Source organism: Haemophilus haemolyticus (genome assembly GCF_003352385.1).
Classification (GTDB): Bacteria; Pseudomonadota; Gammaproteobacteria; order Enterobacterales; family Pasteurellaceae; genus Haemophilus; species Haemophilus haemolyticus_I.
Genome location: NZ_CP031243.1, coordinates 230,686 through 346,028, shown reverse-complemented (window position 1 = coordinate 346,028; position 115,343 = coordinate 230,686). Strand labels below are relative to the sequence as shown.

Below are 115,343 nucleotides of genomic sequence, written 5' to 3'. Positions count from 1 at the left end.
TTAGCAGCTTTTGTGCCATGCATACCAATCATTCCCATATACACATCATCATTTGGATCAATTGCACCTAAACCTTTTAGAGTTGAGACTGATGGAATTTGGATCTGGGCTAAAAATTCGCGTAAGGCAGGCACAGCCTTCGCCATACCAACGCCACCACCAACATAAAGCACAGGTTTTTTAGCATTTTTTAATAATTCTTTTGCTTCAGCGAGTTTATCTACTGAAAGTGCGGTCGGTTTTTCGAGAGTTTTAACGTAGGCTTTTATATTTGCAGGGACTTCACCAACTTGAATATCACGAGGCACATCAATAAGAACGGGGCCTGGGCGTCCGCTTTGAGCAATTTCAAAGGCTTGCGCAAAAACATCAGCTAATTCATCCGCACTTTGCACGATAAAACTGTGTTTTGTACAAGCAAGGGAAAGACCAAGAACATCGGCTTCTTGGAACGCATCCGTACCGATTAATTGAGAGGAAACTTGACCAGTAATGGCTACAACTGGAATGGAGTCCATCATGGCATCGCCTAATCCAGTGACTAAATTCGTTGCGCCAGGGCCTGATGTTGCGATACAGACGCCCACTTTTCCTGTGGAACGAGCATAACCGATCGCTGCGATGGCAGCCCCTTGTTCATTACGACAAAGTAAGTGATCTAAGCCTGCATCATAAAGAGCATCGTAGGTTGGCATTATTGCGCCACCTGGATAGCCGAAAAGAGTCGTGACATGGTGTGCTTTCAGGCACTCCATGATGAGTTGTGCACCTGTCATTGTGTTTGCGTCCTGTTGTTTTTATTTTGGGATAAGTTCAGCATTGTAGCGAAATTTCGAGTCATTGGTAGGGCTTGGCGCGAAAAAAACGAAAAAAGTGCGGTGAAAATTGGCTTGCTTTGAATGTTTATGTTCTTTTTATTAAAAAATTCGTTAATTTTTACCGCTCTTTTTGCTTATTTATTGACTGATGATTAGATTTCATTATATTGAAACTCTTTTCATTTTTTACATAGGATAATTTATGGCTCACTCAGCCTCAAAAGCACAAAAGCGTGAGACTTTTTCTGGTCGTCGTGCATTTATTCTGGCAGCAATTGGTTCTGCCGTTGGTCTTGGTAATATTTGGCGTTTTCCTTATACCACTTATGAAAATGGTGGTGGCGCATTTATCATCCCTTACCTTATTGCATTATTAACCGCAGGGATTCCTCTTTTATTCTTAGATTATGCCATTGGTCACCGTCATCGTGGTGGCGCGCCACTTTCTTATCGTCGTTTTAGCCCTCACTTTGAGGTGTTTGGCTGGTGGCAAATGATGGTAAATGTCATCATCGGATTATACTACGCGGTAGTATTAGGCTGGGCGGCAAGCTACACATATTTTTCTTTCACTGGTGCTTGGGGCGATAAACCTATTGATTTCTTCATCGGCGAATTTTTGAAAATGGGCGATATTAAAAACGGTATCAGCTTTGAATTTGTTGGTATGGTAACCGCACCATTAATTGCGATGTGGATTGTTGCCTTAGGCGTACTTTCTATGGGCGTCCAAAAAGGAATTGCTAAGGTCTCCTCCGTATTAATGCCAGTACTCGTTGTGATGTTTATGGCACTTGTGATTTATTCCTTATTCTTACCTGGTGCGGCAAAAGGTTTAGATGCATTATTTACACCAGATTGGTCGAAACTTTCTAATCCAAGTGTATGGATTGCCGCTTATGGACAAATCTTCTTCTCTCTTTCTATTGGATTTGGGATTATGGTAACTTACGCCTCTTATCTCAAAAAACAATCCGATTTAACGGGAAGTGGTTTAGTTGTAGGTTTTGCGAACAGTAGCTTTGAAGTGTTAGCGGGTATCGGCGTATTTGCAGCATTAGGTTTTATTGCAACAGCGCAAGGTCAAGAAGTTAGCGAAGTAGCAAAAGGCGGAATCGGTTTAGCATTTTTTGCGTTCCCAACCATCATCAACAAAGCACCATTTGGCGAAGTGCTAGGCGTGTTGTTCTTCGGTTCATTAACCTTTGCCGCATTAACTTCATTCATCTCAGTAATTGAAGTTATTATCTCTGCAATTCAAGATAAAATTCGTATTAGCCGCGGGAAAGTAACATTCATCGTGGGTGTACCAATGATGCTAGTTTCTGTAATCTTATTCGGCACAACAACAGGCTTACCAATGTTAGATGTATTCGATAAATTCGTGAACTATTTCGGTATCGTTGCCGTAGCATTCGCTTCTTTAATTGCGATTGTGGCAAATGAAAAACTCGGTTTATTGGGTAATCACTTAAATGAAACTTCATCTTTCAAAGTGGGTTTCTTCTGGCGTTTATGTATTGTATTAACGAGTGGTGTTTTAGCATTCATGCTTTTCAGCGAAGGCGCAAAAGTCTTCTCTGAAGGTTACGAAGGTTATCCAAACTGGTTTGTAAATACTTTTGGTTGGGGAATGTCTATTAGCTTACTTGTCGTGGCATTCTTCCTTTCTCGCTTAAAATGGAAAAGCGAAACCAAATTAACGATTGATGAAACTAAAGGAGAATAAAATGACTACTGGCGCAATTATTATGATGATCGTGTCTCTCGCGTTAGTGTGGGGCGGATTAATTTATGCCCTGATTCGATTACCAAAAGAAGAATAATCATAAATCTGACCGCACTTCTCAGGTGCGGTTATTTTTTACGCTCATGGAATGAAAATGAAAAAATATTTCTTGTCATTATTTGCCTTACCTATTTTTTGTTTTGCTCAAGAAGAACCTATAAATCCGGCATTGCTTGGATTGGGTCAGGCTTTCTTTTTTGATAAATCACTTTCTCACAATAAAACACAGAGTTGCTCTACTTGCCATATGCCCGCAGCGGCTTTTGCGGATTTACGCAAAAACGATATCAATAAAATGGTTTCACAAGGTGATGATCCGACAAAGTTTGGTAATCGCAACACACCAACAGCCATTTATGCAAAATATTCCCCTGATTTTCATTTCGATGAAAAAATTAAGGATTATGTTGGCGGTCAATTTTGGGATGGTCGAGCAAAACATTTAGCTGAGCAGGCGGGGGACCTCCACTCAATCCTGTTGAAATGGGCATGAAAGACAAAGCCAGCGTGGTGAAACGTATTGCCGAAAATCAGGCGGTGAAAGATTACATTACCAAGCATTGGGGCGCAGAAATTTGGCAAGATGATGAGAAAATTTACGCCATTATGGAACAAGCGCTTGCTGCATTTCAGCAATTAGATTTGTTTGCTCAATTCAGTTCTAAATATGACCGCACTTTGGCAGGGCAAGATAAATTTACTGAGCAAGAGGCATTAGGCAAGGCGTTATTTTTTGATAAAGAAAAAACAACTTGTAGTAATTGTCATCAGCTGAATGAAAAAGATCATCGTGAAGAAACTTTTACAAATTATCGTTATTTCAATCTCGGCGTGCCGAAAAATGAGGCGTTGATTGCTCATAATAAATTAAGCGAAGATTGGGTGGATAATGGATTGTTAGATAATCCAATGGTGGAAGGTGATATCGCTCAAAAAGGCAAATTTAAAGTACCGACATTGCGTAATGTAGCAGTTACCGCACCTTATATGCATAACGGCGTATTTAAAGAGCTGCGTACCGTATTATTATTTTTAGATAGCCACAATAATCCTGAGCGTAAGATAAATCCCGAAACGGGCAAACCTTGGTCGGCAGCAGAATATGCTCCAACGATAAGCCATAGTGATCTTAAAGGTAAACCGCTTACTGATACAGAAATTGATGCGTTGGAAGCGTTTTTGAAAACGCTGACTGATGCCGCCTATGATAAGGGCGGTGAGTAAGATAATTTCACCGCACTTGAGGCTAAAATTTAACTCACATTTCTATGTTATAATTTACGGCATCATGTTAAGGGGGATATATGTCAGAGAATTTGTGGCTTTTTAGCTTGTTAGCAATCGTTGTTCTATTGATTTTATTGCTTATTCTACGCCAGCAAAAATATACACATCTTCATCAAGAATTATCAAAAACGACTCAAGATTATAATCAACTTGCCAGTAAATTTGATGAGCTAAGCGGTATTAAAAACCAGTTTGAACAACAAACAATTAAAGTACAGACTGAAAATCAAGGGCTGCAATATCGTTTAACTGAACGTGATGAACAAATACATCATCTCACACAAGAACGACAAAATTTGACCGAAAAATTGACCGCACTTTCTCAAGAGTTAACAGGATTAAAAACAACTTTAGCAGAGAAAGAAAAACATTTTTCAGAGCAACAACAAAACTTTGAACAATCTAAGCAGCAGTTGGGTGTGGAATTTCAAAATCTAGCCAATCGGATTTTGGATGAAAAAAGTCGATCATTTAGTCAATCAAATCAAACTGCCTTGGAAACGTTGCTCAAGCCTTTCCGTGAGCAAATTGAAGGTTTCCAAAAACGTGTCAATGAAATTCACTCCGAATCCGTGAAAGGTAATGCAGGATTGGAAGCTGAAATTAAAAAAGTGTTGGAAATTGGTCTGAATATGTCGCAAGAGGCGAGTAATTTAACTTCTGCGCTGAAAGGCGAAAAGAAAACGTTAGGCAACTGGGGCGAAGTGCAATTAGAACGAGCGTTGCAACTGGCAGGGCTTGAAGAAAATGTACATTACCGTGCTCAAGCGCATTTTAAAGATGAACAAGGTGGACGCAATTACCCTGATTTTGTGTTGAATTTACCCGATGATAAACACTTAATTATCGACAGCAAAATGTCGCTCGTGGCTTACGAAAGTGCGGTAAATTCTGAGGATGATTTTGAACGTGAGCGTTTACTCAAAGAACATGTTTCTGCATTAAAAAACCATATTAACGATCTGCATAAAAAAGATTACAGTAATCTGATTGGCATGCGTAGCCCGAATTTTGTTCTTATGTTTATTGCGGTGGAACCCGCATATATTGAGGCTTTAAAATCTGATCCTGCTTTATTTAATTACGGTTATGAACGTAATGTAATTATGGTTTCTCACACTACGCTAATGCCGATTTTACGCACCGTGGCAAACCTGTGGCGCATCGAACGCGGTAATGCAGAGGCAAAAGAAATCGCTGAAAAAGCGGGTGAAATTTATAACCAAATTTGCTTGGTCGCAGAACGTTTAAGTAAGCTTGGCAATACGCTTTCCACTGTCAGCAACCAATACAACAGCACGGTAATAGCACTTGTTGGCCAACAAGGTTTAGTTGGCAAAGTAGAACGATTTAAAACCCTTTCTGCAAAAGCCAATAAAACTATGCCCGATGTGGAGCTGTTAAATAATCAGGTGGATTTGGCGAGGTTAGAAGCATTGAACGTATCTAAATAAATCTATTATTTCTCAAAAATTGCTCCCCCTCGGGGAGCGAAACGTGCTAGGATTCGAATCTTTTCACAAAATAGTAAATGGAATTTTGCTGTAATAACTTGTATCTAAGGATATATCAAATGAATACACTCCGACAAACAAACAAACAAACAAACAAACAAACAAACAAACAAACAAACAAGTCTAGCTAAATCCATCCAAAAATTACCGCACTTTTATACAAAATTTTCTTTTGCTGCCCTCTCTGTGTTTTCGATGTTAAATGCGCCAGTGTTTGCTGCTGATGTAAATCCATTAATAGGTGGATATGATCCGAAAATCTCTCAAACTATTAACGCAAGAGATCCTGCTTTTGGTTTAGATAAATGGCAGGAATATCAACAACAGGTAACGTTGAGCGCAACAAAAGCTACAGAACGTGATGCTGCTAGAGCAAAAATGACTGCTCTAGTAGGCAGAGGAATTTATTCAGGTCCAGAGATGGATGCTGCTAGAGCTGAATGGACAGAGCGTTTCAACGAGGCAAAAGAAGCTCAGGATAAAGCACAAGCCATCAAAGATAAATGGAAGTCGATTTTAGGCACTGACGATAACGTCACAACATTTATTAATAATATGACTATTGTCGCAAATGGTTCAGCAGACGAAAGTGAGAAACAAGCGGCACAAGCCCAAATTGACGCTTTGTTCCCAATGCCGAATTATATTGGCACTGCCCACAATCTCGGCAAAACTGATAGCAAATTACATCAAATCAAAAGCGTGGCTGCAGGTAAAGAGGATACCGATGCAGTAAATGTGGCGCAGTTAAAGCAAGCAGAAACCCACTATTTCAGCATTAATGCAGATGAAAAAGGGGAGGACTCAAATTATGATAATCGTGGTGCGATTTATGAGAGTAAGAATCACCTACAAAATTCTAAAAATGCAATGGCAATTGGTGTAAAAGCTAAAGCGACATCGCAAAGTTCAATTGCCATCGGTACAGAAAGTCTAGCTGGAACAGAATGTTACGATGGTAATTGCGGGGGAAGTGATGTATCTTCGATTGCGATTGGTTACGGCGCAAAATCGTTAAATAATGGCACGATAAGTATAGGTGACAAAGCAATTGCGGAGCAAACGGGCGGTATTTCAATTGGTAGATCTTCGTTTGCATCTGAGCAAGCTGTGGCTATAGGTCAAAATGCCCAAGTAAAAACATTCTCTTCTAGTGCAATTGCTATTGGTGATCACGCACTTGTTGAAGGTAGTTCCCCAGAATCCGTTGCTTTAGGTTATAACACCAGAGTAACAAAAGATAGAGCGTTAGCTTTAGGCTATCAAGCAAATGCAAATCTTTCTGAGGGGGTAGCGTTAGGCTCTCGATCAAAAACAGAGATTGATAAAGATCAATTTGGTTATCATCCTGCGGGTAAAAATATAGAAGCTATTAGAGGCACCATAACCAAAGAGCAATATGATGATGTTCTAGCAAAGCTAAAAACTGAAGGTGATGAACTACTAAATAATGAAAGATTACTTAAAGAAAAAGAAGATAGATTAGCGGATTCCACAGTTACATCAGAAGAAAGAACGACATTAACAAATGAAATCAATACATTAAAGGAAAAGATTACAAAGAATAAAGAGAATATCGAGGAGCGTAAGAATAAGATAAAAGATATTACCACATGGCAAAGTACTGCAGCAGGTGTATCTGTTGGTAATTCAGAATTAGGTATCACTCGTCAAATTAATAATCTTGCAGCGGGTACTAAAGACACCGATGCGGTTAATGTCGCGCAATTAAAAGAGGTCGTATCTAAAATTGGAACTGGGAGTAGCCAAACAAAATATGTGTCTATTAATTCCACAGAAACTGGGGATGGATCTAATTTCAATAATGATGGCGCGAAAAGTGTTAATTCCGTCGCGATAGGTCCTAAGGCTTATATTGATGCAAAAAGCGTCCATTCTGTTGCGATTGGTCAAAATGCAAGAGTTGAAAGTTCGCAAAATACACCAACAACAAATCATGGCGAAAATGTTTTATCTGGGGAGCGTAGTGTTGCTATTGGTGAAAATGCATTAACAACTATATCTTGGGCTACAGCTGTTGGTGCAGATGCGCAAGCTAAAGGTTGGGGGAGTGGTGCGTTTGGACGTGGAGCGCAAGCGTTTGGATTTAATTCAACTGCTTTAGGGAATAATGCAAAAGCAAATACATCGGTCAATAGTGAGGGTAATTATAATGCTTATGCTATCGCCGTTGGGGTGGAAAGTAATGCCAATGGTACTTATGCGATTTCCGTTGGTGGAAATTCTTCCTCGTCAGGTAATGGCTCCATTGCTTTAGGCTCTTTGGCACATTCATCAGCAGATAGATCAATAGGGCTTGGTTATTTTGCAAAAGCAACGTTGAATGATGGTGTGGCTTTAGGCTCTCGATCAAAAACAGATATTGAGAAAGGTCAATTTGGTTATCATCCTGAGGGAAAAAATATAGAAGCAATTAGAGGCTCTATGACTAAAAGCGAGTATGAGCAGGTTCTAATAGATCTAAAAGCTGAAGGTGATGAACTACTAAATAATGAAAGATTACTTAAAGAAAAAGAAGATAAATTATTAGATCCAACAGTTGCATCAGCAGATAAAACCACATTAACAAGTGAAATCAATACATTAAAGGGAAATATTGAACAAAATAAAGAGAAGATAAATAATCATCTGAATAAGATAAAAAATATTATCCCATGGCAAAGTACCGCAGCAGGTATATCTGTTGGTAATTCAGAATTAGGCATCAGTCGCCAAATTAATAATCTTGCAGCGGGTACTGAAGACACCGATGCAGTTAATGTAGCGCAATTAAAAGCTTTGGCAAATGCACCTGTTTCTTTTTATAGTAAAGGTTCTGATACGGCATTGGGGAATGCTATCTCACTTCCATTAAACAATTTGAATATTAATTTCACTGATGGCTTGAAAGCAGAAATAAAAACAATTGAAAATAAAAAGGTTCTCTTTGTAGGTTTAGACAAAACCTCTCTCCAAAATGATCCTGCTTTTAAAGGAGAAAAAGGGGAAAAAGGAGATACTGGCTTAGCTAGGAAAGATGGCAAAGACGGCAAGAATGGCCAAGATGGGCAATCCGCTGAAATTGTTATGGACAACCAAGACAGCAATCTTGAGATTATTCATCAAACCCAAGGTGGAAAAAAACAGGTAAAAATTAGCCTGAATAAAGACATCAAAAATTTAAACAGCGTTTCCTCCAAAGAATTTAAATCTGGCGAGACGGTAATGAATGAAAAAGGCGTAACTATTGGCAGTGGCGATAGCCAAGTTTCGCTAACCGAGAAAGGGCTAAATAATGGTGGAAACCGAATTGTTAATGTAGCTTCGGGGGTTAATCCGATGGATGCGGTAAACAAAGCCCAGCTTGATCAGGCAGAACGGAATATCCAACGCCGCATTGATAAAGTGGGTAAAAAAGCAGAAGCTGGCACAGCAAGTGCAATTGCTCAAGGCTCAATTCCACAAGTTTCAGCCCCTGGTAAAATGGGCATAGGTATCGGAAGTGGTTTCTACGGTGATCAATCCTCAATTTCCCTTGGCGCATCAAGAATGACTGATAATGGAAAATGGATTTTTAAAGGCTCGTTTTCCAGCAACACGCAAGGTAAAGTCGGCGTAGGCGCTGGTGCAATGTATCAATGGTAGTGAAATATGAACGCCCTGTTGTTTAACAGGGCGTTTTCAATGCATTGATCATTATCAGGTACAGAACACAAATATTTTGTGATCAAGTTCTCAAATCTGATATTTCTTTGTTGTTTTTCTATTTTTGTTATCTATATTTGCTCTATCGAAACGTTTCGATAACAAGAAAAGGAGCTTTTAGATGAAAAAAACAGCTTTATTGAATGCGCAACTTTCGCATTGCATTGCTACGCTTGGTCATACGGAAAATTTGACGATTTGCGATGCGGGACTTCCAATTCCGTTAAGTGTGGAACGTATCGATCTCGCATTAACTGCGGGTGTACCAAGTTTTTTACAAACGTTTAATGTAGTAACGAATGAAATGTATGTTGAACGCGTTGTTATTGCAGAAGAAATTAAAGAAAAAAATCCAGAAATATTGACCGCACTTTTAACACAACTTCAACAACTTGAAAGCCATCAGGGTAATCAAATACAAGTGGAATTTGTATCACACGAAACTTTTAAAAAATTCACCCTCGAAAGTAAAGCTATTGTTCGTACTGGCGAATGTTCACCTTATGCCAATGTGATTTTATATTCTGGCGTGCCATTTTAATCAGGGTGAAATTATGGAAACTTTACTCAAAATTAGTGGTGTTGATAAGTCATTTCCGGGTGTGAAAGCCTTGAATAATGCCTGTTTATCTGTTTACGCTGGACGGGTAATGGCATTGATGGGGGAAAATGGGGCGGGTAAATCAACGTTGATGAAAGTACTTACTGGTATTTATTCCAAAGATGCAGGCACAATTGAGTATCTTAATCGATCAGTTAATTTCAATGGACCTAAAGCCTCACAGGAAGCTGGCATTAGTATTATTCACCAAGAACTTAATTTAGTTGGCAATCTCACCATTGCGGAAAATATTTTTCTTGGTCGTGAATTTAAAACCCCTTGGGGAGCGATTAACTGGCAGAAAATGCACCAAGAAGCAGACAAGCTGCTTGCGCGTTTGGGGGTAACTCACAGCAGTAAACAGCTTTGCGCTGAACTTTCTATTGGTGAGCAACAAATGGTGGAGATAGCCAAAGCCTTAAGTTTTGAATCCAAAGTTATCATTATGGATGAACCAACCGATGCACTCACAGATACGGAAACTGAAGCTCTATTCAATGTGATTCGTGAACTCAAAGCAGAAAATCGTGGCATTGTTTATATCTCTCATCGTTTAAAAGAAATTTTCAAAATTTGTGATGATGTGACGGTTTTACGCGATGGTCAATTTATCGGTGAACGCATTGTGGTAGAGATTACAGAAGATGATTTAATTGAAATGATGGTTGGTCGTCGTCTTGATGAACAATATCCGCATTTATCACAAGAAAAAGGCGAATGTGTATTGGATGTGAAACATGTGAGCGGAAGCGGCATTGATGATGTTTCCTTCAAATTGCATGCCGGTGAAATTGTTGGTGTATCTGGCTTAATGGGCGCGGGTAGAACGGAACTCGGCAAGCTACTTTACGGTGCGTTGCCAAAAACGGCGGGAAAAGTGCGGTTAAAAAATCAGGATATTGAGAATCACACTCCTCAAGATGGTTTAGATAATGGCATCGTGTATATATCCGAAGATCGTAAAGGTGATGGCTTGGTTTTAGGAATGTCAGTAAAAGAAAATATGTCGCTCACATCGCTCGATCATTTTTCACAAAAAGGCAGTATTCGTCATCAAGCGGAAAAAATGGCAGTAGATGACTTTATTCTGATGTTTAACATTAAAACACCTAATCGTGATCAACAAGTAGGTTTGCTATCTGGTGGAAATCAACAAAAAGTGGCAATTGCTCGTGGATTAATGACTCGCCCAAATGTGTTGATTTTAGATGAACCAACTCGTGGCGTAGATGTTGGCGCGAAGAAAGAAATTTATCAGTTGATTAACGAATTTAAGAAAGAGGGCTTGAGCATTTTAATGATCTCATCTGATATGCCAGAAGTGCTTGGTATGAGCGATCGAGTGTTGGTAATGCGTGAAGGTAAAATTAGTGCAGAATTTTCTCGTGAAGAGGCAACACAAGAAAAGTTATTAGCAGCAGCTATTGGTAAATAAGAGTAGGTAAGTATGATGAAAAATGAAACATCTAATTTTCAAATAGGAAGATTTTTGATTGAACAGCGTTCTTTTATTGCGTTGATTATTCTTATCGCGATTGTATCAATGATTAATCCTGATTTTTTTAGCGTAGATAATATTTTGAATATTTTACGCCAAACTTCGGTTAATGCGATTATTGCAGTGGGTATGACTTTCGTTATTTTAATTGCAGGTATAGATCTTTCTGTTGGATCTGTATTGGCATTGACTGGCGCTATTGCAGCCTCAATGGTAAGTATTGAATTGCCTATTTTTTTAGTAATTCCTGTGGTTTTATTGATTGGAACACTTCTTGGTGGCATAAGTGGTGTAATTGTGGCAAAAGGGAAAGTTCAAGCATTTATTGCTACCCTTGTTACGATGACATTATTACGTGGGGTGACAATGGTTTATACAGACGGTCGCCCTATTACGACAGGTTTTTCGGATAATGCTGATCTATTTGCTAGCATTGGTACAGGCTATGTTTTAGGTATCCCAGTACCAATTTGGATTATGAGTATCGTGTTTGCGGTTGCTTGGTATATTTTAAAACACACACCAATCGGTCGCTATATTTATGCTTTAGGTGGAAATGAGGCAGCGACCCAACTTTCTGGTATTAACGTCAATAAAATCAAAGTATTTGTTTTTGCGGTGAGTGGATTTCTTTCTACGCTGGCGGGTTTAATTGTAACTTCACGTTTATCTTCCGCTCAACCCACTGCTGGCGTATCTTATGAATTAGATGCAATTGCCGCCGTGGTAGTCGGTGGAACCAGTTTGATGGGGGGAAAAGGTCGTGTAATGGGAACTCTCATCGGTGCATTAATCATCGGATTTTTAAACAATGCATTAAATTTATTAGATATTTCATCTTACTATCAAATGATAGCAAAAGCGTTGGTTATTTTGGTTGCTGTTTTAGCCGATAACTATCTTGGTACAAAAAAACTGTAACTCACTTTAAGGAGAAACTATGAAAAAACTAACCGCACTTACTTCTGCTGTATTATTAGGTTTGGCTGTTTCTGGCTCTGCTTCTGCTCAAGACACAATTGCTTTGGCAGTATCTACATTAGATAACCCATTTTTTGTAACGTTAAAAGATGGCGCACAGAAAAAAGCGGATGAATTAGGTTATAAGTTAGTAGTGCTTGATTCACAAAATGACCCTGCTAAAGAACTTGCTAATGTCGAAGATTTAACTGTGCGTGGTGTAAAAATATTATTGATCAATCCGACTGATTCTGAAGCTGTTGGCAACGCAGTGGCGATTGCAAACCGTAATCATATTCCAGTTATTACATTAGATCGTGGTGCAGCTAAAGGAAAAGTAGTAAGCCATATCGCATCTGACAATATCGCAGGTGGTAAAATGGCAGGTGATTTTATCGCACAGAAATTAGGCGATAATGCCAAGGTGATTCAACTTGAAGGTATTGCGGGAACATCTGCAGCACGCGAACGAGGTGAAGGGTTTAAACAAGCCATCACTGCACATAAGTTTAATGTATTAGCTAGTCAGCCTGCGGACTTTGATCGTACAAAAGGTTTGAATGTAACGGAAAATTTGCTTGCCTCAAAAGGAGATGTACAGGCTATTTTTGCTCAAAATGATGAGATGGCATTAGGTGCATTACGGGCAATTAAAGCATCTAACAAAAAAGTCCTTGTTGTGGGATTTGATGGTACAGATGATGGTGTTAAAGCGGTGAAAGGTGGAAAAATGGCTGCAACTATTGCACAACAACCTGATCTTATTGGTTCATTGGGTGTTGTTACAGCTGATAAAATCTTAAAAGGCGAAAAAGTTGAAGCTAAAATTCCAGTAGATTTGAAAGTAATAAGTGAATAATCTATCTACTGAATAGCTCGTTATATCACATTATGGGGCAAATTATATTTGTCCCATTGTGTAGAAAGAAAAAATATAACAATACAGGATAAAATAATGAGAAAAACCCTCACGGTTCTCGGTAGTATCAATGCTGATCACGTTATTTCTGTGCCTTACTTTGCTAAACCCGGTGAAACGCTAACTGGTCAAAATTATCAAATTGCCTATGGTGGCAAAGGTGCCAATCAAGCAGTGGCGGCTGCTCGTTTAGGAGCAAAAGTAGCGTTCATTAGTTGCATTGGATCAGATAGCATTGGCAAAACAATGAAAAATGCGTTTGCGCAAGAAGGAATTGATACAACCTCTATTAATACCGTTTCACAGGAAATGACGGGAATAGCATTTATTCAAGTTGCCCAATCTGGTGAGAACAGTATTGTACTGGCTAGCGGTGCAAATGCACATTTGGGTGAAATGGTTGTTCGTCAAAGTGAGGCGCAAATTGCACAATCGGATTGCTTGTTAATGCAATTAGAAACTCCACTTTCTGGTGTGGAGCTGGCTGCTCAAATCGCTAAGAAAAATGGTGTTCAGGTTGTGCTAAATCCTGCTCCAGCGCAGATTTTATCGGACGAATTATTGAGTTTGATTGATATTATTACACCAAATGAAACAGAAGCTGAAATCCTGACGGGGGTAACGGTAACCAACGAGCAAAGTGCGGTGAAAGCTGCGAGTATTTTTCACGATAAAGGCATTGAAACCGTGATGATTACCCTTGGCGCGAAAGGCGTGTTTGTCAGTCGAAAAGGTAAAAGTCGCATCATTAAGGGCTTTTATGTGCAAGCAATAGATACTACCGCAGCTGGTGATACATTTAATGGCGGTTTTGTTACGGCTTTATTGGAAGAAAAATCCTTTGATGAAGCAATTCGTTTTGGTCAAGCTGCCGCTGCGATTAGTGTGACGAAAAAAGGGGCTCAATCCTCTATTCCAACGCGTCAAGAAACTTTAGATTTTCTTGAACACGCTTAAGGTGCGGTGAATTTTTAGGGGGGGGTTATGGCGACAATGAAAGATATTGCACGACTGGCGCAAGTTTCGACTTCCACAGTTTCGCATGTTATTAATGGATCGCGTTTTGTTAGCGATGAAATTCGTGAGAAAGTGATGAGAATTGTCGCTGAACTGAATTACACCCCCTCAGCTGTTGCACGAAGTCTTAAGGTGCGAGAAACCAAAACTATCGGGCTACTTGTCACCGCAACAAATAATCCATTCTTTGCGGAAGTGATGGCTGGCGTGGAGCAATATTGTCAGCAGCATCAATATAATCTTATTATTGCCACCACTGGTGGCGATGCCAAACGCCTACAACAAAATCTGCAAACCCTAATGCACAAACAAGTGGATGGTTTGCTTTTGATGTGTGGTGATAGCCGTTTTCAGGCTGATATAGAGTTAGCCATTTCGCTACCACTCGTTGTGATGGACTGGTGGTTTACTGAGTTAAATGCAGATAAAATACTCGAAAATTCAGCACTTGGTGGCTATTTGGCGACAAAAGCATTAATTGATGCAGGACATCGTAAAATTGCCATTATTACGGGAAATCTCAAAAAATCTGTCGCACAAAATCGTTTACAAGGTTACAAAAATGCGCTGTCGGAAGCAAAAATTGCGTTAAATCCTCATTGGATTGTCGAAAGTCATTTTGACTTTGAAGGCGGTGTCCTTGGTATACAATCTTTACTTACTCAATCTTCATGTCCAACAGCAGTTTTTTGTTGTAGTGATACCATTGCTGTTGGTGCATACCAAGCTATTCAGCAACAAGGCTTACGTATTCCGCAAGATCTTTCAATTATGGGCTATGATGACATTGAATTGGCTCGTTATCTCTCGCCTCCTCTCTCCACCATTTGCCAACCGAAAGCTGAACTTGGCAAACTCGCTGTAGAAACACTATTGCAACGAATTAAAAATCCTAATGAAAATTACCGCACTTTGGTTTTAGAACCAACTTGCGTGTTAAGAGAATCTGTTTACACTTTTAAATAAAATTAGAATAACTCGATTTCTTTATTGCTATTTTCAAAAAAACTGCTATTTTCTTGCGGTTTTTTTGTTTATTTAACCCACTATTTAATTTAGGAATAAAATCGAATGGAAGAAAACAAATCTGTTGATCCTTATGCGAAATATAATGAACAATCGAATATTATCGCGAAAATAATTTTTGCTAGTCGCTGGTTGCAAGTGCCAATTTATTTGGGTTTGATTGTAACACTAGCGATCTACTCTTATAAGTTTATTAAAGGCTTATGGGCATTAGTGATTAATGTCAATGATATGGATTCCAACACGATTATGTTGGGTGTGTTGAATTTGATTGATGTTGTGATGATCGCAAACTTGCTTGTAATGGTGACTATCGGAGGTTATGAAATTTTCGTATCCAAATTGCGTACACGTAATCACCCCGATCAGCCTGAATGGATGAGCCACGTAAATGCCACCGTGTTGAAAGTTAAACTTTCTATGTCTATTATCGGCATTTCATCTATCCATATGCTGCAAACTTTTGTGAATGCAAGCAATATGCCAGAAAAAACGATGATGTGGCAGTTATTGTTGCACTTGGGCTTTTTGGTGTCGGCAATTGCTTTGGCTTATACGGATAAAATTTTGTATAGCACAAGCCATAAAACGCATTAAAAATTTACCGCATTTTTTAAAGCACTAAAAATAAAAATCTTAGCGTTTTTTTGTTAATGTTTGGTAATGATAACTTATATGTCGTTTGTTTTTTCATCAAATTATAAATATAATATATTGACGTTTTAATATTGAATAATACTTATGCTAAATGGGTTTGAATGGGATCGTAATAAAGCAGAACTCAATAAAATTAAACATGGTATAAGCTTTGAAGAAGCGATGACAGTATTTTATGATGATTATGCATTGTTAATACCCGATCCAGAGCATTCTTTTTATGAAGAACGTTTTTTATTGTTAGGACGTAGTGAAAAAAATAATACACTTGTGGTTGTTCATTGTGAACGAGATGAGAATATTCGGATTATTTCAGCTCGCTTAGCAACTATTTATGAAAGCAAACAATATAAGGAGAATTTATGATGAAAGATGAATATGATTTTTCTCAGGGGATTCGTAACCCTTATGCGGGACAATTGAAAGCGAAAAAAGTGGTGACAATTCGTTTAGATGATGATGCGGTTGATTACTTTAAGGCATTATCTAAAGAGGTAGGTATTCCTTATCAAACTTTAATTAATGCCTATTTAAAAGATTGCGCAATAAATCATCGTAAACTGAATATGATTTGGCGTTAAAAAAGCACCGTTCAAAATTGAACGGTGTTTTTATATTATTAACCCACAACAAATGGCAGATAACCCGCACGAATCGCAAATGGAATGGATGTAATGATTACGCCTAATACCAATACGATAATTAAAGTCAGATTTCCTCCCCATACTTTGTATGGCAAATTGGTGTGAGCTCGACGAGCTTTCCAAACAAGGCTAACTGGCAATACTACGGCATAGAATGCAAACATTTGGCCTGCGTAGCCTAGCGCTAAAATAAAACCTTCAGGATAGAAAAGCGCAAAGACGAGAGGTGGAATGAACGCCATTAAGCCAAGGGATATTCGCCCTGCAGAAATATTAAAGGATCGTTTTAATAAATCTTCGATACATTCCAACAATCCAAGCCCTACGCCTAAGAAAGAAGTAACCAGCGCCAAAGTTGAGAATAATTTTACCGCACCTGCGATCATGTTACTGCCAGTGATAGCAAGCGTTGCTTTTACTAAGCCATTTAAGGTGGCATCTTCTTTTAAGATTTGTAAGAACTCATTTTGTGTGAGCAAGCCGTGCGTCGACATTTGCCACAAAATATAAGCGCAAAGGGTGATGGCTGAACCAGCCAAAATAGAGATGCGTAATGCTTTTACGTTGCCACCTAAGTATTTATTTAAACTTGGAATGGAACCGTGGAAACCAAATGCTGTGAAAAATACAGGGCTTGCAGAGATAATTAAAGCGTTATCAATTGGCGTCGCCATTAAGTTATCAAATTTGATTTCTGGCAACATTAAGCTTAACACTACCGCAAAGGCAGCAAGCATAACGAAAAATAACACACGATTAATTTTATCTACGCTATGTGTGCCGATGACAATAAATGAACCGAAAATCACGGTAAATAATAAGACGCTAACTTTATCGCCAAAACTTTCTGGTAATAAATCTTTTAGTAGTGAACCGCCACCGCTGACATAAGCGGCAATTAATGCGTATAAGAAAATAATTAGCACTGCCGTGGCAATAATGCGTCCTGTTTTACCAAAATATTGTTCAGCGAGTGTACCGATACCAGCATCACTTTCCGCAGTTTGATAGAGCTCAACGAATAAAAGTGCACTAAAAGTTAATAATGCCCAAAGCCCTAATAATAAGACTAAAGTAAAGCCGAATCCGATGCCAGCGGAAGTGAGTGGCATAGCCAACATCCCCGCGCCAATCATCGTACCAGCAACGAGAAGTGTGCTGCCTACAGTTTTGTTCATGTTTGTTTCCTTATGGTGTAATGTAAAATTTACGATAATTGTATTGTATAATTTACAGCATGTAAATAACAGAATACAAAATATCTTTATTATTTACCGCACTTTTCTTTTCCCTTTCTGTGTTCATCTCGTTACAATACTTCGTGAATCAACTAAGACAAAGCTAAGAGAAAATAGGAGAGCTTATGATTTACAGTATGACCGCCTTTGCACGCCTTGAAGTGAAAAAAGATTGGGGCGATGCGGTATGGGAAATTCGTTCCGTCAATCAACGTTATTTAGAAAACTTTTTCCGTTTGCCCGAGCAATTCCGCGGATTAGAAAATACGTTGCGTGAGAAACTTCGTCAAAGTCTTACTCGCGGTAAAATTGAATGTTCTTTGCGCATTGAAACAAAAAAACAAACAAATGGTGAATTGAATTTAAATAAAGAGCTTGCGAATCAAGTGATTCAATCTTTGCAATGGATTAAAGCTCAGGCTGGAGAAGGTGAAATTAATTTGACAGACGTGTTGCGTTACCCCGGTGTGGTGGAAGCTCAAGAGCAAGACTTAGATGCGATTAGTCAAGATTTATTGACAGCCTTTGATGATTTACTGACAGATTTTATTGCAATGCGTGGTCGTGAAGGCGAAAAACTGAACGATATTATTCAACAACGCTTGGATGCCATTGCTGTGGAAGCGGATAAAGTGCGGTCACAAATGCCAGCAGTTTTACAATGGCAGCGTGAACGTTTATTGCAACGTTTTGAAGATGCTCAAGTTAATCTTGATCCGCAACGTGTGGAACAAGAAATGATTTTACTGGCTCAACGCATTGATGTGGCAGAAGAACTCGATCGTTTACAAATGCACGTGAAAGAAACCACGAATATTTTGAAAAAAGGCGGCGCAGTTGGACGTAAATTAGATTTTATGATGCAAGAATTGAATCGCGAATCCAATACCCTTGCGTCTAAATCCATTAATGCGGATATCACGGCTTCTGCGGTTGAGCTAAAAGTGCTTATCGAACAAATGCGTGAGCAAATCCAGAATTTAGAATAGGAAAGCAGAATGTCTCAATTTATTTCTCTTACTCAATATCAACTGATTGAGGCACATGGTGCGGATGCAGAAAAATATTTGCAAGGGCAGTTAACCACTGATGTTGTGCGATTAGCAAGTGGCGCAACAACTCTTACAGCTCACTGCGATCCAAAAGGTAAAATGAATGCAATTTACCGTTTGTTTAAAGTAAGTAGTGAACAATTCTTTTTGCTGATTAAGAAAGATCTTTTGCCAAGCGGGCTAGATGCCTTGAAAAAATATGCGGTATTTTCAAAAGTGAGTTTTGATTTACGTGATTGGCAAATCATTGGCGTGATAGGTGAAAAATGTGGAAAAATTACACCGCACTTTTCATGGGAAATTGATGGGCAGCGTTCAATTTTATTAAATGAAACTGAATTATCTGTGAATTTTAATGGTGATGAAAAAATTTGGGATGTCGCAGATATTCAAGCAGGATTGCCAAATTTAAGCCCGCAAACGCAAAATGAATTTATCCCACAAGCCCTAAATTTACAGGCTATTGAGCAAGCAATTTCTTTTACCAAAGGTTGCTATATTGGACAAGAAACGGTAGCTCGTGCGAAATATCGTGGGGCGAATAAACGCGCAATGTTTATCTTTAAAGCACAAACCCAGCAGGAAGTGGAAATTGGCAGTGAAATCGAAATGCAACTGGAAACCAACTGGCGCAAAACAGGCACGATTACAAGTGCGGTCAATTTAGACGGTGTTTTATGGTTGCAAGTTGTGATGAATAACGACATTGATTCGGAACAACAATTTAGATTGCCGAATAGTGAAATATTGTTAGAGCGAGTGCAGTTGACTTATTCGATTACTGAATAATAACAATCCGCAGGTTTTACCTGCGGATTGTTATTTCTTACGTTTCGCTCTTGGATGAGCCTGATCGTACACTTCCGCCAGATGTTGAAAATTTAAGTGAGTATAAATTTGTGTGGTGGAAAGGTTGCTATGCCCAAGCAATTCTTGCACAGCACGTAAATCAGAACTGGCTTCCAACATATGCGTCGCAAAAGAATGACGCAGTTTGTGCGGATTAAGATGGCTATTTAAGCCTTGACGAATCCCCCAAGTTTCTAAACGTTTTTGAATGGCTCGGTGAGAAATGCGATTTCCAAGCTGGCTAACAAATAACGCCTCATCTTTTGGGTTAAATAATGCCCGCACTTTTAACCATTCTTGAATGGCATGCGAAGCATAACGCCCAAACGGCACCACACGCTCTTTGTTACCTTTCCCGATAACGCGTACTTCCCGCACACGAGTATTAATGCTGTTTAAATCTAAGCCTTGTAATTCCGATAAACGTAAACCTGAACTATACATTAATTCCAAAATCGCACGATCACGAATATCAATCGGCTCTTTGCTATCGTTGGCAAGCAATTGTTGAACTTGCTCGCCATCCATATTTTTCGGTAAATGTTTGCCTTGTTTCGGTGCAGAAATGCCTGTGGCGGGATTTACTTTCAATTCGCCTTGTTGCACCAAAAAACTAAGAAAACGACGCAATGCGGATAAACGTAAAGCCAAGCTTTTTTCTTTTAAGCCTTGTTTTTTGCTTTCCGCCAAAATAAAGCGCACCACGCTGGGTGTCACTTGTGCCCAAGCATGAATATCTTGTTGCGCTAAGATTTTGATGATGGCATCAAGTTGATGTTGATAATTGGTGAGCGTGTGAGGACTCATTTGGCGTTCAATCCGCAAATAATCCCAATAACGATTTAACGCGGTTAGCATTACAAACTCAATTCAAATAAACGTTCTTTCGGATTTAATTTAAACCCTTCCGATTCCAACATTGAATATTGATTTTGTGCTAATTCTGCCACTAAACGATTGGATTGCGTGAAATGCACAAAGTCTTTTGCTTTAGAAATCAACGCCGCATAAATTTCTGTTTGTTGTGCATGTTCCAACACAAAAATATCGGTGATTTGCCAATAGCGCTGTAGTTGTAAAGAAGAAAGGCGAGGGAAAAGCTGCACAAAGCCAATAGCCTTTTCGTTCTCATCCACTGCAATAAAAAACAGGCTTTCATTAAAACGCATACGATTAGTTAAAAAAGCCAAGGTGCGTTCTGGATTCTCTGCTTGTCCATAGGCTTGGCGATAGGCTTCAAAAAGAGGAAGAAGCACGTCAATATTCCATTGTTCAGCTTTGAAAAGTTTCATAATTGGTTATTTTTTATTGGTTCCATACAGGTAATTGTAGCTTTTTAGCACAAGATAATCATCTTTCTATGAGAATTTTTTTAATTTTATGATCTTCTGCAAAGAATCGTGGCGAAATTTTGGTATAGTAGGCGAGTTAATTTTATCAACTATGGAGAAACAAAAATGGCACGTCGTCCTTTAGTTATGGGTAACTGGAAATTAAACGGTTCCAAAGCGTTCACCAAAGAATTAATCGAGGGATTAAAAGCAGAATTACATGATGTAACAGGTTGTGATGTGGCAATTGCCCCACCAGTGATGTACTTAGATGTGGCTGAAGCTGCGCTTTCTACTTGCTGCTGTTGCTGCAATGGCGGAAAAAATGTAATTCAATTAGGCGCACAAAACGTAGATGTGAACGTAAAAGGCGCATTTACAGGTGATATTTCAACTGAAATGTTAAAAGATTTCGGTGCAAAATATATCATTATTGGCCATTCTGAACGCCGCACTTACCACAAAGAAAGCGACGAATTCGTAGCGAAAAAATTTGGTGCATTAAAAGAAGCGGGTTTAGTGCCCGTATTATGTATCGGTGAAACTGAAGCTGAAAACGAAGCGGGCAAAACAGAAGAAGTGTGCGCACGTCAAATTGATGCAGTCATCAATACATTAGGCGTAGAAGCATTCAACGGTGCAGTGATCGCATACGAACCAATCTGGGCGATCGGTACGGGTAAATCTGCGACTCCTGCACAAGCACAAGCAGTTCATGCATTTATCCGCGGTCACATCGCTGCGAAATCTCAAGCCGTGGCAGACCAAGTAATTATCCAATACGGCGGCTCTGTAAATGATGCAAATGCCGCTGAATTATTTACTCAGCCAGACATCGATGGTGCATTAGTAGGTGGCGCATCATTAAAAGCCCCAGCATTTGCAGTAATTGTAAAAGCAGCGGCAGCAGCGAAAAATTAATTTTTAGTGAATTAAAAGTGCGGTACAAATCAGCCGCGCCTAAAAATCTAGATTATTAACTTAAGGACTGACGAGCATATTGTATTAGACTCAGTCCTTTTAATTTCAGTTGAATTCATCGACAATTCCCCCCACCAAATAATCCCTTACTACATCAACTATCTTCTCTCTACGATTAAATAGCCAGCCATAAAACATCCCGTTTTTAATGGTTCAAAGAAACTTTCCATTGCTTCATTAGCGAATATTTTTATAGCTATACTGTCTGGCTATAATAAAATCTGCACCTCAATTATTGGTAATTTAGTCCAACTTTTGAGGTGCAGATTATTTTCTCCGCACTTTTGTGCTTTTAGATACAATTAGAATTCAAATTGAACTGACATTCTATAGTTTCTGCCTGGGGCATAGAAACGATTGATACCTAATCCCGTATCTTGATTAATCATATTACTTGTACCAAATGGTCTAATTGATCTAGCTGAATCCCAAGTAATGTATTTTCTATTAGTTAAGTTATACACACCAGCTCTTAAAGTAAGATTTTTAATTGGCTTGATATATCCTAACAAATCAATGGTTGTATAAGATTCACTTCTCCATTTGATTGTAGTTTCTTTTTTACCTTCTTCTTTATAGAACATATTATAAGTATCTTCTGCATTTTTAGCTGATGCATGAGAAACATAAAGATCAACACCATATTTATCATCAGGGTGAACATAACTTACTCCATAAACAGCTGTTCTAGGCTGAATTGCATTCATTGGTATATTGCCATTTATTCTGCCTTTTTGATAGGTGTATTTATAGCTTAAACTGAAACCATTGAATAATTTAGTAATATTTCCTAAGGATATTTGTGAAGCAATTTCAAAACCAGTTACTTTAGCATTTGGTCTATTTACATTTTGATAAAAATAAAATGGTATTAGTTTTGAGTGCCCATGAACCTCACGACTCCCTTGATAGGATAAATCAATAAAGTTTTGATATCGAGTATCGAAAACAGAAGTTGTAATATATCCCATGTCATTATGCACAGTTAAAGATAACTCTTTGGTTTTTGCTGTTTCTGGTTGAAGATCTCTATTTGGTCGAATAGAAAAATCTGGATGTTTAAATGTAAAGTAGATTTCATCACTTGTTGGTGCTCTGAATCCCTTACTATATTTTGCCTGTAAACGTAACCAATTTAACGGATCAAGCGTTGTACCAAAAGAGTAGGAACTTGCAGAAAATTTTTTCGGTTGTGCAATTTCTTTAATATTTGCTGCAGCATTGGCTTCTTTTTTTAATAATTCATCAGGATCTGAATCTGCTTGACTTGCATTAAATTCTGGTGTGGTGATATAAAGATTTGTCACCATATCATCAGGGATTTTTGGTGTTTTTCCAGGAATATATTCTGGTTCATATTTCACTCGATCATAACGATAACCTAAATTAAAAGCGATATAGTTATTCACACGGAAATCATTAATAAAATATAACGCGCCTGTTTTCGTTTTTACTGGAATTAGGAAAGAGAACACATTGACATTATTACATAATGTACTCGTCCGTTCTGGATTTAACGTTGGTTTAGCACCTGTTGTAGAAGGAGCTAAAAAGATATCACAATTATGTGGATATTGAGCCCACCATTTTACATTTAGAGGGGCATCTCCAGCTAGATTGGTCATTGATTTTTTCATTTCAGACCACAGACCACCATAAGACAAATCGTGCTGTGTTTTACCTAATTCTAGATGTTTTGTTAAGTCAAGGTTAATTTGTTTGGTTTCACTTGTTAAGTCACGTTGCGACCAAAGATTCGCCTGATAACCCATTTTATTTGGCATAAATAGGTATGGACCAGATAGCTGATCATTAGCTTTAACTTCTGTTTTGGCATATTTTTTGCCATTTTTTTCAATTACCTCAAAAGGAATATCTACAGTAGTTCCATCTTTGTTAAAGCCTTGTATTTTTCTTTCATTACAATTTAAGGCATCACAACTAAAAAGATAACTGACGTTAGTTGGTAGTGTTTGCTCATCTGAGATGACATTTTTCTCTGTTTCATTAAGTAAGTCATAACTTTTACCATTAATTGTGAACTTTTTACTTGCTGGAGTATTTGTCCCGACCCTTGTTAAGGTGGCTCGGCAAGTTTCTGCAACACCAATAGTTGGTTTTGGACCATACCATCTACTATAATCTGAATCACAGCTATTATAATAAGGTTTTAAATAATATCCTGCAGGCAAATTGTTCCAATCTACTCGTTTCCATTTTTGTAAGTTGTTTTCATTACCATCATACGGTCTAACAGGAAGATCAATTTCAACATCTGAACCAGGTAAGTTAAGTTCTGGCTTATCATGATAAGTGACTGGTATTCCATCTTTCCCAATAAGTTTATTTTCATCGTTATATTTCATTCCAAGCGGATTGCCTGCTAATGCACATTTTTCATTCCCATCGCAATAATCGTCTGTTCTTGCGCTTGTAGTAATTTTTTGGTGAGAATAGGTGATTTTTAACGTATCCCAAAATGGTGTTTCAGTAAAATTCTCATAAACAAAAGCGATATTTTTACGTTCTACTTTATCGTTAGTATGACGTAATTCTTCTTCATCATATGTCATGTACTGTGTATTTGGTTTTAGAGTATAAGAAAAGTCATGACCTTTAGAAGTTTGTTTATATAAATCTGCAATAATTGAGAAACGGTGATTTTCTGTTGGTTGAAAAGCAACTTTTAAAAGAGCACTATCTTGGGTTCTTCTATAAGGATCTGCTTTTTCTCTCGTTTTTCCTTGAATTTTATCGTTATAATTTTTATAACCATAGTTTTCTAATTCATGACCTTTACGTGATGTAATTACAGCAATTGCGTCAAAATACTTATAACGCCCAGCAAGAGTGAGCGTTTGAAGATTTTGGTTATCTGCTGTGTTATAGCCTCTTTTATAGGAAGCGTAGTAATTTTTGTTAAGTAAATAATCTCTTGCATCTTTTGTATCAAAACTAACAGAACCACCTAATGCGCCACTACCTGATTTTAAAGAATCAGCCCCTTTTCGAATTGTAACTTGTTTTAGCGTCTCTATTTCTGCGCTATTACGCGTATTATTAAAATTTCCATATCCTTCAAATAATTCTTTAAACCCTTGTGAAGAGATAGTTTCCGCTTGATGAAGTCCATCTATTTGAACTGCTACACGGTTTTCTTCCACTCCTCGAACTGCAAAGCCACTATTTCCAAAACGTCCTGCTTCTACGACAGTAATTCCTGTTTCATAACGCACGAGATCTTTAACATCTTGCGCTTGTTCTTTTTCTAATTTTTTCGCTGTTTTTACAGTTTCGGCAATTTTTGGCGGTGTTTTAGTATCACTATGTTCGGTAGAACCAGATACATTAATTTCCTCAAGTTGCTGTTGAGTTGGTTCATCAGCATAAGCAACACTTGCCGTTAGCCCAAGCATAACGGAATACGCAAGCAGATTTAATCTAAAATTGGTCATGTTTAACTCCATGGAATGATAAATAATAATAATTCTCAAATATATTATAAGAAAACGTATTCTCTCACAATCAGAAAATTTTGTTTTTGATCAAAATCAAACAATAAAAATTATTCTCATTATGCTCTATATTTAAATGCGCTTGTTCTCTATAATGCAAGCCATCGATTGTTCATGTTAGTTGTAGGGTGGGCTTCAGCCCACCAACAAACAATCGTGAGATATTTTGGTGGGCTGAAGCCCACCCTACATTAAGTATGCATAATTCTATGCGTGCTTCTTTTTATTTTAGGAGCAATCATTATGATGATAGATAAACGCCTAATTAACACGGTGGCTGACAGCAAAAAATGGATTGGTGTCACGGTGTTGTGGAATTGGGTGGCATTAGTTGGCGGGATTATTAGTGCCGTCGTGTTTTCTTATATTTTACAGACCGCTTATTTTAAAGAGTTGACGATGTCAAGTGCGGTGGGTTTAGGTGTGATTTTAATTGCGGCATTGGCATTGCGTGCTTTTGCGGGTAAAAAATCAGTGCAGGCGTCTTATTTTGCTAGCACAAAAGTGAAGCATGAATTGCGTAGCCTTATTTATCGTAAATTGGCTTCTATGCCGCTTAACCAAGTGAACCAGCAATCCACTTCAAGCATTATCCAAGTGGCATCAGAAGGTGTAGAACAGCTTGAAATCTACTTTGGGCGTTATTTGCCGCAGCTTTTTTATAGCTTGCTTGCACCGCTTACACTCTTTGCTTTCCTGATCTTTTTCAGCTTTAAAACAGCCATTATTTTATTAATTTGCGTGCCGCTTATCCCTATGTCGATTATTGCGGTGAATAAGATTGCGAAAAAACTCTTAGCAAAATATTGGTCCATTTATGTGGGATTAGGCAGCAGCTTTTTAGATAACTTACAGGGTTTAATTACGCTAAAAATCTATCAAGATGATGCTTATAAAGCGAAAGCGATGGATAAAGAGGCTGAGCATTTCCGCAAAATCACCATGAAAGTGCTTACCATGCAGCTTAACTCGGTTTCTCTTATGGATTTACTCGCTTACGGCGGCGCGGCAATTGGGATTTTAACCGCATTATTACAATTCCAAGATACGCAACTCAGCGTGTTAGGCGTGATTTTATTTATCCTACTTTCCTCCGAGTTTTTTATTCCTCTTCGTTTGCTCGGTTCATTCTTCCATGTGGCGATGAATGGTAAAGCGGCTTCAGATAAGATTTTCACATTACTTGATACACCAGTGGAAACCCAACAAAGTGCGGTAGATTTTGAAGCCAAAAATAACGTTCAAGTGGAAATTAAAGATCTACATTTTGCGTATTCTGTAGAAAAACCGGCAATTCAAGGTTTAACTTTAACGATTCAACCAAACCAACTTTCTGTATTTGTGGGTAAAAGTGGTTGTGGTAAATCAACCTTAGTTTCGTTATTGATGGGCTTTAATAAAGCGCAACAAGGTGAGATTTTGTTTAATGGACAAAACGCCTCAGAAATTGACCGCACTTCTTTCTATCAAAAAGTATCGTTGGTGAGCCATAGCAGCTACGTGTTTAAAGGCTCGCTGCGTGAAAATATGACGATGGCGAAAATTGATGCTACAGACGAGCAAATTTATGCCTGTTTAGAACAAGTGAATCTTGCCCATTTTGTACGCGAAAATGGCGGATTAGATATGCAACTATTAAGTCGTGGCGCGAATTTATCGGGCGGTCAGATTCAACGTTTAGCTTTAGCGCGTGCTTTATTACACAATGCCGAGCTTTATATTTTTGATGAAGCGACCAGTAATATTGATGTGGAAAGCGAAGAAATTATTTTGCAATTCATTCAGCAATTTAAACAACAAAAAACCATTGTGATGATTTCTCACCGCTTGGCAAATGCGGTAAATGCGGACTGTATTAACGTACTTGACCAAGGCAAATTGATTGAGCAAGGCACACACGAAAGCTTAATGGCAAAACAAGGTGCGTATGCTGAAATGTTCCAACAACAAAAAGATTTAGAACAAATTAGAGAGGTGGCAAATGCGTAAAAATGGTTTTGTTGTAATGGGGCATTTGTTGAAATTAGTGACCCCACTCGCACATATTATGGCGTTTACCATTACTATGGGAACGCTTGGTTTCCTGGCTGCCATCTTTATTATGGTGCTGGGTGCGATGGGGTTAGTGAATCTTTTAAACTTTGATACCCATTTAAGTTTCTCCGGAATTTTGACCGCACTTATCGTATTGGCGGTGGCTCGTGGCGCGTTGCGTTATTTAGAGCAAATGTCTGGGCACTATATTGCTTTTAAATTATTGGCATTATTGCGTGACAAAGTGTTTTCTTCTTTGCGTCGCCTAGCTTTTGTGAAGTTGCAAGATAAACAAGCTGGGCAACTAGTGTCATTGGTGACTAACGATATCGAATTACTCGAAGTGTTTTATGCGCACACCATTGCACCAATTATGATTGCGTTCTTTACCTCTGCGATTTTATTGTTGGTCTTTGCTCATCTTTCAGGCTGGTTTGTGGTTGTGGCATTAGCTGCTTATTTAACGGTAGGTGTGATTTTACCCATTATCACCACCAAATTGGCGCGTGAAGATGGCAGACGCTATCGTGAATTAGTAGGCGAAATGAATGACTTCTTCCTCGACAGTGTGCGTGGTATGAAAGAAATTCAACTTTTCGGCTATGCGAAACAACGTTTAGAAGAAATCCAACAACGCAGCCAAAAAATCGATACGGCTTTTGAGCGCATTAAAGACCAAGAAGCAAAAGTGCGTGTTTATACTGAAGTGGCCGTATCTGTTTTCAACATTATTATGCTGTTTACTGGCTTAATTTTATTTAGCTTAGATAAAATTGATTTCTCAGCCTTTTTAATCGGTGTGATTTTATTAATGTCGAGCTACGGGCCAGTTATCGCCTTAAGTAACCTTTCAAGCAACTTGTTACAAACCTTGGCTTCAGGTGAGCGAGTATTAAGTTTATTAGCGGAAGAGCCAGAATTAAAAGACGTAGAAAGTGCGGTGGATTTAAAAGAGGTTTCTCGCATTGATGTGGAGAACGTAAACTTCGCTTACGGCAAAGAACAAATTTTATCGGATGTCAGCTTATCTGTGAAAAAAGGTGAAATCTTAGGGATTCATGGCAGAAGCGGAAGCGGTAAAAGTACCTTGTTGAAATTGCTGATGCGTTTTTACGATCCAAAATCAGGCAGCATTAAAATTAACAGCGAAACTTTACCGAATATCAACACTCGTAGTTTGCGTGACAATATGGCGTACATTACTCAGCAAACCTATATTTTCAACGAAACCATTGAGGAAAATATTCGCCTTGCGCGCCGTGATGCAACGTTAGAAGAAATTATGGAAGCGGCGAAGAAAGCCTCAATTCATGATTTCATTTTAAGCTTGCCACAAGGTTATCAAACAAAAATGACGGAATTGGGTGGCAATCTCTCTGACGGTGAAAAACAACGTATCGGTATTGCACGAGCATTCTTGCATAATGCGCCGATTATTTTACTCGATGAGCCAACCAGCAATTTGGATAGCTTAAACGAAGCAATGATTTTGAAATCATTACTCGATGTAAAAGCTGAAAAATTGATTATTCTCGTCAGCCATCGCCAATCCACTATGGCTATTTGTGATCAGGTAATTGGTATAGAAAACGGCAGAATGTCCTAAACTAAGACAACAAAAAATCGCACTGTTAAAGGTGCGATTTTTTTGTTAGAAGAGGCTGATATTTTAAATAGCTGAATATTGCTATTGATATTAACTTTTTGGGGAATTATGTTTGAACTATTGTTAGGTAACAAAAAAGAACAAAACATAAATCCCGTGGGAACATTTTACATTTAGTCTAAAATAGCTAGCTTATCGTCGAATCCTTGCAGAATCAAAGTATGTCTAAGAAAGAAACTATCTGGATAATGCAGCAATGGTACGTTTCCTTGGACAATAAAAATATAGGCAGGAATTTAACTAATATTAAAAGGACCGTCTTCAACACAATTATGGTCATCCGTCCTTTAGTAAATAGCGTAGACTTTTTGTTTTTACCGCACTTTTGCGCTATTTTCTCAATTTAACTAACTCTACCTGATGATTTTCACCTTTTTTTAGAATTAAATTTGCTCGCTCACGGGTTGGAAGAATGTTTTGATTGAGATTTAACCCGTTAATTTCATCCCAAATTTTACTTGCCGTCGCAATTGCTTCTTCTTTTGATAAACTTGCGTAATGTTTAAAGTAAGAATTAGGATCATTAAATGCACTTTCTCGGAATTTTAAAAAGCGTTTGATGTACCATTCTTTCAGTAATTTTTCTTCTGCATCAACATAAATAGAGAAATCAACAAAATCCGACACAAAGGTTTGATTGGTTTTGTTATTGCCTGTTTGAAGAACATTTAATCCTTCTAAAATGAGAATATCAGGTTTATCTACCACATCAAATGCATCGGGAATAATATCGTATGTTAAATGAGAGTAGATTGGTGCTGTAACATTGCTTTTACCTGATTTAACATCTGCTAAAAAGCGAATGAGTTTAGGTGTGTCATAAGAAACAGGAAAACCTTTCTTTTGTAAAAGATTATCTTGTTTAAGCTTGTCTAATGGATAAAGAAATCCATCTGTTGTGATGAGATCAACTTTTCTTTCAGTTGGCCAATGAGAAAGTAGCGATTGTAGAATACGTGCTGAAGTGCTTTTCCCAACAGCAACACTGCCAGCAATACTAATTATGTAAGGTGTTTTGGCATTATTTCTGCCTAAAAAACGATGTAGTACCCTTTGGCGATGTAAATTTTCATCAATGTAATAGTTAATAAGACGAGTTAACGGTAGGTAAATCGTACTTACTTCATCTAATGAAAGGTCTTCATTAAAACCCAAAAGTGGTTTGAGATCCTGTTCTGTCAATTTTAATGGAACGGATTTACGTAGTTCTGCCCACTGTTGGCGATTAAAATTTAAAAAAGGTGTTTGTTGAGTTGAAAATTCCACAATAATTTTATTTGATAGCTAAATAAACGAGGAAAAATATACTCTATAACCGGCATGTTCGCATTTATTTTTCAGTAAATTTAATAAGATTTGGTTAAAAATTCACATTTTTGCTTGTGATTTAAACGAACGTGCAAAAAAAATAATTTTTTTAGAAAAAAAACTTGTCACGAAAAGTTTTTTACATATAATACGCCTCACTTGCTTACGACACGCCGACTTAGCTCAGTAGGTAGAGCAACTGACTTGTAATCAGTAGGTCATCAGTTCGATTCCGATAGTCGGCACCATTCTTTCGTATCAAGTATTCATTTAGCGTGGAGGGGTTCCCGAGCGGCCAAAGGGGGCAGACTGTAAATCTGTTGGCTCAGCCTTCGAAGGTTCGAATCCTTCTCCCTCCACCATCTTTTAGATGGATCCTGATGGGACAGACGAATTTAGGACTTGCGGGCATCGTATAATGGCTATTACCTTAGCCTTCCAAGCTAATGATGCGGGTTCGATTCCCGCTGCCCGCTCCAAACGCTGATATAGCTCAGTTGGTAGAGCGCACCCTTGGTAAGGGTGAGGTCGGCGGTTCAAATCCGCCTATCAGCACCAGCCTTACAATTCTCTTCCTTTCATAAAACAGCAAACAAATTTATTGGTTAATGTGGTTTAATTTACCCATCGATAACCGTGTCTATTTAGAGGGACTATTTCAATGTCTAAAGAAAAATTTGAACGTACAAAACCGCACGTAAACGTGGGTACAATCGGCCACGTTGACCACGGTAAAACAACTTTAACAGCAGCAATCACAACCGTATTATCTAAACACTACGGTGGTGCAGCTCGCGCATTTGACCAAATCGATAACGCGCCAGAAGAAAAAGCGCGTGGTATCACCATCAACACTTCACACGTTGAATACGATACAGCAACTCGTCACTACGCACACGTTGACTGTCCAGGACACGCCGACTATGTTAAAAACATGATTACTGGTGCGGCACAAATGGATGGTGCTATCTTAGTAGTAGCAGCAACTGATGGTCCTATGCCACAAACTCGTGAGCACATCTTATTAGGTCGCCAAGTAGGTGTTCCATACATCATCGTATTCTTAAACAAATGCGACATGGTAGATGACGAAGAGTTATTAGAATTAGTAGAAATGGAAGTTCGTGAACTTCTTTCTCAATATGACTTCCCAGGTGACGATACACCAATCGTACGTGGTTCTGCATTACAAGCATTAAACGGCGTAGCAGAATGGGAAGAAAAAATCCTTGAGTTAGCAAACCACTTAGATACTTACATCCCAGAGCCAGAGCGTGCGATTGACCAGCCGTTCCTTCTTCCAATCGAAGACGTGTTCTCAATCTCAGGTCGTGGTACAGTAGTAACTGGTCGTGTAGAGCGTGGTATCATTCGTACTGGTGATGAAGTAGAAATCGTAGGTATCAAAGATACAGCGAAAACTACTGTAACGGGTGTTGAAATGTTCCGTAAATTACTTGACGAAGGTCGTGCAGGCGAAAACATCGGTGCATTATTACGTGGTACAAAACGTGAAGAAATCGAACGTGGTCAAGTATTAGCGAAACCAGGTTCAATCACGCCACACACTGACTTCGAATCAGAAGTGTACGTATTATCAAAAGAAGAAGGTGGTCGTCATACTCCATTCTTTAAAGGTTACCGTCCACAATTCTATTTCCGTACAACTGACGTAACTGGTACTATTGAATTACCAGAAGGCGTGGAAATGGTAATGCCAGGCGATAACATCAAGATGACAGTAAGCTTAATCCACCCAATCGCGATGGACCAAGGTTTACGTTTCGCAATCCGTGAAGGTGGCCGTACAGTAGGTGCTGGTGTTGTAGCGAAAATCATCAAATAATTGATGTATTCTTGAATGTCTTACAGGCAGAAAGAAGACAAAAGAAAAGTGCGGGGAAAATTCTCCGCACTTTTTGTTTATTCTATATCTCATACTTCGCTTGAGTATTTACTAAATGATTTGATTTTATAGTGATAGCTGAGGTGAATAATTTTCAGTGATTCCAACAAGTTCTTCTATTGAAATTAGTTTTATCTTGCTGCTTTGAGGTAAAAGTGCGGTGAGATTTCTTGCTAAAATATCTTGTTTCAATATCATGCAATTCCCTTTACATTTTGCAAAATAATCAGGATATTTTACCGCCAATAGCACACCGTCTTGCCATAATACTACAGCATCTTTTTCTGTAATATATGAAAAATAGTCATCTAGTTCAGTTTTTGGATAATCTGATTGAGAAAATGTATAAAGCATAATATTCCTTAGAAAGTAAACAACTTTTCTGCTTGATTAAGCTTTTTTATCAATAAAGAGCGGTCAATTTTTTCACAAGATAGGATGAGTTGCTCATTATCTAGCTTAAATTTCTGTAAAGACTCTGTGCATATAAAGCGTTGTTCTACATCATATAAATCTAATAATTTAAAGGTTCTAATGAAGTCTTTCTGTTGAATGATCTCAGGTTGTTGATGATTAATAAGATTTAGTACACCATCATCTATAAAAAATACGCCAATGTCATCTGGAACACAAAAAGCTGTTGCGGAAAGAATTACATCTAAGCCTTCTCGTGAAATGGATGTGCCATGTGGCGATGTGCGAAATAAAAAGGCTATCTTCATAGGGTTATTACTCGATCTGCTTTTAAACTTGCTGCCATAAATTCACCAAGGCCTGCAATTGTGAATCTCTCTGCAAGATTATTGTGACCTGTACTGGCTGTTATTAAGTTATCAACAACACCTCGTCGTTGAGATGCTGCAACACATAAATGCAAAGGAACATTGTGGGTAATAGAAAACATTTGCCAATGTTTTTGTAAATTAACTTCATCATTTGCTGGATACACTAATGCATTTCCGTTACTCACGCCATCTTGAAAGAAAAAAATCTGTGAGATTTCGTGTCCTTTTTTGATTAAGGCGTCTGCAAATTGATAAGCTAAAAATGCCCCTTGCTTTCCGTAAATAGGGCTTTTGACGGCGATAACATAGCGCATTATTCTTGCTCTTGTTTGATTTGACGGATGTACAGGTAAACCGTATGTCTGGAAATATCTAAGCGTTCTGCGACTAAATTAATCGCATCTTTAATATCAAAAATACCTTTTTCGTAAAGAGAAAGGACGATTTGTCGGTTTTTAGTATTATTGGCAACAGAGCGATCCGCATTGACTTCTTCTATTGTTTTTTCAATAGTCTGCGCAACCAAGTCTTCAACTGAACTCGCAAAGTTCACTGAAGATGTTTCATTCGTATGCTCCGTTGGTATAAAGCATTGCAAAAATTGAGATACGGGTACATCTAAATTGATATTGATACAAAGCAAACCAATAATACGTTGAGTTTTATTACGAATGGCAATAGTGACTGATTTCATCAGTACGCTGCCTTTTGCTCGTGTAAAATAAGGCTTTGAAACACTTTCGCTTTGCATATTTCGTAGCGAACGTAAGGCAAGATCGGTGATTGGCGAACCAACTTGTCGATTAGTGTTATGTCCGTTAGCAATACAAATAGCAGAATGTTCAATATCTTCTAGAGAATGAAGCACGATTTCGCAGTGTGCGCCAATCAGTGCGCTTACACCATCAACGACCGCTTTGTAGGAGTTTATGATAGTGCGATCTTCGTCGGTAAAAGGATATTTGTCGTTTAAAGTCATGGTGTTAGGTTAAAAGTGCGGTAAAAATTCTGCTCGTTTTTATAATAAAAAGCACGCGTTAAAGAACGCGCGCTATTAAACTCATTAATTATTTTGTAGTTTTTGGATTGACGTCTAATACTTCCACATCAAAAATTAATGTTGAATTTGGTGGAATAGATGCGCCAGCACCTTGTTCGCCATAGCCTAATTCAGGTGCAATAACTAATTGAATTTTTCCGCCTTTTTTCACTAATTGAAGACCTTCAGTCCAGCCTTTAATTACTTGATTAAGTTGGAATTCTACTGGTTGACCGCGCTCTACGGAACTATCAAACACTTTTCCATTTGGTAATTTACCCGTGTAATGTACTTTAACGGTATCTGTTGCTTTGATTGCATCGCCTTTACCAGCATTTTCAATTTTATACATTAAACCAGATTGTGTAGTTTTTACATCTTTACCTTTAGCAAATTCAGCACGGAATTTATCACCTTCTTCTTTTGCTTGTTTAGCAATCGATTCTGCTTTTGCTTTTGATGCAGCCATTAATTTTGCCTCAATAGATTCTAAGGTTTTTTGGATTTTTTCATCTTTACGAACATCCACTTTGCCTTCTAAGGCATCTTTTAAACCATCTAAAATACGCGCATTATCATATTTGATGACTTCTTTGTGTGAATCTACAAGATCTTTCATTTGACCGCCCATGAGCGCACCCACGGCATAAGATGCTGCTTTCTCATCGAATGCGCTATCCTCTGCAAAAACTTGGCCAGAAATCACCGCACTTACCATTAATGCTGCGATAGATAATTTTTGAATTTTTAACATATGAGTTAATCCTTTATAATGAATGGAATAATACGAGGAATAGATTAAATTGCTTTCTATCTATTCTCAACTTTTTTTTAGAATTTAGAGAAAATTTATGCAAATTCAACAAATGTTAGAAAATCGCATCGAGGAACTTGAAACGAAAATTGCATTTCAGGAACAGTTATTAGATGAATTAAATCACGCTTTAGTTCAACAGCAATTTGATATTGATAAAATGCAAGTCCAATTGCGTTATATGGCAAATAAATTAAAAGATTTTCAACCCTCTAACATTGCAAGCCAATCTGAAGAAACGCCACCGCCCCATTATTAATTTTTGCAATAAATTCGTACAAATGAAAAGGGCGCTTAATGCGCCCTTTAAATTACATTCCCAAATAATAATCAGCTAAATACTTGCCTGCTTATGCAAAGTATTTTTCCAAATCGTCGCTACCGCCAATGTGTTTACCACCGATAAACACTTGTGGAACAGTAGTACGACCTGAAACTGCACGTACGCTCACGATTGTTGCATCGTGACCTAATACGATTTCTTCGAAACTTAAGCCTTTATCGTGTAAAAGTTGTTTTGCTTTTGCACAGAAAGGACAGCCAGGTTTTGTGAAGATTGAAATAGACTCTTGCACTTGGTGTTGTGGTGCAAGGTATTTCAACATAGTGTCAGCATCTGATACTTTGAACGGATCGCCTGGTTCGTTTGGTTCGATAAACATTTTTTCAACTACGCCGTTTTTCACAAGCATAGAATAACGCCATGAACGTTTACCGAAACCTAAATCTTCTTTACCAACTAACATACCCATACCTTCGGTAAATTCACCATTACCATCTGGAATGAAAGTGATGTTTTCAGATTTTTCATCTTCTTTCCATGCGTTCATTACGAAAGTATCATTTACAGATACAACGAGAATATCGTCTACACCGTATTTTTTGAATACGGGCGCTAATTCGTTGTAACGTGGTAAGTGTGATGATGAGCAAGTTGGAGTGAATGCGCCCGGTAATGAGAACACGATCACTGTTTTGTTATCAAATAATTCAGAGGTAGTTACATCAACCCATTTATCACCCTGACGAGTGCGGAATGTCACTTGAGGGACTTTTTTTCCTTCCATATTAGACATTGTTTTTTTCTCCTATTGGTTGTTAATTTAAATTTTATGCGCTGTATTATAGAGAAAATTATGATATAGTCATAATCAATTAATTCTATTCTTTTAATTGAATTTTTCTATAGGGAAAATCTCATGAATATCCGTGATCTAGAATATCTTGTTGCCTTATCTGAATATAAACATTTCCGCCGTGCTGCCGATTCTTGTAATGTGAGTCAACCAACATTGAGTGGCCAAATTCGTAAATTAGAAGATGAGCTCGGTATTATCTTGTTAGAGCGCACTAGCCGTAAAGTGTTATTTACTCAATCTGGGATGTTATTGGTTGATCAAGCTCGCACAGTTCTTCGAGAAGTAAAATTATTGAAAGAAATGGCGAGCAATCAAGGTAAAGAAATGACAGGGCCATTACACATCGGTTTAATCCCAACAGTTGGTCCTTATTTGCTCCCTTATATTGTGCCAACGTTAAAAGCGGCATTCCCTGATTTAGAAGTTTTTCTTTATGAAGCGCAAACGCATCAATTATTAGAGCAATTGGAAACGGGGCGTTTAGATTGTGCCATCGTTGCCACTGTTCCAGAAACTGAGGCTTTTATTGAAGTACCTATTTTCAACGAGAAAATGTTACTCGCCGTATCAGAGCATCATCCTTGGGCGCAAGAAAGTAAACTTCCAATGAACCAGTTAAATGGTCAAGAAATGTTAATGCTTGATGATGGTCATTGTTTGCGTAATCAAGCACTAGATTATTGCTTCACTGCTGGCGCAAAAGAAAATTCCCATTTCCAAGCGACTAGCCTTGAAACTTTGCGCAATATGGTAGCAGCAAATGCTGGTATCACTTTTATGCCTGAATTAGCGGTACTAAATGAAGGTACGCGCAAAGGTGTGAAATATATTCCTTGTTATTCGCCTGAGCCATCACGCACCATTGCGTTGGTTTATCGTCCTGGCTCACCATTACGTAATCGTTATGAGCGTGTTGCAAGTGCGGTCAGCGATGAAGTTAAATCTATTCTAGGTGGGTTGAAATAATGGCTGGTGTTCGCGCTGTTCAAAAAGAAAAGACGCGTCGCGCTTTAGTGGATGCGGCATTTAATCAACTTAGCGCAGAAAAAAGTTTTTCTAATTTGAGTTTGCGAGAGGTTGCGCGCGAGGCTGGAATTGCGCCTACATCTTTCTATCGTCATTTTAGCGATATGGATGAACTCGGCTTAGAAATGGTGGATGAAGCAGGTTTGATGTTGCGCCAATTAATGCGTCAAGCGCGTAAGCGTATCGATGCTGGCGGTAGCGTTATTTCTGTTTCTGTGGATACATTTTTTGAATTTATCACTAATAGTACGAACGTTTTCCGCTTGCTATTACGCGAAAGCTCTGGAACATCCCAAGCTTTTCGTACTGCGGCAGCACGTGAAATTAAGCATTTTGTTGATGAGTTAGCAGAATATATTTCCTACAAACATCAATATTCGCAATATGTTGCTTATGTTCAAGCGGAAGGCATCGTAACAATCGTATTCACTGCAGGGGCTAATGCTTTAGATATGAGTAAAGCTGAACGTGAGCAACTTAAAGCTCGAGTGATTTTGCAGTTGAGAATGCTTGCAAAAGGCGCTGATTTTGCAGCGAATAAGGAAAGAGGCAAGTAAGATAGTTTGTATCTAGCCTATTAGTTTAGATATTCACTATCTTTTATTTTTCCGAGTTATTTCTCATACCAAATTTTATTCACATAAAGAGTGATAAAACCTGAAGGCGTTTCTACCCGCACTTCGTCGTCTAATGTTTTTCCGATTAAAGCTCGAGCAACTGGGGAATCAATGGATATCCAGTTTTTGGCAGGGGCAAATTCGTCACAACCGACGATACGATATTGCTTGATTTCACCTTCTTCATCCTCCAATTCTACCCATGCGCCGAAGAAGATTTTTCCCTCTTGCTTTGGGTTGTAATCGACAATTTGTAGCACTTCCAATCTTTTAGTTAAAAAACGTACTCGGCGATCAATTTCACGTAAACGACGTTTTCCGTAAATATATTCTGCATTCTCACTGCGGTCACCAAGAGCGGCGGCATCTGAAACAGCTTGGGTAACTTTGGGACGTTCTTCTTTCCACAAAAACTTGAGTTCTTGGTCAAGCTCATTCCAGCCTTGACGGGTAATATAATTTGATTTTGCCATAATAAAAATAAAAGAAAGTTTTTTGAATTATATTTGAGCCAGTCCGCTAAAACCAGTATTCTATCTTCGTTTTTTCTCGAATCCTTTCATAACAAAGAAGTATGACAATGTTAAATCAACAAATTAGCCAAATTATTGCAGCAGAATTAACCGTTCAACCCCAACAAATTCTTGCTGCCATTCAATTATTAGATGATGGCAACACCATTCCATTTATCGCCCGTTATCGTAAAGAAGCCACAGGTGGCTTAGACGACACCCAACTTCGTCATTTTGAAACCCGTTTAATTTATTTGCGTGAATTAGAAGATCGTCGTCAAACCATTTTGAAATCTATTGAAGAGCAAGGGAAATTGACTGACGAATTGCTCGATAAAATCTATGCAACACAAAGCAAAACCGAATTAGAAGATTTGTATTTGCCGTACAAACCTAAACGCCGTACGAAAGGGCAAATTGCCATTGAAGCCGGTCTTGAACCATTGGCTGATTTACTTTGGTGCGAGCCAAAAAATGATCCAGAATCAACCGCACTTTCCTTTGTTGATGCTGAAAAAGGCGTAGCTGATAGCAAAGCTGCGTTAGACGGTGCACGCTATATTTTAATGGAGCGTTTTGCTGAAGATGCAGGTTTATTAGCGAAAGTCCGTGATTATTTAGCGAAAAATGCCGTTATCGTATCCAAAGTGATCGAAGGCAAGGAAACGGAAGGCACAAAATTCCAAGATTATTTCGATCACCAAGAATTATTGAAAAATGTGCCTTCTCACCGTGCATTAGCTATGTTCCGTGGGCGTAATGAGGGTATTTTACAATTAAACTTAAATGCTGATCCTGATGCAGAAGAGGGAAGTCGTCAAAGCTATTGTGAAGAGATTATTAGTGATTATTTAGATGTGCGTTTCACGGGACAGCCTGCGGATAAATGGCGTGAGCAAGTGATTGCGTGGACATGGAAAATCAAAGTGTCGTTGCATTTAGAAACGGAATTAATGGCGAGTTTACGTGAAAAAGCGGAAGAAGAGGCCATTGATGTTTTCGCTCGAAATCTGACCGCACTTTTAATGGCGGCACCCGCTGGTGCGAAAAGCACCATGGGCTTGGACCCAGGCTTACGTACAGGTGTTAAAGTTGCGGTGGTGGATAACACAGGTAAATTATTAGATACCACCACCATTTATCCACACACAGGGCGTGAAGCTGAAGCACAAGTGGCGATTTTCAGCTTAATCCGCAAACATAACGTGGAATTAATTGCCATTGGTAACGGTACGGCTTCTCGTGAAACAGAACGTTTTGCGAAAGAAGTGATTAAAGAAATTAAAGAAAATAAACCACAAACCGTTGTGGTGAGTGAAGCAGGCGCGTCCGTTTATTCCGCTTCTGAATTTGCGGCAAATGAATTCCCGAATTTAGATGTATCTTTACGTGGTGCGGTCTCTATTGCGCGTCGTTTACAAGATCCATTGGCAGAATTAGTGAAAATAGAACCGAAAGCCATTGGTGTAGGGCAATATCAACACGATGTAAACCAAACTCAACTTGCGCGTAAACTCGATGCGGTGGTGGAAGACTGTGTAAACGCGGTAGGCGTAGATTTAAATACCGCATCCGCACCATTATTAGCTCGTGTAGCTGGTATGACAAAAACCTTAGCACAAAACATTGTGGAATATCGTGATGAAAATGGGCGTTTTGAAAGCCGTGCAGAATTGAAAAAAGTGCCACGTTTAGGGCCAAAAGCCTTTGAGCAATGTGCAGGCTTTATGCGTATTACTGAAGGGAAAAATCCACTTGATGCTTCAGGTGTTCACCCAGAAGCTTACCCTGTGGTCGAAAAAATTTTGCAAGCTACCGCGCAATCTATTCAAGATTTAATGGGTAATGCGGGTGTGGTACGTCAGCTTGATGCAAAACAATTCATTAATGAGCAATTTGGTTTACCAACGGTTCAAGATATTTTCAAAGAATTGGAAAAACCGGGTCGTGATCCACGCGGCGAGTTCAAAACCGCTGTATTTGCAGAGGGTGTAGAGGAAATCACCGATTTAAAACCTGGTATGATTTTAGAAGGTACCGTCACCAATGTGACTAACTTCGGCGCATTTGTGGATATCGGTGTTCATCAAGACGGTTTAGTACATATTTCATCATTAAGCGATAAATTCGTAGAAGATCCACATCAAGTGGTGAAAACTGGCGATATCGTAAAAGTGAAAGTGTTGGAAGTGGATGTGCCGCGTAAACGTATTGCGTTGACGATGCGATTAGATGAAAGTGCGGTCAAAAATGACGGCAAATCTGACCGCACTTTATCTACAAGACCTCGTGGAAATACGCAGCGAGAGGATCGTAGTTCAAGAGGTAATAATGCGATGGGTAATGCCTTTGCTGATGCACTAAAAAATTGGAAAAAATAACAAGTTATAGGGCGAAATTACTCGCCCTTTTTTTATATCTTTCCTTTCCCGAAAAGCATCGCCAAAACGGCGATTTTTTGCTATAATCTCGCCCAATTTTTATTTACAAAAGAATGAGATAAATTATGTCAGAAACGACCAATGATAACTATGGTGCATCGAGCATTAAAGTATTAAAAGGCCTTGATGCGGTGCGTAAACGTCCTGGTATGTATATCGGTGATACCGATGACGGTACTGGTTTGCACCATATGGTATTTGAAGTGGTGGATAATGCCATTGATGAAGCCCTCGCTGGCCATTGTTCCGATATTATCGTGACCATTCATGATGATAATTCTGTATCGGTGCAAGATGATGGGCGCGGGATTCCTGTGGATATTCATCCTGAAGAAGGCGTTTCTGCAGCTGAAGTTATTATGACAGTGCTTCACGCAGGCGGTAAATTTGACGATAACTCTTATAAAGTATCGGGCGGTTTACACGGCGTGGGTGTATCTGTAGTGAATGCGCTTTCTGATAAATTACAATTAACCATTCGTCGTCAAGGTCATGTTCATGAGCAATTCTATCATTTAGGTGAGCCACAAGCGCCATTAACAGTGATTGGCGACACAGAGGCAACGGGGACAACAGTTCGTTTCTGGCCAAGCTCAAATATTTTTGCTATCACAACCTTTGATTACAAAATCTTAGCAAAACGCTTACGTGAGCTTTCTTTCTTGAACTCTGGCGTGTCTATTCGTTTAATCGATAAACGTGATGGCTCTGAAGATCATTTCCATTACGAAGGCGGTATTCAAGCATTCGTCGAATATTTGAATAAAAATAAAAACCCAATTCATCCAAAACCATTTTATTTTACAGCTGAGAAAGATGGCATCGGAGTAGAAGTCGCCTTGCAGTGGAATGATGGTGTAAATGAAAACGTGTATTGCTTCACAAATAACATTCCTCAACGTGATGGCGGTACTCACTTAGCAGGTTTCCGTGGGGCTCTAACCCGTAGCTTAAATAGCTATATGGAAAACGAAGGTATGCTGAAAAAAGAAAAAGTGGCCACTTCAGGCGATGATGCGCGTGAAGGTTTAGTTGCAATTATTTCAGTTAAAGTGCCTGATCCAAAATTCTCATCGCAAACTAAAGACAAACTTGTGTCTTCAGAAGTTAAAAGTGCGGTGGAATCTGCGATGAATGAAAAAATGCAGGAATATTTATTGGAAAATCCAGCAGATGCAAAAATCATCGTAAACCAAATTATTATGGCAGCTCGTGCGCGCGAAGCAGCACGCAAAGCTCGTGAAATGACGCGCCGTAAAGGGGCATTAGATATTGCAGGTTTACCGGGTAAACTTGCGGACTGTCAAGAAAAAGATCCTGCACTTTCTGAACTTTACTTGGTGGAGGGTGACTCTGCGGGTGGTTCTGCAAAAGTTGGTCGTGATCGTAAAACTCAAGCAATTTTGCCATTGAAAGGTAAAATCTTAAACGTAGAAAAAGCGCGCTTCGACAAAATGTTGTCTTCCCAAGAAGTGGGCACATTAATTACTGCTTTAGGTTGCGGTATTGGTCGTGATGAATATAACCCAGATAAATTACGTTATCATCATATCATTATCATGACTGATGCTGATGTGGATGGTTCTCACATTCGTACGTTGCTTTTAACGTTCTTCTATCGTCAAATGCCTGAGCTTATTGAGCGTGGTTATGTTTACATTGCTCAGCCGCCACTTTACAAAGTGAAAAAAGGAAAACAAGAACGCTACATTAAAGATGCGGATGAAATGGAGCAATATGAATTAACGCTTGCTTTAGATGGCGCGGAATTACATATTAGCGCAAATGCACCAGCAATGAATGCCCTTGTATTTGAAAAATTGGTGGCAGAATATAATAGCGTGCAAAAACTTATCGGTCGCTTAAGTCGCCATTATCCAGCCCCTGTATTGCAAGGATTAATTTATCAGTCGCCAATTTCTGTCGAAATGATGAAAGACGAAAGTGCGGTTGAAAATTGGGGTAAATCTTTTGTTGAACAACTGACCGCAAAAGAAACAGAAGCTCATCAATATTCGGTGCGTACACAATTTAATGCGGAACGCCAAGTGTATGAAGCGGTGATTACCGTTCGTAAACATGGTATTGATACCGATTATTTCTTGAATTTTGATTTTGTTCACGGCAATGAATACGCGAAAATTGTTTCTCTTAATAAACAACTCAATGGTTTATTAGAAGAAGGCGCTTATGTCACACGTGGTGAAAAAGTACAACCAGTACGTAGTTTTGAACAAGCCGTTGAATGGCTAGTGAAAGAATCTCGTAAAGGCCTTGAAATACAACGTTATAAAGGACTTGGTGAAATGAACGCAGATCAACTTTGGGAAACCACAATGGATCCAAATTCACGTCGTATGTTGAAAGTTTCTATTAAGGATGCTGTTGCAGCAGATCAACTCTTCACGACCTTAATGGGAGATGAAGTTGAGCCACGTCGTGAGTTCATTGAGCTGAATGCGTTAAGAGCAAATTTGGACGTGTAAATTTTCGTCTATTTAATATTAATAACTGAAAGGGCACTCAAGTGCCCTTTCTTTGTTTATCTTGTTATTTCATATAAGGATTACTATTGGTTTTTTGAACTTAAGTGAGTAAACTAAATGCACTCATTTTCTCAACGGAGAACCTTTATGAAACCTTATCTTATCGCCCCATCAATTCTTTCTGCCGATCTCGCTCGTCTTGGTGATGATGTACAAAATGTACTTAATGCGGGCGCGGATGTTATTCATTTTGATGTAATGGATAATCATTATGTACCTAATCTCACTTTTGGGCCTGCGGTATGTCAAGCTTTACGTGATTATGGTATTACCGCACCGATTGATGTGCATTTAATGGTAAAACCCGTCGATCGTATTATTCCCGATTTTGCTAAAGCTGGTGCGAACTACATCACTTTCCACCCAGAATCTAGCGAACATATTGACCGCTCTTTGCAGCTTATTCGTGATTGTGGTTGTAAATCTGGATTAGTTTTTAATCCTGCAACGCCGTTGAGCTATTTAGATTACGTTTTGGATAAAGTGGATGTGATTTTATTAATGTCAGTTAATCCTGGATTTGGCGGACAATCTTTTATTCCTGCAACATTGAAGAAATTACAACAGGCTCGTAAGATCATTGATGAAAGTGGTTATGATATTCGTCTTGAAGTAGATGGTGGTGTGAAGGTTGATAATATTGCAGAAATTGCAGCAGCAGGTGCTGATATGTTTGTGGCAGGTTCCGCAATTTTTGGTAAGCCAGATTATAAACAAGTTATTGACCAAATGCGTACACAGCTCGCGAGTGTGGGCGCATAACCGTCGTTTTAATGAAATGCGATTGCAATAGAACAGAGAAAAACAATGAATACACAATTTAAACTTATTGGCTTTGATTTAGATGGGACGTTGGTAAATAGCCTGCCTGATTTGGCATTATCGGTAAATTCTGCTTTGGCTGAATTTGATTTACCGAAAGCGCCAGAAGAATTAGTGTTAACTTGGATCGGTAATGGGGCGCCTGTATTAATTGCCCGTGCGTTAGATTGGGTGCAAAAACAAACAGGAAAAGTTTTAACTGAAGAAGAGATTAAGCAGGTAACGGAGCGTTTTAATTTTTTTTATGGCGAGAATTTATGTAATGTAAGTCGTCTGTATCCGAATGTAAAAGAAACATTAGAAACCTTAAAAGAAAAAGGCTATGTTCTAGCAGTTGTTACTAATAAACCCACAAGGCATGTTCAACCAGTATTGGCTGCGTTTGGAATTGATCATTTATTTAGTGAAATGTTGGGGGGGCAATCTTTACCTGCCATTAAACCACACCCAGGTCCGCTTTATTATTTATGCGGAAAATTTGGTTTTGAACCACGCCAAGTGCTTTTCGTGGGCGATTCTAAAAATGATATTATCGCAGGTCACGCTGCGGGCTGTGCGGTTGTTGGTTTAACTTACGGTTACAATTACAATATCCCTATCAGCGAATCCAATCCAGATTGGGTGTTTGATGATTTTGCCCAGCTATTAACGATTCTTTAAGTTTCCTATGTTAACAAAAAAGTGCGGTGAACCTTGAACTTCCACAAAAACAGGATGCCTATTTAAGGTGCAGATGATGTCCGATTCTTACTAATTTCGTTTTAATTAGGATTTTAGTGTAACCGAATTAAATCAAAAACAGTTCGTGCTGATGTGACAGAATTTAGAGTTGGGCAGAATAAACTCTATTTTGTCCCATTAATAGACTTATAAAAAAGCTGAGTCCCGTACAATGCGGAACTCAGTATTTGCTTAACTGTTCAATTTTTGGGATGCAGATCCAAAATTCACCGCACTTTTTATGTGTAAAATTTTTATTCTTAAAGAATAAAACGACTTAAATCTTCATTTTCGACCACTTCGCCGAGTGCATCCGATACATAAGCCGCATCAATATTGATAGTTTGACCATTCATGTCGCTTGCACTGAAAGAAATTTTATCCATTAAACGTTCCATTACCGTATGCAAACGGCGTGCACCGATATTTTCCGTTTTTTCATTCACACGGAATGCAGCCTCAGCAATTTTCTTCACTGCATCGGTTGTAAATTCAATATTCACCCCTTCTGTTGCCATCAAGGCTTTGTATTGCTCGGTTAAAGAGGCATGTGGCTCCGTTAAAATACGCTCAAAATCAGCCGCACTTAATGCGGTAAGTTCCACACGAATCGGCAAGCGCCCCTGCAACTCTGGAATTAAATCTGAAGGACGAGCAACTTGGAATGCACCCGATGCAATAAATAAGATATGATCAGTTTTAACCATTCCGTGTTTGGTACTAACGGTCGAGCCTTCCACTAACGGAAGTAAATCACGTTGCACACCTTCACGCGATACATCTGCACCGCTATATTCACCTTTCTTACAAATTTTGTCGATTTCATCGATAAAGACAATACCATTTTGTTCTACCGCATCAATCGCTTTTTGTTTAAGTTCTTCAGGGTTAATTAATTTCGCTGCTTCATCATCAATCAAGGCTTTCAACGCATCTTTAATTTTCATTTTGCGTTTTTTCGTTTTATCTGAACCCAAATTTTGGAACAATGATTGCAACTGGTTTGTCATTTCTTCCATGCCTGGAGGAGCCATAATTTCAACACCCATAGACACGCCAACAGACACATCAATTTCGATTTCTTTATCATCTAATTGACCTTCACGTAATTTTTTGCGGAACGCTTGGCGAGTACTGCTGTGACTATCATGGCTTTCAACTTCGCCCCACTGATTTTTTGCTGGAGGAAGTAAAGCATCCAAAATACGCTCTTCAGCCGCATCTTCAGCTCTTGCTCTGTTCTTCGCAATTTCCTGCTGGCGAACAAGCTTCATCGCACTATCCGTTAAATCACGAATAATGGAATCCACCTCTTTCCCCACATAACCCACTTCGGTAAATTTCGTTGCTTCTACTTTAATAAATGGCGCGTTAGCTAATTTGGCTAAACGGCGAGCAATTTCAGTTTTACCCACACCAGTTGGTCCAATCATTAAAATATTTTTTGGAGTTACTTCGTGACGCAGAGGTTCTTGAAGCTGCATACGACGCCAACGGTTACGTAGCGCAATTGCCACTGCACGCTTTGCATCGGCTTGACCAATAATATGTTGATCTAATTCAGAAACTATTTCGCGAGGAGTCATTTCAGACATAGCTTTTTCCTTAATTCGGTAATTCTTCAATGGTGAAATTGGTATTTGTGAACACGCAAATATCACCAGCAATTTTCAAAGATTTTTCAACAATTTCACGAGCAGAAAGTTCAGTATTTTCCACCAATGCACGTGCTGCAGACAACGCATAGTTACCACCCGATCCGATTGCTAAAATTTGATCTTCTTCTGGTTGAACCACGTCGCCAATACCCGTGATGATTAAACTTTCTTTTTCATCCGCCACAATTAGCATCGCTTCTAACTTACGGAGTGCACGATCTGTACGCCAATCTTTTGCTAATTCCACCGCACTTTTTAGTAAGTGCCCTTGGTGCATTTCAAGTTTACGTTCAAATAATTCGAAAAGTGTAAATGCATCTGCAGTACCACCCGCAAAACCAGCAATCACTTTGCCATTATATAAACGGCGCACTTTTCGTGCATTGCCTTTCATCACGGTATTGCCCAAAGAAACTTGTCCATCACCGCCTACGACGACTTGCCCATTACGACGTACGCTTACAATCGTTGTCATTGTTCTGTCCTTTATAAAGTGAAAAGTTGTTTGTTATATGGCGGTAAATTAACAAAATTCAAGGGAAAATACTCTTTTGCCGATTTATTCGCCAAAAATAATAAAAAAATGTGAGCCTGATCATACTTCAAGATAGCAAACGTTTGCTTTAAATTGATATAAAACATAGAATGTGTATGATACATAGCATTCAATGACCATCCAACTAGGAGTTTTTATGAAAAATATGATTAAGCTATCTGTCGTAGCTTTATTAACCGCAGCAGCAATTCCAGCTATGGCAGGAAAAACTGAGCCTTATACTCAATCAGGTACAAATGCACGTGAAATGTTGCAAGAACAACCAATTCACTGGATATCAGTAGATCAAATCAAAAAAGAATTAGAAGGCAAAGGCCCAATTAATGTCAGCTTTGATATTGATGATACCGTACTTTTCAGCAGCCCTTGTTTCCATTATGGTCAACAAAAATATTCTCCAGGTAAACAAGACTACTTGAAAAACCAAGATTTCTGGAATGAAGTTAACGCAGGTTGCGACAAATACTCAATTCCAAAACAAATCGGCATTGATTTGATCAAAATGCACCAAGAACGTGGAGACCAAATTTATTTTATTACAGGTCGTACTGCAGGGAACGTGGATGGTGTAACACCTGTATTACAAAAAGCGTTTGATATTAAAAATATGCACCCTGTTGAATTTATGGGCGGACGTGAACGCACAACTAAATACAACAAAACCCCAGGCATTATTGCGCACAAAGTTACCATTCACTATGGCGACAGCGATGATGATGTATTAGCGGCTAAAGAAGCGGGTATCCGTGGTATTCGTTTAATGCGTGCAGCAAACTCAACTTATCAACCGATGCCGACTTTAGGTGGCTACGGTGAAGAAGTGTTAATCAATTCAAGCTATTAATTGACCGCACTTTAACAACAAAAAAGGCAAGTTAGGATTCCTAGCTTGCCTTTTGTTTTACCACTTAATTAGTGTTTAGTTTGACCTTCTTCAGATTTTTCTTCTGCATTTTCTGCTTGTTGGCGATTCATATATTCAACAAACAATGCATCAAAGTTTACTGGAGATAAATTCAACGCAGGGAACGTGCCGCGATTTACTAAGTTAGACACTAATTCACGCGCATAAGGGAAAAGCATATTTGGGCATTGAGAGGTTAAACAATGCGCCATTTGAACATCTTCTAAACCGCTAATAGTGAATACGCCCGCTTGTTTTACTTCACAAATAAATGCGACATCACCACTATCTTCAAGTGTAGTTTCAACAGAAATGTTTAATACCACTTCATATAAGTCATCACCAACTTGAGTCGTTTCGGTGCTTAAATCAAAACCAAGTTTTGGTTTCCATTCTTGTTGGAAAATATGTGGAAGATTTGGTGCTTCAAAAGACACATCTTTTACATAAATACGTTGAATTTGAAGAACGGGTTGTTGTTCTTCTGTTGCTGCAACGTCTTGTTTTTGTTCTGACATTTTCGATTCCTTATTTATGTTTTTTAACTAAAGGTAAATTTGCCGCAGCCCATGCAGAAATGCCTTCTTTTAACACAAACACACGATTAAAACCTTGTTTCGCTAAAAGTGTAGCTGAAGCTGGTGCAGAAACACCGTTAATATCTACCAACACAATTGCTTTTTCTTTGTGTTGTTCAATTTTACCGATGTTTTGATTTTTAATTTCGCTTGGAAGTAAATTAATGCTATCAATGATATGACCACGTTGAAATTCTTCAATACTACGTAAATCCACCACAATAGCTTCATCCGCGTTGATTAAACGAATCACCTCATTGTGAGTAATTACTTTAAATTTACTCGTTGCGCCTTTATAGAAGGTATAAATTACCATCACGAAAATCGCAAACCAAGAAACCGCTAAAAGAGTATGTTTTTGAGCAAACTCTGTTGCCATTGGGATAAATTCTTGCATTGTTTTCTCTACTGATTAAGTACGTCAAAATAGGGCTCAAGTATAACCGCACTTGGGTTATCTTTCAAAAAAATTATTATGAACGTTAAATACCTTGAATTATACATCTATAACTAAACTAGAAATAACCGCACTTTTGACCACAATTTATTGATCCATGTTATGGAATCGATACCTATTTGTTGCTATATTAAGCGCTGTTTTAATAAATAAAACAAAGATGTTTTTTAATTAACTTAGGGGGCAGTATGTCTGCAATGTTCTTACTACAATTTGCCATCGTATTATTGTGTATCTTTGTGGGTGCACGTGTAGGTGGTATCGGGTTAGGTGTATTTGGTGGTTTAGGCCTTGCTATTCTTTCTTTTGGCTTTGGTCTAAAACCAGCAGGTTTACCTATTGATGTTATGTTTATGATTATGGCTGTAGTTTCTGCAGCAGCGGCAATGCAAGCGGCTGGCGGTTTAGACTATATGATCAAAATCGCAACGAAAATCTTACGTCGTAATCCTAAACATATTACTTTTATCGCGCCAGCAGTAACTTGGTTATTCACTTTCTTAGCTGGTACTGGTCACGTAGCATATTCTGTATTACCAGTTATCGCTGAAGTGAGCCGTCAAAATGGTATCCGTCCAGAACGTCCAATGTCAATGGCGGTAATCGCATCACAATTTGCTATCGTAGCAAGCCCTATTGCGGCAGCTGTTGTAGCGGTCGTGGCTTACCTTGAACCTCAAGGCATTCATCTTGGCGACGTATTAATGGTAACTATTCCTTCAACCATCTTAGGTATTTTTATTGCTTGTTTATTCGTAAACAAAATGGGTAAAGAATTAAAAGATGATCCAGAATATCAACGTCGTTTAAATGATCCAAAATATGCAGATATTTTTGCTTCTACCACTTCAGTCAAAGAAGTAGAAGTGAGCAAAACAGCTAAGATTTCTGTTTCTTTATTCTTATTTGGTTCATTACTTGTTGTAATCATGGGTGCGGTTCCATCTTTACGTCCAGTATTTGATGGTAAACCAATGGGTATGGCACACACTATCGAAATCATTATGTTATCGATTGGTGCGTTAATCATCTTAACTTGTAAACCAGATGGCACTGAAATCACTAAAGGTTCTGTGTTCCACGCAGGTATGCGTGCAGTAATCGCAATCTTCGGTATTGCATGGTTAGGTGACACCTTGATGCAAGCGCACATGACCGAAGTAAAAGAAATGGTGAAAGGCTTAGTTGAAACTGCACCATGGGCATTTGCTTTCGCGCTATTTGTACTTTCAGTATTAGTAAACAGCCAAGGTGCAACAGTAGCAACATTGTTCCCACTTGGTATCGCATTAGGTATCCCAGCACCAGTATTAATCGGTGTATTTGTTGCTGTAAATGGTTACTTCTTTATCCCTAACTATGGCCCAATCATCGCGTCTCTTGACTTCGATACCACGGGTACAACCAGAATCGGTAAATACATTTTAAACCATAGCTTTATGCTTCCTGGTTTATTGAGCATGCTTTTCTGCTTATTAATCGGTTTAGGTCTTTCTCAGGTTATTCTTTAAAATGTGATTCGATAACAAAGAACGGTGCTGAAATAGCGCCGTTTTTTATTTCCCAAATATAAACAGAAAAGAAATAAAAAAATACCGCACTTTACTATCTCAAAGTGCGGTAATTTTTATCGATATTTTTAACTACACATCATAGGTGGTAGAAGCGGTATTCCCACCACGACCTGTCCAGTTAGTATGGAAGAATTCACCACGTGGTTTATCAGTACGCTCATAAGTATGTGCGCCAAAGTAGTCACGTTGTGCTTGCAATAAGTTTGCTGGTAAACGAGCTGAAGTATAGCCGTCTAAGAAGGTAATCGCAGATGCCATACAAGGCATTGGAATACCCACTTCGATAGATTTTGCCACCACTTTACGCCAGTCACTTAATGCGTTTTCTAAAATACCTTTGAAGTAACTATCTGAACCTAAGAAGATTAAATCTGGGTTCGCTTCGTACGCATCGCGAATGTTACCTAAGAAACGACTGCGAATAATACAACCTTCGCGCCATAATAATGCCGTTGCACCGTAATTAATATCCCAACCAAATTGTTCAGAGGCTTCACGAATCAGCATAAAACCTTGTGCGTAAGAAATGATTTTTGACGCCAATAATGCTTTACGCACTGCTTCAATCCAAACTTTTTTATCACCTTCAACTGGAGTAACAGTTTTATTGAATAATTGATTTGCTGCAATACGTTGATCTTTAAATGAAGAAACACAACGTGCAAAGACGGATTCAGTGATTAAGGTTAATGGAATACCGAAATCTAATGCGTTGATACCGGTCCATTTACCTGTCCCTTTTTGACCAGCGGTATCTAAGATTTTTTCAACTAATGGCTCACCATCGGAATCTTTATAACCAAGAATGTCGGTGGTGATATCGATTAGATAACTATCAAGTTCAGTTTTTTTCCATTCTGAGAAGATGGCTTGCATTTCGTCATAGCTCAAGCCTAAACCTTCTTTTAAGAATTGGTAAGCTTCACAGATTAATTGCATATCGCCATATTCGATACCATTGTGAACCATTTTCACAAAGTGGCCAGCGCCTTCACCGCCAACCCAGTCACAGCAAGGTTCGCCTTGTTTGGTTTTAGCGGAGATTGCTTGGAAGATTGGTCTCACATATTGCCATGCTTCTTGATTACCGCCTGGCATGATAGATGGTCCATGACGTGCACCTTCTTCACCACCAGAAACCCCCGAACCAATAAAGCGAATGCCTTTTTCCGCTAACGCTTTTACACGACGATTTGTATCTGGGTAGTTTGAGTTACCACCATCAATAATAATATCGCCCTCTTCTAAATGTGGTAGTAATGCTTCAATGAATTGATCCACCACATCACCTGCGCGCACCATTAACATCACTTTACGTGGTTTTTCTAATTTAGCAGCTAAATCTTCTAAAGAGTATGCGCCGATAATGTTCGTACCCTTTGCTGCACCTTGTAAAAATTCATCCACTTTTGAAGTGGTACGGTTATATGCCACAACTTTAAAGCCATGATCATTCATATTTAAAATGAGGTTCTGCCCCATTACGGCTAAGCCGATAACACCGATGTCGCCTTTTACTGACATTGTTTTCTCCTGTTTGTGAGGTACCGATGCACCTATCATTTAGTATTTATTGTAAAGTATAAGAAGCTTGTTTCAGATATTCTATAGCAAAACTTCTTTTAAATTTCTCTAATTAAAGAGCTGCCTTGCTCTAACGTGTCTAGCCACTGCCATTTTTCATGACCGACGAGTTTACTTTTTTCTAAAGAAAATGTTGTACAGCAACGCCCCAAACGATTTTCTAGTGATTGATTTAAATGTTGATACGTAAATTGAACTTGAGTATCGTTAATCCATTTTCCAATTAAAAAACCTTTTAAAATTTCACCGCCACCATATTCTGCCCAAATCATTTTACCTTGCTGATGGTAATGAAATTCGGTTTGGCTGCTGACCTCACCATTTGCGGTGTTTTCAACAGCAATAAATTTTTTATTATCTAAATTTAACATTAAAGTAACTCCGCATCTGATGTATCTATATCTTATTTTAGTCCGTACAATGCTAATAAATTAACTCCTCGTCCACGCACTCATATGCTGTGTAAATCCAATATGCGGATAATAATCTACAGCTTGTGGAGCTGATAACAGCACAATTTTAGCTTGTGGATGTAAGGCTTGTTTAGTGTGTTCAATCAATTGCAATCCAATACCTTGTTTTTGATATTGTTCATCAACCGCTAAATCAGATAAATAACAGCAATAGGCAAAATCCGTCACGGAACGTGCTATGCCCACTAATTGTTCACCATCCCAAGCAGTAACTAATAAATCTGCATGGTGCAACATCGCCGCGACGCGTTTTTCATCCTCTAACGGACGGCGTGCCCCGAGCGTTGTTTTATTTAGCAGTGCAATAAATTGTTTAACTGAAATCGGTTCATTCACTTTGTAGTCTATCATTTTGCAAGCCTGAGATATTTGATTCTAAACTTGTTATAGCAACTCCGCCGCTGCCTTATCCAAATACCACTCCGTCACCCCATTTTTTGCTTTAATTTTTGCTGCTGGGTAAGGAAGGTTTTCAGCTGGAGTCGTTTGAATTTCTTTGAGGATTTCCGCTTTGCTTTCGCCGGTAACCAAATAGGTAATGCGTTTGGCTTGTTCAATGAGTTTGGCTGTTTTAGAAATGCGGATTTGGCCGCTTTCAGGGTGTTTTGCAATGACAGCAAGGTTTTCATCATCAAAATTGGTTTGATGTGGGAAAAGAGAAGCGGTATGACCGTCTATCCCCATGCCTAAAATGATCCAATCAAAAACACCGTTTGGAATGACCGCACTTAATTCTTCTTCGAAACGTTTTAGCTCAAAGTGCGGTTCATTTTCACCACGAATTCGATGAATATTTTCTGCTGGAATTTGAATATGATCGAATAAGAGTTTTTGCACTTCTCCATAATTGCTTTCTGAATCGGTTGGTGGAACCATACGATCATCACCCCACCAAAAATGTAGATTTTTCCAGTTAATTTGTTCTGCATAAGGTGCTTTGGCTAAGGTTTTAAATAACAACTTAGGTGTTGAACCGCCAGAAAGGGAAATATGTACAGGATGATTTAATTGGCTATAAATCACAAATTCTTGTGCAATTTTATCGACTGCGTGTTGAGCCGTTGGGAAGTTGATAGAGTTCATTGATTTTCCGTAAGGTGGGCTTTAGCCCACAATTTATTATGTTCGATATTAAGAGAGGTGGGCTAAAGCCCCCCCCTACATTAGATGAATTAAACTTTTTTCTTCATTAAACCTGTCGGTTTACGCCAAACCTTGCCTTGTTTTGCGATTAATTTATCAGCTGCAACAGGGCCCCAAGTACCCGCTTCATATTCATGAATACGACCACCATTCGCTTTGTAATCTAAAATCGGTTGCACAAATTTCCATGCGGCATGCACAGCATCGGTACGCGCAAACAAGGTTGCATCACCTTTCATCGCATCCAACAATAAGCGTTCATAAGCGGTTAATACTTGTGCGCCTGCCAAATCTGCATAACGGAAATCCATTGATACTTCTTTCGCTTCAAAACCTGCACCCGGTTTTTTCAAACCAAAACGCATTGAAATCGCTTCATCAGGTTGAATACGAATAATCAATTTATTCTCTGGTGCATTTTGGCTGAATACAGGATGTGGCGTGGTTTTAAAATGGATAACAATTTCAGTCACGCGAGCTGGTAAGCGTTTACCCGTACGAACATAGAATGGCACACCAGCCCAACGCCAGTTTTCAATTTCACAACGCAATGCGATGTAGGTTTCAGTGCGAGAATCTGCAGGCACGCCTTTTTCTTCTAAATAGCCGTTTTCCATTTTGCCGTTAATTTCAGCCGCAGTATATTGACCTAAAACGAGATTATGCTCCATATCTTCGGCAGTTAATGGACGCAAACTATGCATCACTTTTGCTACTTCATCACGCATTGAATTCGCATTAATAATTGCTGGCGGCTCCATTGCCACCATCGCTAATACTTGCAATAAATGGTTTTGGAACATATCTCGCATTGCACCAGAACCATCATAATAGCCACCGCGCTCTTCCACGCCAATAGATTCTGCACCAGTAATTTCTACATAATCAATGAAATTTCGGTTCCAAAGCGGTTCAAACCAACCATTTGAGAAACGTAATACGAGCAAGTTTTGAACGGTTTCTTTACCTAAATAATGGTCGATACGATAAATTTGATGTTCTTCAAAGAAACGGTGGATTTGTACGTCTAATGCTTGTGCTGTTTTTTCATCATAACCAAAAGGTTTTTCAACAATAATACGCTTCCAGCCATATTCTTCCGTATTTAAACCATGTGCCGCCAAACACTCAGGAATCACGCCATAAAGACTTGGCGGAGTGGACATATAGTAAAGCGTGTTACCACAGGTTTGATATTTATCGTGAAGTTCGTCTAAACGTGGAACAAGTTTGCCATAATCTTGAGCATCCGAAGTATTCACAGATTGGTAATAAAGATGAGAACAGAAAGCATCTAAGGTTTCTGGTGTTGTTTCTTCATTATGGATTAACGCCTCACGCATTTTTTCGCGGAAAGTTTCATCGTTCAAGTCAGAACGTGCAACACCAAGAACGGAAAAGTTTTCACTCAAACGTCCAATTTTATAGAGATTATAAAGAGCTGGAATGAGTTTACGGTGAGTTAAGTCACCAGACGCGCCGAAAATGACGATACAGTTATTATCAGTTTGCATAATTATTCCTTATAAGATTCCGAGTAATGTCGAAAATAATGCCGTATTCTAGAGAAAAAAACCAATCGAACCAATCAATTAAATTGAAAGATAGAACGCCAATCGAGCGATTGATCGCCCACCATAACAAAATGCGGATTAATCAAGGTTTCGCGTTGGTTATAGGTTAAAGGCTCAAAATGAGAGTCAAAAATAGCACCATGAGTTTCACCCAGTAGGACTTCAGCGCCAGCGGTATCCCATTCGCCAGTTTGTCCTAAACGAACATAACAATCTACTGCACCTTCAGCCACTAAACCGCTTTTTAAGCTACTTGAACCAACCACAACAAATTCACAAGGAAAATCCTTCGGCAAAATCGACCGTACTTTTTCTTGTGAAGTGGTTGCACCTACCGCAATTCGTAAAGGGCGGTCAAAATTTGTCGTGTTTTTAGTAAGTTTTTTTACCTGATCGAGTTGTTTTTTAAACGTGCCGAAATCACGCATTGCATAATAAGTTGTCGATAAAACTGGCGCATGAATAACGCTTAACACTGGTTTATTTTTACGAACTAAGGTTATCAAAACAGAAAATTGATCGGTACGATTAATAAATTGTTGTGTACCATCAAGAGGATCAATCAACCAATATTCTTTCCAATTTTTACGTTCTTTAAAGGAAATATGGCAATTTTCTTCCGAAAGAACAGGGACATTAGGGAAAAGTGCGGTCAATTTTTCTGTTAAAAATTGGCTCACAAAAAGATCCGCTTCCGTCACAGGTGTGTTGTCTTCTTTCAATTCAACATGAACCTGTTTTTGATAAAACTGTTGCAAATGCTTACCTGCTTGGTAAGCAATTAGCAATACTTGGTTAAGTAAGTGTTCGTTTAGCGTGAGCATAAAATTATTCTCTTGTTTTTGGTAGCAACCACGGCATCACAAACAGAGCATAAAATACCATTCCGCATGTGCTTATTAGGCCGAGGGATAATCCCCCTTCGGTCAACCAGCCCCAAAAGGACGTTTCTTGTTCACCGAGCAATAACAAATAAAAATAAGATGCCATATTGCAGTAAACAAATGAAATGATCGATGAAACGAATACAATCGAAGCAATGTTATAACGTGTGTAACGGAATTTTGCAGCTAAAAGTGCGGTTAAAAATGCGGGAATGGTGGCAAGAAGAAATGCCGTGAGAGCATAACTAGAAAAAGAAACGATAACGCCACTTGAGTCATCATCGAACCAAATCAAAAGTGCGGTGACGATTACCTGTAAAATCAGAGGGAAAAAAATAAGTGTTTTTAAATAAGATTTCATAATAAAAAAATAGGCTATCCAAAAGGTAGCCTATTCTAAAATAAATTTAAGAATTAATCAGATTTTTTCGCACGTAATACGCGAGATGCAAAAATCACAATGCCCACGATAAATACGATTAAACCCAACCACTCGCCAATAGCATCCCAGTTTTCAAGATTTAAGGATAATGGTGCTTCAGAACCACCGGTGGTAACAGAAGCCGCAATAATGAATGCTAAAATCACACCCATTAAGCTTTCACCTACGATTAAACCTGCAGAGAAAAGGGTACCGAAACGTTCTGCTTTAGCTGACACTTCTTTGTTACCAAGTTTTGCAATATGACGAGTCATGATCCACGCTAAGAATGCACCGACAATCACAGGCATATTAATTGATGGTGGTAAATAAATACCAATCCCCACAGCAATAACTGGCAAGCCAAAGACTTTGTTGCTGACTTTTTTCAAGAATGCATCAATCGTAATTAACACAGCACCTAAACCTACACCAGTTAAAATATAAGTCCATTCCAATTTATTTGTGAAAATACCTTGAGAAATGGTGGTCATTAATGTTGCTTGAGGTGCAGATAGGGCTTGTGAAGGATCCATATCTGGACGTGGTAACGCACCGCTGAAACCATACGCATGATATAAAATTTCTAATACTGGCGCGATAACAAGCGCACCCACAAAGCAGCCGATAATTAAGGCTACTTGTTGACGCCAAGGCGTCGCATCCACTAATAAACCCGTTTTTAAATCTTGCAAGTTATCGTTAGAAATCGTTGCGGTGGTTAATACAATTGACGCAGTAAAGAGTGTAAGTGCGGTTAAAAATTTCTGACCATCTACGGTTTCAAATAAACCAGATGCATTACCGATTGACACCAATACCAATGAAATCACGATAACAGAAATAATCCCGATACCAGAAATTGGGCTTGAAGATGACCCCACTAAACCTGCCATATAACCAGAAGCCGCTGCCACAAAGAAGCCGATAAATACAGCTAAGAAAGTACAGACTACCACTAATAAAATGGAAAGCTCAGGTGAAATCGGTGCAGCCGCGATAAAGTGGTGTAATGAAATAACAATTAACACAACTGTCGCGATTAAGATATAAATCATTGTTTTTGGAGAAAGGTCGATATCAACACGGTGCTCAGATTCAGCTTGCCCGCCTTTCAACATACGGAAAGAATGTACCATTCCTTCAATCATTGGTTTCATTAAAATAAGTAATGTCCAAATCGCTGCAATACCAATTGTACCTACACCAATAAAGCGCACTTTCGTTTTCCAAACCACCATTGCAGCATCAATTAAGCTTGCGTCTGCCGCGATATCACCTGACATAGTGAAATATGGCACAGCCACACCCCAAGTCAAAATAACACCGATTAACATCGCAATACCGCCTACGATACCAATTAAATAACCCGCACCAAGTAAGGCAAGTGAAAAGCCCATTGGTAATTGGAAAGCCGCTTTACCAGTTTGAATCCAAGCGCTTGCACCATCAGCCATCACGCGTAAACCGTTCGTTAAAAATGCAACTAATCCTGCTAAAACACCACCGTAAGCAATATCTTTCACACCGCTATCGCCATCTGCATGATTACCTGCTTTTAAGATTTCTGCAGCAGCTACACCTTCAGGATAAGGTAAATCACTGTTTACCACCATTGCACGGCGTAATGGAATGGTGAATAACACGCCCAATGTACCACCCGCAGCACAAATCAACATAGTTTGCCAGAACGGGAAGTCTTGCCAGTAGCCCATCATTAATAAGCCTGGTAAGACGAAGATCACAGAAGAAAGTGTCCCCGCTGAAGATGCTTGTGTTTGCACCATGTTATTTTCAAGGATACTGGAATCTTTGAAAAATTTGAGCACAGCCATAGAAATGACGGCCGCTGGAATAGATGACGCGAATGTCATCCCAACTTTTAGACCTAGATACACATTGGATGCAGTGAAAATCACTGTAATCAATGCGCCGAGGATAATTCCTCGAACGGTCAATTCTTTTAAGTTTTCGTTATGCATAAAAATGTTCCTCGAGTAAAAAAAGAAAACACCTAAACATTGTCAAAAATCGAGTATTTTTTCAAGTTTTTTAAAGGGAAATTTGAGCTTGTTAGAAAATATTTAATAAAAAGGGGAATATTTGAATGATTTTTTATTTATAGATAAGCGAAAAAGGCTAACTCAGGTTGTGTTCATCTGGCTACCATGATTTTCCTCTTTTTAAAAAAGAGAAAATGAGAGAACGATATTCAATTAAGCCCATTATTTTTGGCTTAAATAATCTTTCAAGGAATAAAGTGCGGTTAAATTTCTAGCTTCATTGAAATTGGGTTCTGCAAGTAATTCATCAATTTTTGACAATGGAAAGCGAACAATTTCTAATGGTTCGGGCTCATCGCCTTCTAACTGGCAAGGATAAAAATCCTGAGCAACAAAAATATGCATAACGCTACGCATATAACTTGGATTGGTAATCACCGTACGCAAGAAATCAATTTTATTGGCCCCCAGCCCCAATTCTTCCTTTAATTCACGGTTTGCTGCATCTTTCGGTTCTTCATCTTTATCTACGCCGCCTTTAGGAAATCCTAATTCATAACGTTCTGTGCCAACTGAATACTCACGAATCAATAAAAGATCATCCCCATCAATGGGAACCATCATAACAGCCTGTTGATTACCGGGTTTGAAACGCTCATAAGTACGTAATTCCCCATTAGAAAACGCCAAATCAACAGACTGAATTTCAAATAAACGAGACTTAGCAACGACTTGTGTGGTAAGAATTTTAGGTAATTTTTTGGATGAATCGGATAACATAAGTTTTCCTTTATTTTGTGATAGGATTGGGACAAACTGTACCACAAAATAGCAAAAGAGAAATTCACAAATGGAAGAAAAAGAAGTCAGATTAGATAAATGGTTGTGGGCTGCGCGATTCTACAAAACACGTAGCATTGCTAAAGCAATGATTGAAAGTGGCAAAGTGCATTACAACAATCAACGTGCGAAAGTAAGTAAAATTGTGGAAGTAGGCGCAATGTTAAAACTTCGCCAGGGAAACGAAGAAAAAGAAATAAAAATTATCGCCTTAAGCGATCAACGCCGAGGTGCGCCAGAAGCACAATTACTCTATCAAGAAACCGAAAGTAGCGTGAAAAAAAGAGAAGAAATCGCGTGGGCAAGAAAAAACAATTCGCTTTCCATGCCCCATCCAGATCGTCGCCCAAACAAAAAAGAGCGGAGAGATTTATTGAAATTTAAACATCAGGATAAATTTGAATAAAAATTTCACCGCACTTTCTATTTTCTTAAGGTTTAATATCTCGCAAAATTGGATTTTGCATTGAAATCAAGGTTTCAGTGGATTGAATTTCATCAATTAACTGAATCTTGGTCGCCAAAACAGAATGTAATTCTGCAATTGTGTGTGTCATCACCTTTAAGAAAATGGAGTAATTGCCCGTTGTATAATAGGCTTCAACTACTTCATCAAAACTTTCTAGCTTTTTGATCACTTTCTCATAATCTTTTGCGCTTTTTAGAATAATGCCGATAAAACAGCATACGTCATAACCTAATTTACGCTCATCAATGATCACCTTCGTACCTTCAATAATGCCCGATTGGCGCATTTTTTCTACTCGCACATGAATCGTTCCCGGACTGACGCCAAAGTTTTTAGCCATTTCGGCATAGGGAGTTCTCGCATCTTTGGTGAGTACACGTAAGATTTGCCGATCTAAACTGTCAATGTTGTGCATAAAATCACCTCCTTTAGATTTTATTTAATTTTTCATCACTGAATTAGATATTATTCAATCAGAACAAGAAAGTAAATAAAATACTTGAAATAAAATCATAATTTATTGAATAATGCTCAAAAATATTATTCCTCATTAAAAAAGGTTATCAAAATGAAAAAGACATTTATTTTACAACAACAAGAAATCAGCTTTGTGAAGAACACTTTCACGCAAAATCTTATTGAACAACTTGGTATTATTGAAGTGCAAGGTCCAATTTTGAGCCAAGTGGGTAACGGAATGCAAGATAACTTATCTGGCATTGAAAAAGCCGTTCAAGTTAACGTGAAATGTATTCCAAATGCCGTATTTGAAGTAGTACATTCTCTTGCAAAATGGAAACGCCACACCCTTGCTCGCTTCAACTTTAAAGAAGGCGAAGGCTTGTTTGTTCATATGAAAGCATTACGACCAGATGAAGATTCTCTTGATCCAACGCACTCTGTTTATGTGGATCAATGGGACTGGGAAAAAGTGATTCCTGAGGGTCGTCGTAATTTTGCATACTTAAAAGAAACGGTAAATTCTATTTATCGTGCTATTCGTTTAACGGAATTAGCCGTAGAGGCACGTTTTGATATTCCTTCTATTCTTCCAAAACACATTACTTTTGTGCATAGTGAAGATTTAGTAAAAAGCTATCCAGATTTAAGCAGTAAAGAGCGTGAAAACGCAATTTGTAAAGAATACGGCGCAGTATTCTTGATCGGGATTGGCGGCAAACTTTCAGATGGAAAACCTCATGATGGCCGTGCGCCTGACTATGACGACTGGACAACTGAATCTGAAAATGGCTATAAAGGCTTAAATGGCGATATTTTGGTATGGAACGACCAATTAGGTAAAGCCTTTGAACTTTCCTCAATGGGTATCCGCGTAGATGAAAGTGCATTACGCTTACAAGTTGGCCTAACGGGCGATGAAGACCGTTTAAAAATGGATTGGCACCAAGATTTATTAAACGGAAAATTACCATTAACTATCGGCGGTGGTATCGGTCAATCTCGCTTAGCAATGCTTTTACTTCGTAAAAAACATATCGGTGAAGTGCAATCAAGCGTATGGCCAAAAGAAATGTTAGAAAAATTTTCAAATATTCTGTAAATTGATTTGCCCCCAAACCTAGACTATTTAATTAAGGACTGATGACGATATTATGTCAAATTCAGTCCTTTTAATTTCAGTTGAATTCATCGATAAGTCGCCATTTGATACGCCAGCCTTGGTTTGAACCATTGATCTTATTTATTATAAAAACTAGCAGTATCTGCTGATTCTCATTTTCCTATTCAGAATTGGTTGGAGAACCTATTTTAAATTTGATTGTGTAATGTTTATCCATAATAAAATCTTCACCTCAATAGTTGATTTGTTTAGTCTAGCTTTTTGGATACAAATAAAATTTACCGCACTTTTTTCTACTTATAAAAAATGCACTTTAATTACAAAGTGCATTTTTATTATTAAGCATCCATCGACATACAGAGTAAAGTTAATGGGTGAATACAGGTCACATTGGATGACATATCAATTTGCCATTTGCAGGTTTGGCATTCAGATATGACGTAATCAAACCCACCTTCGTTAATATTATCGAATAGGTTTTTACCAATAGATTGTGAAACCTCATAGTTTTCTGATTTAAAACCGTAAGTCCCAGCAATACCACAACATTGGCTAGGTAACATAATGATTTCTAAACCAGGAATTTTTTTCAATACTTCCAAAGTATAAGGTGCCCAACCTGCTTTATCTACGTGACAAGCGGTGTGATAAGCCACTCGAAGTTTAAGTGGTTTCAAGGGTAATGTTTTACCTTCTTTGAAAAGTTGGTATAAGAATGGTGTCACCATATGAATATGCGGACGGACTTTAGCATTATCGATACCTAAAATATGATGGTATTCATCACGCAGATTAAGTGAACAACTTGATGCTTCACTGATCACATCTAGTCCATTTTCATCTACCATTTTTCCAATGTAATCGGTATTGAACTGTGCGATATTACGGGCACGTTCAGGGAAACCGTTCACCATTAATGGTAAACCACAGCATTTTTCTTTTTCCAGTAACATCACCCCAATGTTCATCGCATTGAACACTTTAAGGAATTCTTTACCAAGCTGCGGGTTATTATAGTTCACATAACAACCATGATAATATGCGACTTTACGCTCAAATTTTTGTTGGCCTTGTAACGCATTTTTCATATACCAGCTACGGAACGTACCAAACGCATATTTAGGTAAAGTACGTTCTTTACTGATTTTAAGCGTTTTTTCCAACATAAATTTGGTCGCTTTTAGGCTTGTGATGGTGTTTACAATCGGCGCTAATGGCGTATTGATTTTCCCCATCACATCAGTGTTACTTAAAATCGCATCACGCAATTTATTCATTAACGGTTTTTTAGACTGCGCTAAGTGATTATTACGCGCACGCACAATTAAATCACCGATTTTCACATCTGACGGGCAAGCCACTTCACAACGTTTACAGTTGGTACAATATTTAAGTGCTTCATCGTAAAGTTCTGCCGATTTCAAGCGTAAACGCTCACCATCTGGGCCAGATTGTTTTGGTCCGGGATAAAGTGGATTGTTACGTGAAACCGGACAAACAGCGGTACAAGCCGTACATTTAATACAGCTTTCAAAACTTTCGTCGATATATTTATGGCTTTCAGGTGAATTAAGGGATTGTTTTGCACTATCAATGAGTCGTTGAATATTATTATCCATATTATTCCCCCCTTATTTCGCCAAGATTTCATCAGCAACCGCCAAGGCAGTTACAACAGCCACACCCGAACCACAACCAAGCTCAAGCGCATTAAACCCACCAATCACATTACCGACGGCATATAAATTCGTTAAATATTGACCGCTCTTTTGCACTTGGCATTGAGCATTAATTGCCACACCAGCAGATTGATAAGGTTGTGGATGAGCAAAACGATGAGCAGTCCAAGTGAAACGATCTTTATCGTTAAATCCTTCAACACCGATAATATCGGATTCAAAAACTGGCTCATAAATTTTATCGAATTCAGAAATGAGTCCTTTACTGAAGAAACTTCCTGAAGCGAGTACGAAATTATCTGCAGTAATTTCTTCATCTTCGAGCAAGCGAGTGTTGATACAACGGACTTGATTTCCTTCAAATGTTGCACTCAATGCACTATCACCGTTAATCATTAAACCGTCAAGAGATTCAAATTTACGGCGTAATTGAATACGTTGACGCATACCGAGTAATGATGGTGGCAATGTTGGTAATTCAAATAATGCGAGTTTAGTTGCATCACGAAGTGCGGTCATAAATTCTTGGTTTTCTAAACCAAAACAAGCCGGTAAAAATACGGCTTCTGCGCCTTGCGCTGATTCAATGATTTCTTTAACAAGATCATTGAACGCAAGTTTGTGCTCTAGAAGTTGAGAGATATTTACACTACGGAACTCACGAGCATTTTTGCGAAGCTCGTCTAATTGTGGAATATTTAAGAAACCACTGGTCACCTCACAATGTTCAAATTGTGGGTTTAACACCAAATTTACCGCTAAAAGTTGCGGTTGAAAATCGTGATAACCTTCGATACCAAGCACAGCAATACGTTTATGCGGAAAACTTTCTTTGCCTTGTACGGTTGGCACACTATTTGGTGAAAGCCACGCACCACGTAAACTGCCTAAGCCTGTTACACGCCAATGGTTCTTTTCCGTAGAACCAATTAAATCTAGATTTAATTCATTGGCTAAACGTTCAAAATCTTGTGCTTTAGCAAGCACTTTCTCTGCGCCCAATAAACTATAAGGGTGAGCAGGTAATTCATTACGAAGTGCGGTGATATTTTCTTTTAAATTTTCTACCGCACGACCTTCTCCATTTGAAGTTGATGGCATACGGCTTAATAAATCTAAAGAGCCGGATGCAAAATCAATGGCTGCTTGACCGTTGTTGATAATCACGCAACGTTTGCCGCGTTGTTGAAGGGCGATGCCACAGGTTAAACCCGCCAAACCACCGCCAATAATGGCTACATCAAAATTCATTGCTATCCGTCCCTTGTTGTGCTTGTTCATCAAGCGGTTTCACATCATTTAAACCTAATACGCTACCATACATCCAAGATGTAAATTCGGCTTCGCGAATAGCTTCACCCCAAGCAATCGGCTCAATACCTCTCCAGCGTTCTTCCATAAAGGCAGAAAGTTGAATAGTTGATTGAGTTGGTGTTGCCACTTCAAAACGGTTCATTAAGCCAGCAGCACGACATGCACAAAGCTCAGCTTGGCAAGTACCCATACCAACACGAGTACGGCGACGTAAATCCACAATGTTATTTACACCCAGTTCATCAATCGCATAGCGAACTTCGCCTGCCGTCACAGCCTCACATTCACAAACCATTGAACGATCTAAACGTTCTTTTTCAAGCAAACGAGTAGCCCGTGAACCATGACGATACACTGCAGAATAACGAATAGTACTTGGTAATGAAATGACTTTTTGATTGGTCTCTTGACGACTTTCAGTAGAGCCAGGTAGAGGTTGCTCCGCTGTTACACAACGAGCCGTTTTATTGAGTTTTTTACAAACAAGGTCGGTCGCCCATTCAGCCATTAAACGATAAGTCATTAACTTACCGCCAGTGATTGTAATAAAGCCATCTAAGCCATCACGTTCTGCGTGGTCAAGTAACACAATACCACGGCTCACATTACGACCTGATGGATCATCATCACTCGCAACTAATGGACGCACCCCAGCATAAGCACGTAATACGCGAGTATGACGCAAGCTAGGGGCAAGTTTTTCACCTTCACGGAAAAGAATATCCACTTCTTCTGGCGTTACTTGCATATTATCGATCTGATCATAAGGAACACGACTTGACGTTGTACCAATCACACAAATTGTATCGCCTGGAACAAGAATATCCGCATCAGCAGGTTTACGGCAGCGGTTAATGACAAGTTTATTAATGCGATGACCCATTACGAGTAATGCGCCTTTCGCAGGGAACATTTTGATTTTGAGATCGGCATATTCCGCAATCCCTTGTCCCCAAATACCACCAGCATTCACAACAAGTGGTGCAAAAAATTGGCGTTCTCTACGATTTTTGTGATCGTACACATTCACACCAATCACTTTTCCACCTTCACGAATCAAATTTTTTACTTCGCAATAAGTGAACATTTTTGCGCCGTTTTCTGTTGCATCCATCATATTAGAGGCAGTTAAACGGAATGGGTCAATCGAACCATCTGGCACAACTACAGCGCCCACTAAATCTGGGTTTACAGAAGGCTCCATAATTTTAGCTAAATCAGGATCAATGGCTTGCGCATCAATTCCAGATTTTGCACAGCTCTCAAGGAAGGTTTTTTGATAGTCGAGAGAATCTTCAGGCAACGTGATAAATAAGCCTTCCGTTTCATCTACGCAATGACGCGCAATTTTGCGCAAAATGCGGTTTTCTTTAATACATTCTTCAGCAGATTCTTGGTCGTTCACAGCATAACGCGCACCACTGTGTAATAATCCGTGGTTGCGTCCTGTCGCACCCGTTGCGATGTCTCTGCGTTCCAATAAAATACAATCAATGCCACGAAGTGCACAGTCACGCGCAATACCAGCACCCGTTGCGCCACCACCGATAATAATGACATCGGTACTAAGTGGCGAAAAATCTCCAACATCTTTGTACATGCTAGGCGATAATCCCATGTTTACCCCCAATTCCCAAAATTTAACAAAAAAGTAATATAAAAATCACAGGCATTGTAGAGAAGTGCGGCCAAATTAACAACATTTTGAGCGCAAAAGAAAACAATTTTGTGATACCGATCACGATAATTTTCGCATTCGCTCAAATGGTGTAAAAATTTTGTGAAACACTTCACATTTTTTACTTTTTTTACTTCCTTATTTTTTATTTTCTTTTATCATGCGCCCATCCCTTACTGTCTAATAAAGGGTGAATAAAACTTACACATAATTAAAAGTTGGAGAAAAAAATTATGTTTGGACCATTTAAACCCGCTCCGCATATTGCGGAACTTCCGGCGGAAAAAATTGATTCCACGTATAAACGCTTACGTTGGCAAGTATTCGCAGGTATCTTCTTTGGTTATGCCGCATACTATTTCGTGCGTGCAAACTTTGACTTAGCACAACCTGGTTTAATTCAAGCTGGTCTTTATACAAAAGCTGAGCTTGGTGTAATCGGTTCTGCAGCTGGTCTTGCTTACGGTTTATCAAAATTCGTAATGGCTGGTATGTCTGACCGTTCTAACCCTCGTGTATTCCTACCATTTGGTTTATTACTATCTGGTTTATGTATGACCTTAATGGGTCTATTCCCATGGGCAACCTCAGGCATCGCTATCATGTGGGCGATGATCTTCTTAAATGGTTGGTTCCAAGGTATGGGTTGGCCTCCATGTGGCCGTACAATGGTACACTGGTGGTCTAAATCAGAACGCGGTACTATCGTATCTATCTGGAATACAGCGCATAACATCGGTGGTATGATGCCTGGTGCAATGGTGTTATTAGCTAGTGCAATTTTCTTCAGTACCCACGGTATTGAAGCGCAAGCAAAAGACATCTGGCAACAATCTTTATACTACCCTGGTATTGCAGCAATGATCTGTGCAATTCCTGTGTACTTCGTCATGCGTGATACTCCACAATCTTGTGGTTTACCATCAATCGAAAAATGGCGTAATGACTACCCAGATGACTATAACGAAAAAACTTACGAAAACGATTTAACTGCAAAAGAAATCTTCGTAACTTATGTATTAAAAAACAAATTGTTATGGTACATCGCGATTGCTAACGTATTCGTATATTTAATCCGCTACGGCGTATTAAAATGGTCTCCGGTTTACTTGAGCGAAGTAAAACACTTCAACATCAAAGGTACCGCATGGGCATACACAATCTATGAATTAGCAGCGGTTCCAGGTACATTATTATGTGGTTGGGTATCAGATAAAGTATTCAAAGGTAAACGTGGTTTAACAGGTTTCATCTTCATGATCTTAACCACTGCAGCGGTTGTTGCATACTGGATGAACCCAGCTACACCAGAAGCTGAATTAGCAAACTACAGCGCATGGTATCAAAACCCATACCAATTAACAGACTTCATTTTAATGACTTTAATCGGTTTCTTAATCTATGGTCCCGTAATGTTAATCGGTTTACATGCTCTTGAGTTAGCACCGAAAAAAGCAGCAGGTACTGCAGCAGGTTTCACTGGTTTATTCGGTTACTTAGGCGGTACAGTTTCTGCATCTGCAGTTATCGGTTGGGCTGCTCAACATTACGGATGGGACGGTGGTTTCTATGTAATGATCGGCGGTGGCGTATTAGCTGTGTTATTACTCTTAATCGTAATGGTTGAAGAAGGAAAACACAAAGCGAAATTAGGCGATACTTACGGTACTAAATAATTAGCTTAAAAAAGGCGGCGGGCAAATTGCTTAGCCGCCTTTTTTGTAACTAAAATCTAAAAAAACCATAAAAATTTACCGCACTCTTAAGGAGAAAATACTTATGAAACTTAAAACCTTAGCGCTTTCTTTATTAGCAGCTGGCGTACTTGCAGGTTGTAGCAGCCATTCATCAAGCATGGCAAACACCCAAATGAAATCAGACAAAATCATTATTGCTCACCGTGGTGCTAGCGGTTATTTACCAGAGCATACTTTAGAATCTAAAGCACTTGCGTTTGCACAGCACGCTGATTATTTAGAGCAAGATTTAGCAATGACTAAAGATGGTCGTTTAGTGGTTATTCACGATCACTTTTTAGATGGCTTGACTGATGTAGCGAAAAAATTCCCACATCGTCACCGTAAAGATGGTCGTTACTATGTCATCGACTTTACCTTAAAAGAAATTCAAAGTTTAGAAATGACAGAAAACTTTGAAACCAAAGATGGCAAACAAGCACAAGTTTATCCTGGTCGTTTCCCACTTTGGAAATCACACTTCAGAATTCACACCTTTGAAGATGAAATTGAATTTATCCAAGGCTTGGAAAAATCTACTGGCAAAAAAGTAGGTATTTATCCAGAAATCAAAGCACCTTGGTTCCACCATCAAAATGGCAAAGATATTGCCGCTGAAACGCTCAAAGTGTTGAAAAAATATGGCTATGATAAGAAAACCGATATGGTTTACTTACAAACTTTCGACTTTAATGAGTTAAAACGTATCAAAACTGAATTACTTCCAAAAATGGGCATGGATTTGAAATTAGTTCAATTAGTGGCTTATACAGATTGGAAAGAAACGCAAGAAAAAGATGCGAAAGGTAAATGGGTAAACTACGATTACGATTGGATGTTTAAACCAGGTGCAATGGCAGAAGTGGTGAAATATGCTGATGGTGTTGGTCCAGGTTGGTATATGTTAGTAGATAAAGAACAATCTAAACCAGGCAACATTGTATACACACCATTAGTAAAAGAGCTTGCTCAATACAAAGTTGAACTTCACCCATACACAGTGCGTAAAGACGCATTGCCAGAATTCTTCACAGATGTAAATCAAATGTACGATGCATTATTGAATAAATCAGGTGCAACAGGCGTATTTACTGATTTCCCAGATACTGGCGTGGAATTCTTAAAAGGGAAAAAATAATATCCCTCATAACCGTGGGTAAACATACCCACGGTTAAATAGGTTTTTATATCGTAGAAGCCAAAATTCTACTCTAACAGAGTAACATCATAATCAATCTAGGTGTTCTAACCTAGAATTCAAATAAGGAGGCTATTTCAAAACACTCCGTATTCTTTTTTAATAGATTCTTCTTCCCTTTTATTTAGGGAAAATACTCTTCATTTCAACCGCACTTCTAAGGAGTGATCTATGGATAAATCATTAAAAGCGAACTGTATTGGCGAGTTTTTAGGTACAGCCTTATTGATTTTCTTTGGTGTGGGCTGCGTTGCAGCACTAAAAGTAGCAGGCGCTAGTTTTGGCTTGTGGGAAATCAGCATTATGTGGGGGATGGGCGTTGCACTTGCAGTATATGCAACAGCGGGTTTATCTGGCGCACATTTAAACCCTGCAGTAACCATTGCCCTTTGGAAATTTGCTTGCTTTGATGGCAAAAAAGTAATTCCTTACATCATTTCACAAATGCTCGGCGCATTCTTTGCTGCAGCATTAGTTTATGGCTTATACCGCAATGTTTTTATCGATTATGAAACAGCCCACAACATTGTTCGTGGTACACAAGAAAGTTTAAGCCTTGCGGGTACATTCTCCACTTATCCTCATCCAAGTTTAAGCATTGGTGGAGCCTTTGCTGTGGAATTTGTGATTACTGCAATTCTTATGGCATTAATTATGGCATTAACTGACGATGGTAACGGTGTGCCTCGTGGTCCGCTTGCCCCATTATTAATCGGTGTATTAATTGCGGTTATCGGTGGTGCTATGGGCCCATTAACAGGTTTTGCCATGAATCCAGCACGTGACTTCGGACCAAAATTCTTTGCTTACCTAGCAGGCTGGGGCGAACTCGCTTTAACTGGCGGACGCGAAATCCCTTATTTTATCGTTCCAATGATTGTACCTGTTTTAGGCGCATTAGCTGGTGCATGGTTATACAAAAAAGCAATTGGCGGCAATTTACCTTGTAATTGCGGCTGCGAATAATTATTTGAAGGAGTAATACTATGACAGACAAAAAATACATCATTGCATTAGACCAAGGCACAACAAGCTCTCGCGCAGTATTATTAGATCATAATGCGAATGTGGTTGAAATTGCACAACGTGAATTTACCCAAATCTATCCTCGAGCTGGATGGGTAGAACATAATCCAATGGAAATTTGGGCAACTCAAAGCTCAACCTTAAACGAAGTCGTTGCTAAAGCGGGTATTACATCTGATGAAATTGCTGCTATCGGTATCACCAACCAACGTGAAACCACAATTGTATGGGAAAAAGCAACCGGTACACCTGTTTACAACGCTATCGTATGGCAATGTCGCCGAACAGCAGACATTACCGATAAATTAAAAGCCGATGGTCATGAAGAATACATTCGTAATACCACTGGATTAGTGGTTGACCCTTACTTCTCTGGTACAAAAGTAAAATGGATTTTGGATAACGTTGAAGGTGCTCGAGAAAAAGCAGAACGAGGCGAATTATTATTTGGTACCGTTGATACTTGGCTTGTATGGAAATTGACTCAAGGTCGAGTGCACGTAACCGATTACACCAACGCATCTCGTACCATGTTATTCAACATTCATACCAAACAATGGGACGACAAGATGCTTGAAATCTTGAATATTCCACGTTCAATGTTACCTGAAGTACGCAACTCTTCTGAAATTTACGGCCAAACCAATATCGGTGGTAAAGGCGGTGTTCGTATTCCTGTTGCAGGGATTGCAGGTGATCAACAAGCTGCTCTTTACGGACATCTTTGCGTACATGCAGGCCAAGCCAAAAACACTTATGGAACAGGATGCTTTATGTTGCTCCACACAGGTAACAAAGCCATTACATCCAAAAATGGACTTCTCACAACCATTGCTTGTAATGCAAAAGGCGAACCAGAATATGCCTTAGAAGGCTCTGTATTTATCGCAGGTGCATCAATCCAATGGCTCAGAGATGAACTCAAAATTGTTCACGATAGTTTTGACTCTGAATACTTTGCCCAAAAAGTGACTGATAGTAATGGCGTATATGTTGTTCCAGCTTTCACGGGCTTAGGTGCACCATATTGGGATCCATATGCGCGCGGTGCAATTTTTGGTCTTTCTCGCGGTGCAAACCGTAATCATATTGTTCGTGCAACCTTAGAATCTATTGCTTACCAAACCCGTGATGTCTTAGAGGCTATGCAATCAGATTCGGGTGAACGCCTACAATATCTCCGTGTAGATGGTGGCGCGACAAACAATAACTTCTTAATGCAATTCCAAGCTGACATTTTAGATGTAAATGTTGAACGCCCTGTCGTGAAAGAAGTAACTGCTCTAGGCGCAGCTTATCTTGCTGGTTTAGCAACAGGCTTCTGGAAAGATTTAGACGAGCTTCGCGATAAAGCCCGAGTAGAACGCACATTCAGTCCAGACAGCGACAATGAAAAACGCGAACGTCGCTACAAAGGCTGGAAAAAAGCAGTTAAACGCTCATTAGAATGGGCAAAAGAAGATGAAGAATAATTTATAAATTAATTCTCATACAAAAGAGCGGTCAAAACTTCTTTTATTTTGACCGCTCTTTTATTCTGTATCTGTATAAAAATTATTTTCTAGAGAGAGGTGGAACAAAGGTTAAACCCAAATCCCAAGGTTGCTCAATCCAAGTATTTTGTGGAATATCAATCACGTAATCATCCACTAATTCCGCACCTGCAGGTTTTGCAAATACCGTCACAAATTTTGCATTAGGGTACATTTGACGAATCGCACGCGCAGTATTACCCGTATCAACTAAATCATCTACTACGATAAATCCTTCGCCGCCATTTGGCACTTGGGCTGCATGAAGAACTTGTAATTCACCTTGATTGTTATGATCGTGATAGCTTGCGATACAAACAGTCTCAATATGACGAAGGCCTAACTCACGAGCCAAAACAGCTGCTGGAAATAAACCACCACGGCTCACCGCAATAATACCTTTCCATTGAGAAGCAGGAAGTAAACGTTCAGATAATTTGCGGGCATGCATTTGGAACATATCCCAAGTCACCACATATTTTTCGCTCATAATTGCACCTTAGAAATTTATCGATAAATAAAAATTGCGTAAGGATAACCCGAAATGGCGTTTTATGCTATTATTTCATGAAATTTTTCAGTAAAAAGGAGTGACTATGTCTGAAATTACAACACTTAAACCAGCATTACTGTGGAAATGGTTCGATCAAATCTGTGCAATCCCTCACCCTTCTCATCATGAAGATGCGTTAGCTAACTTTATTGTAAATTGGGCGAAAGAAAAAAATTTTTTTGTTGAACGCGATGAAGTGGGGAATGTCCTCATTCGTAAACCCGCCACGAAAGGAATGGAAAATCACACACCTGTTGTTCTACAAGCACACTTAGATATGGTGCCTCAGGCTAATGAAGGCAACTCACATGATTTTACCAAAGATCCTATTCAACCTTATATTGACGGGGAATGGGTGAAAGCACGAGGCACAACACTAGGATCTGACAATGGTATCGGTTTAGCCTCTACGTTAGCGGTGCTAGAAAGCAATGATTTAGCTCATCCACCTCTTGAAGTGCTTTTAACAATGACAGAAGAAACGGGCATGGATGGCGCAAAAGGCTTACGTCATAACTGGTTACAATCTGAAATTTTAATCAATACAGATACCGAAGAAATTGGCGAAATTTACATTGGTTGCGCGGGCGGCATTAACGCAAACTTTGAAATTCCAGTTCAATATGAAACCAATACGTTTGAGCGCAGCGCACAAATCACCCTTAAAGGTTTACGTGGCGGTCACTCTGGCGGCGATATCCATACAGGGCGCGCAAATGCAATTAAAGTCTTAGCACGAGTATTAGCAAAACTCTCTCAAAATGAACCGCACTTTGCTCTCTCTGAAATTCGTGGTGGCTCAATTCGTAATGCAATTCCTCGAGAAGCTGTGGCTATATTAGCCTTTAATAGCGATGTAAAAGCCATAGAAAGTGCGGTAGAAAATCTGGCGATTGTTCTTAAAGAAGAATTAGCAATTGCAGAACCTAATTTCACACTTTTCGTAGAAGCAGCAGAAAAAGCCCCTACCGTATTCACCGCACAAAGTACTCAAACGGTTATTAACGCACTTAATGTATTGCCAAACGGCGTAATCCGCAATAGTGATGTAGTTAAAAATGTTGTAGAAAGCTCATTAAGCGTTGGCGTATTGAAAACAGAAGGTAATGTTGTAAAAAGCACCATTTTAGTTCGTTCATTAATTGAAAGCGGTAAATATTACGTAACTGAAATGCTTAGCTCACTTGCAATCTTAGCAAATGCAAAAGTTGAGTTTTCTGCGCCTTATCCTGGCTGGCAACCAGTAAATGACTCTACTATCTTAGACGTTACTCGCAAACATTATGCTGAAGTGCTAGGCGAGCAACCTGTAGTGAAAGTCATTCACGCAGGATTAGAATGTGGTCTTTTAAAAGAACATTATCCACACATTGAAATGATTTCTATCGGACCAACAATTCGAAATGCTCACTCACCAGATGAGAAAGTGGAAATTGCAACGGTGCAAACCTATTGGGATTTATTGACAAGAGTATTAGCGGACATTCCAGCAAAGTAATCTAGTACTAATCGAAAAGGGCGGTCAAAATTAAAAACGGTTTTGACCGCTTTTATTTTTATAAAAAATAGAAATGATAAAAATGAAATATATAGAATTGGCGGAGGGGAATGGGAGTCGAACCCACCCAAGAACGCTGGCGTCCTCAACAGGATTTGAAATCCTGCCACCTCACCGGAGATGACGCCCCTCCGTAGTTGAAATTGCAGTTACTTTAGCGTAAATTAATCGGCAATTCAACGTTATTTTAAACGGATTCAAAAATGACCGCACTTTTTCAACAACTTCCTTCCGTTGACAAAATTCTCAAGACACCTCAAGGCTTACAACTCATTACCGAATTTGGTCACACTGCAGTCGTAGCAATATGTCGAGAATTATTAACGCAAGCTCGTCAATTTATTCAAAAAAACAATCAACTTCCTGAATATTTTTCTAATTCTGACCGCACTTTTGTAGAAATTCATTCTCGCCTACAAAAACAAAACCAAGTACAAATCAAAGCGGTACATAATCTGACTGGTACGGTGTTGCACACAAATCTTGGGCGGGCACTTTGGTCTGAAGCAGCACAACAGGCAGCGCTTTCTGCGATGCAAAAAAATGTTTCGCTTGAATATGATTTAGATGAAGGTAAGCGTAGTCATCGCGATAATTACATCAGTGAATTATTATGCAAACTCACAGGTGCGGAAGCAGCCTGTATTGTGAATAACAACGCTGCTGCGGTATTGTTAATGTTAGCGACCTTTGCTCAGGGCAAAGAAGTAATAATTTCTCGTGGCGAATTAATTGAAATCGGCGGTGCATTTCGTATTCCAGATATTATGGAACAAGCTGGATGCAATTTAGTGGAAGTAGGCACTACTAATCGTACTCACCTGAAAGATTATCGTAATGCTATCACTGAAAATACGGCTTTTTTAATGAAAGTGCATAGCAGCAATTATCAAATTTGTGGTTTTACCTCTTCAATTTCAGAAGAAGAACTCGCAGAACTAGGCCAAGAAATGAATGTACCCGTAGTAACCGATTTAGGCAGTGGTGCATTGGTTAATTTAAGCCAATATGGCCTACCAAAAGAACCAACCGTGCAAGAAAAAGTCGCACAAGGTGTGGATTTGGTCTCTTTCTCTGGCGATAAATTGCTTGGTGGCGTGCAAGCAGGCATTATAGTGGGTAAAAAAGAATGGATCGAACAATTACAAGCACATCCACTCAAGCGTGCATTACGTTGCGATAAAGTCATTTTAGCTGGCTTAGAAGCCACATTACGTTTATATTTAAATCCTGAAAAATTAACTGAAAAATTACCAACTCTGCGCTTACTCACGCAACCATTAGAACAACTCAAAATAAATGCTATGCGTCTCAAAGAGCGGTTAGAATCTCGCTTAAATTCACAATTTGAAATTCAAATTGAAGATAGCCAAGCACAAATCGGTAGTGGCTCACAACCAATGGAAAGAATCCCTTCCGTGGCTGTTACTATTGCAGAAAAAACAAACGTAAAACTTTCCGCACTTTCAGCTCGTTTTAAACAACTTTCTCAACCTATTATTGGGCGAATGGAAAACGGAAAAATTTGGCTAGATTTACGTAGCCTTGCGGATATTGAAACACTATTAAATACATTGGATGAACTATGATTATTGTTACTTCAGGTCACGTTGATCACGGCAAAACAGCATTATTAAAAGCATTAACTGGCACAAGTACCGCGCATTTACCAGAAGAAAAAAAACGCGGAATGACCATTGATTTGGGGTATGCCTATCTGCCTTTAGAAAACAAAGTACTTGGCTTTATTGATGTGCCGGGACACGAAAAATTCTTATCAAATATGCTGGCAGGTTTAGGTGGTGTGCATTATGCAATGTTAATTGTCTCTGCGGATGAAGGCGTTGCAGCGCAAACAAAAGAACATTTAGCAATATTACGCCAGCTTCAATTCCACGAAATTATTGTTGTCATCACAAAAGCAGATCGTACAAATTCAGAGCAAATTGAATCGTTAATCCAAACAATTAAACAAAATTATAGTTTTTTACGCGATGCTAACTACTTCATTACCTCTGCAGAAACGGGGCAAGGCATCAGTGAATTACGTCATTACTTAGCTAATCTACCTGAATTAGCTGATACTCAGAAACCTTTCCGCTACGCAATAGACCGAGTATTCAGCGTAAAAGGGGCGGGTACCGTCGTGACAGGCACAGCCTTTTCAGGAACAGTGAAAACCAACGATGAAATTTACCTTTCCAATGGACAGAAAGTTCGTGTAAAAGCGATTCACGCACAAAATACATCAAGCGAACAAGGTATTGCAGGGCAACGTTTAGCGTTAAATTTAAATGCTGATTTAGACCGCACGCCAATGAAACGAGGCGATTGGTTATTGCAGGATGAACCTCTCTCACCAACAGATCGCATCAGTGTACAAATTTTGGCTGAAGTACCATTAAATGAAAGCCAACCTGTGCATATTTATCACGGAGCAAGTCGAACTACGGGTAAGCTCACCTTACTACAGGGAAAAAATGCTGCAAAAAATGACCGCACTTTGGCTGAAATCATATTAGATTCACCATTATTCTTGGCTTTCGGAGACAAACTTATTTTACGCAGTGGCGATACAAAAACCTTAATTGCCGGCGCACGAGTATTGGAAATTAACTCGCCAAAACGTCATAAACGTACTGAAGTGCGGTTAAATTTCTTAGCCAATTTAGCATTGGCAGAGAATGCTTCGCAACGTATTGCTCTTACCCTTCAACATAAGGCGACAACAGCACGCCAATTAATGTGGACGGAACAACTGACTTCCTCACAATTAGATAAAGCACTCGCCGAGCGGGACGCCGTACGTTATCAAGATTGGTGTTTTAATACTAATTACGTACAAGAAAAAACGCAGCAAATTTTAACCGCACTTGATACTTATCACGAGCAACATAATGATCAACTTGGTGTAAGTAAAGCCAGATTATATCGAATGGCGACATTGAATCAGCCAGAAAATCTAATTTATCATTTTATCGATGAAATGCTTGATGATGGTCGATTACAACAAACTCGTGGCTGGATTCATCTACCAGAGCATAAAATTCAATTTAATACTGAAGAAAAATCACGTTGGACAGATGTATTAAACGAGTTTGAAAAAGCAAATGGTCAAGCGATTTGGGTGCGCGATATGGCAAATGCACTCACTATTGATGAATCAATTATGCGTAATTTTATGTATAAAGCGGGAAAACTGGGTTACCTTACGCCAATCGTGAAAGATAGATTTTTCTTAACTGAAACCATCTATGCTTATGCAAGACTCATCAAACAAATCGCAGAAGAAAAAGGAAAAGTTTCAGTAAATGAAGTACGTGATAAATTGAATTTCGGGCGCAAACTTACCGTTCAACTGATGGAATATTTCGACCGAATGGGATTTTTACGTCGCAAAGGCAATGACCATATTTTACGCGATAAGAATGTTTTTGATTTATGATTTAAAAAGGAAAAGAGTATGAAAAAAACGCTCGTTGCTACATTAATTAGTTCTGTCATATTACTCGCAGGCTGCCAAGATAAAGATACTGAAGCAAAAATAAAACAACTAAATCAAACTGTAGCACAACTCAGTACTGAAAATACCAAATTAAAAGAGCAAATAGAAAAAACAGTCCCCGCAATTTTTGTGGAAAATGATGAAATATTTAATCAATCTGAAATTATTAAACATCCTAAATCGAAAGAAGATTACCAACCTGAAGAAACCAAAATTGAGTATTCAATTTCAACAATAAAAACTAATATTGATTGGCTTAATGATCTATTGTGGAAAAAATTGACTGAAAATGAAGAAATGAAAAATATTTCTCGCGAACAATTTGTAGCACGCTATCAAACTGCTTTTGAGGAAGACAAAAAAGAAGTAAAAGAAACACCATCTCTTGGTATTTCTCATTCTATGTGGACAGATTTTATTGCACAAAAAGAAAAACTTGCAACCTTTGCTATTAGTTTTTATGACTATGAAGGTGGTGCTCACGGCATAGAAGGTAATCGCTATTTCACGATTGATCTAACTACACGCCATATTTTGACATTAAATGATTTATTTAATGAAAAAGATTTACCGAAAGTAAAAACACTTTTATGGGAACAATATAATAATAGCAATAAGGAATATGAACCTGTTATTGGATCCGATAGTTTTAATTTATCGAACAATATTTACTTAGATTCAAGAGGTGTACATTTTATTTATGATGTTTATGAAATCGCCCCTTACGCAGCAGGAGAGCAAGATTTGTTGCTCTATTTTGGGCAACTAGAAGAATTATTTAAACCTGAATTTAAGCGAAGTAACTATGTAAAATTTCTTTAAAGAAACAAAAAGTGCGGTGAAAATTCACCGCACTTTTTTATTATCGTCTTGTTTTCAAGAGTTTTTCAGTCAATTCATAAGCTCGAAGTTTTGCTAACTCTTTAGAAAGTTTCGCAACCAGTAAATCATGATCTACATCTGATGCATGAGATACAATGTTCTCTTCAGCTTTACGTTTTGCTTCGCTAATACGATCAGCATCTAATTCACTACCACGGATAGCAACATCTGCTAGTACCGTAACAATATTTGGTTGAACCTCTAAAAAACCACCGGAAACATAGATAACTTCTTCATTTCCATCTTGAAGGGTAAATTTAACAATCCCAGGCTTAATTGCCGTTAGCAATGGGGTGTGTCCAGGGAGAATTCCTAATTCCCCCTCAACACCTGTTGCTTGGATTTGTTTTACTTCACCTTCAAAGATTTTTCGCTCTGCGCTTACTATTGTTAAATTAAATGTCGCCATTTTTGTTCTCCTTCAAATGACTTGAAGTGATTACATATTTTTGGCTTTTTCTAGCGCTTCGTCGATTGAACCTACCATATAGAACGCTTGTTCTGGGATATGGTCGTAATCACCGCTTAAAATACCTTTAAAGCCGCGAATGGTTTCTTTTAATGGAACATATTTACCCGGAGTACCGTTAAATACTTCAGCAACGAAGAACGGTTGTGATAAGAAACGTTCAATTTTACGTGCACGTGCTACCACTAATTTATCTTCTTCAGATAATTCGTCCATACCAAGAATTGCGATAATATCTTTCAATTCTTTATAACGTTGTAAAATACCTTGTACACCACGAGCAATATCATAATGTTCTTGACCAACAACAAGTGGGTCTAACTGACGTGAAGTTGAATCTAATGGGTCAACCGCTGGGTAGATACCTAAAGATGCAATTTGACGACTTAATACAACTGTTGAGTCTAAGTGTGCGAAAGTTGTTGCTGGAGATGGGTCAGTTAAGTCATCCGCAGGTACGTATACCGCTTGTACAGAGGTTATAGAACCTGTTTTGGTTGAAGTAATACGTTCTTGTAATACACCCATTTCTTCAGCTAAGGTTGGTTGGTAACCTACCGCTGATGGCATACGACCTAATAACGCAGATACTTCAGTACCAGCAAGGGTATAACGATAGATGTTATCCACGAAGAATAATACATCACGACCTTCATCACGGAATTTTTCTGCCATGGTTAAACCGGTTAACGCAACACGTAAACGGTTACCTGGTGGCTCATTCATCTGACCATAAACCAAAGATACTTTATCTAATACGTTAGAATCTTTCATTTCATGATAGAAGTCGTTACCCTCACGAGTACGTTCACCTACACCCGCAAATACAGAATAACCTGAGTGCTCGATCGCGATATTACGGATTAATTCCATCATGTTAACGGTTTTACCTACACCAGCACCACCGAATAGACCAACTTTACCACCTTTAGCAAATGGACAAATTAAGTCGATAACTTTGATACCAGTTTCTAATAATTCCGTACTGTTTGATTGTTCTTCATAGCTTGGTGCAGAACGGTGGATAGCCCAACGCTCTTCTTCACCGATTGGACCTTGTTCGTCAATTGGTTCACCCAATACATTCATAATACGACCAAGGGTTTTTGTACCTACCGGTACTTGAATCGGATCATTCGTGTTTTCTACTTTTAAACCACGTTTTAAACCGTCAGAAGCACCTAATGCGATACAACGTACCACACCGCCACCTAATTGTTGTTGCACTTCAAGTGTTAAACCTGATTCAACTTTTAATGCATCGTAAACTTTTGGCACTGCATCTTGTGGAAATTCAACGTCAATCACCGCACCGATGATTTGTACAATTTTTCCTGCTGACATTACCGTTCCTCTTTTCTTAAATCGCTGCCGCACCGGCTACGATTTCATTCAATTCATTTGTGATACTTGCTTGACGAGCTTTGTTATACACCAACCGCAGATCATTAATTAAATTACCTGCATTATCAGTTGCTGCTTTCATTGCTACCATTCGAGCCGCTTGTTCTGAAGCTAAATTATCTACAACCGCTTGATAAATTTGAGATTCTAAATAACGAACTAAAAGACTATCTAATAGTACTTTTGGTTCTGGTTCATAAAGATAATCCCAAGTCTGTTGTCTTTCATTTAAATGATCGTCTTTAGATTCTGGTAAAGGAACTAATTGTTGTACAACAGGTTTTTGCGACATCGTATTAACAAATTTATTGTATGCAATATAAACTGCATCAATTTCACCATTACGATAAGCATCAAACATTGTATTTGCGACACCAATTAATTCTTCTAGAGCGGGCGTATCGCCTAAACCAGAAAGTTGACCTTTGATATTAAATCCAAAGGAACGGAAAAAACTAATTCCTTTTGAACCTATTAAGCCCAAATCTGTAGAAATATTTTGTTCTTTCCAATTTTTGATTTGGTTAAGTGTGGTTTTGAATAAATTAACATTTAAACCACCACACATACCACGATCTGTTGAAATAACCAAGATACCGATTTTCTTCACTTCACGCTCAACTAAGAACGGATGTTTATAACCGACACTTGCTTTAGACACATGACTAATAACGTTACGGATAGTTTCAGAATACGGACGAGATGCAGCCATACGATCCTGCGTTTTACGCATTTTCGAGGTCGCCACCATTTCCATTGCCTTAGTAATTTTTTGTGTACTTTGTACACTGGCAATTTTGGTTTTTATCTCTTTTGCACCTGCCATCTTATCTCTCCGTTACTACCAAGCACTATTAGCTTTAAAACTATCTAAAATACCTTTTAATGTATCTTTGATTTCGTCATTATAGTTACCGGTTTTAGTAAGCTCTTGCATAAACTCAGCGTGATTACGGTTAGAATAATCTAAAAGTGCGGTCTCAAAACTTGCAATTTTTGATAATTCCACGTCATCCAAATAACCAAATTCAACAGCAAACAATACAACCGCTTGTTCTGCAACAGATAATGGAGCAAATTGTTTTTGTTTTAATAATTCAGTTACTTTTTCACCGTGAGAAAGTTGCTTACGAGTCGCATCATCAAGATCTGATGCAAACTGTGCAAATGCTGCTAATTCACGATATTGAGCTAGCGCGGTACGAATACCACCCGCTAATTTCTTAATAACTTTAGTTTGCGCTGAACCACCTACACGAGATACCGAAATACCTGGGTTTACCGCAGGACGAATACCTGAGTTAAACAAGTTAGATTCTAAGAAGATCTGACCATCAGTAATAGAAATTACGTTGGTTGGAACAAACGCAGAAACGTCACCAGCTTGGGTTTCAATAATAGGAAGTGCGGTTAAAGAACCAGTTTTTCCTTTCACTTCACCTTTAGTAAATTTTTCTACGTAATCTTCGTTTACACGAGAAGCACGTTCTAGTAAACGAGAATGTAAATAGAATACATCACCTGGATAGGCTTCACGACCTGGTGGACGGCGTAATAATAATGAAATTTGACGATAAGCTACGGCTTGTTTTGATAAATCATCATAAACAATTAACGCATCTTCACCGCGATCACGGAAATATTCACCCATCGCACAACCAGCATAAGGTGCTAAATATTGTAACGCTGCTGATTCAGATGCTGATGCAGCTACCACGATAGTATTTGAAAGCGCACCATGTTCTTCTAATTTACGTACGACGTTTGCGATAGTAGAGGCTTTTTGACCAATCGCAACATAGATACATTTAATACCAGAATTACGTTGGTTAATAATAGCGTCAATTGCTAACGCAGTTTTACCAGTTTGACGGTCACCAATGATTAATTCACGTTGACCACGGCCGATTGGCACCATTGAGTCAACCGCTTTATAACCAGTTTGAACAGGTTGATCAACAGAACGACGATCGATAACACCTGGCGCAATCACTTCTACAGGTGAGAAACCATCATTTTCAATTTCTCCTTTACCATCGATTGGTTGACCAAGCGTATTAACTACACGACCTAATAAACCACGACCAACTGGTACTTCAAGAATACGACCTGTACATTGAACTTCCATACCTTCCGCTAAATCTGCGTAAGGTCCCATAACTACAGCACCAACAGAATCGCGTTCAAGGTTAAGTGCCATCGCATAACGATTACCTGGTAAGGCGATCATTTCACCTTGCATCACATCGCTTAAACCGTGGATGCGAATAATACCATCGCTAACAGAAACAATTGTCCCTGTATTACGCGCTTCACTGACCACGTCGAATTGAGCGATGCGTTTTTTAATCAATTCACTAATTTCAGTTGAATTTAGTTGCATCTTGTATTCCTCTTATAATTGCAACTCGTTTGCGAGACGAGTAAGTTGCCCACGGCTACTTCCGTCAATCACAAAGTCTTCAGTACGAATAATCACACCAGCAATAAGTGCGTTATCCACGTTGCAATTTAATTTCACTTTGCGAGCTAATCTTTTTTCCATTGCAGCTGCAATTTTTTCGATTTGTGTTGCATTCAATGGTTGCGCAGATGTTACTTCAACTTCTGCAATAGCTTGGTGTTCCTCTACGTGATGTTTAAATTCTTCAAACACCGCAGGAATAGCACTCAAACGCTTATTTTCAGCCATTAACCGAATAAGATTTTGCCCATATTGATCCAATTGTTCGCCACAAATAGAAATTACTGTATCAGCTAATTTCTGTGCAGAAAGAGAACTACTTAAGTAAGCTTTTACCGTTTCATCTTCAGCTACGGCAGCAGCAAAACCTAACATTTCAGTCCATTTTTCGACCGCACTTTGTTCAATGGCAAAGTCGAATGCAGCTTTTGCATAAGGGCGAGCTATTGTAGTTAATTCTGACATAAGCTAAGCCTCTTATAACTCTGCAACTAATTTATCAATAATGTCATTGTTTGCCGCTTCATCAATAGAACGACCCACAATTTTCTCAGCACCAGCCACTGCCAATGAAGCCACTTTAAGACGTAATTCTTCTTGAACACGTTTACGTTCTGCTTCTACTTCTGCATAACCTTGAGCAATAATTTTTGCTTTTAGTTCTTCGGCTTCTGCCTTCACTTCGTCTAATACTTCATTGCGACGTTTATTCGCAGCATCTAAAATGTCTTGAGCTTGTACTTTTGCAGCTGAAAGTTCTTGTTCAACAAGATTTTTCGTATCTGCTTGCTCTTTTTTAGCTGCTTCAGCTGAAGCTAAAGCGTTCGCAATTTGGCTTTGACGTGTTTCAATCGCATTAATAATTGGTGGCCAAACAAACTTCATGCAAAACCACACGAAAAGTGCGAATGCGATAAGTTGACCAATCAATGTTGCATTTAAATTCACAACGTCCTCCTTACTATGCTTGTTTTACGTTGATAAGCAAATAAGGTGATTAGTGTAATAAACCGATGAATGGGTTTGCGAAAATGAAAAGTAATGAAATACCAACAGCAATCATTGCAATCGCATCTAAAAGACCAGCCACGATAAACATTTTAGTTTGTAAGCTAGATGCTAATTCTGGTTGGCGTGCTGATGATTCTAAGAATTTACCACCTAGAATAGCAAAGCCAATTGCAGTACCTAATGCAGCAAATGCAAGAAGAATTGATGCACCGATGATTGTAGCTGTAATTACAGTTTCCATAATTTTCTCCAATAGAAGTTAAGTTTTAGCCCTAGAGCTGGTTAATAAAAAATGATTAATGATCTGCTTTGTTATAAGCAATACTTAAATAAACAACCGTCAACATCATAAAGATGAAAGCCTGCAAGGTAATCACCAAAATATGGAAAATAGCCCAAGCAAGATGTAACGGAATCCCTAATGCTGCAATGGCTATATTAGCGGAATACATTACAGCGATAAGAATAAAGATCAATTCCCCTGCATACATGTTACCGAATAAACGGAAAGCAAGTGAAATTGGTTTAGCCAATAAAGTCACCGTTTCAAGAATAAAGTTAACAGGAATAAACGCCCAATGGTTGAATGGATGAAGCGTATATTCTTTAACTAAACCTTTGAATTCTTTAGATTTTATTGTGTAGAAAAGAATTAAAAAGAAAACACAAATGGACATACCCAAAGTTGCGCTAATATCTGCTGTCGGCACTGCACGAAGATAATGAATACCGAACAAACCTGCAAATTGAGGTAAGAAATCAACAGGAATTAAGTCGATAGCATTCATGATGAATACCCAACAGAAAATGGTTAATGCAAGTGGCGCAACTACGTTACGTGGACCATGAAAATTTTCTTTCACGATCCCATTAACCCATTCCACAACAATTTCAACTAAGCATTGCATTTTTCCTGGAACGCCAGTTGTTGCTTTTTTCCCTACTCGAGAAAAAACAAATAGGAAAATAACCGCAGCAAGAATAGAAAAGAACAACGTATCTATATGAACATTCCAAAATCCATCCCCTGTTTTGAGAAAGGATAAATGGTGGCTAATGTATTCCGATGTTGTTTGTCCAGACATAATAAACCCTTAGTACAAGTATAAAAATCAAATTCGGCGGAGCAAAAATGGAGCTAAATTATTCAACATTAATGCAATAAAAAAACCACTAAAAAAAATAATAAAATTTGTAACCGAAAAGTATTTAAATGAAATACTAATAAAAACAATGGTTAGAGCAAATTTTATTACTTCTCCTTTATAAAGTGCGGTCAATTTTGTGGCTAAATGTTGTTTTCTATAAAAAACCACATACACAAAAACACCGAAAGGAATTAATGCCGAAAGAAATCCGAATAAAAAATCAAGCGCACTTTTCATTTGCCATAAAGCAAAAAAACAAGCCAATAGCAGCATAATGACTATTTCAATAAAAATAGCTTTTTGATACTGAACTTTCGCTTGTTGTATAATTCTCGACATTTTTAAAACCTTAAAACGTTCTAATTATACATTTGATCAAATTAGATTCAACTTAAAAAGCACTGAAAAACGTTAACTGAATCACACTTTTAGAAAATTTTTTACAAAATTGTAACTATTTAACGCAAAACGATTAAATGTCGTTCACCTATAAGTTCTGGAACATGTAATTCAATCACTTCTTGAATAGTATATTTTTCATTCAATTCATTAATTTCATCTTCCTGATAAATACCTTTTAATGCATAAAAATATCCATTTTCTTTTGGTAAATGATGACACCAATCTGTCATATCTTTTAACGAAGCAAAAGCTCGACTTAATACACCATCAAATTTATCTTCAGGTTGGTATTCTTCTACTCGACTTAAAACAGGGATTACATTAGTTAGTCTAAGCTCACGTATAGCATTTCGAATAAAACTAATACGCTTGCCTAAGCTATCAAGGAGGACAAATTGTTTGGAAGGATTAATAATTGCCAAAGGTAAACCAGGCAAACCAGGGCCAGTACCAACATCAATAAAACGATCACCCTGTAAATAAGGACTTACAACGAGACTATCTAAAATATGTTTGACTAACATTTCTTGTGGATCACGAACTGACGTCAAATTATAAGCTTTATTCCATTTATTGAGTAAATTGACCAGATCAATAAGCTGCTGAATTTGTTGATCACTTATTTTTATATTTGCTTGCGCAAGTAAACTGACTAATTTGGCTTTCATATTTATTGTCTCTTTGGAAAATTACGCTATTTTACTTAAAAGTGCGGTAGATTTCCTTAATGTTTTTTTGTTGAAGCCAAAATTCCTGTCAAATTTGTTTCCAACCAATCCACCAACTCAAACATCTTATTAGATGCCTCTACCCCAAATTCTGTTAATGTGTAATCTACTTGCGGTGGCACGGTATTATAGGATTTACGGATTAACATCCCATCAGCTTCCAATTCCTGCAGGGTTTTAGTCAACATACGTTCGCTAACACCATCAATCGCACGACGAAGTTCACTAAAACGCTTGGTGCCAGAATGTAAACTTACCAACACCAATGCTCCCCAGCGGCTTGTTAAATGCTGCAAAATTTGGCGAGAAGGGCAAGCTGAAGCCAGAACATTCCCACGATTTAAATTTTTTTCCATTTTTAATTCATTAAAAATCAACAGGTTAAAATTTATTTTTAAAAAATTCCAAAACTTACGTTTATGTAAGTACTTCTCAAAAGTAAGTATTGAAATATAATACGCCACATCAAGCGAACAATCAAATGTTCAAATATCATTTCAACTTAACAAGAAAGAAAACATCATGACAACTAAAACTATCGCAATTACTGGTGCAACAGGTCAATTTGGCGCAATCGCATTAGACTTATTAAAAGCAAAACACGCAAACGTCATCGCGCTTGTACGCTCTCCAGAAAAAATTTCAGGTGTTGAAGCCCGCAAATTTGATTACTCAAAAATCGAAGGTCAGGAGGATGCTTTACAAGGCGTGGATACCTTGATTTTAGTATCAAGCAACGAAATCGGTCAACGTTTCGCACAACACAATAATGTGATTGAGAGTGCGAAAAAAGCAGGCGTGAAACATATTATCTACACCAGCTTACTCGGTGCCACCAACGACAACACAGTGAAATCCCTTGCCGGTGAGCACGTTGAAACTGAAGCCGCATTAAAAGCTTCGGGCATTACTTACACCATTTTACGCAATGGTTGGTACACCGAAAACTACACTGAATCAGTTCCAGCTGCATTAGCAAACAATGCTTTCTATGGTTCAGCAAAAAACGGAAAAATTTCATCCGCTCTTCGTGCAGAACTTGCTGAAGCTGCAGTAAATGTGGCACTAGGTGAAGGTCATAAAAACCAAACTTACGAGCTTGCTGGATCAAGCAGCTGGACATTAGCTGATCTTGCAGCAGAAATCAGCAAACAAACAGGTAAAGATATTCCTTACGTGGATATTCCTGCAGCAGATTATGCCGCAGCACTTGTGCAAGCAGGATTAGATGAAGGCTTTACAGGCTTAATTGCACAATGGGATGTAGATGCGTCAAACGGTGCATTATTTTCAGAAGATAAAACCCTTGAGAAATTGCTTGGCCGCCCAACAGCAGGATTGGATGTAGCAGTAAAAAAGGCTCTTGACCATTAATTATATTTTTTTAAATTAGTCTATAAAAAATGCGGTGAAAATTCACCGCACTTTTACATTTAAATTAAGAAAACATTATTCCCCACGCTTCAGCATACCTTGTTTTTTCAAATTCACCAAAATAATGGAAATGGCTGCCGGCGTAATACCGGAAATACGGCTAGCTTGTCCAATAGACACTGGACGATGCTGTTCCAACTTCGCACGTACTTCATTAGATAAACCAGACACTTTGCTGTAATCAAAGTTAGCTGGAATAGCTGTATTTTCGTGGCGTTTTTGTTTTTCAATTTCTTCTTGTTGATGCTCAATATAGCCTTGATACTTAATAGCAATTTCCACTTGTTCTACGGCTTCTCTATCTTCCATTGCCGGTTGATATGGCGTTAAAGAAGTCAAAATATCGTAGGTCATTTCTGGACGGCGTAATAAATCTTCACCGCTGGCTTCACGCACAAGTGGACTACCAAGCATTTTATTCGCTTCTTCTAAATATTCAGAACGCGGATGCAACCAAATACTGCGTAAGCGTTGGCGTTCCTGTTCAATATTTTCCATTTTTTGATTAAAGCGTGCCCAGCGAGCCTCATCAATCAAACCTAATTCATGAGCAATTGGTGTTAAACGAATGTCTGCATTGTCTTCACGTAATAACAAACGGTATTCTGCACGAGAAGTAAATACGCGATATGGTTCTTTGGTACCAAGCGTACAAAGGTCATCCACTAATACGCCTGTATAAGATTGATCACGACGTGGATACCATGCCTCTTTCTCTTGTACATAAAGACCTGCGTTAATCCCCGCCAATAAACCTTGTGCCGCTGCTTCTTCATAACCGGTTGTACCATTAATTTGACCTGCGAAGAATAAACCTGAAATAGCTTTTGTTTCTAACGTTGGTTTTAAATCACGTGGATCAAAATAATCGTATTCAATGGCATAACCTGGTTTCACAATGCGTGCATTTTCTAACCCTTTCATGGAATTAACAATGCCCATTTGTACGTCAAACGGCAAACTAGTAGAGATCCCGTTTGGATACACTTCATTACTGGTTAAGCCTTCTGGTTCCAAATAAATTTGATGTGAATTACGATCCGCAAAACGCATCACTTTATCTTCAATGGATGGACAATAACGAGGGCCGATACCTTCAATTACACCGGTATACATTGGACTGCGATCCAAGTTATTACGGATCACTTCATGAGTTTGTTCATTGGTGTGGGTGATATAACAAGGAATTTGTTGAGGGTGATCAGAAACAGATCCCATAAAAGAAAACACGGGTAAAACAGCATCACCATGTTGTTTAGCCAATATATCGAAATTGATCGTACGCGCATCAATACGTGGTGGTGTACCTGTTTTAAGACGATCTACACGTAATCCGAGATCTCTTAATCGATGTGAAAGATTTACAGAAGCAGGATCCCCTGCTCGACCACCTTCATAGTTTTCCAAACCTATGTGGATCTTACCGGCTAAGAAAGTACCTGCAGTTAATACCACTGATTTAGCACGAAAAGTTAATCCCATTTTTGTGCTAACGCCTGTAACTCGATCTTGCTCAATCAGAATATCGGTCGCTTCTTGTTGGAAAATATCTAAATTAGGTTGATTTTCTAATGCTGTACGAATAGCTTGACGATATAAAACTCTGTCAGCTTGAGCTCGAGTAGCACGTACTGCTGGGCCTTTACTGCTATTTAAAGTACGAAATTGGATCCCTGCTTTATCTGCAGCATGCGCCATTAAACCGCCCATCGCATCTACTTCTTTTACTAAATGACCTTTACCGATCCCACCAATTGCAGGGTTACAAGACATTTGCCCTAAAGTATCTACATTATGTGTTAATAAAAGGGTTTTTAACCCCATTCGAGCTGGTGCAAGTGCGGCTTCTGTACCCGCATGACCACCACCGATCACAATCACATCATAAGTTTCAGTGTAAAACATATCTATCTCTATTTATTCGGATCAAAAAATTGGCGTTATTCTACAGAAATTTAAAACACCTGACAAAAAAAGAATGGATCTATTGATCCTTTGAAAAATCACGTTTGTATTAGTAAATAAGATCTCTTTTTATATATAAAGATCTTATTATTGTTACTATTAAGATCTTTTTTGTTGTGAGTAACCTTATTCGATCCTTATAGAAACAGGTGTTATAGGATCCAAAAATCTTGTGAAAATTCGATCATTTTCTTTAAAAATCTTGTGTGTAAAATGGAAAGTTATTAACAATTTTATTTTTGCTCAAAGTTACCAAGTGAGTAAAAACAGTTTTATGACAGATTATTTATGAGTTATCCACAGATAAAAATGAATTTTTATTGAAATCCCTATAATTTAGTTTTTTTAAACAATTAATTTTATTAAATGTACGTTTTATGATTTGACTTTGTAGTTACTACAGGTTTTATGCTTCCTTCAAATCAAATAGTAAAGGAAACAAAATGAAAAAAATTTCTACAGTACAAAATAATCCCCCTAAAGAATATCAGCAGCATGCATCTTGCCCTCATAGTCAAATCTCTAAAAATAAAATGCTATTAGGCATTAGTTTTGCAATTATTACCTTTTATATGGTTGTTGAATTTCTAGGGGGATATTGGTTTAACAGCCTTACTTTGATGGCTGATGCTGGGCATATGGCAAATGATAGTTTATCTATTTTTTTAGCATGGATTGGATTATTTTTAAGTCTAAAATGGCAAAAATGGTTAGCTTTAATCAATGGAATTTCATTAATTTGGGTTGCTATTTGGATTTTTATCGAGGCTGTAACACGTTGGCAGGCTCCGATAGAAATAGACGCTTTGCCAATGTTAGGTGTAGCTTTACTAGGGTTTGGGATTAATTTGTTGGTAGCTTTTATAATGCTAAAAAGTAATCGCCATAATTTGAATATTCGTGCAGCATATTTGCATGTTTTAGTAGATTTATTTGGTTCGGTTGTTGCTATTATTGCAGGAATAAGTGCTTGGTGGTTAAATTGGCAGTGGGTTGATGTAGTTGCTAGTGGTATCTTAAGTATTTTTGTATTACACAGCGGTATTTCTACAGTTTTTCAAGCTGTTAAATCATTGTATGATAGAAATACACATTTCTTATTAGATGATCATTCTCATTAAAGTAAAAAATTGCTTGAGGAAATAATGAAAATTAGTGAATTAAGTAAATCTACACATACTAATATTGAAACTATCCGATACTATGAAAAGCAAGGAGTATTGCAGCCACCTAAGCGGTTGGTTAATGGTTATCGATATTATAATGAAGAGAGCGTAGAGCAATTAAACTTTATCAAAAAATGTCGGACATTGGGTTTCTCTTTAGAGAATATTAAGGTACTCAATCGTATTAAATTCAGTATGGAAGATCATTATCAGGCGGATCAATTAGTACTGAATCAACTGATTCAAGTGGAAAATAAAATATCTCAATTATTAGAAATTAAAGCTTTTTTACAGTCCATTGTTACCGAAAGTGAACATAATGAAGAGGAATGTAAAGCAATAGAAGGGTTGAAAAGTATAAAATAAAGAAGATAGATTGCGAACTAAGTAAAAATCTCTAAAAATTTGACCGCTCTTTAGGAAGAAAAAATGCCGCCTAAATTTTGATATTCAGGCGGCATTTTATTTTTCTAGCTACTATTTCGACAAATCAATTTGATACACTGCAAAACCGATTTCGTCAGTACCCACCTGTTTCATCGGATATTGTGCTTTTTCAGCGATAAATTTCGCCGCTTGTTCGCTTGGTGAGGTTTCAAAACGGACATCTAATTTATCGTTACCTGTGATAGGCACAAAACGCCAGTTTTTATCCGCATTTGGATTGACTGAACCCTCTTTCTCACTGGTTGCTTTAATATAATCAGCCAAAATTTGACGGCTTTCATCTGGCGAAGCGTAAACAATATGTTTATCACCAGTACCTGGGAATTTATTGCCGTAAGCACGATAGTTATTCGTTGCAATCAAAAATTCTGCTTTTGGATCAACTGGTTTACCTTGATAAGTGAGGTTCACTACACGATGCGATTCTGGATTGATCAATTTACATTCGCCATCGTAACGAGCTGGTTTGGTTAGATCGTATTCATAATTGACACCATCAATCACATCAAAGTTATAAGTGCGGAAACCTTCCCAGTCGATTAATGATTGTGGTTTATCACTTGTAGGGTCAATTTGTTTAAACATACCAGCACTACATTCTAACCATTCTTTTAATTGTTCGCCTGTCGCTTTAACAACCACTAGCGTATTTGGATAAAGGTATAAGTCTGCCGCATTACGGAAAGTTAATTCACCTTTATTTACTTCGGTATAGCCCGTTGGGTCATTTTTACGACCACCCGCTTTAAATGGAGCACCTGCACTTAAAATAGGCAAACCAGCCATTTCTGCCACACTGGATGCCACTTTTTCAACGTATGCTTTTTGTGCTTGGTTTACAATTTGAATGGTTGGATCATCTTGCACTAATGCAAGGTAACTATACATATTGTCTGTAGCTTTGCCGATAGGTTGAGACACAAACTTACGTGTTGCTTCGTGAACTGGTGCTAAAAGAGCGGTGATTTCTGGGTCATTTTTTGCAAGTGCTTTTTTGGTTTCTACATCATAAATTGGACGAAGAACCGCTTTTCCAGAGGTAACAATCCATTTGCCTTTGTGTTCTGTTAATCCTAAATCTACCACGCTGATATTATTTGCCCAGTAACCAGCCATACTTTCTGGTACACCTTTTACTGTACCATTTACGATATCTGCATTTGGTGATTTCGCAAATTCTTTATTTGGGAATAAACGGTGTGAGTGACCAAAAATAACCGCATCAATATGTGGAACATCCGCTAAATAGAATGCCGAGTTTTCAGCACCTTCTTTGTATGGTTCATCAGACGGGCCAGTGTGAGCTAATGCAACGATAATATCAGCCCCTTTTTTCTTCATTTCAGGGACATATTTTTGTGCTGTTTTTACAATATCACGGGTTTCCACTTTGCCTTGAAGGTTCGCTTTATCCCAAACTATAATTTGTGGCGGTACAAAACCGATATAACCGATTTTTAATTTATGTGTTTTGCCATTATTATCCACCACAGATTTTTCTTGAATGACATAAGGTGTGAAATAAGGTTCTTCTGTTCCTGCTTTTACTACGTTCGCATTCACAATCGGGAATTTAGCTTGTTTGATGGCATCTGCAAGATAATTGAGACCATAGTTAAATTCGTGGTTACCTAATGTACCCACTTCATAATTCATCGCATTTAAACAATCGACCGCAGGGTTAGATTTACCCTCTTTATAGCCTTGTGCAGCTTGATAGTCTGCAATTGGATTACCTTGAATTAGGTCACCGTTATCTACTAATACACTATTTTTTACTTCAGCACGTGCTTGACGAATAAGGCTTGCCGCACGAGTAAACCCGAATTTATCGGTTGGTGCGTCTTTATAATAATCAAAGTCTGTTAAGAAACTGTGAACGTCAGTAGTAGCAACAATACGTAAATCTACATCATGTTTACCTTTTGCTGTCGCAAAACGGCTTGCACTTAATGCAAGAATACTGCTTGCACCGATTTGAATAAAATGACGTCTATTAATCATTGAGTTTTCCTTATAAGGTGAGTAGATATTGCCTTTATTCTAAGAAAAATAGGAGATTCTTAAAAGAAAGGAGTAAAAATATTTTTATTTAATTAAGCTAATAATCTTTGTACTAAAGATGTATAAATATTAACCCCAGTAAGCAATTGATTTTCATCAAAATCAAATTCAGCTTCATGATGACCTGCTGTGCGATCTGCACCAAGAATGAAGTAAATAGCTTTGCCTCCGTGTTCTTGTACACGTCTACCTAAAATAGTCGCATCTTCACTTGCATTGAAAGCATAATCTGAATTTACGTTATTTATTTGTGGTTGTTCAAGGGATATTTCTTCGATGAGTTTTATAAGTTCAACATCGTTATTCATATCCACTGCTTCACCTACAATTTCAGTTTCATATGCGACATCAAAACTTATGGAAATACCTTTGGCTATTTGCATGACTTGTTCAGTCATGTATTCATTAATTGCTTTATTTTCTCCCCGCACTTCTAATTGTAATTCAGCAGACGATGGAATGACATTTCGTCCTTCACCCGCTTTTAGCACTCCCACATTAATTCTTGTCATGCCTTCACCATGGCGTGCAATACCATGAAGTTGAGTGACAGTATGCGCTGCAGCTAATAAAGCATTACGACCTAAATGGGGCGCAGCACCTGCATGTGCAGGTTTACCTTTGTAGCGAATATCAATTTTTGTAGTGGAAAGAAAATTTCTTGGATTAGCAATAACAGTGCCTGTATTCGCACAAAAACTAATATGTGAAGAAGCAAAATAATCTGCATCATCAATTATGCCACTTTGTGCAATGGCTGCTGCACCTCGAACACCTTCTTCTGCTGGTTGAAATACAATTTTTACTTTTCCAGTGAGTTTATCTTTGTTCTGAGCGATCCATAATGCTACGCCTAAACCTATTGTAATGTGTGAATCATGTCCACAAGCATGCATAAAACCATCGTTAATTGAGGCAAAACCTTCTTTATTTGGAATATGCTCTTGTGAGCGAGTTTCCGTTACATTCACACAGTCTATGTCAAAACGTAATGCAATAGTTTTCCCTGGTTTACCTGAATCAAATAATGCCACACAACCAGTATATCCTTCCATTTTTTCGAGCCATTTTTCATTGGCTCCATAGGTTTTTGCATTAGCTAAGCCTTTATCTACTACAGTTTGTTTTCGTCCACGAACAAAGTCTGGATTTATAATTTGTTTGCCAAGAAAAATTTCAAAACAACCTAAGTCTTCCAAGTAATCCGCAATGCGAGAAGTTGTCCAAAATTCACTCCAGCCAATTTCTGGAAAACGATGAAATTCACGACGCCATTTAACAAGTTGATTTAAATCTAAGTTCATTTTTTTCTTCCTTTAAAAGTCTATAAAAACAGACCGCACTTAAAAAAAAGTGCGGTCAATTTTTTACTATTTTTACAACATAAATAATGCTAAGAATAAAACAGCAAGTATCATACCTGGTGCGGTACGTTTTACCATTTCTACTGGGTTTACCATCGCAAGTCCTGCACAAACAATGGTTACGCCTGCAATTGGTGAAGCTGTGCGACCGATTGCACCTGCAATCGCTGCTGCCATACCAAGATTTACATGAGTGTAGCCGAGTTCTACAGCATGTGGTGTGACAGCGCTGTTAAAGGCAATCGCTGCAGCGTCGCCAGAGCCTGTAATTAAGCCCATTAAGAATGGTCCAATTGTTGCACCCCAACGTACAAATTCGTTGGATTCTTTTAAGAAAGAAATTGCAGCATCCACTGCGCCCGTAGATTTTAATCCTGCTACAAATACGCTGGCTGCAATGATGATACCAAGTACGTTTGCATAAGAATTTCCCATACCATTGAAAAATTCTTCAGTGATTTTTACTGGGGAAATACGAGTGACGATAATGCCGTAAATTGCACCAATCAGCATCGCTTGAGGCACACCCATTTTAGTCCACTCAAGACCCGGTACTTGTTGTAATGACGTTCCACCAATCACTAAAATAACTAATGGTATTAATGGTGCAAGGGCATAAAGTACATTAACGCCTTTAACAACTTTAATTTCACTTTCTTTTTGTTCTGCAAGATAAGCTTGGCGATGTTGTTCACCATAATCTTTAAAAACAAGTGCAAGAATTGTTAAAACAACCGCACCTATTGCTCCTGCAATCATGTTATATGGAGCATGTGAAAGGTTTACTTGAGCGATAGTTAAGCCCGACATTTCACTAATCATTGCAGAGTGAGAAGAACCCGGGCTCATCATTGATCCAAAAGTCCCTGCTAAAATAGCTGCCCCAGCAGTGGCTGGTCGAACACCCGCACTTTTTAAAACAGGAATTAATGTTGCTCCAACCGCAGCTGCACAACCAGCAGCAGAAGGAATAGCAATATTGATGAAAAAGGTGATGACGGTTGCAATCGGAATTAAGAAGAATTTTAATCCGCTTAATGGTTTGGTGAGTAAATGCACTAGATGAGTATCACATTGAGTGTATTTCATTACATAAGCAAAACCCATACTGGAACAGATAGCCATAATTAATCCGCCCGATGTCATGCTTTTGGCAAAAGCATCTAATGCGCCCATTGGATTAAGCGTCAGAATGGACATTATTAAACCGACACCAATCAAAACGGTTCGGGTTTCGGCTTTTTTAATCAGAAAATAAATTGTGGCAATAATGCCAACCACTGCAACGATGGATTTAAATAATTCCATTATATGTTCCCTTTAAGTTAATAAGAAAAAGTTGTATTGATGTCAAATGTGCCACATTCCATATTTTCACTGAAGCACAAAATAGGATTTTCACCTAACACAGTTGCCATTTCATTTTGTATATGAAGTGCAGAACCTTCAGGTAAGGCATATACAAATGCAGTTGGATTAACGAGTAAAAATTCTGCCAAACGTTCCTCTCGGCTTTCACCATTGTGGCCTTGCATTTTACCTGAAATAAAGTGCGGATTAATTTGATGAGGAAAAAGTTGTAATGCTTGAAATGAAGGAGGATAAGTAATTGGCATATCATTAGTTGTCATAATAGATGCGCCCGCTACATTGGCCCCAGCACTCCAACCAAAATAAGGCGTACCGTTATTTACTTTTTCACGAATGATATCAATCAAATTGTGTTCATAAAGCTGTTTTAACAAACAAAATGTATTTCCGCCGCCAATAGCAATGACATCTGCTTGTTCAATGATATCTCGATGTTGTTTACCATGATGAACGGAAACAATATTCATCCCTAAATCAGAAAGTGCATTTTGCACAGTTTTTTCATATTCATCAAAAGTGCGGCGTACCCCAGCATAAGGCACAAAAGCAATTGTTTTACCACGATAATCAGTTAGGAAATTTTGTAACCAAGGTATGGTGTGTTCAAGATAACCTGTGTTCTTGTATTTTGAGCTACTGAGCAGTAACATGTTTTTCATTTTCTACTCCTTTTTAGAGGGATTTAGCAATACCGATATTACGCTTAGAAAAGGTTAATTTTCAACGAAAAATTATTATTGTTTGACGAATATCAAAAAATAAACCGTATCAGGAGAAAACTATGTCAATTAATCTTAATCGTGTTCAAAATTTAATTGAAAAACTGGCTTTTATTTCATCAGTACCAAACGAGCTGACTCGCTTAGCTTTTACAGAGGAGGATGAAAAGGCCCATAATATGATTATTGAATTATGCAAAGAATATGATTTATCTATTCGTCGAGATTCAATTGGAAATCTTTTTATTCGTAAGGAAGGTAAAGAAGATTTTTTACCTGTAGTTGCATTCGGTTCTCATATTGATACAGTTGTGAATGCTGGTAAATTTGATGGTCCTTTGGGATCTGTTGCTGGGTTGGAAATTCTTTTGCAATTGTGTGAACAGAATATTCAGACTCGTTATCCTTTAGAATTGATAATTTTTACTTGTGAAGAATCGAGTAGATTTAATTTTGCTACATTGGGTAGTAAAGTTATGTGCGGCATAGTAAATCAAGAAAAATTAAGTTCGTTACGTGATAAACAAGGAAAGGGTTTATCAGAAGCTATGGCTGAAGTAGGAATGAATTTTAATTTGGTTAATCAAGCAAAACGTGATGCAAAGGAATTTAAATGTTTTTTTGAACTTCATATAGAACAAGGCCCTCGTTTAGAGAATGAAGGAAAAACAATAGGTGTTGTGACAGGTATTGCTGCTCCGATTCGTGCAATTGTTAAAATTAAAGGACAAGCAGATCATTCAGGAGCAACAGCAATGCATTATCGTCATGATGCATTGTTAGGAGGAGCTGAATTATCACTTGCTATTGAGCAAGCGGCTATTCAAGCTGGACATTCTACAGTAGCTACTGTAGGTAATATTACAGCTAAACCAGGAGTAATGAATGTTGTGCCAGGATATTGCGAATTATTAGTAGATATTCGAGGTACACATGTACAAGCTAGAGATTCAGTATTTGAATTATTACAAGAGGAAATTAGTAAAGTTTCAGAAAAAAGAGGATTATTAATTGAGTTACAACTTATTTCAAAAGATAATCCAATAGTATTATCTGAAAATATGGTAAACCAAATAGCTGAAACCGCTCATTCCCTCGGTTATTCTTACGAAATAATGCCAAGTGGTGCAGGACATGATGCAATGCATATGGCAACACTTTGTCCAACAGGTATGATTTTTGTTCCATCTCATTTGGGAATTAGTCATAACCCTCTTGAATTTACTGATTGGAAAGATATAGAGGCAGGAATTAAAGTTTTACAAAAAGTTATATTAGAACAGGCTGAAGTTTGTTAATTGTTATAAAAACTCGTATCAATAATACGAGTTTTTTTATAAAGGCAACTCAGTTGTTGATTTGACCGTTTTTAGAGTAACTTCTGATTTTAAGGTTTTAATGCCAAGCCTAGAATTGAGATAGGTGTTTTTGATGTAATTAAATTGATCAAGATCGGATACATTGAGTTTCAATAAGAAATCAAAGCTACCAGCCATAAAATGGCATTCGGTAATTTGAGGGATTAATTTCACTTCAAAAATAAACCGCTCTTTTAATTCAGGGTCTTCTTCAAAGAAAGAGCCTAATGCATAAACGATGAGATTACAGTTTACTTTTTTAGGATTTAATAAAGCTACATAGTTATCAATTACGCCGCTTTCTTCTAAGTTATTCACTCGACGTAAACAAGCTGAATTGGATAAACCTATTTCGTTAGCCAGTTCATTATTTTGTAATCGACCATTGCGTTGCAATGCTTTAAGAATACGGGTATCGATATTGTCGAAGTGTTTTTTAAGCATAGTAAATCCTTTTTATGCTAACAAAAAAGATAACTTATTATAAAAGAAACCGCCTAGAAAAACTGTGATCTAGGCGGCAATTTGACTAATTAGTTAAACACTATATAAAGATACTTGTACTACCAATAAAATGGAACCAATTAGCAATAAGCATCCAATCATTGGCATGACGAATTTAACCCATCTATCAAATGGAATATGCAACATTTGGAGTGTCACCAATACTAATCCTGTTGGTGCCAAGAATAGCATTGCATATTGTCCCCAGTTGTAAGCGGAAACCACGATATCGCGTGGAATACCCACTGAGTCAGCAAGTGGCGCCATAATTGGCATTGAAAGTACGGCTAAACCTGAAGAAGACGGTACGATTAAACCTAGGAAAATAAATACGACTAATTGGCCTAAGATGAATACGCTACCCGGCATACCACTAACCACATTAGACATATAATCAAGGATAGTGTCAGAAATCATACCTTGTTCGAGTACTAAGTTTACGCCACGAGCAAGACCAATGATTAATGATACACCTACTAATTCTGATGCACCTTCTGTGAAGGATTCCACAATATCTTTTTCAGACAAGCCACTGATAAACATAATGATGATAGTAATGGCAAGGAAAGATGCAGCCATTTGAGGGAACCACCATCCGCCAACCATTACACCCCAAATCATAATAGGGAATGCAATACAGAAAAGCGTTAAGATTAATTTGCGACGAGCTGAGAATGCGATAGTTGCATTTGGATCAAAGTTCTTCATATAACGTTGGCGAAATTCTTCGCGATCGTCATAAGTGAAAGAAAAACTTGGGTCAGCTTTGATTTTTTTACAGTACCAATAAAGATATGCGATTACGCAAGTTGCCCCTAAAACTAAACCTAGAGCACGGAAACCAATACCTTCAGTAAATTGAATACCAGCTGCATTTGATGCGATAACAACGGAGAATGGGTTAATTGTAGAGAATGCCGTTCCCATAGATGAAGCAAGGAATATAGCCCCTACGCAGACTATCGCATCATATCCCAGAGCCAAGAATACTGGCACCAGAATTGGATAGAATGCCACAGCTTCTTCTTCAATACCGCATGTTGTGCCGCCTAACACCATTAATACGGATACGCTGAATACAATAAAAAACTCATTACCTTTGGTTTTCTTCGCGAGAGCCATCAACCCAGCATTAAAAGAACCAGTTCGGTTAATAACACCAATCATACCCCCCAATACGAAGATAAAGACCATGACATCAACGGCTTCGATAGTTCCTTCCACCATACTTTTGGTGATGTCTTCAATGCCTTTGTGGTGTTGTTCTACACGTTGATAGGTGCCTGGAATAGCGATTGGTTTTTTGATTACACCTTCGGTGAAGTTGGAGAGTTTAATTTTGATATTGAGATTATCAAGAGTGTCAGTTGTGGCGGGATAAGTTTTATCGTCAACGCCGTAAGCTTTGACTACAAAAACATTGTCAGTAGAATTATATGTTAATTTTGAATATGAACCGGATGGAATTACCCAGGTCAATCCAACAGCGAGAATTAAGATTGCAAATAAAATTGTAAACGCTGATGGGAAATTAAACGTTTTCTTCTTTTTGGACGCATCCATAGCGAGCTCCTTATGTTTAACGTTTAAAGTGCGGTTGGTAAAAACATCGGTTAAACTGACCGCACTTTTTACTTTGAGAATGATTTCTCAACGTTCTTTTATTATTTAGGCATAATAGGATATGCCTTCAGCTTTTTTCGTAATACGAGTACCAGCTTTTCCTTTCACAATGTCTACAATATCAGATAAAGAGCCTATTACTGCATCTTTTCCTGTTTGTTTCGCAAAGTTGATCGCGGCTTGTACTTTCGGCCCCATGGAACCTGCAGCGAAACCAAGTTCTGAAATAGCTTCAGGTGATGCGACTGAAATTGCTTTTTGAGTTGGTTTACCCCAATCTACGAAAGTTGCAGAAACGTCAGTTGCGATGATGAATAAATCCGCATCAAGATTTTCTGCAAGTAAAGCTGAACATAAATCTTTGTCGATAACAGCTTCAACACCTTGTAAATTATGGTGCTCATCATAATAGGTCGGAATGCCACCGCCCCCCGCACAAATTACGATACTGCCTTTTTCAAGCAACCATTTGACCGGGCGAATTTCAAAAATACGTTTTGGCAATGGACTTGGCACAACGCGACGATATTTATCACCATCTTGTGCGATAGACCAATTTTTTTCTTTTGCCAAACGTTCAGCTTCTTCTTTTGTATAAACAGGGCCAATTGGTTTAGTTGGATTTTTAAAAGCTGGGTCGTTGATATCAACTTCTACTTGAGATAATAAAGTTGCAAATGGCACTTCAAATGGAACTAAATTACCGAGTTCTTGTTGAATCATATAACCAATCATTCCTACTGATTCTGCACCTAATACATCTAAAGGATAGGTTGGTACATCAGTATAGGCAGCGCCTTGTAAGGCGAGCAAACCCACTTGTGGGCCATTACCGTGCGCTATCACTAATTCATTGTTTGGCCAAACTTTAGCAATTTGTTCACAAGCAATGCGAACATTTTGTCGTTGATTTTCGGCTGTCAGCGGCTCTCCGCGTCGTAATAACGCATTACCGCCTAATGCAATCACTATTCTCATACGTCCTCCTTATGCCAAACTTGCAACCATTACCGCTTTAATTGTGTGCATACGGTTTTCTGCTTGTTCAAATGCAATGTTCATTGGAGATTCAAATACGTCTTCAGTTACTTCAATACCATTAGCTAATTCAGGATATTTTTCAGCAATTTGACGACCAACTTTGGTTTCACTGTTATGGAAGGCAGGTAAGCAGTGCATAAATTTCACTTTTGGATTACCAGTGCGTTTCATTAATTCAGGTGTGACTTGATAAGGAAGTAATAATTTAATGCGTTCGCCCCAGCTTTCTAATGGTTCACCCATTGAAACCCACACATCAGTATGGACAAAATCTACACCTTTCACCGCTTTGTCGATATCTTCAGTTACAGTAATACGAGCGCCACTTTCTTTCGCAAATTTTTCGCACATTTCCACAAGACTTGCTTCTGGTAATAATGCTTTAGGTCCACAAATCCGCACATCCATACCTAATTTTGCACCAATTAATAAAAGTGAATTACCCATGTTATTGCGTGCATCCCCAATATATACATAGCTAATTTCACTTAATGGTTTGTCGCAATGTTCTATCATGGTAAGTACGTCAGCAAGCATTTGTGTTGGGTGGAATTCATCGGTTAAACCATTGAATACTGGCACACCAGCATAATCAGCAAGTTCTTGAACGATACTTTGTTTAAAGCCACGATATTCAATACCATCATACATTCTGCCTAATACGCGAGCGGTATCTTTCATACTTTCTTTGTGGCCAATTTGGGAGGAGTTAGGGTCGATGTAGGTGACTTGAGCGCCTTGGTCATGAGCGGCGACTTCGAATGCACAACGTGTGCGGGTGGAGGTTTTTTCAAAGATGAGCGCGATATTTTTGCCTTTTAATTTTTGTTGTTCTGTGCCTGCATATTTGGCTCGTTTCAAATCTCGGGAGAGATCTAAGAGATATTTAATTTCACGTTCTGTGTGATGAACAAGACTGAGTAAATGTCTGTTTTTCATATTGAAAGCCATAATAATCTCCTTGTGTTTTGACTATCCATTGGGGAATAAACATACATCATTCGATGATACTGCTTGTTGTTCGAACAGTTGCATTATAAGAGAGATAAAATGAAATTTGTTATCGTTTTTCAACTGGTAATGCCAATATATGAAATTTTATTGCGTGGTTTTTAGTATTGTTAGAATTTGTGTTCTTTCAAATAAAAATAGATTAACTTGTTATTGGTATTAATTTAATCTAGATCAAACAAATTCTAATTAATCTAAATTTCCTTTTGTATCTAGTAGAAAAAAGGTTTTATCATTTTTTTTATAAATCTGAGTGATTTTATCGGGTTTATAACGAAACTTTCTATTCTAATCAAAAGGACTTAATTATGTACTGCGTACAATGCGAACAAACAATGCGCACCCCCGTGGGTAACGGTTGTAGTTACTCTCAAGGAATGTGCGGTAAAACTGCGGAAACTTCTGATTTACAAGACCTCCTTGTTGCAACTCTGCAAAGCTTATCTGCTTGGGCTATTCAAGCGAGAGATTTAGCTATTATCGATAATGAAATTGATGCTTTTACGGCACAAGCATTTTTCTCTACCTTGACTAATGTAAACTTTGATTCTCAACGTATAGTTGAATATGCGCAACAAGCCATCGCTTATCGCGATAATTTAATGAAACGCTGCCGTACGCTAAATCCAAGTATTGATATAAACCATCCATTGGCTCATTTACAGCTTGAATCCGCAACGATTTCTGATTTAACAAAACAAGCTGCGAATTTTGCCTTAAATTCTGACCGCACTTTGATTGGGGAAGAAGTACATGGCGTGCGTATGCTTTGTTTATACGGTTTAAAAGGTGCGGCTGCTTACATGGAACATGCCCATGTTTTAGGTAAATTTGATAATGAGGTATATCGTCAATTCCATGAGTTTATGGCGTGGCTAGGAACGAATCCAAGTGATCTAAATGAATTGTTAGAAAAGGCGCTTGGCATCGGTAATATGAATTTTCAAGTAATGAGTTTATTAGATGCGGGTGAAACAGAAGCATTTGGTCATCCTGTCCCAGCAACGGTAAATGTGAAGCCTGTAGCAGGAAAATGTATTTTAATTTCTGGTCATGATTTAAAAGATTTAAAAGCACTTTTAGAACAAACGGAAGGAACAGGGATCAATATTTATACTCATGGTGAAATGTTACCTGCGCATGGTTACCCAGAATTGAAAAAATACAACCATTTAGTTGGTAACTATGGAAGTGGTTGGCAAAATCAGCAGAAAGAATTTGCTAAATTCCCTGGCCCTGTAATTATGACCTCTAACTGTATTATTGATCCTAATGTTGGTAATTATGCAGATCGTATTTATACCCGTAGTATTGTGGGCTGGCCTGGTGTAACGCACATTGAAGATCGTGATTTCAGTCAAGTTATCGCGAAAGCGCAAGAAATGGCAGGATTCCCTTATGATGAATTAGAACACAAAATTACCGTTGGGTTTGGCCGTCAAACTTTATTAGATGCTTCAGATGCAGTGATTAATCTTGTGGCTGGTGGAAAATTACGTCATGTTTTCTTAGTGGGCGGTTGTGATGGCAGCAAAGGTGAACGTAGCTATTACACTGATTTTGCTCGTCAAGTACCGGAAGATTGTGCGATTTTAACTTTAGGTTGTGGTAAATATCGTTTTAATAAATTAGATTTTGGCGCTATTGATGGGTTACCTCGCTTGTTAGATGTTGGGCAATGTAATGATGCGTATTCTGCGATAATGCTTGCTGTAAATCTTTCACAAAAACTGGGTATTGGCGTTAACGAATTGCCATTAACACTTGTGCTTTCTTGGTTTGAGCAAAAAGCTATTGTTATTTTGCTTACCTTATTGGCATTAGGTGTTAAAAATATCTATACAGGGCCGACTGCACCAGCATTTTTAAATGATAATGTGATGGCATTATTAAATGAAAAATTCGGTTTGCGCGGTTTGACAACACCTGAACAAGATATGGCAGAAGCTTTAGCTAAATAACATTTCATAGAAAAGTGCGGTCGATTTTTTAATTTGTAGTATTAGTTTTATAAACATTTTAAAAATTCACCGCACTTTTTTCTATCTTCAAAGAGAAAATTCTATGTCAAATAATCAAAATCCGTTGTGTTATAACGAAATGCAGGTGCATTCTATTCATCAGGAAACTGATGATGTTTATACAATTGAATTAATAGCACAAGATTTTTACCCTTATGAGCCTGGCCAGTATGCTTTAGTAAGTGTTCGTAATACACCAAATATTGTGCGAGCTTATACGCTATCGTCTACGCCAGGAATGAGCCGTTTTGTTACTTTAACCGTTCGTCGTATTAAAAATGGAGTTGGTTCTAATTGGATTACATCCGAAATTAAAGAAGGTGATCAAATTTGGCTATCCGATCCAATGGGTAAATTTACCTGTACCCGCATCGTAAGTGATCGATATTTGCTTGTGGCTGGTGGATGTGGCGTTACGCCAATCATGTCTATGACTCGCTGGTTATTAAAAAATAAACCGGGTGTAGATGTGGTTGTATTCTATAGTGTCCATTCGCCTAAAGATGTTATTTTTAAACGAGAATGGGCGTTACTGAAAGAACAATTTCCACAGTTAAAACTATTTATTAATGCTTCTGTTGATGCGGATGATGGCTTTATAGCTGGACGTTTAAATTGTCAAATGTTATCTGACCTTGTATCCAATATAGCTGATTATACAGTGCTGACTTGTGGCCCAGAAAGTTATATGCGTGATTTACGTGCGATGACAGAATCCCTTGGTATCCCATCTGAGCGTTTCTTTTTAGAGCAATTTCATTCTTCAGCAGAAAATTGTATGTTAGATAATAGTAAACAAGTGACGCTTTCTATTACTAATCCAGTACCTCAAACTTTTTCTGTACCTGTTGGAAAAACATTGTTAGCTGCTTTGGAAGAGCATAAAGCACCGATTATTGCCGCCTGTAGAGAAGGTATTTGTGGTTCTTGTAAAACTTTAGTGGTGAGTGGTGATTATGAAGTGAGTTCAAACGGACCGCTGACAGAAGATGAAATTAAACAAGGTTATGTTTTAGCGTGCTGCTGTCAAATGAAAGGAAATATATCAGTTGATTTAATGCCTTAATCCTTAATAAAGTGCGGTTATTTTTATTACGGTTTTTTATACATTGATCTTAGACAAGGGCAATTTGTATATTTAGTGATATGATAACCGCAAATTATTTTTTGAGGTTTTTATGAATTTACCTTTTCGAGCAATAGTGTCTGATTTAGATGGCACCCTTTTAACACCTGAACATTTAGTCGGTGATCTTACCATTGATACGTTGAGAGCATTAGAGCAAAATGGCGTGGATATCATTTTGGCAACGGGGCGTAACCATACTGATGTGTCATCCATTCTTGGAAAAATTGGTGCGGAGCGTGCGGTTATGATTACATCAAATGGTGCTCGAGTACGGGATTTACAGGGTAATTTGCTTTATAGCAACAGCTTGCCTGAAGAATTAGTTCTCGAGCTTTACAAAACGCCATTTGATACTTCCAAAGTATGCATGAATAGCTATCAAGATGAAGGTTGGTTTACTAATAAAGATATTCCTGCAATGCGTCAGTTCCACAAAGAATCTGGATTTGATTATAACGTTGTCGATTTCTCTAAACATCATGGACGTGGGACAGAAAAAGTCTTTTTTATAGGTAAAACTCCTGAGGATTTAGTTGAAGTAGAAACTTATTTACGAGATAAGTTTGGTGACGTAACGACAATTGTTTATTCTGCATTAGCTTGTTTGGAAGTAATGAATAAGAATGTTTCAAAAGGCGATGCATTAAAACATTTACTCGAATCGCGAGAATATGAGTTAAAGGACTGTATTGCTTTTGGTGATGGAATGAATGATGTAGAAATGCTTTCTTGGTCTGGTAAAGGCTGTATCATGCAAGATGCAGATGTTCGTTTAAAAAAAGCTTGTCCAGAGTTAGAAGTTATTGGTTCAAATAAAGAAGAATCTGTCGCTCGTTATTTGCGAACTCAATTTGGATTAGATTATTAATGCAGGCATTATTATTCATAAGTTGTGGTGCAATATTAGGCGCGTCATTGCGTTGGGCTATAGGATTGCTATTTAATCCTTTATTTTCCTCATTTGCTTTCGGAACCTTAATCGCTAATTTGCTTGGTTGTTTAATTATTGGTGTATTACTTGGGCTTTTTTGGCAATTTCCACAAATTAGTGCTGAATGGCGGTTATTTTTAATTACTGGTTTTTTAGGATCGCTAACCACATTTTCTTCTTTTTCTTCCGAAGTTGTGGAATTATTTTTTAATGACAAGTGGTTAAATGGATTTTGTGTATTGATGATACATTTATTCGGATGTTTAGCTATGACTGTGTTGGGCATTTGGATATATAAAATTTGTTCTCAACTTTTACATTAATCCCATTCACTTTGGTTTTGCCCAATTAAATCAGCAAATTCATCGCTACGAAATCCATGTGATAGCATATATTGCCAAATTTTTTGTTTCATTTTAGGCGTTTGCTGTTCGTTGTAATTTGGGAATTTTTTACGTAACAAGTTCTCAGCCATTTCATACCAATCAATTTCTGATTCCATTAAAACTTCATCAATAATATCAGAAGACACACCTTTTAATTGGAGTAATTCTTGTCGGATTCTTCCTACACCATAACCTTTTTGTGCGCGTGAATTTAGATAATTTTCTGAAAAACGACGATCACTTTGCCAATTTTTTGCTTGGCATAAAGATAATGCATCATCAATTTCTTCTTCCGAAAAGTTCTTTTCCTGCATTTTATTGCGGAGCTCGAATTCACTATATTCTCTGCGAGAAAGAAGATTAACTATGTAATTAAAAGCAAGGGATGACAAGGAATGATTCCTTTATTTTTATTGAGTTGATATAAAGTGCGGTTAAAAATGACCGCACTTTTGGCGTTGATGATTTGATTTATTCAAAATCACTTTCTGATTCTGAACTATTTTCAGATTGTTCAATGTCAGCCATTAAAGCTTGTTCTGGATTAGCCACTAATTCTGCGCGTAAACGTGTTTCTAATTCATCAGCTTTTTCTGGATTTTCATTGAGCCATTTCATTGAGTTAGTTTTACCTTGGCCAATTTTTTCTCCATTATAGGCATACCATGCACCTGATTTCTCTACAAGCTTGTGTTTTACACCAAGTTCTAATAATTCCCCTGTTTTTGAGATACCTTCGCCATAAAGAATTTGGAAATCTACTTGACGGAATGGTGCCGCTAGTTTGTTTTTTACTACTTTTACGCGGGTTTCATTTCCAATAATATTTTCGCCATCTTTTACAGAACCTGTACGACGAATATCCAAGCGAACTGAAGAATAGAATTTTAATGCATTACCTCCAGTGGTGGTTTCAGGGTTACCAAACATCACACCTATTTTCATTCGGATTTGGTTAATAAATACAACTAAACAGTTTGCATTTTTAATTTGGCCAGTAAGTTTACGTAAAGCTTGTGACATTAAACGGGCTTGTAGCCCCATATGGGAATCACCCATATCCCCTTCAATTTCAGCTTTTGGTGTCAGTGCGGCAACGGAGTCCACAATGATTACATCAATTGCGCCAGAGCGAACTAATGCATCGCATATTTCAAGTGCTTGTTCACCATTATCTGGTTGAGAAACAAAAAGTTCTTTTACATCTACCCCAAGTTTTGCTGCATAAATAGGATCAAGTGCGTGTTCCGCGTCAATAAACGCACAGGTTTTTCCCGCTTTTTGCGCTTGGGCAATGACGGAAAGAGTTAATGTGGTTTTACCAGATGATTCTGGTCCGAAAATTTCTACAATTCGTCCCATAGGTAAACCACCAATTCCTAGAGCAACATCTAAGCCAAGTGATCCTGTAGAAATAGATTCTACATCTAACGTTTTGGTATCGCCTAACTTCATAATTGAGCCTTTACCAAATTGTTTTTCGATTTGTCCTAATGCTGCAGCTAGTGCTTTTTGTTTTTCTTCTTTAGTCGCCATAAGTGAATTCCTGTTTGAATGTTCAAGTTTTTCGTGATTATATCTGTATTGATGTACAGGTCAAGAAAAATATTCATATTTGGAAAAATATGGGATATGTATTCCAAAAAAAGCAGATCTAAACCTTAAAATGAGGGGTTATGATAAAAGCTTGTTAATTGAAATTTTAGGTTAAATTATATACAAAGCATAATGGTAAGAAAATTTTTAAATATAGTATATTTATATAGAAACCAATTGTTTACATAAAAATAAATTTCAAATTTACGATCAGCTTCACAAATCTGAAATTTATTCTTAGTCAGATTAAAAACTTCATGGTATAAACCAAATCAGAAGTACTTCTACTGACCATCTTTAAAATTGTTATTCATAGGAGATTTATATGAATATAAAAGACGAGCATATAGATAATGTTTGCTCTATATTAGATCAGTTAGTAGGAAATGTTACCTTTAAAAATCTTTTTACAGGTTACGGTTTGTTTCACAAGGAAGAGACAATGTTTGCCATTTGGCAGAATAAAAAACTTTATCTACGTGGCGAGGATGAACTTGCAATTCAATTAAGTAAATTAGGCTGTGAACCGTTTACAACAAATGAGTTGAATAAGAGATTTGTACTTTCTCAATATTATGCACTTTCAGATCAGGTGATGCGTAATAATATGTTGTGTAGAAAGTTGATTATTCTTTCTATTCAGCAAATTCGCAATCAGAAGTTAGATCGCACTTTAAGAAAGCTAAATAGATTAAAGGATTTACCCAATTTAACAATCAAGCACGAAAGAGCGCTAATAAAAGCTGGCATTACTGATGTTGCTATGCTAAGAGAAATTGGTGCAGAAAATGCATTGGTGGAATTAAAGAAAAGCGGAAGTGGAGCAACTTTAGATTTTTATTGGAAGTTAGTATGTGCTTTGCAAAATAAAAATAGTCAATTTTTAAGTCAATCGGAAAAAGAGCGTTTATTAAAGAAATTAAACGAAATTTTGAGAAAAAATGGCTTGAAAGGCTATAGAAAATTAGATGACGAATAAAATTTGTTCATTCAAATAATTTTTTGCAAAAAGTACTTGCAAGGGATTTGAAAATCCCTATAATGCACCGCACACAACGACGCACTGTTGTGAATTTTTTAAGTTTCCACGTGCGTCGTTGTTTTTTGCTCTTTAACAATATATCAGACAATCTGTGTGGGCACTTGTTGATTGACTTGTTTTAAACTATTTTTAATTTTGAAGTCTTAATAGGTGCTTAACTGAAAATTCATAATTACTTTTTAAGTAGTGTTTTATTTATAGCTAAGCAGTTTATTGAGCGATTGAACTTGAATTGAAGAGTTTGATCATGGCTCAGATTGAACGCTGGCGGCAGGCTTAACACATGCAAGTCGAACGGTAGCAGGAGAAAGCTTGCTTTCTTGCTGACGAGTGGCGGACGGGTGAGTAATGCTTGGGAATCTGGCTTATGGAGGGGGATAACTACGGGAAACTGTAGCTAATACCGCGTAGTATCGGAAGATGAAAGTGCGGGACCGCAAGGCCGCATGCCATGAGATGAGCCCAAGTGGGATTAGGTAGTTGGTGGGGTAAAGGCCTACCAAGCCTGCGATCTCTAGCTGGTCTGAGAGGATGGCCAGCCACACTGGAACTGAGACACGGTCCAGACTCCTACGGGAGGCAGCAGTGGGGAATATTGCGCAATGGGGGGAACCCTGACGCAGCCATGCCGCGTGAATGAAGAAGGCCTTCGGGTTGTAAAGTTCTTTCGGTATTGAGGAAGGGATGTGTGCTAATAGTACACATCATTGACGTTAAATACAGAAGAAGCACCGGCTAACTCCGTGCCAGCAGCCGCGGTAATACGGAGGGTGCGAGCGTTAATCGGAATAACTGGGCGTAAAGGGCACGCAGGCGGTTATTTAAGTGAGGTGTGAAAGCCCCGGGCTTAACCTGGGAATTGCATTTCAGACTGGGTAACTAGAGTACTTTAGGGAGGGGTAGAATTCCACGTGTAGCGGTGAAATGCGTAGAGATGTGGAGGAATACCGAAGGCGAAGGCAGCCCCTTGGGAATGTACTGACGCTCATGTGCGAAAGCGTGGGGAGCAAACAGGATTAGATACCCTGGTAGTCCACGCTGTAAACGCTGTCGATTTGGGGATTGGGCTTAAAGCTTGGTGCCCGTAGCTAACGTGATAAATCGACCGCCTGGGGAGTACGGCCGCAAGGTTAAAACTCAAATGAATTGACGGGGGCCCGCACAAGCGGTGGAGCATGTGGTTTAATTCGATGCAACGCGAAGAACCTTACCTACTCTTGACATCCATGGAATCTTGTAGAGATATGAGAGTGCCTTCGGGAACCATGAGACAGGTGCTGCATGGCTGTCGTCAGCTCGTGTTGTGAAATGTTGGGTTAAGTCCCGCAACGAGCGCAACCCTTATCCTTTGTTGCCAGCGATACGGTCGGGAACTCAAAGGAGACTGCCGGTGATAAACCGGAGGAAGGTGGGGATGACGTCAAGTCATCATGGCCCTTACGAGTAGGGCTACACACGTGCTACAATGGCGTATACAGAGGGTGGCGAAGCTGCGAGGTGGAGCGAATCTCAGAAAGTACGTCTAAGTCCGGATTGGAGTCTGCAACTCGACTCCATGAAGTCGGAATCGCTAGTAATCGCGAATCAGAATGTCGCGGTGAATACGTTCCCGGGCCTTGTACACACCGCCCGTCACACCATGGGAGTGGGTTGTACCAGAAGTAGATAGCTTAACCTTTTGGAGGGCGTTTACCACGGTATGATTCATGACTGGGGTGAAGTCGTAACAAGGTAACCGTAGGGGAACCTGCGGTTGGATCACCTCCTTACCAAAGACGAGAGACAGCGAGTGCTCACACAGATTGCCTGATAGTTGTAGACAAATGAGCAGAAGAAAGCATTACCCTTGGGTCTGTAGCTCAGGTGGTTAGAGCGCACCCCTGATAAGGGTGAGGTCGGTGGTTCAAGTCCACTCAGACCCACCACTCTGAGAGTGAGTGAAGCGAAAGGTGTAGTGTAAATAAATAATAACTAAAACATAAATGATTAGTTATTAAATTATGATGAAATGGGGATATAGCTCAGCTGGGAGAGCGCCTGCCTTGCACGCAGGAGGTCAGCGGTTCGATCCCGCTTATCTCCACCACTTATCATCGTTAAGTAAATTTATTCATTTAGTTTATTTAACGATGATAACTGAAAAGTTTTATCAACTGTTCTTTAAAAAATTGGAAACAAGCTGAAAACAAGAGATTTTCGAGAGAAAGTCTGAGTAGGCAAGGCAGGAAAGTGAAAGAGGGAACTGAGAAGGAAACTCTGAAAGCAAACCTGTTTTGCATAAAATCTTGATTGAACAAAAGCAATCAAGTGTTTAGTTGAATGAACATACGCATCAAATTGACCGTACTTTGAAGTGAAAACGTAAAGTGATTGAAAACATTTGAGGTTGTATAGTTAAGTGACTAAGCGTACAAGGTGGATGCCTTGGCAATCAGAGGCGAAGAAGGACGTGCTAATCTGCGAAAAGCTTGGATGAGTCGATAAGAGGCGTTTAATCCAAGATATCCGAATGGGGAAACCCAGTAGATGAAGAATCTACTATCAACAAGTGAATACATAGTTTGTTGAGGCAAACCGGGAGAACTGAAACATCTAAGTACCCCGAGGAAAAGAAATCAACCGAGATTTCGTTAGTAGCGGCGAGCGAACGCGAAGGAGCCTGTTAGTGATAATGACAGAGACAGAGGAACAAGCTGGGAAGCTTAGCGACACAGGGTGATAGCCCCGTACTCGAAGTCCAGGTCATGGTACTAAGCTAACGATAAGTAGGGCGGGACACGTGATATCCTGTTTGAAGATGGGGGGACCATCCTCCAAGGCTAAATACTCCTGATTGACCGATAGTGAACCAGTACTGTGAAGGAAAGGCGAAAAGAACCCCGGTGAGGGGAGTGAAATAGAACCTGAAACCTTGTACGTACAAGCAGTGGGAGCCTGAAAGGGTGACTGCGTACCTTTTGTATAATGGGTCAGCGACTTATATTTTGTAGCGAGGTTAACCGAATAGGGGAGCCGAAGGGAAACCGAGTCTTAACTGGGCGAATAGTTGCAAGGTATAGACCCGAAACCCGGTGATCTAGCCATGGGCAGGTTGAAGGTTGGGTAACACTAACTGGAGGACCGAACCGACTAATGTTGAAAAATTAGCGGATGACTTGTGGCTGGGGGTGAAAGGCCAATCAAACCGGGAGATAGCTGGTTCTCCCCGAAATCTATTTAGGTAGAGCCTTGAGCGGACACCTTTGGGGGTAGAGCACTGTTTCGGCTAGGGGTCCATCCCGGATTACCAACCCGATGCAAACTACGAATACCAAAGAGTGATACTCAGGAGACACACGGCGGGTGCTAACGTCCGTCGTGGAGAGGGAAACAACCCAGACCGCCAGCTAAGGTCCCCAAGTCTATATTAAGTGGGAAACGAAGTGGGAAGGCTTAGACAGCTAGGATGTTGGCTTAGAAGCAGCCATCATTTAAAGAAAGCGTAATAGCTCACTAGTCGAGTCGGCCTGCGCGGAAGATGTAACGGGGCTGAAATATAGCACCGAAGCTGCGGCATCAGGCGTATCACTAATACGCCTTACGATTAACAACATGGAATGACGCGAAGCGACATGAAATGTTGTTCAAGCAACCCGAACGTTGAGTCGGGCATCTTTGAGTGAGGATTATTAGTGATACGTCTGTTGGGTAGGGGAGCGTTCTGTAAGCGGATGAAGGTTAATCGAGAGGTTAGCTGGACGTATCAGAAGTGCGAATGCTGACATAAGTAACGATAAAACGGGTGAAAAACCCGTTCGCCGGAAGACCAAGGGTTCCTGTCCAACGTTAATCGGGGCAGGGTGAGTCGGCCCCTAAGGCGAGGCTGAAAAGCGTAGTCGATGGGAAACAGGTTAATATTCCTGTACTTGGTAAAGCTGCGATGTGGGGACGGAGTAGGTTAGGTTATCGCACTGTTGGATATGTGCGTTTAAGTTGGTAGGTGGGAAGTTTAGGCAAATCCGGACTTCCTTAACACTGAGAGATGATGACGAGGCTCTACGGAGCTGAAGTAACTGATACCACACTTCCAGGAAAAGCCACTAAGCGACAGGCTTTACTAAACCGTACTGAAAACCGACACAGGTGGTCAGGTAGAGAATACTCAGGCGCTTGAGAGAACTCGGGTGAAGGAACTAGGCAAAATAGCACCGTAACTTCGGGAGAAGGTGCGCCGGCGTAGATTGTAAGGGCTAGCCCCTGAAGGTTGAACCGGTCGAAGATACCAGCTGGCTGCAACTGTTTATTAAAAACACAGCACTCTGCAAACACGAAAGTGGACGTATAGGGTGTGATGCCTGCCCGGTGCTGGAAGGTTAATTGATGGTGTAATCGAAAGAGAAGCTCCTGATCGAAGCCCCAGTAAACGGCGGCCGTAACTATAACGGTCCTAAGGTAGCGAAATTCCTTGTCGGGTAAGTTCCGACCTGCACGAATGGCATAATGATGGCCAGGCTGTCTCCACCCGAGACTCAGTGAAATTGAAATCGCCGTGAAGATGCGGTGTACCCGCGGCTAGACGGAAAGACCCCGTGAACCTTTACTATAGCTTGACACTGAACATTGAATTTTGATGTGTAGGATAGGTGGGAGACTATGAAGATGATACGCCAGTATTGTTGGAGTCGTCCTTGAAATACCACCCTTTAACGTTTGATGTTCTAACGAAGATTACGAAACGTGGTCTCGGACAGTGTCTGGTGGGTAGTTTGACTGGGGCGGTCTCCTCCCAAAGAGTAACGGAGGAGCACGAAGGTTTGCTAATCACGGTCGGACATCGTGAGGTTAGTGCAATGGTATAAGCAAGCTTAACTGCGAGACAGACAAGTCGAGCAGGTACGAAAGTAGGTCATAGTGATCCGGTGGTTCTGAATGGAAGGGCCATCGCTCAACGGATAAAAGGTACTCCGGGGATAACAGGCTGATACCGCCCAAGAGTTCATATCGACGGCGGTGTTTGGCACCTCGATGTCGGCTCATCACATCCTGGGGCTGAAGTAGGTCCCAAGGGTATGGCTGTTCGCCATTTAAAGTGGTACGCGAGCTGGGTTTAGAACGTCGTGAGACAGTTCGGTCCCTATCTGCCGTGGGCGTTGGAGAATTGGTTGGGGCTGCTCCTAGTACGAGAGGACCGGAGTGGACGCACCACTGGTGTTCCGGTTGTGTCGCCAGACGCATTGCCGGGTAGCTAAGTGCGGAAGAGATAAGTGCTGAAAGCATCTAAGCACGAAACTTGCCAAGAGATGAGTTCTCCCACACATCAAGTGTGTAAGGGTTGTTTAAGACTAAGACGTAGATAGGCAGGGTGTGTAAGTGATGTGAGTCATTGAGCTAACCTGTACTAATTGCCCGAGAGGCTTAACTATACAACGCTCAAGTGTTTTTGGAAAACAGAGTAAAAGGAAAAGAAATTAACTAAACGTTCAGCTTGTGGCCAATGAAGAACATAGATAGAATTTGAAATAAACGTTATCAAAGAATTATCCTGGCGGCGATAGTGCGGTGGAACCACCTGACACCATACCGAACTCAGAAGTGAAACGCTGTAATGCCGATGGTAGTGTGGGGCATCCCCATGTGAGAGTAGGGCACCGCCAGGTTACAAATACATAAATAGAATAAAGCAGAGTAGAATAAAAGATAAGAACCCCAGTTGGATGACTGGGGTTTTTGTTTTTTAGAAGTTTATACTTTAACAAAATCAGTTTAGATAAAGTTTATATTTATTAGTGAGAAAAATACGCACTAGTGATACAATCCGAAAAATTTTAAGAAAGGTACCCTATGGCTCGTAAGAAAAAAACACGTCGAATTACCGATATTATGCCAATTCGAAAAGCAGATAAAAAAATAGATATAACAAAAGCACGCCCAGGTAAAAAGCTTACACGCTATGAATTGGATGCTAAAGCTCGTGAAGATAAGAAAAAACGCAAGCATAAAGGTTTAGCTTCAGGAGCTCGTCATAGTGCGGTTGAAGAAAAAGCGAATAAAATTCAAAATGAAATTAAAGATCCCAAAATAGGTAGTAAGAAAAAGGTACCGTTGGTTGTTGAATTTATTTATAAACCTGAAAAAGGTCAATTAATTCCAGTAATAAAACAGGTGAAAAAACAAGATCCAATGAAAGAGCTTGAAAATCTGGAAAATAACGAAATTCTTAATGAATTATTGGATGCGTTAGATGAAGGTAAAACTATTAGTAAAGCAGATCAACAATTTGTAGATGAATGCTTAGATAGAATTTCTGAATTAATGGAAGAACTTGGCATTGAAGACGAAGATGAAAGTGAAGATGATTTATACCGCACTTTCGAGCGTATCGATATTAACCAATTTAGATAAGTTATGATTTGGCTATTTATTGTTGTT

102 protein-coding genes, 7 tRNA genes, 3 rRNA genes and 1 pseudogene (2 of these 113 only partly in view) are annotated in these 115,343 nt (G+C 38.7%); 59 read left to right on the top strand and 54 right to left on the bottom strand.

Going from position 1 to position 115,343, the window contains the following annotated elements:
- On the bottom strand, positions 1-776 hold the 5' portion of the coding sequence (ilvG, locus tag DV428_RS01720) for an acetolactate synthase 2 catalytic subunit (protein ID WP_114908473.1). Its footprint begins 883 nt before the window's first position; the window shows 776 of its 1,659 coding nt (coding positions 1-776); the start codon lies at positions 774-776; its stop codon lies beyond the left edge, outside the window.
- 244 nt (positions 777-1,020) lie between these two features.
- On the opposite strand from ilvG, the gene DV428_RS01715 reads away from it, so the two are divergent.
- From DV428_RS01715 to DV428_RS01650, 14 genes and pseudogenes are all read left to right on the top strand, one after another.
- Positions 1,021-2,547 (top strand): sodium-dependent transporter, encoded by a 1,527-nt coding sequence (locus DV428_RS01715; RefSeq protein ID WP_114908472.1) that lies wholly within the window; start codon positions 1,021-1,023, stop codon positions 2,545-2,547.
- A gap of 1 nt (position 2,548) precedes the next feature.
- On the top strand, positions 2,549-2,644 hold the full coding sequence (locus DV428_RS01710) for a methionine/alanine import family NSS transporter small subunit (RefSeq protein WP_114908471.1): 96 nt from the start codon (positions 2,549-2,551) through the stop codon (positions 2,642-2,644).
- 57 nt (positions 2,645-2,701) lie between these two features.
- Positions 2,702-3,831: pseudogene (locus DV428_RS01705) on the top strand (cytochrome-c peroxidase).
- Positions 3,832-3,911: 80 nt separating this feature from the next.
- Entirely contained in the window at positions 3,912-5,348 is a 1,437-nt protein-coding gene (locus DV428_RS01700; RefSeq protein WP_114908470.1) for a DNA recombination protein RmuC, read from the top strand.
- A 255-nt stretch (positions 5,349-5,603) separates the two neighbouring features.
- Entirely contained in the window at positions 5,604-9,053 is a 3,450-nt protein-coding gene (locus DV428_RS01695; RefSeq protein ID WP_114908469.1) for a YadA-like family protein, read from the top strand.
- Positions 9,054-9,234: 181 nt separating this feature from the next.
- Entirely contained in the window at positions 9,235-9,654 is a 420-nt protein-coding gene (gene rbsD / locus DV428_RS01690; protein WP_114908468.1) for a D-ribose pyranase, read from the top strand.
- A gap of 13 nt (positions 9,655-9,667) precedes the next feature.
- Positions 9,668-11,149 (top strand): ribose ABC transporter ATP-binding protein RbsA, encoded by a 1,482-nt coding sequence (gene rbsA / locus DV428_RS01685; RefSeq protein ID WP_114908467.1) that lies wholly within the window; start codon positions 9,668-9,670, stop codon positions 11,147-11,149.
- A 15-nt stretch (positions 11,150-11,164) separates the two neighbouring features.
- Positions 11,165-12,133, top strand: coding sequence for a ribose ABC transporter permease (gene rbsC / locus DV428_RS01680; RefSeq protein ID WP_162790810.1), 969 nt, complete (start codon positions 11,165-11,167; stop codon positions 12,131-12,133).
- A 19-nt stretch (positions 12,134-12,152) separates the two neighbouring features.
- Positions 12,153-13,031: a ribose ABC transporter substrate-binding protein RbsB gene (gene rbsB / locus DV428_RS01675; protein WP_114908465.1), complete on the top strand. Its 879-nt coding sequence runs from the start codon at positions 12,153-12,155 to the stop codon at positions 13,029-13,031.
- Between the two features lie 96 nt (positions 13,032-13,127).
- A complete protein-coding gene (rbsK, locus tag DV428_RS01670; RefSeq protein WP_114908464.1) occupies positions 13,128-14,048 on the top strand; it encodes a ribokinase in 921 nt (306 codons plus the stop codon).
- Between the two features lie 27 nt (positions 14,049-14,075).
- On the top strand, positions 14,076-15,074 hold the full coding sequence (locus tag DV428_RS01665; protein ID WP_114908463.1) for a substrate-binding domain-containing protein: 999 nt from the start codon (positions 14,076-14,078) through the stop codon (positions 15,072-15,074).
- A 105-nt stretch (positions 15,075-15,179) separates the two neighbouring features.
- On the top strand, positions 15,180-15,731 hold the full coding sequence (locus tag DV428_RS01660) for a TIGR00645 family protein (RefSeq protein WP_114908462.1): 552 nt from the start codon (positions 15,180-15,182) through the stop codon (positions 15,729-15,731).
- 144 nt (positions 15,732-15,875) lie between these two features.
- Positions 15,876-16,157 carry a BrnT family toxin gene (locus DV428_RS01655; protein ID WP_005632698.1) on the top strand — a complete coding sequence of 94 codons (282 nt, stop codon included), beginning with the start codon at positions 15,876-15,878 and terminating at the stop codon, positions 16,155-16,157.
- Positions 16,154-16,372: a BrnA antitoxin family protein gene (locus DV428_RS01650; RefSeq protein ID WP_005632699.1), complete on the top strand. Its 219-nt coding sequence runs from the start codon at positions 16,154-16,156 to the stop codon at positions 16,370-16,372. The genes DV428_RS01655 and DV428_RS01650 overlap by 4 nt, the downstream gene beginning before the upstream one ends.
- A 38-nt stretch (positions 16,373-16,410) precedes the next feature.
- Here DV428_RS01650 and DV428_RS01645 read toward each other — a convergent pair whose 3' ends face one another.
- Positions 16,411-17,613 carry an aromatic amino acid transporter gene (locus tag DV428_RS01645; RefSeq protein ID WP_114908461.1) on the bottom strand — a complete coding sequence of 401 codons (1,203 nt, stop codon included), beginning with the start codon at positions 17,611-17,613 and terminating at the stop codon, positions 16,411-16,413.
- A gap of 185 nt (positions 17,614-17,798) precedes the next feature.
- Between DV428_RS01645 and DV428_RS01640 the strand changes: the two genes are divergently transcribed.
- Entirely contained in the window at positions 17,799-18,662 is an 864-nt protein-coding gene (locus DV428_RS01640; protein WP_114908460.1) for a YicC/YloC family endoribonuclease, read from the top strand.
- Positions 18,663-18,671: 9 nt separating this feature from the next.
- Complete coding sequence (gene ygfZ, locus DV428_RS01635) at positions 18,672-19,514, top strand: CAF17-like 4Fe-4S cluster assembly/insertion protein YgfZ (protein ID WP_114908459.1); 843 nt, start codon at positions 18,672-18,674, stop codon at positions 19,512-19,514.
- 30 nt (positions 19,515-19,544) lie between these two features.
- Here ygfZ and xerC read toward each other — a convergent pair whose 3' ends face one another.
- Both xerC and DV428_RS01625 read right to left on the bottom strand, forming a co-directional pair.
- On the bottom strand, positions 19,545-20,432 hold the full coding sequence (gene xerC / locus DV428_RS01630; RefSeq protein ID WP_005644230.1) for a tyrosine recombinase XerC: 888 nt from the start codon (positions 20,430-20,432) through the stop codon (positions 19,545-19,547).
- Positions 20,432-20,866: a GNAT family N-acetyltransferase gene (locus DV428_RS01625; RefSeq protein ID WP_005629228.1), complete on the bottom strand. Its 435-nt coding sequence runs from the start codon at positions 20,864-20,866 to the stop codon at positions 20,432-20,434. The genes xerC and DV428_RS01625 overlap by 1 nt, the downstream gene beginning before the upstream one ends.
- Before the next feature lie 165 nt (positions 20,867-21,031).
- Here DV428_RS01625 and tpiA point away from each other — a divergent pair, with 165 nt between their 5' ends.
- Positions 21,032-21,826, top strand: a complete 795-nt coding sequence (gene tpiA / locus DV428_RS01620) for a triose-phosphate isomerase (RefSeq protein WP_114908458.1) — start codon at positions 21,032-21,034, stop codon at positions 21,824-21,826.
- Positions 21,827-22,188: 362 nt separating this feature from the next.
- On the opposite strand, the gene DV428_RS01615 is transcribed toward tpiA, so the two are convergent.
- Entirely contained in the window at positions 22,189-25,341 is a 3,153-nt protein-coding gene (locus tag DV428_RS01615) for a TonB-dependent hemoglobin/transferrin/lactoferrin family receptor (RefSeq protein WP_114908457.1), read from the bottom strand.
- 303 nt (positions 25,342-25,644) lie between these two features.
- Here DV428_RS01615 and DV428_RS01610 point away from each other — a divergent pair, with 303 nt between their 5' ends.
- Both DV428_RS01610 and DV428_RS01605 read left to right on the top strand, forming a co-directional pair.
- Entirely contained in the window at positions 25,645-27,390 is a 1,746-nt protein-coding gene (locus tag DV428_RS01610) for an ABC transporter ATP-binding protein/permease (RefSeq protein ID WP_114908456.1), read from the top strand.
- Positions 27,383-29,041, top strand: coding sequence for an ABC transporter ATP-binding protein (locus tag DV428_RS01605; protein WP_114908455.1), 1,659 nt, complete (start codon positions 27,383-27,385; stop codon positions 29,039-29,041). Before DV428_RS01610 ends, DV428_RS01605 begins: the two co-directional genes overlap by 8 nt.
- A gap of 390 nt (positions 29,042-29,431) precedes the next feature.
- Here the strand turns inward: DV428_RS01605 and coaA are convergent, their stop codons facing one another.
- Positions 29,432-30,367: a type I pantothenate kinase gene (gene coaA, locus DV428_RS01600; RefSeq protein ID WP_114908454.1), complete on the bottom strand. Its 936-nt coding sequence runs from the start codon at positions 30,365-30,367 to the stop codon at positions 29,432-29,434.
- Positions 30,368-30,581: 214 nt separating this feature from the next.
- On the opposite strand from coaA, the gene DV428_RS01595 reads away from it, so the two are divergent.
- The 5 genes from DV428_RS01595 to tuf all read left to right on the top strand — a co-directional run bounded on the left by DV428_RS01595 (position 30,582) and on the right by tuf (position 32,255).
- A tRNA-Thr gene (locus DV428_RS01595) sits at positions 30,582-30,657 on the top strand.
- Between the two features lie 29 nt (positions 30,658-30,686).
- Positions 30,687-30,771 (top strand) — tRNA-Tyr (locus DV428_RS01590).
- Positions 30,772-30,813: 42 nt separating this feature from the next.
- Positions 30,814-30,888 (top strand) — tRNA-Gly (locus DV428_RS01585).
- 3 nt (positions 30,889-30,891) lie between these two features.
- Positions 30,892-30,967 (top strand) — tRNA-Thr (locus DV428_RS01580).
- A 103-nt stretch (positions 30,968-31,070) separates the two neighbouring features.
- The gene (tuf, locus tag DV428_RS01575; RefSeq protein WP_005646706.1) at positions 31,071-32,255 is read left to right on the top strand and encodes an elongation factor Tu; all 1,185 of its coding nucleotides are present in this window, start codon (positions 31,071-31,073) and stop codon (positions 32,253-32,255) included.
- 126 nt (positions 32,256-32,381) lie between these two features.
- Here tuf and DV428_RS01570 read toward each other — a convergent pair whose 3' ends face one another.
- From DV428_RS01570 to fkpA, 5 genes are all read right to left on the bottom strand, one after another.
- Positions 32,382-32,669, bottom strand: a complete 288-nt coding sequence (locus tag DV428_RS01570) for a DsrH/TusB family sulfur relay protein (RefSeq protein ID WP_005630525.1) — start codon at positions 32,667-32,669, stop codon at positions 32,382-32,384.
- Positions 32,670-32,677: 8 nt separating this feature from the next.
- On the bottom strand, positions 32,678-33,037 hold the full coding sequence (tusC, locus tag DV428_RS01565) for a sulfurtransferase complex subunit TusC (protein ID WP_114908453.1): 360 nt from the start codon (positions 33,035-33,037) through the stop codon (positions 32,678-32,680).
- Entirely contained in the window at positions 33,034-33,414 is a 381-nt protein-coding gene (gene tusD / locus DV428_RS01560; RefSeq protein ID WP_114908452.1) for a sulfurtransferase complex subunit TusD, read from the bottom strand. The genes tusC and tusD overlap by 4 nt, the downstream gene beginning before the upstream one ends.
- The gene (locus tag DV428_RS01555) at positions 33,414-34,079 is read right to left on the bottom strand and encodes a helix-turn-helix transcriptional regulator (RefSeq protein WP_114908451.1); all 666 of its coding nucleotides are present in this window, start codon (positions 34,077-34,079) and stop codon (positions 33,414-33,416) included. Before DV428_RS01555 ends, tusD begins: the two co-directional genes overlap by 1 nt.
- 88 nt (positions 34,080-34,167) lie before the next feature.
- Positions 34,168-34,893, bottom strand: coding sequence for an FKBP-type peptidyl-prolyl cis-trans isomerase (gene fkpA / locus DV428_RS01550; protein ID WP_114908450.1), 726 nt, complete (start codon positions 34,891-34,893; stop codon positions 34,168-34,170).
- 97 nt (positions 34,894-34,990) lie between these two features.
- Here fkpA and DV428_RS01545 point away from each other — a divergent pair, with 97 nt between their 5' ends.
- Positions 34,991-35,212, top strand: a complete 222-nt coding sequence (locus DV428_RS01545) for a SlyX family protein (RefSeq protein WP_005630530.1) — start codon at positions 34,991-34,993, stop codon at positions 35,210-35,212.
- A gap of 91 nt (positions 35,213-35,303) precedes the next feature.
- Here DV428_RS01545 and pgdx read toward each other — a convergent pair whose 3' ends face one another.
- A complete protein-coding gene (pgdx, locus tag DV428_RS01540; protein ID WP_009499556.1) occupies positions 35,304-36,029 on the bottom strand; it encodes a hybrid peroxiredoxin PGdx in 726 nt (241 codons plus the stop codon).
- A gap of 123 nt (positions 36,030-36,152) precedes the next feature.
- On the opposite strand from pgdx, the gene oxyR reads away from it, so the two are divergent.
- Together oxyR and fabR are read left to right on the top strand one after the other, a co-directional pair.
- The gene (gene oxyR, locus DV428_RS01535) at positions 36,153-37,058 is read left to right on the top strand and encodes a DNA-binding transcriptional regulator OxyR (protein ID WP_005635648.1); all 906 of its coding nucleotides are present in this window, start codon (positions 36,153-36,155) and stop codon (positions 37,056-37,058) included.
- Positions 37,058-37,675: an HTH-type transcriptional repressor FabR gene (fabR, locus tag DV428_RS01530; protein WP_005629669.1), complete on the top strand. Its 618-nt coding sequence runs from the start codon at positions 37,058-37,060 to the stop codon at positions 37,673-37,675. The genes oxyR and fabR overlap by 1 nt, the downstream gene beginning before the upstream one ends.
- Before the next feature lie 56 nt (positions 37,676-37,731).
- Here the strand turns inward: fabR and greB are convergent, their stop codons facing one another.
- Complete coding sequence (gene greB, locus DV428_RS01525; RefSeq protein WP_114908449.1) at positions 37,732-38,208, bottom strand: transcription elongation factor GreB; 477 nt, start codon at positions 38,206-38,208, stop codon at positions 37,732-37,734.
- 107 nt (positions 38,209-38,315) lie between these two features.
- Between greB and DV428_RS01520 the strand changes: the two genes are divergently transcribed.
- The 4 genes from DV428_RS01520 to DV428_RS01505 all read left to right on the top strand — a co-directional run bounded on the left by DV428_RS01520 (position 38,316) and on the right by DV428_RS01505 (position 44,716).
- A complete protein-coding gene (locus tag DV428_RS01520; protein WP_114908448.1) occupies positions 38,316-40,628 on the top strand; it encodes a Tex family protein in 2,313 nt (770 codons plus the stop codon).
- A gap of 125 nt (positions 40,629-40,753) precedes the next feature.
- Positions 40,754-43,174, top strand: a complete 2,421-nt coding sequence (gyrB, locus tag DV428_RS01515) for a DNA topoisomerase (ATP-hydrolyzing) subunit B (protein ID WP_114908447.1) — start codon at positions 40,754-40,756, stop codon at positions 43,172-43,174.
- A 147-nt stretch (positions 43,175-43,321) separates the two neighbouring features.
- Positions 43,322-43,996 (top strand): ribulose-phosphate 3-epimerase, encoded by a 675-nt coding sequence (gene rpe, locus DV428_RS01510; RefSeq protein WP_114908446.1) that lies wholly within the window; start codon positions 43,322-43,324, stop codon positions 43,994-43,996.
- 45 nt (positions 43,997-44,041) lie between these two features.
- Complete coding sequence (locus tag DV428_RS01505) at positions 44,042-44,716, top strand: phosphoglycolate phosphatase (protein ID WP_114908445.1); 675 nt, start codon at positions 44,042-44,044, stop codon at positions 44,714-44,716.
- A gap of 320 nt (positions 44,717-45,036) precedes the next feature.
- Here DV428_RS01505 and hslU read toward each other — a convergent pair whose 3' ends face one another.
- Both hslU and hslV read right to left on the bottom strand, forming a co-directional pair.
- Positions 45,037-46,371, bottom strand: coding sequence for an HslU--HslV peptidase ATPase subunit (gene hslU, locus DV428_RS01500; protein ID WP_114908444.1), 1,335 nt, complete (start codon positions 46,369-46,371; stop codon positions 45,037-45,039).
- 10 nt (positions 46,372-46,381) lie between these two features.
- A complete protein-coding gene (hslV, locus tag DV428_RS01495; protein WP_005629407.1) occupies positions 46,382-46,909 on the bottom strand; it encodes an ATP-dependent protease subunit HslV in 528 nt (175 codons plus the stop codon).
- 217 nt (positions 46,910-47,126) lie between these two features.
- Here hslV and aphA point away from each other — a divergent pair, with 217 nt between their 5' ends.
- Entirely contained in the window at positions 47,127-47,834 is a 708-nt protein-coding gene (aphA, locus tag DV428_RS01490; RefSeq protein WP_114908443.1) for an acid phosphatase AphA, read from the top strand.
- Positions 47,835-47,902: 68 nt separating this feature from the next.
- Here the strand turns inward: aphA and secB are convergent, their stop codons facing one another.
- Together secB and DV428_RS01480 are read right to left on the bottom strand one after the other, a co-directional pair.
- The gene (secB, locus tag DV428_RS01485; protein ID WP_005629412.1) at positions 47,903-48,412 is read right to left on the bottom strand and encodes a protein-export chaperone SecB; all 510 of its coding nucleotides are present in this window, start codon (positions 48,410-48,412) and stop codon (positions 47,903-47,905) included.
- 10 nt (positions 48,413-48,422) lie between these two features.
- Entirely contained in the window at positions 48,423-48,869 is a 447-nt protein-coding gene (locus tag DV428_RS01480) for a rhodanese-like domain-containing protein (protein WP_005635667.1), read from the bottom strand.
- Positions 48,870-49,117: 248 nt separating this feature from the next.
- Between DV428_RS01480 and DV428_RS01475 the strand changes: the two genes are divergently transcribed.
- Positions 49,118-50,440, top strand: coding sequence for an anaerobic C4-dicarboxylate transporter (locus DV428_RS01475; protein WP_114908442.1), 1,323 nt, complete (start codon positions 49,118-49,120; stop codon positions 50,438-50,440).
- Positions 50,441-50,572: 132 nt separating this feature from the next.
- On the opposite strand, the gene gnd is transcribed toward DV428_RS01475, so the two are convergent.
- From gnd to nudE, 9 genes are all read right to left on the bottom strand, one after another.
- Positions 50,573-52,027 carry a decarboxylating NADP(+)-dependent phosphogluconate dehydrogenase gene (gnd, locus tag DV428_RS01470; RefSeq protein ID WP_114908441.1) on the bottom strand — a complete coding sequence of 485 codons (1,455 nt, stop codon included), beginning with the start codon at positions 52,025-52,027 and terminating at the stop codon, positions 50,573-50,575.
- A gap of 98 nt (positions 52,028-52,125) precedes the next feature.
- The gene (locus DV428_RS01465; RefSeq protein WP_114908440.1) at positions 52,126-52,458 is read right to left on the bottom strand and encodes an avidin-fold protein; all 333 of its coding nucleotides are present in this window, start codon (positions 52,456-52,458) and stop codon (positions 52,126-52,128) included.
- Positions 52,459-52,518: 60 nt separating this feature from the next.
- Positions 52,519-52,911 carry a GNAT family N-acetyltransferase gene (locus DV428_RS01460; RefSeq protein ID WP_114908439.1) on the bottom strand — a complete coding sequence of 131 codons (393 nt, stop codon included), beginning with the start codon at positions 52,909-52,911 and terminating at the stop codon, positions 52,519-52,521.
- A 33-nt stretch (positions 52,912-52,944) separates the two neighbouring features.
- Positions 52,945-53,643, bottom strand: a complete 699-nt coding sequence (gene pgl / locus DV428_RS01455; protein WP_114908438.1) for a 6-phosphogluconolactonase — start codon at positions 53,641-53,643, stop codon at positions 52,945-52,947.
- An 89-nt stretch (positions 53,644-53,732) separates the two neighbouring features.
- A complete protein-coding gene (gene zwf / locus DV428_RS01450) occupies positions 53,733-55,217 on the bottom strand; it encodes a glucose-6-phosphate dehydrogenase (protein ID WP_114908437.1) in 1,485 nt (494 codons plus the stop codon).
- A gap of 74 nt (positions 55,218-55,291) precedes the next feature.
- Positions 55,292-56,101: a 3'(2'),5'-bisphosphate nucleotidase CysQ gene (gene cysQ / locus DV428_RS01445; RefSeq protein ID WP_114908436.1), complete on the bottom strand. Its 810-nt coding sequence runs from the start codon at positions 56,099-56,101 to the stop codon at positions 55,292-55,294.
- Between the two features lie 4 nt (positions 56,102-56,105).
- Positions 56,106-56,522 carry a hypothetical protein gene (locus DV428_RS01440; protein WP_114908435.1) on the bottom strand — a complete coding sequence of 139 codons (417 nt, stop codon included), beginning with the start codon at positions 56,520-56,522 and terminating at the stop codon, positions 56,106-56,108.
- Positions 56,523-56,575: 53 nt separating this feature from the next.
- The gene (locus DV428_RS01435) at positions 56,576-58,564 is read right to left on the bottom strand and encodes an OPT family oligopeptide transporter (RefSeq protein ID WP_114908434.1); all 1,989 of its coding nucleotides are present in this window, start codon (positions 58,562-58,564) and stop codon (positions 56,576-56,578) included.
- A 243-nt stretch (positions 58,565-58,807) separates the two neighbouring features.
- On the bottom strand, positions 58,808-59,365 hold the full coding sequence (gene nudE / locus DV428_RS01430) for an ADP compounds hydrolase NudE (RefSeq protein ID WP_114908433.1): 558 nt from the start codon (positions 59,363-59,365) through the stop codon (positions 58,808-58,810).
- A 70-nt stretch (positions 59,366-59,435) separates the two neighbouring features.
- Between nudE and hslR the strand changes: the two genes are divergently transcribed.
- Positions 59,436-59,831, top strand: coding sequence for a ribosome-associated heat shock protein Hsp15 (hslR, locus tag DV428_RS01425; protein ID WP_005636135.1), 396 nt, complete (start codon positions 59,436-59,438; stop codon positions 59,829-59,831).
- A 25-nt stretch (positions 59,832-59,856) separates the two neighbouring features.
- On the opposite strand, the gene asnC is transcribed toward hslR, so the two are convergent.
- Positions 59,857-60,309 carry a transcriptional regulator AsnC gene (gene asnC / locus DV428_RS01420; protein ID WP_006995222.1) on the bottom strand — a complete coding sequence of 151 codons (453 nt, stop codon included), beginning with the start codon at positions 60,307-60,309 and terminating at the stop codon, positions 59,857-59,859.
- A gap of 153 nt (positions 60,310-60,462) precedes the next feature.
- Here asnC and asnA point away from each other — a divergent pair, with 153 nt between their 5' ends.
- Positions 60,463-61,455, top strand: coding sequence for an aspartate--ammonia ligase (gene asnA, locus DV428_RS01415; protein WP_114908432.1), 993 nt, complete (start codon positions 60,463-60,465; stop codon positions 61,453-61,455).
- A gap of 359 nt (positions 61,456-61,814) precedes the next feature.
- Here asnA and glpC read toward each other — a convergent pair whose 3' ends face one another.
- The 3 genes from glpC to glpA are packed head-to-tail and all read right to left on the bottom strand — an operon-like array spanning position 61,815 to position 66,087.
- Positions 61,815-63,095: an anaerobic glycerol-3-phosphate dehydrogenase subunit GlpC gene (glpC, locus tag DV428_RS01410; protein ID WP_114908431.1), complete on the bottom strand. Its 1,281-nt coding sequence runs from the start codon at positions 63,093-63,095 to the stop codon at positions 61,815-61,817.
- 12 nt (positions 63,096-63,107) lie between these two features.
- Positions 63,108-64,406, bottom strand: coding sequence for a glycerol-3-phosphate dehydrogenase subunit GlpB (gene glpB, locus DV428_RS01405; RefSeq protein ID WP_114908430.1), 1,299 nt, complete (start codon positions 64,404-64,406; stop codon positions 63,108-63,110).
- Positions 64,396-66,087, bottom strand: a complete 1,692-nt coding sequence (glpA, locus tag DV428_RS01400; RefSeq protein WP_114908429.1) for an anaerobic glycerol-3-phosphate dehydrogenase subunit A — start codon at positions 66,085-66,087, stop codon at positions 64,396-64,398. Before glpA ends, glpB begins: the two co-directional genes overlap by 11 nt.
- A 293-nt stretch (positions 66,088-66,380) precedes the next feature.
- Between glpA and glpT the strand changes: the two genes are divergently transcribed.
- The 4 genes from glpT (at position 66,381) to glpK (ending at position 71,579) form a co-directional block, all read left to right on the top strand.
- Positions 66,381-67,823 carry a glycerol-3-phosphate transporter gene (glpT, locus tag DV428_RS01395; RefSeq protein WP_009499681.1) on the top strand — a complete coding sequence of 481 codons (1,443 nt, stop codon included), beginning with the start codon at positions 66,381-66,383 and terminating at the stop codon, positions 67,821-67,823.
- 103 nt (positions 67,824-67,926) lie between these two features.
- Positions 67,927-69,021, top strand: coding sequence for a glycerophosphodiester phosphodiesterase (glpQ, locus tag DV428_RS01390; protein WP_005626929.1), 1,095 nt, complete (start codon positions 67,927-67,929; stop codon positions 69,019-69,021).
- Positions 69,022-69,252: 231 nt separating this feature from the next.
- Positions 69,253-70,047 (top strand): MIP/aquaporin family protein, encoded by a 795-nt coding sequence (locus DV428_RS01385; RefSeq protein ID WP_114908428.1) that lies wholly within the window; start codon positions 69,253-69,255, stop codon positions 70,045-70,047.
- A gap of 20 nt (positions 70,048-70,067) precedes the next feature.
- Positions 70,068-71,579 (top strand): glycerol kinase GlpK, encoded by a 1,512-nt coding sequence (gene glpK / locus DV428_RS01380; RefSeq protein WP_005635293.1) that lies wholly within the window; start codon positions 70,068-70,070, stop codon positions 71,577-71,579.
- An 82-nt stretch (positions 71,580-71,661) separates the two neighbouring features.
- Here the strand turns inward: glpK and gpt are convergent, their stop codons facing one another.
- Positions 71,662-72,129, bottom strand: coding sequence for a xanthine phosphoribosyltransferase (gene gpt / locus DV428_RS01375; protein ID WP_005632242.1), 468 nt, complete (start codon positions 72,127-72,129; stop codon positions 71,662-71,664).
- Positions 72,130-72,235: 106 nt separating this feature from the next.
- Here gpt and pepD point away from each other — a divergent pair, with 106 nt between their 5' ends.
- Entirely contained in the window at positions 72,236-73,690 is a 1,455-nt protein-coding gene (pepD, locus tag DV428_RS01370; RefSeq protein ID WP_114908427.1) for an aminoacyl-histidine dipeptidase, read from the top strand.
- 98 nt (positions 73,691-73,788) lie between these two features.
- Here the strand turns inward: pepD and DV428_RS01365 are convergent.
- Positions 73,789-73,883, bottom strand: a tRNA-Sec gene (locus tag DV428_RS01365).
- Positions 73,884-73,953: 70 nt separating this feature from the next.
- Here DV428_RS01365 and selA point away from each other — a divergent pair.
- From selA to DV428_RS01350, 3 genes are read left to right on the top strand one after another with little or no spacing between them, the layout of a single operon-like run.
- Positions 73,954-75,339: an L-seryl-tRNA(Sec) selenium transferase gene (selA, locus tag DV428_RS01360; protein ID WP_114908426.1), complete on the top strand. Its 1,386-nt coding sequence runs from the start codon at positions 73,954-73,956 to the stop codon at positions 75,337-75,339.
- Positions 75,336-77,195 carry a selenocysteine-specific translation elongation factor gene (gene selB / locus DV428_RS01355; protein WP_114908425.1) on the top strand — a complete coding sequence of 620 codons (1,860 nt, stop codon included), beginning with the start codon at positions 75,336-75,338 and terminating at the stop codon, positions 77,193-77,195. The genes selA and selB overlap by 4 nt, the downstream gene beginning before the upstream one ends.
- Positions 77,196-77,213: 18 nt before the next feature.
- Complete coding sequence (locus DV428_RS01350) at positions 77,214-78,077, top strand: RsiV family protein (RefSeq protein ID WP_114908424.1); 864 nt, start codon at positions 77,214-77,216, stop codon at positions 78,075-78,077.
- 40 nt (positions 78,078-78,117) lie between these two features.
- On the opposite strand, the gene DV428_RS01345 is transcribed toward DV428_RS01350, so the two are convergent.
- The 11 genes from DV428_RS01345 to DV428_RS01295 form a co-directional block, all read right to left on the bottom strand.
- Entirely contained in the window at positions 78,118-78,546 is a 429-nt protein-coding gene (locus tag DV428_RS01345) for a F0F1 ATP synthase subunit epsilon (RefSeq protein ID WP_114908423.1), read from the bottom strand.
- A 30-nt stretch (positions 78,547-78,576) separates the two neighbouring features.
- A complete protein-coding gene (gene atpD, locus DV428_RS01340) occupies positions 78,577-79,950 on the bottom strand; it encodes a F0F1 ATP synthase subunit beta (protein ID WP_005629235.1) in 1,374 nt (457 codons plus the stop codon).
- Positions 79,951-79,966: 16 nt separating this feature from the next.
- Positions 79,967-80,836, bottom strand: a complete 870-nt coding sequence (gene atpG, locus DV428_RS01335) for a F0F1 ATP synthase subunit gamma (protein WP_005632226.1) — start codon at positions 80,834-80,836, stop codon at positions 79,967-79,969.
- A gap of 15 nt (positions 80,837-80,851) precedes the next feature.
- Entirely contained in the window at positions 80,852-82,393 is a 1,542-nt protein-coding gene (atpA, locus tag DV428_RS01330; RefSeq protein ID WP_114908422.1) for a F0F1 ATP synthase subunit alpha, read from the bottom strand.
- Positions 82,394-82,405: 12 nt separating this feature from the next.
- Positions 82,406-82,939: a F0F1 ATP synthase subunit delta gene (gene atpH, locus DV428_RS01325; RefSeq protein WP_005649413.1), complete on the bottom strand. Its 534-nt coding sequence runs from the start codon at positions 82,937-82,939 to the stop codon at positions 82,406-82,408.
- 12 nt (positions 82,940-82,951) lie between these two features.
- Positions 82,952-83,422 (bottom strand): F0F1 ATP synthase subunit B, encoded by a 471-nt coding sequence (gene atpF / locus DV428_RS01320; RefSeq protein WP_005649414.1) that lies wholly within the window; start codon positions 83,420-83,422, stop codon positions 82,952-82,954.
- A gap of 49 nt (positions 83,423-83,471) precedes the next feature.
- On the bottom strand, positions 83,472-83,726 hold the full coding sequence (gene atpE, locus DV428_RS01315) for a F0F1 ATP synthase subunit C (protein WP_005629249.1): 255 nt from the start codon (positions 83,724-83,726) through the stop codon (positions 83,472-83,474).
- 55 nt (positions 83,727-83,781) lie between these two features.
- Entirely contained in the window at positions 83,782-84,570 is a 789-nt protein-coding gene (gene atpB / locus DV428_RS01310; protein WP_114908421.1) for a F0F1 ATP synthase subunit A, read from the bottom strand.
- Between the two features lie 27 nt (positions 84,571-84,597).
- Positions 84,598-84,972 (bottom strand): ATP synthase subunit I, encoded by a 375-nt coding sequence (locus DV428_RS01305; protein ID WP_114908420.1) that lies wholly within the window; start codon positions 84,970-84,972, stop codon positions 84,598-84,600.
- 119 nt (positions 84,973-85,091) lie between these two features.
- Positions 85,092-85,703 carry a 16S rRNA (guanine(527)-N(7))-methyltransferase RsmG gene (rsmG, locus tag DV428_RS01300; RefSeq protein ID WP_114908419.1) on the bottom strand — a complete coding sequence of 204 codons (612 nt, stop codon included), beginning with the start codon at positions 85,701-85,703 and terminating at the stop codon, positions 85,092-85,094.
- Between the two features lie 56 nt (positions 85,704-85,759).
- Positions 85,760-86,119 carry a winged helix-turn-helix transcriptional regulator gene (locus DV428_RS01295; protein ID WP_114908418.1) on the bottom strand — a complete coding sequence of 120 codons (360 nt, stop codon included), beginning with the start codon at positions 86,117-86,119 and terminating at the stop codon, positions 85,760-85,762.
- Between the two features lie 166 nt (positions 86,120-86,285).
- On the opposite strand from DV428_RS01295, the gene DV428_RS01290 reads away from it, so the two are divergent.
- Entirely contained in the window at positions 86,286-87,137 is an 852-nt protein-coding gene (locus DV428_RS01290) for an SDR family oxidoreductase (protein WP_114908417.1), read from the top strand.
- A 75-nt stretch (positions 87,138-87,212) separates the two neighbouring features.
- Here the strand turns inward: DV428_RS01290 and mnmG are convergent, their stop codons facing one another.
- Entirely contained in the window at positions 87,213-89,102 is a 1,890-nt protein-coding gene (mnmG, locus tag DV428_RS01285) for a tRNA uridine-5-carboxymethylaminomethyl(34) synthesis enzyme MnmG (RefSeq protein WP_114908416.1), read from the bottom strand.
- A 503-nt stretch (positions 89,103-89,605) separates the two neighbouring features.
- On the opposite strand from mnmG, the gene DV428_RS01280 reads away from it, so the two are divergent.
- Entirely contained in the window at positions 89,606-90,283 is a 678-nt protein-coding gene (locus DV428_RS01280; protein WP_114908415.1) for a cation diffusion facilitator family transporter, read from the top strand.
- A gap of 24 nt (positions 90,284-90,307) precedes the next feature.
- Positions 90,308-90,694: a MerR family transcriptional regulator gene (locus DV428_RS01275; RefSeq protein ID WP_114908414.1), complete on the top strand. Its 387-nt coding sequence runs from the start codon at positions 90,308-90,310 to the stop codon at positions 90,692-90,694.
- Between the two features lie 111 nt (positions 90,695-90,805).
- Here the strand turns inward: DV428_RS01275 and cpdB are convergent, their stop codons facing one another.
- From cpdB to pepE, 4 genes are all read right to left on the bottom strand, one after another.
- Positions 90,806-92,779, bottom strand: coding sequence for a 2',3'-cyclic-nucleotide 2'-phosphodiesterase (cpdB, locus tag DV428_RS01270; protein ID WP_114908413.1), 1,974 nt, complete (start codon positions 92,777-92,779; stop codon positions 90,806-90,808).
- Between the two features lie 92 nt (positions 92,780-92,871).
- Complete coding sequence (locus DV428_RS01265; RefSeq protein ID WP_114908412.1) at positions 92,872-94,143, bottom strand: M20 family metallo-hydrolase; 1,272 nt, start codon at positions 94,141-94,143, stop codon at positions 92,872-92,874.
- 72 nt (positions 94,144-94,215) lie between these two features.
- Positions 94,216-95,511: a C4-dicarboxylate transporter DcuC gene (gene dcuC, locus DV428_RS01260; RefSeq protein WP_114908411.1), complete on the bottom strand. Its 1,296-nt coding sequence runs from the start codon at positions 95,509-95,511 to the stop codon at positions 94,216-94,218.
- A gap of 17 nt (positions 95,512-95,528) precedes the next feature.
- Positions 95,529-96,233, bottom strand: a complete 705-nt coding sequence (gene pepE, locus DV428_RS01255; RefSeq protein WP_162790760.1) for a dipeptidase PepE — start codon at positions 96,231-96,233, stop codon at positions 95,529-95,531.
- Positions 96,234-96,355: 122 nt separating this feature from the next.
- Here pepE and DV428_RS01250 point away from each other — a divergent pair, with 122 nt between their 5' ends.
- A complete protein-coding gene (locus DV428_RS01250) occupies positions 96,356-97,591 on the top strand; it encodes a Zn-dependent hydrolase (protein ID WP_114908410.1) in 1,236 nt (411 codons plus the stop codon).
- A 36-nt stretch (positions 97,592-97,627) separates the two neighbouring features.
- Here the strand turns inward: DV428_RS01250 and DV428_RS01245 are convergent, their stop codons facing one another.
- The 4 genes from DV428_RS01245 to DV428_RS01230 form a co-directional block, all read right to left on the bottom strand.
- On the bottom strand, positions 97,628-98,095 hold the full coding sequence (locus DV428_RS01245; protein ID WP_114908409.1) for an Lrp/AsnC family transcriptional regulator: 468 nt from the start codon (positions 98,093-98,095) through the stop codon (positions 97,628-97,630).
- A 93-nt stretch (positions 98,096-98,188) separates the two neighbouring features.
- A complete protein-coding gene (locus tag DV428_RS01240) occupies positions 98,189-99,718 on the bottom strand; it encodes a YfcC family protein (RefSeq protein WP_005658950.1) in 1,530 nt (509 codons plus the stop codon).
- A 105-nt stretch (positions 99,719-99,823) separates the two neighbouring features.
- Positions 99,824-100,756 carry a carbamate kinase gene (arcC, locus tag DV428_RS01235; protein ID WP_114908408.1) on the bottom strand — a complete coding sequence of 311 codons (933 nt, stop codon included), beginning with the start codon at positions 100,754-100,756 and terminating at the stop codon, positions 99,824-99,826.
- A 9-nt stretch (positions 100,757-100,765) separates the two neighbouring features.
- Entirely contained in the window at positions 100,766-101,770 is a 1,005-nt protein-coding gene (locus tag DV428_RS01230; protein WP_114908407.1) for an ornithine carbamoyltransferase, read from the bottom strand.
- A gap of 368 nt (positions 101,771-102,138) precedes the next feature.
- Between DV428_RS01230 and hcp the strand changes: the two genes are divergently transcribed.
- From hcp to crcB, 4 genes are all read left to right on the top strand, one after another.
- Positions 102,139-103,791: a hydroxylamine reductase gene (gene hcp / locus DV428_RS01225; protein WP_114908406.1), complete on the top strand. Its 1,653-nt coding sequence runs from the start codon at positions 102,139-102,141 to the stop codon at positions 103,789-103,791.
- Positions 103,792-103,894: 103 nt separating this feature from the next.
- Complete coding sequence (gene hcr, locus DV428_RS01220; protein ID WP_114908405.1) at positions 103,895-104,917, top strand: NADH oxidoreductase; 1,023 nt, start codon at positions 103,895-103,897, stop codon at positions 104,915-104,917.
- A gap of 112 nt (positions 104,918-105,029) precedes the next feature.
- Positions 105,030-105,848 carry a Cof-type HAD-IIB family hydrolase gene (locus tag DV428_RS01215; protein ID WP_114908404.1) on the top strand — a complete coding sequence of 273 codons (819 nt, stop codon included), beginning with the start codon at positions 105,030-105,032 and terminating at the stop codon, positions 105,846-105,848.
- The gene (gene crcB / locus DV428_RS01210) at positions 105,848-106,234 is read left to right on the top strand and encodes a fluoride efflux transporter CrcB (RefSeq protein ID WP_114908403.1); all 387 of its coding nucleotides are present in this window, start codon (positions 105,848-105,850) and stop codon (positions 106,232-106,234) included. The genes DV428_RS01215 and crcB overlap by 1 nt, the downstream gene beginning before the upstream one ends.
- Here crcB and recX read toward each other — a convergent pair.
- Together recX and recA are read right to left on the bottom strand one after the other, a co-directional pair.
- Entirely contained in the window at positions 106,231-106,689 is a 459-nt protein-coding gene (gene recX, locus DV428_RS01205; RefSeq protein ID WP_114908402.1) for a recombination regulator RecX, read from the bottom strand. The two genes, crcB and recX, sit on opposite strands and share 4 nt — an antisense overlap.
- A 79-nt stretch (positions 106,690-106,768) precedes the next feature.
- Positions 106,769-107,833 (bottom strand): recombinase RecA, encoded by a 1,065-nt coding sequence (gene recA, locus DV428_RS01200; protein ID WP_114908401.1) that lies wholly within the window; start codon positions 107,831-107,833, stop codon positions 106,769-106,771.
- A gap of 385 nt (positions 107,834-108,218) precedes the next feature.
- Between recA and tfoX the strand changes: the two genes are divergently transcribed.
- The 8 genes from tfoX to DV428_RS01160 all read left to right on the top strand — a co-directional run.
- Positions 108,219-108,872, top strand: a complete 654-nt coding sequence (gene tfoX / locus DV428_RS01195) for a DNA transformation protein TfoX (RefSeq protein ID WP_114908400.1) — start codon at positions 108,219-108,221, stop codon at positions 108,870-108,872.
- 292 nt (positions 108,873-109,164) lie between these two features.
- Positions 109,165-110,704: ribosomal RNA gene (locus DV428_RS01190) — 16S ribosomal RNA — on the top strand.
- Positions 110,705-110,783: 79 nt separating this feature from the next.
- Positions 110,784-110,860, top strand: a tRNA-Ile gene (locus DV428_RS01185).
- 85 nt (positions 110,861-110,945) lie between these two features.
- A tRNA-Ala gene (locus DV428_RS01180) sits at positions 110,946-111,021 on the top strand.
- A 306-nt stretch (positions 111,022-111,327) separates the two neighbouring features.
- Positions 111,328-114,337: ribosomal RNA gene (locus DV428_RS01175) — 23S ribosomal RNA — on the top strand.
- 118 nt (positions 114,338-114,455) lie between these two features.
- A 5S ribosomal RNA gene (rrf, locus tag DV428_RS01170) occupies positions 114,456-114,571 on the top strand.
- The 16S, 23S and 5S rRNA genes sit together here with 2 tRNA genes alongside, the layout of an rRNA operon.
- Before the next feature lie 184 nt (positions 114,572-114,755).
- Entirely contained in the window at positions 114,756-115,316 is a 561-nt protein-coding gene (yihI, locus tag DV428_RS01165; protein WP_114908399.1) for a Der GTPase-activating protein YihI, read from the top strand.
- A gap of 3 nt (positions 115,317-115,319) precedes the next feature.
- Positions 115,320-115,343 carry the start of a DUF2489 domain-containing protein gene (locus DV428_RS01160; protein WP_114908398.1) on the top strand. The gene runs 417 nt beyond the window's last position, so the window shows 24 of its 441 coding nt (coding positions 1-24); its start codon is at positions 115,320-115,322; the stop codon falls past the right edge of the window.

Bases quoted from the DNA above. Each gene is read 5' to 3' on its own strand.
- gpt (WP_005632242.1), bottom strand. From the start codon at position 72,129: ATGAGCGAAAAATATGTGGTGACTTGGGATATGTTCCAAATGCATGCC.
- secB (WP_005629412.1), bottom strand. From the start codon at position 48,412: ATGTCAGAACAAAAACAAGACGTTGCAGCAACAGAAGAACAACAACCC.
- atpH (WP_005649413.1), bottom strand. From the start codon at position 82,939: ATGTCAGAATTAACTACAATAGCTCGCCCTTATGCAAAAGCTGCATTC.
- DV428_RS01650 (WP_005632699.1), top strand. From the start codon at position 16,154: ATGATGAAAGATGAATATGATTTTTCTCAGGGGATTCGTAACCCTTAT.
- DV428_RS01555 (WP_114908451.1), bottom strand. From the start codon at position 34,079: ATGACTTTAAACGACAAATATCCTTTTACCGACGAAGATCGCACTATC.
- DV428_RS01710 (WP_114908471.1), top strand. From the start codon at position 2,549: ATGACTACTGGCGCAATTATTATGATGATCGTGTCTCTCGCGTTAGTG.
- atpB (WP_114908421.1), bottom strand. From the start codon at position 84,570: ATGTCTGGACAAACAACATCGGAATACATTAGCCACCATTTATCCTTT.
- hslU (WP_114908444.1), bottom strand. From the start codon at position 46,371: ATGTCTGAAATGACTCCTCGCGAAATAGTTTCTGAATTAGATCAACAT.
- rbsA (WP_114908467.1), top strand. From the start codon at position 9,668: ATGGAAACTTTACTCAAAATTAGTGGTGTTGATAAGTCATTTCCGGGT.
- zwf (WP_114908437.1), bottom strand. From the start codon at position 55,217: ATGCAAACTGATAATAACTGTATCGTCATTTTCGGCGCGTCTGGTGAC.
- pgl (WP_114908438.1), bottom strand. From the start codon at position 53,643: ATGAACTCTATCAACTTCCCAACGGCTCAACACGCAGTCGATAAAATT.
- glpQ (WP_005626929.1), top strand. From the start codon at position 67,927: ATGAAACTTAAAACCTTAGCGCTTTCTTTATTAGCAGCTGGCGTACTT.
- DV428_RS01290 (WP_114908417.1), top strand. From the start codon at position 86,286: ATGACAACTAAAACTATCGCAATTACTGGTGCAACAGGTCAATTTGGC.
- glpB (WP_114908430.1), bottom strand. From the start codon at position 64,406: ATGAATTTTGATGTAGCCATTATTGGCGGTGGTTTGGCGGGTTTAACC.
- DV428_RS01475 (WP_114908442.1), top strand. From the start codon at position 49,118: ATGTCTGCAATGTTCTTACTACAATTTGCCATCGTATTATTGTGTATC.
- oxyR (WP_005635648.1), top strand. From the start codon at position 36,153: ATGAATATCCGTGATCTAGAATATCTTGTTGCCTTATCTGAATATAAA.
- hcr (WP_114908405.1), top strand. From the start codon at position 103,895: ATGTCAAATAATCAAAATCCGTTGTGTTATAACGAAATGCAGGTGCAT.
- DV428_RS01695 (WP_114908469.1), top strand. From the start codon at position 5,604: ATGTTAAATGCGCCAGTGTTTGCTGCTGATGTAAATCCATTAATAGGT.
- mnmG (WP_114908416.1), bottom strand. From the start codon at position 89,102: ATGTTTTACACTGAAACTTATGATGTGATTGTGATCGGTGGTGGTCAT.
- dcuC (WP_114908411.1), bottom strand. From the start codon at position 95,511: ATGGAATTATTTAAATCCATCGTTGCAGTGGTTGGCATTATTGCCACA.
- DV428_RS01570 (WP_005630525.1), bottom strand. From the start codon at position 32,669: ATGCTTTATACATTTTCTCAATCAGATTATCCAAAAACTGAACTAGAT.
- DV428_RS01480 (WP_005635667.1), bottom strand. From the start codon at position 48,869: ATGCAAGAATTTATCCCAATGGCAACAGAGTTTGCTCAAAAACATACT.
- DV428_RS01265 (WP_114908412.1), bottom strand. From the start codon at position 94,143: ATGAACTTAGATTTAAATCAACTTGTTAAATGGCGTCGTGAATTTCAT.
- greB (WP_114908449.1), bottom strand. From the start codon at position 38,208: ATGGCAAAATCAAATTATATTACCCGTCAAGGCTGGAATGAGCTTGAC.
- gyrB (WP_114908447.1), top strand. From the start codon at position 40,754: ATGTCAGAAACGACCAATGATAACTATGGTGCATCGAGCATTAAAGTA.
- fkpA (WP_114908450.1), bottom strand. From the start codon at position 34,893: ATGTTAAAAATTCAAAAATTATCTATCGCAGCATTAATGGTAAGTGCG.
- tusC (WP_114908453.1), bottom strand. From the start codon at position 33,037: ATGAAGATAGCCTTTTTATTTCGCACATCGCCACATGGCACATCCATT.
- tusD (WP_114908452.1), bottom strand. From the start codon at position 33,414: ATGCGCTATGTTATCGCCGTCAAAAGCCCTATTTACGGAAAGCAAGGG.
- DV428_RS01385 (WP_114908428.1), top strand. From the start codon at position 69,253: ATGGATAAATCATTAAAAGCGAACTGTATTGGCGAGTTTTTAGGTACA.
- atpA (WP_114908422.1), bottom strand. From the start codon at position 82,393: ATGCAACTAAATTCAACTGAAATTAGTGAATTGATTAAAAAACGCATC.
- DV428_RS01350 (WP_114908424.1), top strand. From the start codon at position 77,214: ATGAAAAAAACGCTCGTTGCTACATTAATTAGTTCTGTCATATTACTC.
- DV428_RS01610 (WP_114908456.1), top strand. From the start codon at position 25,645: ATGATGATAGATAAACGCCTAATTAACACGGTGGCTGACAGCAAAAAA.
- hslR (WP_005636135.1), top strand. From the start codon at position 59,436: ATGGAAGAAAAAGAAGTCAGATTAGATAAATGGTTGTGGGCTGCGCGA.
- cpdB (WP_114908413.1), bottom strand. From the start codon at position 92,779: ATGATTAATAGACGTCATTTTATTCAAATCGGTGCAAGCAGTATTCTT.
- recA (WP_114908401.1), bottom strand. From the start codon at position 107,833: ATGGCGACTAAAGAAGAAAAACAAAAAGCACTAGCTGCAGCATTAGGA.
- DV428_RS01435 (WP_114908434.1), bottom strand. From the start codon at position 58,564: ATGCATAACGAAAACTTAAAAGAATTGACCGTTCGAGGAATTATCCTC.
- DV428_RS01505 (WP_114908445.1), top strand. From the start codon at position 44,042: ATGAATACACAATTTAAACTTATTGGCTTTGATTTAGATGGGACGTTG.
- DV428_RS01625 (WP_005629228.1), bottom strand. From the start codon at position 20,866: ATGAAACTTTTCAAAGCTGAACAATGGAATATTGACGTGCTTCTTCCT.
- DV428_RS01460 (WP_114908439.1), bottom strand. From the start codon at position 52,911: ATGATAGACTACAAAGTGAATGAACCGATTTCAGTTAAACAATTTATT.
- rpe (WP_114908446.1), top strand. From the start codon at position 43,322: ATGAAACCTTATCTTATCGCCCCATCAATTCTTTCTGCCGATCTCGCT.
- tfoX (WP_114908400.1), top strand. From the start codon at position 108,219: ATGAATATAAAAGACGAGCATATAGATAATGTTTGCTCTATATTAGAT.
- DV428_RS01275 (WP_114908414.1), top strand. From the start codon at position 90,308: ATGAAAATTAGTGAATTAAGTAAATCTACACATACTAATATTGAAACT.
- glpT (WP_009499681.1), top strand. From the start codon at position 66,381: ATGTTTGGACCATTTAAACCCGCTCCGCATATTGCGGAACTTCCGGCG.
- DV428_RS01305 (WP_114908420.1), bottom strand. From the start codon at position 84,972: ATGTCGAGAATTATACAACAAGCGAAAGTTCAGTATCAAAAAGCTATT.
- DV428_RS01280 (WP_114908415.1), top strand. From the start codon at position 89,606: ATGAAAAAAATTTCTACAGTACAAAATAATCCCCCTAAAGAATATCAG.
- DV428_RS01665 (WP_114908463.1), top strand. From the start codon at position 14,076: ATGGCGACAATGAAAGATATTGCACGACTGGCGCAAGTTTCGACTTCC.
- DV428_RS01230 (WP_114908407.1), bottom strand. From the start codon at position 101,770: ATGGCTTTCAATATGAAAAACAGACATTTACTCAGTCTTGTTCATCAC.
- rbsC (WP_162790810.1), top strand. From the start codon at position 11,165: ATGAAAAATGAAACATCTAATTTTCAAATAGGAAGATTTTTGATTGAA.
- DV428_RS01345 (WP_114908423.1), bottom strand. From the start codon at position 78,546: ATGGCGACATTTAATTTAACAATAGTAAGCGCAGAGCGAAAAATCTTT.
- atpE (WP_005629249.1), bottom strand. From the start codon at position 83,726: ATGGAAACTGTAATTACAGCTACAATCATCGGTGCATCAATTCTTCTT.
- DV428_RS01645 (WP_114908461.1), bottom strand. From the start codon at position 17,613: ATGAACAAAACTGTAGGCAGCACACTTCTCGTTGCTGGTACGATGATT.
- DV428_RS01640 (WP_114908460.1), top strand. From the start codon at position 17,799: ATGATTTACAGTATGACCGCCTTTGCACGCCTTGAAGTGAAAAAAGAT.
- DV428_RS01520 (WP_114908448.1), top strand. From the start codon at position 38,316: ATGTTAAATCAACAAATTAGCCAAATTATTGCAGCAGAATTAACCGTT.
- DV428_RS01465 (WP_114908440.1), bottom strand. From the start codon at position 52,458: ATGTTAAATTTAGATAATAAAAAATTTATTGCTGTTGAAAACACCGCA.
- rbsB (WP_114908465.1), top strand. From the start codon at position 12,153: ATGAAAAAACTAACCGCACTTACTTCTGCTGTATTATTAGGTTTGGCT.
- hcp (WP_114908406.1), top strand. From the start codon at position 102,139: ATGTACTGCGTACAATGCGAACAAACAATGCGCACCCCCGTGGGTAAC.
- DV428_RS01605 (WP_114908455.1), top strand. From the start codon at position 27,383: ATGCGTAAAAATGGTTTTGTTGTAATGGGGCATTTGTTGAAATTAGTG.
- fabR (WP_005629669.1), top strand. From the start codon at position 37,058: ATGGCTGGTGTTCGCGCTGTTCAAAAAGAAAAGACGCGTCGCGCTTTA.
- DV428_RS01545 (WP_005630530.1), top strand. From the start codon at position 34,991: ATGCAAATTCAACAAATGTTAGAAAATCGCATCGAGGAACTTGAAACG.
- glpC (WP_114908431.1), bottom strand. From the start codon at position 63,095: ATGGATAATAATATTCAACGACTCATTGATAGTGCAAAACAATCCCTT.
- DV428_RS01715 (WP_114908472.1), top strand. From the start codon at position 1,021: ATGGCTCACTCAGCCTCAAAAGCACAAAAGCGTGAGACTTTTTCTGGT.
- ygfZ (WP_114908459.1), top strand. From the start codon at position 18,672: ATGTCTCAATTTATTTCTCTTACTCAATATCAACTGATTGAGGCACAT.
- xerC (WP_005644230.1), bottom strand. From the start codon at position 20,432: ATGCTAACCGCGTTAAATCGTTATTGGGATTATTTGCGGATTGAACGC.
- tuf (WP_005646706.1), top strand. From the start codon at position 31,071: ATGTCTAAAGAAAAATTTGAACGTACAAAACCGCACGTAAACGTGGGT.
- asnC (WP_006995222.1), bottom strand. From the start codon at position 60,309: ATGCACAACATTGACAGTTTAGATCGGCAAATCTTACGTGTACTCACC.
- selA (WP_114908426.1), top strand. From the start codon at position 73,954: ATGACCGCACTTTTTCAACAACTTCCTTCCGTTGACAAAATTCTCAAG.
- DV428_RS01660 (WP_114908462.1), top strand. From the start codon at position 15,180: ATGGAAGAAAACAAATCTGTTGATCCTTATGCGAAATATAATGAACAA.
- DV428_RS01245 (WP_114908409.1), bottom strand. From the start codon at position 98,095: ATGCTTAAAAAACACTTCGACAATATCGATACCCGTATTCTTAAAGCA.
- DV428_RS01295 (WP_114908418.1), bottom strand. From the start codon at position 86,119: ATGGAAAAAAATTTAAATCGTGGGAATGTTCTGGCTTCAGCTTGCCCT.
- pgdx (WP_009499556.1), bottom strand. From the start codon at position 36,029: ATGTCTAATATGGAAGGAAAAAAAGTCCCTCAAGTGACATTCCGCACT.
- DV428_RS01700 (WP_114908470.1), top strand. From the start codon at position 3,912: ATGTCAGAGAATTTGTGGCTTTTTAGCTTGTTAGCAATCGTTGTTCTA.
- cysQ (WP_114908436.1), bottom strand. From the start codon at position 56,101: ATGCTCACGCTAAACGAACACTTACTTAACCAAGTATTGCTAATTGCT.
- glpA (WP_114908429.1), bottom strand. From the start codon at position 66,087: ATGGGATTATCGCCTAGCATGTACAAAGATGTTGGAGATTTTTCGCCA.
- hslV (WP_005629407.1), bottom strand. From the start codon at position 46,909: ATGACAACGATTGTAAGCGTACGTCGTAATGGGCAAGTCGTCGTAGGC.
- arcC (WP_114908408.1), bottom strand. From the start codon at position 100,756: ATGAGAATAGTGATTGCATTAGGCGGTAATGCGTTATTACGACGCGGA.
- atpG (WP_005632226.1), bottom strand. From the start codon at position 80,836: ATGGCAGGTGCAAAAGAGATAAAAACCAAAATTGCCAGTGTACAAAGT.
- DV428_RS01250 (WP_114908410.1), top strand. From the start codon at position 96,356: ATGTCAATTAATCTTAATCGTGTTCAAAATTTAATTGAAAAACTGGCT.
- atpD (WP_005629235.1), bottom strand. From the start codon at position 79,950: ATGTCAGCAGGAAAAATTGTACAAATCATCGGTGCGGTGATTGACGTT.
- DV428_RS01240 (WP_005658950.1), bottom strand. From the start codon at position 99,718: ATGGATGCGTCCAAAAAGAAGAAAACGTTTAATTTCCCATCAGCGTTT.
- nudE (WP_114908433.1), bottom strand. From the start codon at position 59,365: ATGTTATCCGATTCATCCAAAAAATTACCTAAAATTCTTACCACACAA.
- aphA (WP_114908443.1), top strand. From the start codon at position 47,127: ATGAAAAATATGATTAAGCTATCTGTCGTAGCTTTATTAACCGCAGCA.
- DV428_RS01655 (WP_005632698.1), top strand. From the start codon at position 15,876: ATGCTAAATGGGTTTGAATGGGATCGTAATAAAGCAGAACTCAATAAA.
- gnd (WP_114908441.1), bottom strand. From the start codon at position 52,027: ATGTCAGTAAAAGGCGACATCGGTGTTATCGGCTTAGCCGTAATGGGG.
- rbsK (WP_114908464.1), top strand. From the start codon at position 13,128: ATGAGAAAAACCCTCACGGTTCTCGGTAGTATCAATGCTGATCACGTT.
- DV428_RS01440 (WP_114908435.1), bottom strand. From the start codon at position 56,522: ATGAAATCTTATTTAAAAACACTTATTTTTTTCCCTCTGATTTTACAG.
- pepD (WP_114908427.1), top strand. From the start codon at position 72,236: ATGTCTGAAATTACAACACTTAAACCAGCATTACTGTGGAAATGGTTC.
- DV428_RS01615 (WP_114908457.1), bottom strand. From the start codon at position 25,341: ATGACCAATTTTAGATTAAATCTGCTTGCGTATTCCGTTATGCTTGGG.
- tpiA (WP_114908458.1), top strand. From the start codon at position 21,032: ATGGCACGTCGTCCTTTAGTTATGGGTAACTGGAAATTAAACGGTTCC.
- rbsD (WP_114908468.1), top strand. From the start codon at position 9,235: ATGAAAAAAACAGCTTTATTGAATGCGCAACTTTCGCATTGCATTGCT.
- pepE (WP_162790760.1), bottom strand. From the start codon at position 96,233: ATGAAAAACATGTTACTGCTCAGTAGCTCAAAATACAAGAACACAGGT.
- crcB (WP_114908403.1), top strand. From the start codon at position 105,848: ATGCAGGCATTATTATTCATAAGTTGTGGTGCAATATTAGGCGCGTCA.
- DV428_RS01215 (WP_114908404.1), top strand. From the start codon at position 105,030: ATGAATTTACCTTTTCGAGCAATAGTGTCTGATTTAGATGGCACCCTT.
- rsmG (WP_114908419.1), bottom strand. From the start codon at position 85,703: ATGAAAGCCAAATTAGTCAGTTTACTTGCGCAAGCAAATATAAAAATA.
- yihI (WP_114908399.1), top strand. From the start codon at position 114,756: ATGGCTCGTAAGAAAAAAACACGTCGAATTACCGATATTATGCCAATT.
- selB (WP_114908425.1), top strand. From the start codon at position 75,336: ATGATTATTGTTACTTCAGGTCACGTTGATCACGGCAAAACAGCATTA.
- glpK (WP_005635293.1), top strand. From the start codon at position 70,068: ATGACAGACAAAAAATACATCATTGCATTAGACCAAGGCACAACAAGC.
- asnA (WP_114908432.1), top strand. From the start codon at position 60,463: ATGAAAAAGACATTTATTTTACAACAACAAGAAATCAGCTTTGTGAAG.